This is a genomic window from Shinella sp., assembly GCF_052438155.1.
In the GTDB taxonomy this organism is placed as follows: domain Bacteria; phylum Pseudomonadota; class Alphaproteobacteria; order Rhizobiales; family Rhizobiaceae; genus Shinella.
This window is the reverse complement of record NZ_JBQVPI010000016.1, coordinates 1-114,651: the sequence shown is the minus strand read 5'-3', so window position 1 is coordinate 114,651 and position 114,651 is coordinate 1. Positions and strand designations below refer to the sequence as shown.

The window sequence follows — 114,651 nt, the reverse complement described above, 5'->3', positions numbered from 1 at the left end:
ATCGATCGTGCTGTCATCGATGACCGGCAGCGGCACCTTGATGAAGGCCGGTACGTCCTTGCCTTCCAGCGCCTGCACGGCCGTATAGACCGAGAACGCACCGAGCCAGTTCGGCTGCATGGTGGCCCAGCCCTTCAGGCCCTTTTCCTTCCACAGTTCCAGGAACTGGCGGGCATTCTCGCCGGTAATCGGAACCTGTTCACGGCCCTGGCGGTCGAAGGCCATGACGGAGCCGGCCGAGATCGCGCCGCCGAGCGACAGCACGCCATCGATTTCCGGATTGGCGAAGAGCAGGCTGGTCATGGCTTCCTGCGCGGGGGCAGCGTTGTATTCGGTGTTCGTCTCGGTGATGATTTCGAGACCCGGATTGGCATCGAGCACCGGCTGGGCGCCCTTGCGGCGGTCGTCGCTGACGGAAATGCCGGCCGGGCCGTTCATCACGATGATCTTGCCCTTGCCGCCAAGCTGGTCGGACATCCATTTGGCAGCACCCGCACCCCATTCGGCGGAATCCGTATTGATCTTCGCCGTCACCTTGTCGGTGTTGACGAGGCTGTCGAAGTTCACGATGGCGATGCCCTTGTCGCAGGCATCCGAAATCACGCGGTCAAGCGCATTGGACGAGCCGGCGATGACGACGATGGCGTCGATATTGGCGTCGATCATCGACTGGATGTGCTGGATCTGCGTCTGCGCATTGCCCTGCGCGTCGGTGATCATCAGGTCCTTGACCAGGCCGGCCTTCTTCAGTTCCTCCACTTCGGCGGCAATCGTGCCTTCCGTCTGCTTCATCCAGGTCGGCACGGAATAGATGTTCGCCCAACCAACCGTATAGGGCGCCTTGCGGTCGCCCTTGATGCAATTGGCGGCGGCCGATGCCGTGCCGGCCGACAGGACGAGGAGGACCGTGGCAGCGGCAGCACCTGCGAGAAGGCGGCTGCGCAGCGCGGTGGACGGGCGGGTTTCAAAATTTTTCATGGCGTTCCCCTTTTTGTTCGGCGAGCGGTTACGGGCTTGCCATCCGCTTTCGTCCAGTATAATGTACACATGATCTAAATACTGGACGGCGCGATCTTATGCAGATTTTTCCCGCCCGCAAGAGGGGGGCGGAAATTTCCTGCGGCGCGGCGGGAGCGTGCGGATTGACAGATGTCGCGGCGAGCGTGAGAAGCTTGGCCGACGAAAGCCAGGGACCGACGAGAATGGATGCACTTTCCGACGATGCAGGGGGAAAACGCGCCCGTGGGCTCGACCGCGCCTTCGAGATCCTCGATTTCCTGCGCCAGAAGCGCCAGGCGCTGAAACCCAACGAGATCGCCGCGCAGATCGGCGCCCCCCGTTCATCGGTCTATGAGTTGGTGAACCTGTTGCTGCGCAACGGCATTCTGGAATTCACCGGCGGCGAGGGCCGCGTCTATCTCGGCCGAAAGCTCTATTTCCTCGGCGCGGCCTACGAAAACCATTTCGACTTCACCCGCGAATGCGAGGCGGCGCTGGAACGGCTGGCCGACGAGACGCGCGAGACCGCGCAGTTCTGCATGCTGGACGGCAACAAATACACGGTCGTGCGCATGCGCGAAGGCGCGCGCCCCTTCCGCATCTCAACGGATGTCGGCCAGTCGGTGCCGATCCCGTGGACGGCGTCCGGCCGGCTTCTCGTGGCACACATGAGCAACGAGGACATCCTGACCTTCATTCCGCCGCAGGATTTCTGCCTGCCGAGCGGCGAGTGGCTCGACCCGCAGGCCTTCCTCGCCGAGGTGCGCCAGGCCGAACGGGACGGGCTTTTTACCTTCAACAGCATCGTCGACAGCTTTACCCATTGCTTCGCGGTGCCGGTCACCGACGAAGAGGGCCATGTGGCGGCAACACTCTGCCTCGTCGCCCCGCGCGATGACGGGCTTGCCAACCGCGAGCGCTATCTCGATTGCCTGAAGGAAGCGGCCCGTGGTCTCAGCCATGCCCCGGCGCGGCCGAAGCGGAGTTAAGTTCCGGTGTCATGGCGTTTGGTTGCATAGCCAGCGATCCATACCGGCCGCCGCCGCCCGTCCGGTGGCAAAACACGCTGTCAGAAGATACCCACCAGTCGGTGCTTCCCAGTCGAGCATTTCACCGGCGGCAAAGACACCCGGCATGGCCTTCACCATATAGGCCTCGTCGATGGCATCGAAACGAATGCCGCCGGCCGACGAAATCGCCTCGGCAATCGGGCGCGGCCGAACAAGGCTGAGCGGCAACGCCTTGATCGCCGCAGCCAGCGCCGCGGGAGCAAGCTTTGCAGCATCGGCAAGGCATTCGCGCAGCAGCGCCGCCTTCACGCCGTCCAGCCCCGCCGCCTTGCGCAAGCGCGTGGAAAAACTCGCCTTGCTCCCCTGCTTCGCTAGATCCGCAGCAAGCCGTTCGGCCGATCGTCCCGGCGCAAGATCGAGCATCAGCCTTGCCGCGCCAGTCTCCTCCAGCACATCGCGGAGTTCAGCGGCATGGGCATAGATGAGGCTGCCTTCGACGCCGGTCCCGGCGATGACGAATTCCCCGGGAATCGTGCCGGCCGCCGACGTTGCGATGACGCCCTTGACCGGCGCTCCGGCAAATCTTTCCACGAAGACCGCCGACCAATCCACGTCGAAGCCACAGTTGGCGGGACGGAAGGGTGCGATATCGACGCCTCTCTCTGCAAGCCCGTCGACCCACGCGGCATCCGAGCCAAGCCGTGGCCAGCTCGCCCCGCCAAGCGCCAGCAGGACGGCATCGAATTCCATCACGGCCTCACCCTCCGGCGTTTCGACCAGCAGGCCGCCCGGTGCAAACCCTTTCCAGCGGTGACGCACGCGAATTTCGACACCCTGCTTTTCCAGCCGCGCCCGCCAGGCGCGCAGCAAGGGCGAGGCCTTCATCACCCTGGGAAACACCCGGCCGGAGGTCCCGACGAAGGTTTCCGCGCCGAGCGCCAGCGCCCAGGCCCGCAGGTCTTCCGGCGTGAAGGCATCGAGCGCCGGGCGCAGCCGGCCGTTCGCCACGCCGAAACGGCCGGCGAAGCGCGTATAGGGCTCGGAATGGGTGATGTTGAGGCCCGATTTTCCGGCCAGCAGGAATTTTCGCCCGATGGTCGGCATGGCCTCCAGCACCGTCACCACATGGCCGCGTGCAGACAGCACCTCGGCCGCCATCAGCCCGGCCGGCCCGCCGCCGACGATCCCGATCCGCTTGCTCATGCTGCTCCACCTTGAAAATCCTGGCCACCCTCATAAGTCGTCTCCGGTGGCTCCGCCAGTGATCGGGTGTAAGGTCGCGCAAACGAATCGGAGACGGTCATGGACATCAAGCGCAACGGCACCAATCCTTCGACGCCCGGCCCGGCGGATTATTTCACCGGCAATGTCCGCCTCGACACGCCGTTCAAGGCCGAGGCGCCCGGCCGCGCCGGCGGCGCGATCGTCACCTTCGAGCCCGGAGCGCGCACCGCCTGGCACACCCATCCGCTCGGCCAGCTCATCATCGTCACCACCGGCCTCGGCTGGGCGCAGCATGAGGGTGGGCCGATCGAGGAAATCCGCCCCGGCGACGTCGTGTGGTTCCCGCCCGGCGAAAAACACTGGCACGGCGCCACCGACCGCACCGCGATGACCCATGTCGCCATCGCCGAATCGCAGGATGGTTCGCCGGTGACCTGGCTGGAAAAGGTGACGGACGAGCAATATCGCGGCGAAAAGGCCTGACGATCAACCGGCCGACGGATCGTATTTGCGCGTGAAGGGCACGCCGTTAAACGTGTGCGTGCAGCATGCGCAGCCCGGCTCCATATGCTCGACACGCAGGTCCGGATCGACAAGCCGCAGCCGGTTGTCCGCGTCGACGAAGAGACCGCTGTAATAGGCGGTTTCGCCGATCAGCACGAACGGGCTTTTCTCCGCATCCGACCGGGCGACCATCCAGAAGATCGGCTCGGGCCTGTCGAGCCGCGCCACCGCCTCGGCATGGACGGCATCCCAATCGTCACCAAGGCGCGACAGCAGGAACTTGAAGAGCGGCGTATAGTCGAGCCCGCGGCGCTGCTTGCCGGGCATGGCGCCGTCATGCAGCCGGTCTTCCCGGCGTCGCGACCAGCGATAGTCGCCGCCGGAATTATGAAAGACACCCCGAGTGCGCGTGTTGACGCTTCGATAAAGCGGCTTCTTTCGCCGCATGTGCGCTCCGGCCGTGCGATCACGCCCACGTCATAACGTGAAACGCCGACCAGAGACAGCCGCCTCAGTTAGGCACGCCAGGCGCCTCATGGCCGGTCTGGGCGACATATTCGGTATAGCCGCCGGGATATTGGTGCACGTCGTCGCCGTTGAGTTCCAGCACCCGGTTCGACAGCGCGCCGAGGAAATGCCGGTCGTGCGAAACGAAAAGCATGGTGCCCTCATATTCCGACAAGGCCTTGATCAGCATTTCCTTGGTGTCGAGGTCGAGATGGTTCGTCGGCTCGTCGAGGATCAAAAAGTTCGGCGGATCGAACAGCATCGCCGCCATCACGAGGCGGGCCTTCTCGCCGCCGGAAAGCACCCGGCATCGCTTCTCGACGTCATCGCCGGAAAAGCCGAAACAGCCGGCCAGCGTGCGCAACGGCCCCTGGCCGGCGCGCGGAAACTCCGCCTCCAGCCATTCGAACACCGTCAGTTCGCCGTCCAGCAGATCCATAGCATGCTGTGCAAAATAACCGACCTTGACGCTCGCCCCGACCGTCACGCTGCCCTCGTCCGGGGTCGCCGCACCCGCAATGAGCTTCAGCAGCGTCGACTTGCCGGCGCCATTGATGCCCATCACGCACCAGCGCTCCTTGCGGCGGATCAGGAAGCTGAAATCGCGGTAGATCGAGCGGCTGCCATAGGCCTTGTTGACGTTCTTGAGATTGACGACGTCTTCGCCGGAGCGCGGCGCCGGCTGGAACTCGAACATGACTGTCTGGCGCCGGCGCGGCGGCTCGACGCGCTCGATCTTGTCGAGCTTCTTCACCCGGCTCTGCACCTGGGCGGCATGGGAGGCACGCGCCTTGAAGCGCTCGATGAACTTGATTTCCTTGGCCAGCATCGCCTGCTGGCGCTCGAACTGCGCCTGCTGCTGCTTCTCGTTCTGCGCCCGCTGCCCCTCGTAGAAACCGTAGTCGCCGGAATAGGTGGTGAGCGAGCCAGCATCGATCTCGATGATTTTTGTCACGATGCGGTTCATGAACTCGCGGTCGTGCGAGGTCATCAGCAGCGCGCCGTCATAGCCCTTCAAAAACTGTTCCAGCCAGATCAGGCTTTCGAGGTCGAGATGGTTGCTCGGCTCGTCGAGCAGCATGACGTCCGGGCGCATCAGGAGGATGCGGGCGAGCGCCACGCGCATCTTCCAGCCGCCCGAAAGCTTGCCGACATCGCCATCCATCATTTCCTGGCTGAAGCTCAGGCCGGCCAAAACCTCGCGCGCCCGGCTCTCCAACCCGTAACCGTCGAGCTCCTCGTAGCGCGCCTGCACCTCGCCGTAGCGCTCGATGATGGCGTCCATCTCGTCGAGCCGTTCCGGATCGACCATCGCCGCCTCGAGGTCGCGCAACTCGGCGGCCACCGTGCTCACCGGCCCCACGCCGTCCATCACCTCCGTGACGGCGCTGCGCCCCGCCATCTCGCCGACGTCCTGGCTGAAATAGCCGACCGAGACATTCTTCTCGACCGAAACCTGCCCCTCGTCCGGCGCCTCCTGCCCGGTGATCATCCGGAAGAGCGTCGTCTTGCCGGCGCCGTTCGGCCCGACCAGCCCGATCTTCTCGCCGCGGTTCAACGCGGCCGACGCCTCGATGAAGAGGATGCGGTGGCTGTTGGACTTGCTGATATTCTCGATGCGGATCATGAAAAACGGGCCTCGTCGTGTTCCGCGCCCTATGCCATGCCGCAGTGCAGCGAGTCCATGCCGTAGACGCAGGAAAACCGGCAAATTCAGGCGGCAATGCCGCTCATCGCCTTCCGCCCCACGCCAGCGCCCCATCTCGGATCAAGGCAAGAGGCATGAGCCTCATCCAGCAAAAAATGCATTTCGATGGAATAAGCCGCCAGGCGCCCCGTTCTTCCCTCGCAACACGGCAATGGTGCCTGTGAACCGAGCCGCGCTTAGTGGGCGAGACTTCCGTTTTGTATCGCTCCAGGAGCTCGCTGAGCGTTGTGCTCTCGAGGATGCGAGTATCATGTGCGGCACCGAACCGATCGACCTGAGCCTCAAGCTCGCGAGCCCACTTCTCGGCTTCGAGCTTGCTGTCGAACGATTTGCAGCGCGGCTTCACACCACGTCGGCGGACCTGAGCCTGCCAATGTCCTCTGAGCTTTCTGATTGTCGCCATGTGACCTCCAATGGATTTTGAAGATCATGCGTAGGATGCCCCTGGAGGGGAGCCAAGGATTATCCCGGCACCTGAACACGCCGTTAATTTAGTAGTTTTGCGCTCTCTAGTGATCTTCGACGTCCTAACGATTGAGCTGGGCTTCGAGCCCGCGATAGCTTTGATCTGAAGTTTTCTTCGACCATTTGAGCGCCGAGTTATTGGTGCTCTTGCTCCCAATAATTTTTGATTTTAACTGATCGCGTGCTCAACGCAGAATGGTGGCGAGAGTTCGATCAGGGAGTGGGAAATGCCGACTATTAAGGGAAACGACAAAGCGAACAAACTCGTTGGGAACAGCGATGTCTTTGGCGTTACAAATTATATCTACGGCTACGGCGGGAACGACACCCTGGAGGGTGGTTTTCACGCGGACAATTATGTTTATGGCGGGGACGGTAATGACATTCTGAAGGGTGGAACAGGCATCAATCGTCTCTACGGCGAAGCAGGTGACGACTATCTCCAAGTGTTCTGGGACGCACCAGATAGCCAGCTCTTCGGTGGAGCCGGAAGTGATACGCTCGTATCCGGTAGCTACACCGATGGCTTTCTGATTTTGGGCTCGGGTGGCGTCTACATGGATGGTGGAGCCGGTGCTGACCTGATGATCGGCGGCAAAGGCGGGGACACGTTCATCGTTGACACCGCCAAGGATCAGGTCGTCGAAACATGGACTCCCGAGTTTGATAACGAATTCGATCCGATCGATACTGTTAGCACGAGTGTATCGTTCGCTTTGGCGAGTGATGCGCGGATCGAAGTCCTGGAGACAACAAAAGCAACCAATACAAAGGCGATTAATCTCACTGGAAACGCCGTCGCACAGACGATCCGGGGCAACGCCGGTGACAATGTGCTCAGCGGAAAAGCCGGCAACGATGTTCTCGAGGGCTTCGCCGGCAATGATACCCTTGACGGAGGTTCTGGCGCGGACAAGCTGATCGGCGGTGCAGGCAACGATACCTATGTCATCGACAATTCGAAGGACAAGGTCATCGAAAAAACGGGCGAAGGGACCGACCTAGTGATGGCGTCGGTATCATTCACGCTGGCTGCAAACGTGGAGAAGCTCACCTTGATGGGTAGCAAGGCCATCAACGGAATGGGTAACACTGCTTCGAACATCATCACCGGGAATGCTGCCACAAACAAGCTTTCGGGCGCAGATGGAAACGATACGCTCATCGGCGGAGCGGGAGACGACGTGTTGATGGGTGATGCCGGCAAAGACAAGCTCTACGGCGGGGCGGGGGCTGACGATCTCTACGGAGGTGCAGGTGTGGATACCTTCATCTTCAAGTCGATCAAGGAATCAACGCTCGCCGCAAGCGGCCGCGACTCGATTTTCGATTTCAACGGGAGGGATGGTGATCGCATCGACGTTAGCGCGATCGATGCGAATTCGAGCCTGTCAGGCAACCAGGAGTTCTCGCTGATCGGCAAATCGGCGTTCTCGAACAAAGCCGGCGAGCTTCGCTACGAGCAGAAATCCGGACAGACGTATATTTATGGCGACGTGAACGGCGACAGCAAGGCTGACTTCGCGATCCATTTAAAGGGCGTGGTCGCTCTTTCGAAGGATTTCTTCCTGCTTTGATGAACGACGAGGCGGCGGTCGTTGGACTGCTGCCCCACATGCTGTTTGTAGCGAGATCGTGGCCTTGGAGCATTTCGATACACTGGTCTTCCTTACCGAGCCGTGCTGACAGGGGAAGCCTCGAGCTTATGCGCCTTATGAAACCGAGCGTCGCCGCTCGAGGAGATCTTCGTATCCGGCGCAGCGCCAAACCGGTAGACTTGGGCGTCAAGCTTGCGCGCCCACTTCTCGGCGTCGATTTTGCTGTCGAATGGCTTGCAGCACGGCTTCATGTGCCTCCGACGAACCTGTGCTTGCCAGCGTCCTCTAAGCTTTCTGATCGTAGCCATGTGATCCCCAATCGTTGTCTCCGATCATGCGTAGGATACCCCGAAAAGGGGCCAATGATTATTCCGGCACGTTGCGCTTGGCCTTCAGAACCGCCCAGGGTAACGTCCCCCCTTTGGGCAAACCATTGATGAATCATGGCAGCGAAGACCACACTCAACGCAAAGAACCTCGAAGCACTGGGCGCACAGCGCCTGGCGGAATTGCTCATCGAAATCAGCACCGGCAGCGCAGCGCATAAACGGCGGCTTCGCATGGAGCTTGCCGGCAATCACAGCAGCACGGAAGTCGCGCGAGAAGTGCGCAAACGGCTGTCCAGCATCGCCCGTGCCAAAACCTTCATCGATTGGCGGAAGGTGAAAGCGACGAAGACCGACCTGGACACGCAGCGCAGGACGATCGTCGAAACTGTCGCAGCCGGTGATCCCTCGGAAGCCTTCGAATTGATCTGGCAGTTCCTGGCACTGGCCGACTCTATCTTTCAGAGATCCGATGACGGCAGCGGTGCACTGATTGAGAGCTTCCACCAGGCATGCGCGGATGTCGGCATTCTCGCCAAGTTGGCAAGTGTCGATACCGAGGTGCTTGCCGAGAAGGTATTCAAGGCTGTCCAAGACAACGGCTACGGCCAATATGACCGGCTGATCACCTTGACGATTCCCACGCTTGGTAACATTGGGCTCGAGCGGCTGAAAACCCTGCTGATCCTTTGGTCAAAGGAGCCAAAGGAGAAGCCTGCCAAGAATGACCGTAGAGTGGTCGAGTGGAGCAGCCAGGGACCGATTTACGAGGATGAGGCTTACGGCAATCATCATGAGCTTGCCGCGCTCATCGCACTACAGGAGATCGCCGACGCCCAGGGCGACGTGGACGCATACATAGCTCAGCAACCGGAGAAGACCCGTAAAGTGCCGATGGTCGCGGCCGATATCGCCAACCGCTTGGTCGCAGCGGGACGAGCCGAGGAGGCACTCAAGGCCCTCGAAACGGTTGAGACCGGGGGGCTGACGAATGGGACGAATGTCCCGTTTGAATGGCAACTCGCGCTCACGGAGACGCTGGAAGCCCTGGAGCGCAGCGAGGAAGCGCAGGCCTTTCGATGGCAGTGTTTCGAACAATCACTGGATGGTCGGCATCTGCGCACCTACCTACGCCAGTTGCCGGACTTCGATGACATCGAAGCCGAAGAGAAGGCCATCGCCTATGCCCAGACTTTCCCCGACGTTCACCGGGCACTGGTCTTTTTTCTGCACTGGCCTAACCCTGCCGGGGCGGCGAAGCTCGTCGGCCGGCGTAGGGTCGAACTGGACGGCGATCGCTACGAACTGATGACGCCGGCGGCCGAAGTTCTGGCCGAGAAGCACCCACTGGGGGCAACCACCGTTCTGCGCGCAATGATCGACTTCACGCTCGATAATGCTCGCTCCAGCCGCTACAAGCACGCCGCGCGGCATCTCGTCGAATGTTCATCTCTTGCACGGCGTATCGATGACTACGGCAGCGCCGGATCCCATGACGCCTATGTTGCCGGTCTGAAGCATCGACACGGCAAGAAGCATGGCTTCTGGAGCCTGGTCGGGTAATGCGATCCGCGCTCGTCGGCTTCCGGACCGTGTCTTACCAGTTGCCAGGGTCGGCGGTGTGATCGATTACAGCATATTCGTCTGCCTTTTCTCGATCGAGCACCACCGTCGTTGCCCTTGTCTCGCCTGTGACCAGATAGTGGTTCGGCACCGATCCTCTGCTTAGCGCGCGATGCATCAGCAGCGCAGCCTCCTCGGCGGTGTCTGCTTCTATCTCAAGGGTGGTCGTGACTGTGAACGTTGACATGGCTTACCCTCACTGTGCGCCGCATCTCGGCACGACAGTAATCCCATCACGACAGTAATCCCATAGTGCGTAAGGGCCAGATTTTCGCCGGGTGCCATCGTCTCCAGGCTCTTGCAACCGGAGCTGCGGAATTTTTCGGAAAGGACCCGTTAAGTGCCGGGAACGTGGCCCTATGACGAGAACGCCTTCGTAGACAGACCAGTCGAATACGATTGCTGTGTCGGGAAGCACTGGCAATCCAGGTTCCTAGTGGCGGAGAGGGTGGGATTCGAACCCACGATACGGTTGCCCGTATGCCGCATTTCGAGTGCGGTGCTTTCGACCACTCAGCCACCTCTCCGCTTTGCTGGTCGGCGCTTGGTCAGCGCGGGGCGGTACATAGCGGGTGTCGGACGGGCTTGCAAGGGGGCGGAGGCCCTGAATGTTCATCTATTTGTCACGGTGACGGAAATCTCCTTGACAGTTTTCAACGCCTCACCTATTGCGCAAGGTGCAGTGGTATAGGTTTTACCCGTGCCGCAACGCTGGTTCTTTGTGCCGCACATCCTTGATGTTTTTCAAGCATGGCATGTTGCAGGGAACCATTTGGGCCGGCGATGCGCCAATGCATCGCTATTCACGACTGACAAAAAGACGGCCGTGCCTTTTCCAAGGCAAAGAGCCGGCACGAACATGAAAGGATATAAAATGTTCGCAGTCATCAAGACCGGCGGTAAACAGTACCGCGTGGCCGCCAACGACGTTCTGACAATCGAAAAGCTGTCGGGCGACGCTGGTGCGAAGATCGAATTCACCGAAGTGCTGATGGTTGGCGTCGGTGCCGATGCGACGATTGGTGCACCCTTCGTCGAAGGCGCCATCGTCACCGCCGAAGTCGTCGAGCATGGCCGCGCCAAGAAGGTTATCGCCTTCAAGAAGCGTCGTCGCCAGAACTCGAAGCGTACGCGCGGTCATCGTCAGCACAACACGACTGTCCGCATTCTCGACATCGCTGGCGCCGGCAAGGCAAAGAAGGCTTCCAAGAAGTCTGAAGCCGCCGAAGCAGCAGCCGAATAATCCGGACAGGTAAAGGAGAACTCCCATGGCACACAAAAAAGCTGGCGGCTCCTCGCGCAACGGTCGCGATTCCGAGTCCAAGCGCCTTGGCGTGAAGAAGTTTGGCGGCGAAGCCGTCATCGCAGGCAACATTATCCTCCGCCAGCGCGGCACGCAGTGGCATCCCGGTGCCAATGTTGGTCTCGGCAAAGATCACACGATCTTCGCCCTTACGGCTGGCAATGTGAATTTCCGTACGAAGGCCAACGGTCGCGTTTACGTGTCTGTCGCCCCGAAAGCGGAAGCAGCGGAATAAGCCGGTAGCGCTCTAAAACAGCCGGTGTCTCATTGACCCGGCTGGCGCGACAGGTTCAGACCTGACGAAAAAAGGGGAGATGGGGCAAGACCCATCTCCCCTTTCTCGTTCCGGAGGACTGAACCATGCAAACCGACTTGTTGAGAGGAGACCAATCACGGTCTCCCAAGGAAAGGCTGAGGCCTGAACGGCCAAGGACCGATTGCCCGATCTTGCTGTCGCAGAGGCTCGTCATGAGAGCTCCGCACGAAGACGACATCGACGCCCTTGCCCATCTTGCCAACAACGCCAACATCGCCAACATGGTCGCCCGCATGCCCCACCCGTACACGGTGGCGGATGCCGCCGATTTCGTGCGACGCACACGCGCCGGCACGATTGGCAAGTGCGTCTATGCCATTACCAAAGCCGACAACGGCGCCTTCCTTGGTTGCTGCGGCATCGAGCCGCATGAGGACGGGCGAACGGTCGAGCTTGGTTATTGGCTGGGCGAGCCCTACTGGAACCAGGGTTATGTCACCGAAGCGGCCCATGCCTTGATCGACATGGTCTTCCGCACCCGCGACGTCGAGCAGATCGATGCGCGCTGCCGGGTCATGAATATCCCGTCCCGGCGGGTCATCCAGAAGTGCGGCTTCCAGTTCCAGGCGACCGGCATGGTGCAGAGCCTTTCGGTCGGCGGCATGGTTCCCGTCGAATGGTACAGGCTCGACCGCAAGACCTGGGTCTCGCTGAAGAGCTGGGGAGGCATGCGATGAACGCCATGCAGACCCCGATGGAGCGCGAGCGCGTCATCGGTCCCGGGCCCTGCCCGGTCATCACCACGCCGCGTCTCGTGCTGCGTCCGCACCGCATGTCCGATGCGGATGCGATCGCCCAGTCGCTCAACGACTTCCAGGTCTCGCGCATGCTGGCGCGGGTGCCCGCCCCCTATGACCGGCAGGATGCGACCGAATGGCTTTCGGTGGCGACCACCGATCTCCAGGAGGGCTGGGCCTTTGCCATCACCGCCGGCGACGACGTCCATATCGGCTGCGTCGCCTTCGAGCGGCGTGGCAGCGAATGGGAACTCGGCTACTGGCTGAACCGCTTCTACTGGCGGCGCGGCTATATGAGCGAGGCGGTGCATGCGGCAACGACGCGTTTCCTCATGCGCATGCCGGGCACGGTGATCCATTCCGGCATCTTCGCCGACAACCTCGCCTCGCTGAAGGTGCAGGAAAAGGCGGGGTTTCGCGTGACCGGGTGCAGCGACGTGTTCAGCCTCGCGCGTGGCGCGATGGTTGCCCATATCGAAACGCGCCTGGAGCCGGGTGATTTCCGTCCGGCAGCGCCAAGGCACTAATATGGACCAGGGCGGAAAATCCGCCCCGGTTCTCCTGCATCAGGAAAGTTCGAACCAGACCGGCATGTGGTCGGAGCCGAACGCGGTTTCGTCGACCCAGGCATCCGTCAGCCGTTCGACGAGGCCATGACTGAGGAAACAGTAGTCAAGGAACATGCGATCGGCGTGATCCTTGGGGTTGATCCAGCTGAAACTTGCGGCATGGCGCTTGCCGAGACCGGCCACCGCGTCGACCGGATGGGTGGCGCGGATCTGCCGGCCGTAGAGCGCGTCCACGCCCCCGACCATTTCGCAATATTCCGGCGATTCCGGCACCATGTTGAAATCGCCCATCAGCACGTAGTCCTCGGGCACCGGCGGCTCGGCCACGCCGAATTCATGCGCACCGGAAATCGCCCCGCCCTCGAAACCGTAGAGCTGGGCGCGGTCCTTGAGGTAGCGGATCTGCGCGATGCGCTCGTCGCGGTGGACATGGTCGAGATGCACGGAATAGACGCGGATCGGCCCTTTCGGCGTAGCGATCACCGCTTCGGTGGCGCCGCGCTGGAGGTTGAGTTTGTCGAGGGTTCGCGTGCGGGGCAGCGAGATAAGGCGGGTCGAGAGAATCGGCCAGCGCGAAAAGATCATGTTGCCGAACTGGAAGCGGCGGTTGACGACCCGGCCCTTCTCGATTGCCGAGCCGGCATCGAGATCGCATGCCGGCCAATAGACGGAATAATGGTTGGCAAGCAGGGTCTGCAATTCTGCGACCATGTCGACATTGTCATTGCGGTGGAAGTTGCGGGTCACCTCTTGCAGCGCGATGATATCGGCGCCGTGGATGCTGGAGACGATGCGTGGCAGGTCGAATCGGTCATCGAGACCGATCCCGTACTGGACGTTGTAGCTGACGAATTTCACGATAGTCTTTGACCTCTGCGGGAAGCGGCTATATCGAAGACGACAAAATGACCACGACCATACAAATAAAGCGAACGGCGAGCCTATGAAGTTCCTGGACGAAGCAAAAGTCTATATCCGTTCCGGTGACGGCGGGGCAGGGGCTGTCTCCTTCCGGCGTGAAAAATTCGTCGAATTCGGCGGACCGGACGGCGGTGACGGCGGACGCGGCGGCGACGTGTGGGTGGAGGCCGTCAACGGTCTCAACACACTGATCGATTTCCGCTTCCAGCAGCACTTCAAGGCCGCGACCGGCACGCACGGCATGGGCCGCAACCGCACCGGCGCAAATGGCGCGAGCGTCACCTTGAAAGTGCCGGTCGGCACCCAGATCTTCGAGGAAGACAACGAGACGCTGATCGTCGACATGGTGACGGAAGGCCAGCGCTTCAAACTGGCCGCCGGCGGCAATGGCGGTTTCGGCAACACCCATTTCAAGTCCGCCACCAACCAGGCGCCGAACTGGGCCAATCCCGGCCTGGGGGGCGACGAAAAGACCATCTGGCTGCGGCTGAAGCTGATTGCCGATGCCGGTCTCGTCGGACTGCCGAATGCCGGCAAGTCGACCTTCCTCGCCACCTGCACGCGCGCCCGGCCGAAGATCGCCAACTACCCGTTCACGACGCTGCACCCGAACCTCGGCGTCGCGACGATCGACGGCGCCGAATTCATCCTTGCCGACATTCCTGGCCTCATCGAAGGCGCGCATGACGGTGTTGGTCTCGGCGACCGCTTCCTCGGCCATGTGGAGCGCACGCGCGTGCTGCTGCACCTCGTCTCCGCGCAGGAAGAGGATGTCGCCAAGGCCTACAAGACGGTGAAGCACGAGCTGGAAGCCTATGGTGGCGGCATTACCGACAAGCCCGAGATCGTCGCGCTCTCGCAGATCGACCTGCTCGACGAGGACGAACTGAAGGAGAAGACCAAGGCGCTCAAAAAAGCCTGCGGGCAGACGCCGCTGCAGCTGTCGGCCATCGCCAATGTCGGCATGATCGCGACGCTTCGGGCGCTGCGCGACATCATCGTTGAAGCGAAGAATTCCGGATCCGACGACTGAGATGACGAAAAGCCGCAAACCGCTCGGAAAATACCGCCGGATTGTGATCAAGATCGGCTCTGCCCTGCTCGTCGACCGGGGCACCGGCCTGAAAAAGGCATGGCTCGATAACCTGTGCGCCGATATCGCGGCGCTCAGGGCCGGCGGCACGGACGTGCTCGTCGTCTCCTCCGGCGCCATCGCGCTCGGCCGCTCCGTGCTGAAGGTACCCTCGGGCGTGCTGAAGCTGGAAGAAAGCCAGGCCGCCGCCGCCGTCGGCCAGATCGCGCTCGCCCGCGCCTGGTCGGAAAGCCTGTCCACCGATGGCATCGTCGCGGGCCAGATTCTCCTGACGCTCGGCGACACGGAAGAGCGCCGACGTTATCTCAACGCACGCGCGACCATCAGCCAGTTGCTGAAACTCGGCGCCGTGCCGATCATCAACGAGAACGACACGGTCGCGACCACGGAAATCCGTTACGGCGACAACGACCGGCTTGCCGCGCGCGTCGCCACCATGACCGGCGCTGACCTGCTGGTTCTGCTCTCCGATATTGACGGCCTCTATACGGCCCCGCCGCATCTCGATCCCGACGCCCGCTTCCTCGAAACGATCGACGCGATCACGCCCGAGATCGAGGCGATGGCTGGCGGTGCGGCGTCTGAACTGTCGCGCGGCGGCATGCGCACCAAGATCGATGCCGGCAAGATCGCGACGGGTGCGGGCTGCGCCATGATCATCGCCTCGGGCAAGGTCGACCATCCACTGCGCGCCGTGGAAGAAGGCGCCCGCTCCTCCTGGTTTGCGCCCTCCGGTTCGCCGGTAACGGCACGGAAAACGTGGATTGCCGGGCAGTTGCAGCCGGCGGGGCGCCTCGAAATCGATGCGGGCGCGGAAACGGCGCTCACCTCGGGAAAAAGCCTGCTGCCCGCCGGCGTGCGGGGCGTCTGGGGCTCGTTTTCCCGCGGCGATACCGTATCGATCTATGGCACGAACGGGCGCGAGATCGCACGTGGGCTTGCCGGCTACGATGCCGACGAGGCACGGCTGATCGTCGGCAAGAAATCGGCGGAGATCGCGCCCATTCTCGGTTATGCCGGCCGCGCTGCCATGGTGCACAGGGACGATCTGGTGGTGACCGGCTTTTTCGCGCCGGCCGCTGCCGAGGCGGGAAAGGATTTGAGCCATGCTTGATCAGGTCAGGACCGATATCGACAGCCTGATGGCCGACATCGGCCGCAACGCCCGCGCGGCCGCCCGCCCGCTCGCCATCGCGAGCGCCGAGCAGAAGAACCGTGCGCTCGAAGCCATGGCCGCGGAGATCTTTGCGGGTCGCGAGACCATTCTCGCGGCAAATGCCATCGACCTTGCCAATGCCAAAGAAAGCGGCGTTGCCGCCTCCTTCATCGACCGGCTGACTCTGACACCGGAGCGCATCGAGGGCATCGCCGCGGCGATCCGCGACATCGCGGGCCTGAAGGATCCGGTCGGCGACATCATTGCCGAATGGGATCGCCCGAACGGCCTGCATATCGAGCGCGTGCGCACGCCGCTCGGCGTGATCGGCGTGATCTATGAAAGCCGGCCGAACGTGACGGCGGATGCCGGAGCACTCTGCCTGAAGGCCGGCAATGCCGTGATCCTGCGTGGCGGCTCCGACAGCGTGAATTCATCGCAGGCTATCCATTCCTGCCTCGTCGCTGGCCTGAAGAGCGCCGGCCTGCCGGAACACGCGATCCAGTATGTGCCGGTGACGGATCGTGCTGCCGTCGGCGCCATGCTGTCCGGCCTCAACGGATCGATCGACGTCATCGTGCCGCGTGGTGGCAAGAGCCTCGTCGCCCGCGTGCAGAGCGAGGCGCGCGTGCCGGTCTTCGCCCATCTCGAAGGCCTGTGCCATATTTACGTGGACAAATCGGCCGACCTCAGCATGGCCCAACAGATTGTCGTCAATGCCAAGATGCGCCGCACGGGCATCTGCGGCGCGGCGGAAACGCTGCTGATCGACCGCGCTGTCGCCGATACCCATCTGGCGCCGCTCGTGGAGGGCTTGCGCGCCGCCGGCTGCGAAGTTCGTGCGACGGACGAGATCCGCGCCCGTATTCCAAACCTCGTTGCCGCGACGGAGGCGGACTGGTCGACAGAGTATCTCGACGCCATCATCTCCGTCTCGCTCGTTGACGGCATTTCCGGCGCGATCGAGCACATCAATCGCTGGTCTTCCGCCCATACGGAAGCCGTCATCGCCGAGGATCCGGCGGTGGTCGAACGCTTCTTCACCGAAATCGATTCAGCGATCCTGCTGCACAACGCCTCCACGCAGTTCGCCGACGGCGGCGAGTTCGGCATGGGCGGCGAGATCGGCATCGCCACGGGAAAGATGCACGCGCGCGGCCCCGTCGGCGTCGAGCAGCTCACCTCGTTCAAATACCGGGTGCGCGGCACCGGACAGGTGCGGCCCTGAAGTGACGTCGGACGCGGTTGCAGAACGCTATCTGAGAATGCCGCATGTTGAAAAAGGCATGACGGTCGGCCTGTTCGGGGGCTCCTTCAACCCACCGCACCAGGGCCACGCGCTGGTCGCCGAAACGGCGCTCCGCCGCCTCGGGCTCGATCAGCTCTGGTGGATGGTCACACCCGGCAATCCCCTGAAGGATCACCGCGAACTGGCGCCCCTTGCCGAGCGCCTTCGCCTGAGCGAAGCCATGGCGCCCGGCCCGCGCATCAAGGTGACCGCCTTCGAAAAGCGGCTCGGCCAGAGCTATACGGCCAAGACGCTGGAGCGCGTGCAGGCGCTGAACCGCGGCGTGCACTTCGTCTGGATCATGGGTGCGGACAACCTCAAGAATTTCCACAAGTGGCAGAACTGGCAGAAGATCGCCTGCACCTTCCCGATCGCCGTCATCGACCGGCCGGGCTCGACGCTCTCCTACCTCTCCTCGCGCATGGCAAAAACCTTCGACTATGCCCGCGTTGACGAGGAAGACGCCATGTCGCTGCCGGGGCGCCGGGCGCCAGCCTGGACCTTCATTCACGGGCCACGTTCGGGGCTGAGTTCCACGGCGTTGCGCACTGCACAAAGCTAGAGAAAACCATCCATCAGAAGTGACGTCTTGAAACTGGCCCCCATTGATGCCTACATTTAGTAGGTACCGGTCCGGTATGCCGGTACGAGATGTGCTGTCCTGGTACCCAGAAAGGAACGAACCTGACAACAGTGCACGCAAAGGGAAGCGCCAAAAGCGTTTTCTCGAAAGGCCCGGGACGTGGCGACGATGCCGCCGACCGTGCGCTTCAACTGGTCCTCGCAAGCCTCGAGGACTCGAAGGCAGAAGATATCGTCAGCATTAACATTGTCGGTAAATCGGCGCTGGGCGACTACATGGTGGTCGTGTCCGGACGCTCGAACCGTCATGTCATGGCGATTGCCGATCACCTCATTTCTGATCTCAAGGACGAAGGCCTGGGCAATGCCCGCGTCGAAGGGCTTGAGGCGGGCGATTGGGTGCTGATCGACGCGGGCGATATCATCGTTCACGTGTTCCGGCCGGAAATCCGGGAGTTCTACAACATCGAACGGATGTGGGCAGCTCCCGAGATCGAAGACGGCACCGTACACTGAGCAATTCCAGCAAAAGTGCGACGCGGTTTTGCTGCCGGAATTGCGCTTGAGTATAACGCCGGGCACCTGTCCGGTGAGAAACAGAGGTGACGCGATTTCACGCCACCATGAACGGACAGGGCTAAGGCAATGCGGGTTGGACTTTTCGCGGTGGGACGGCTGAAGGCCGGCCCTGAGAAGGATCTTGCGGCCCGCTACATAGACCGTTTCGCGAAGGCCGGTCCCGCCATCGGCCTCGAACTCGGCAAGCTTGCCGAAGTCGGCGAAAGCCGCGCCGGCAATGCAGAGACGCGCAAGCGCGAGGAAGCGGCGATGCTGGAAAAGGCGCTGCCCGACGGCGCCGTGCTGATCTTGCTCGACGAGCGCGGAAAATCGCTCGATTCGCCCGCCTTTGCCGATCTCATCGCCGGTTTTCGCGACGGCGGTAAACGTGACCTGATGATCGCGATCGGCGGCGCCGACGGGCTCGACCCGGCGCTCTACACCCGCGCCGACGCGACCCTCTGCCTCGGCAAACTCACCTGGCCGCACCAGCTCGTGCGCATTCTTCTCGCCGAACAGCTTTATCGCGCGGTGACAATCCTCTCGGGTCATCCCTATCACCGCAGCTGACGACGGCGTCATCGCCGCGCAAGCCCCAGAGTTCAGGATGGCAGAGGCCGTATTTTTGGCGCTGTTTGTTGCCCAATTGATTTCGTGATCGCGGGATTTCTTGGCGAAAGCGCCAAATCAGCTTAGAGCGGTGAGAACGGACGTTCGGGAAAAAATGAGGAAAACCGGCACAATCAACCGGGGTGAAGGGTTTGGCCGCCTGCTGCGGCCGGCTTTGCTCTCGGCTGCCCTGATGCTGGCCGTTGCACCCCATCCGATTGCCGCCGAGCCGAACGAGGCCGAGGTCACGCTCGAAAAGACAGGCTCGCTGCCCAAGGTGGAACCTGATCCGGCCGCAGCCCTGGCACTTCGCCGCGACAGCACGCGCCGGGAGCTGGAAACGCTCTCCCAGTCGATCACCGTTTCCTCGGAGAAGACGAAAGAGCTGGAAGCGGAAATCGCCACGCTCGAAAAGTCGCGGCAGAGCCTGCGCGAGGCGATCGTCAAATCCGCCGCCACGCGCAAGGACATGGAAGAGAAAATCCTCGCCGGCGAAAAACGGCTGGAAGGCATGCGCGAGCGCGAGGCCGGCGTGCGCGCCTCGCTGCACGACCGCCGCGGCCTTTTGGCCGAGGTTCTGGCCGCGCTCCAGCGCATGGGCCGCAACCCGCCGCCAGCGCTTCTCGTGACACCGGAGGATGCGCTTTCCTCGGTGCGCAGCGCCATTCTGCTCGGCGCCGTCGTGCCCGGCATCCGCAAGGAAACCGATTCTCTTGTCGATGACCTTGCCGAATTGATGGACATCAAGAGCGACATCGACCAGGAAAAAACCGAGCTGAGCGACGCCATGCGGGTGCGGATCGAGGAAGAAAAGCGCTCGCAATTGCTGGTGGCCCAGAACGAGGCCCTGGCGGAAACCAACAACCGCACGCTCGCCGCCGAACGCCGCCGCGCCGGAGAGCTCGCAGCCCGTGCCACCAGCCTCGAAGGCCTGATCGGCAGCCTGGAGCGCGACATCGGTTCGGTGCGCGATGCGGCAGCCCTCGCGCGCTCCAAGGAAGAGGAACTGCGCAACCTGAGCGCGGCGGAGCGGGACAAGGCGAGGGCGATCGCGCGCGATGCGGTGCCCGACAAAAACCGCATTGCTCCGGCATACGAATTCTCCGAACTGCAGGCAAAACTCGATTATCCCGTGGCAGGCGACGTTCTGCGCCGATTTGGCGAAGCGGACGGCACCGGCCATGATTCGCAGGGGCTGACGCTGGCCGCCAATCCGGGCGCGCTGGTCACGGCACCATCGGATGGCTGGATCGTCTTTGCCGGCACGTTCCGCAGTTACGGGCGCATGATCATCCTGAATGCAGGGGCGGGCTACCATCTCGTTCTCTCCGGCATGGACCGGGTGAACGTGCGAGAGGGTCAATTCGTCGTGGCGGGAGAACCGCTTGCCGTGATGGGTGAAAAAAGGATCGCAAGTGTCAACGCTTTGACGCTGGAAACAGACAAGCCGACACTTTACATTGAATTCCGAAAGAACGGAAAACCGGTTGATTCCCGGCCGTGGTGGTCCGCAAAATATGCTGGAAAGGCACGCAATGATACGTAGGGCTTCTCTTGTTCTCGTCGGTGCACTCATGGGTGCGACGGCCATGAGCGTCATCAACACGGCAACATTGCCCGCCGAAGCCGCCGGGTCTTCGACCTATCGCGAGCTTTCCATCTTCGGTGACGTCTTCGAGCGCGTGCGCGCCCAGTACGTGACGCCGCCGAAGGAAGACCAGCTGATCGAGAATGCCATCAACGGCATGCTCACCTCGCTCGACCCGCATTCGTCCTACATGAATGCCAAGGACGCCGAGGACATGCGCACCCAGACGCGCGGTGAATTCGGCGGTCTCGGCATCGAAGTCACGATGGAAGACGAGCTCGTCAAGGTCATCACGCCGATCGACGATACGCCGGCCTCCCGCGCGGGCGTTCTTGCCGGCGACTTCATCGCGAAGATCGACGGTGCGGATGTGCGCGGCCTGAAGCTGGAAGAAGCGGTCGAGAAGATGCGCGGCGCCGTCAACACGCCGATCAAGCTGACGCTGATCCGCAAGGGCGCCGACAAGCCGATCGAACTGACGATCATGCGCGACATCATCGCCGTCCGGGCCGTAAAATCCCGCGTCGAGGGCGATGTCGGTTACCTGCGCGTCATCTCGTTCACGGAAAAGACCTATGACGACCTCGAAGCCGCGATCGAGAAGATCAAGGAAGAGGTTCCGGCCGACAAGCTGAAGGGCTACGTGCTCGACCTGCGCCTCAATCCGGGTGGCCTGCTCGACCAGGCGATCAACGTCTCCGACGCCTTCCTGGAACGCGGCGAAGTCGTTTCGACCCGCGGCCGCAACGAGGACGAAACCCGCCGCTTCAATGCGACGCCGGGCGACATCACCGATGGCAAGCCGGTCATCGTCATGGTCAATGGCGGTTCGGCCTCGGCCTCGGAAATCGTCGCTGGTGCGCTTCAGGATCTGCGCCGTGCCACCGTGCTCGGCACGCGGTCCTTCGGCAAGGGCTCGGTGCAGACCATCATCCCGATGGGCGACGCCGGTGCGCTGCGCCTGACGACGGCGCTCTACTACACGCCGTCGGGCAAATCGATCCAGGGCACCGGTATCACGCCGGACGTCACGGTCGAGCAGCCGCTGCCACCTGAATTGCAGGGCAAGCTGGAAGCCGCCGGCGAATCGAACCTGCGCGGCCATATCCAGGGCCAGAGCGAGACGGATTCCGGTTCGGGTTCGTCCGCCTACGTGCCGCCGGAAGCCAAGGACGACCTGCAGCTTCAGTACGCGCTGGAACTGCTGCGCGGCCAGAAGACCGATCCGTCCTTCCCGGCCAATCCGGAAAAGGCCGAGCTGAAGAAGTAAGATGCATTCGCAGGGCCCGCCGCAGCGCGGGCCCTGTTTTCCTCCGCACCTTCCGGCCAGCGCGGACTGACCTTGGGCACAGACATTCACGCACCTCTCGGCCAGGACCGCAAGGCAAGGCCAGGACCGGCAGGACCTTCACGGTTCTCCGCCGGCAATGTCGTGTTTGCCGTTGCCATCGTGGGCCTCCTCGGCTTTTCCGGCTGGACATCGCTGGCGCCGAACGGGCTGCGCACCGCGCCCCTTACAACCCCCGTTGAAGAAGCCGCATCCCAGACGGCGACCGACACCAAGGCCGACCAGAAGACGGCCGATGCCAAGGACGGCGTGCGCAGGGCCAATGGCCTGTCCGGCGCGCAGGTCGAGGAAACGTTGACCGACGATGGCAACATCGTGCGCAAGTATTCGCCGGGTACACGCGACGGCGATGGCCCGCTGATCATCGAAGCCAATCGTATCGGCCAGGACGCGCGCACGGCCGCCTTCCCGAACGACGACCTGCTCGAAGACACGTCCGACGGCAAGATCCCGATCATCGGTCTCGACGGCACCCGACCGATGGACCAATACGCCCGGCCGTGGTCCGGTGCGCGCGGCACGCGCATCGCCATCGTCGTGGGTGGGCTCGGCCTCAGCCAGACGGGCACCCAGCGCGCCATCCGCCAGCTGCCGGGAGAGGTGACGCTCGCCTTCGCGGCAAGCGGCAACAGCCTGTCGCGCTGGATGCAGGAGGCGCGTCGCAAGGGTCACGAAATCCTGCTGCAAGTGCCGCTGGAGCCCTTCGATTATCCGCAGAACGATCCGGGCCTCTACACGCTGCGCACCGATCTCAGCGAGACCAAGAATCTCGCCGAACTGCACCGCGCCATGGCGCAGGTCACCAATTATACCGGCATCGTCAACTTCATGGGCGGCCGCTTCCTGTCGGATGCGGATGCGCTGGAACCGATCGTCCGCGACGTCTCGAACCGCGGCCTCGTCTTCCTCGACGACGGCAGCTCGGCGCAGTCGCTTTCGGGTACGATCGCCGGCGCGGTCGAGGCACCCCATGCCTTTGCCGACCTCCAGCTCGACGCCGATCTTTCACGCGACGCGGTGCTGAAGAAGCTCGACGAGCTGGAACGCATCGCACGGCGCAACGGCACCGCAATCGGCATGGCGTCAGCCTTCGACGAAAGTGTGGACGCCATTCGCGAATGGTGCGAGGAAGCTGGCGGTCGCGGCATCGAGATCGTCGGTGTCGCGTCGCTCGCAGCCGTTCCCGCCAAACGATAGGAATTTTCGATGGGCAAGGACAAACACAAGGTGGTTCGGGCCGAGGACCTGCCTTACCGCCCCTGCGTCGGCATCATGGTGCTGAACGCGGATAACAAGGTCTGGGCCGGCCGGCGGATCCCCGTCGGCAATTCCGAATATGATGGTTCGCCGCAGCTCTGGCAGATGCCGCAGGGCGGCATCGACGAGGACGAGGACCCGCTGGCGGCCGCCTATCGCGAACTCCATGAAGAAACCGGCATGAAGAGCGTGTCGCTCCTCGCCGACGCCGGCCGCTGGATCAACTACGACCTGCCGGCACAGTTGATCGGCATCGGCCTCAAGGGCAAGTTCCGCGGCCAGACCCAGCGCTGGTACGCCTTCCGCTTCGAAGGCGAGGAAAGCGAAATCGCCATCAACCCGCCGCCCGGCGGCCACGAGGCGGAATTCGACGCCTGGGGCTGGAAACCGATGCGAGAACTTCCGGAGCTGATCGTGCCCTTCAAGCGCCAGGTTTACGAGGAAGTCGTCGCGGCCTTCGCGCACCTCGCCCCCTGACGGCAAAATCCTCCCCGGCAAGCCGGGGAGGGGTCTTTCTTCGCAAGAGGGATCAGAGGAACCCGAAGTCGCTGGTGGTCAGCGTCTTGACGCCTTGTAGCGTCGCGACGAGCTCCAGATCGGCCTCGCTGCCCTTGCCGTCCGCATCGAACCAGAGGCGGCCATTGTCGCTTTCGAACAGGAACGTCCCCTTCGTGCTGGTGGCAACCGGATCGGCGCCGACCACCAGCGTCACGACCGCATCACCGCTCGCAACGCCATAGTCGCTACGATCGATCATCAGCTTGTCCTGACCGCGGGTGAAGTCGGTGATGACGTCACCCTCGCCATCCCGGCCCGCGAGGTTGAAGACGAACTGGTCGTTGCCGGTGCCGCCGGTCAGCCAGTCATCGCCCGCCCCGCCAACGAGAACGTCGTTGCCGGCACGCCCCTGCAACACGTCGTCGGCATCATTGCCATAGAGCGTGTTGTTGCTGGCATCGCCACGGATGTCGTCGTCAGCGCTGCTGCCGTGGATGATCTCGAAGCCCTTGACGGTGAGACCAAGCGCGAGGCCCTTGTTCTTCGCCTGGGTTTCGAGATCGAGGACCACCGAAGTCGGGCCGTCGTCGAACATCAGTGTATCGATGCCCGAGCCACCATCGAAGACGTCCTTGCCGGTGAACGCGGTGCGCACCAGCACATCGTTGCCGGCATCGCCGAACAGCTGGTCGCTGCCCGCACCGTCTTCCAGGGTGTCATTGCCGCCTGCACCGCGCAGAATGTCGTTGCCGGCATTGCCCTCAAGCCTGTCGGCAAGCGCGCCGCCGGTCACCGTGTCCTTGCCCTTGCTGCCATCGTAATTCAGCGCCTCGAAGGCGTTGAAGCTGGTCGTGCTGTCGACCGTCACCTTGCCCGTCGAGAAGGTGAAGGTGATGTCCTTCGTCTGCTCCGCGACGTCCAGATTGAGGGTGTCGGTGCCCTCACCGCCATCCGCAAGGTCGCCGATGCCGGCACCGACCGTATCGTTGCCCTTCTCGCCATAGAGCTTGTCGCGACCACCGGTCTTGTTGAGGCCATCGCCATAGAGCGTGTCGTTGCCATCGCCGCCGCGAAGCGTGTCGGTGCCGGCATCGCCGGAGAGATAGTCGTTGCCCGCGCCGCCGGTGAGCGTGTCGGTGCCCGCGCCGCCCCGCAGATCATCGTTCAGCGAACCGCCAGTGAACGTGTCATTGCCGGTACCGCCGATGAGCGCGACCCGCTCGACATTCTTGACAGTGACCGGCGCCCCGGTGACCGTGACATTCGGCGACAGGTTGAAGACGATCCCCGTGGAGTACTTGCTGAAGTCGATGGAAGCCGAGTCCGTGCCCGTGCCCCCATCGAGCGTCAGCTTACCGGTCGAGGCCGTGCGGTAGAAGCTGTCATTGCCGATGCCGAGATCGACGGTGTTGTGACCGACGGCCTTGGCACTGTCACCGACATACACGACGTCATTGCCATCGCCGGCGCTGATCGTGTTGGTGCCACCCTGGTCATACAGCGTATCGCTGCCGCCACCGGAGGTCAGCTTGTCATTGCCTTCACCGCCGTCGAGCGTATCGGCACCGGCCGTGCCGATCAGCGTGTCATTGCCGGCAAAACCGAGGAACTGCACGGCTGAAGCAGACCCCACGGATTTCACGACGTCGTTGCCCGATCCGAAGGCCACTTCGATAACCTCGAAGTTTTTCAGCGTCGTGCCATCGCTGATCTTCGCGGCGGCACCCGTCGCCTCGAAGGTCAGGCCGGTCGTCGTCGACCGACGATCGACGGAGACATAGTCGAAATCGGCGCCGCCATCCGCCTTGTCCGCGCCGCCTTCGCCGAGTTCCACCACGTCATTGCCGGCGCCGGCATTGACCGTGTCCTTTCCGGCAGCGGTGTCGATGACGTCGTTGCCGGCACCCGTGGTGATCACATTGGTGCCCGAACCGGTGGCCGTGATCGTGTAGTGCTCGAAGCCCTTGATGGTCGTGCCGCCGGCAAGGGTATTGACCACGGTCGCCGCCTTGGCCGTGAAGTTGCCGGTGAACGCCTCGATCACCAGGCGGTCGCTGCCGCTGGCATCGGTGATCGTGTCCTTGCCCTCGCCATAGGTGTAGGTGATCGTGTCGTTCCCGCTGCCACCTTCGATAATGTCGTTGCCAATGCTGCCGTCGAGGTCGTCATCACCGGTGCCGCCGTTCACCGTGTCGTTGCCCTCTCCGCCATCGATGATGTCGTTGCCGGCATCGCCATAAAGCTTGTCGTTGCCGTCATTGCCAAGGATGAAGTCGAATGCGTCACCGCCGGAGGCGATGTCATTGCCCGCACCACCATAGATTACGTCTACACCCTGCTCGCCATACAGCTTGTCGTCACCGGCGCCGCCATCGACGAAGTCTGTGCCATAGCCGCCTCGGATCGTGTCGTTACCATCCTCGCCAGACAGCATGTCCAACAGGCCGCGGCCCCCGGACAGGGTGTCATCGCCACGGCCGCCCCTCAGCGTGTCGGAATAGTTGCCGCCCGTGATGCGATCGTTGAGATTGGTGCCGGTAATGTCGAAACTCTCGACATTCAGCGCACGGACATTGCCGGTCAGCGTTTGCGGCGAAATCCAGTCTCCGATGGTGATGTTGAGGGCCGTCGCCTGATCGGAATAGTCAATGCTCATCTTGTCGGTGCCCGAGCCACCGTCGAGCACGTCGCCGGACGCGGTAGCGAGCTTGCCGACCATCAGCGTGTCACGCCCCGAACCGCCATAGTACTTGTCCGCTCCGGCACCACCCTCGATCATGTCGCTGCCACTGTCGCCGTAGAGCGTATCCTTGCCCTCGTCGCCCGTGATCATGTCGTCCTGGAACGAGCCGTTGACCGTATCATCGCCTTCGCCGGCCATGATCGAGTCCTTGCCCATGCCGCCATTGACCTTGTCGGCGCCACCAAGCGCCATGATGAAATCATCCTCGAGATCGCTGCCGAGCAAAGTGTCGACGCCATCCGTACCAATTATTGTACCCATTCGGGTCTCCTCATCGTGCGTTCTGGACATGCGCCGGCCGCCCGCGGCCCCGCTGGGAGACCACGATGGAAAGTGCGAAGGTCCTGGAAGGAAGTGCTTCAAGCCGGGACCGGCTTCGTCCGTTCAATCGAACGCCGCGGACTGCGTGCGTTCTGCCGCTATATTCGGCAAAAAAAGGCGGGTCCCTGTTCCCTTGGAAACTGACAGCGGGAAATCGGCCACACGCGGGAGAGGGTCTGTTACCGAGGTTACAGGAGTTGGATGAGCGGGCCAGAAACGAAAAATCCCCGGACAAGCCGGGGATTTTCAGATGTCTTTGCTGGCTCGCTCCGAAGAGGCCGTATGTTACTCGGCTTCGTTAGCCGGTGCGGCGTTGAGCTGGCCGTACTTTTCCGCGCCGAGCTTGCCGAGAAGCTCAAGCTGGGTCTCGAGGAAGTCGATATGGCCTTCCTCGTCGATCAAAAGCTCTTCGAAGAGCTTCATGGTGACGTAGTCACCGGCATCATGACAGATGTCGCGCGACTTCTTGTAGGCCTTGCGGGCATCGTATTCGCCGGCGAGGTCGGCTTCCAGCACTTCCTTGACGTTCTGGCCGATGCGAAGCGGCGCGACGGTCTGGAGGTTCGGGTGGCCTTCGAGGAAGATGATGCGCGCGACGAGCTTGTCGGCGTGCTGCATCTCTTCGATGGACTCGGCACGCTCCTTCTTGGCGAGAAGCGTGTAACCCCAGTCCTCGAGAAGGCGGTAGTGGAGCCAGTACTGGTTGACAGCACCCAGCTCGAGATGGAGCGCTTCGTTAAGCTGCTCGATGACTTTTTTGTCGCCTTTCAAGGTCCGCTCTCCTGTTTTCTTCATGGAATTGTTTGAGGCGGGTCATGAAATCAAATATCTCGTCGTCCGTCGAGTGGCGGCCGGCGTGGTACTGTTCGGTTGTGCGGACGATGATGTCTACCACATTCGGAAAACAGCCGCAGCAACGGCCGCGCTTCTGCATCGCGTGATAGACTTTTGCGGGCACGATGAGCTGCCAACAGTCCTCGTCGAGGAGGCTGTTGATCACGTCAACAATGTCCGTATCGGTGATGAAGTTGCAGCTGCAAACCAGCATTTCGTCCTGCCTGCCATACGCAAAGTACTGAGTTTCCGGCATTAAGCAAAAGAGGACATTGGCTGTCAAGAATGAACAGGTCAGTCTTGTTGACCCACTAATTTAGAGTCATTCTAATCTTGACTAGAAATATCGCCTTTTCATATGGTTAGGCTTTTGCGGCCTGGTGAAAATCAGGAGCCCGGTGCGGCAAATCGAGTGATCACGATTTGTTGCAAAAGTGGCTTTTGGCGGCGTCTTTTCAGAAACCCGACCTTTCGGCGCCCGTCGGCGTAAAAATCGGTTCGCCGCGCAAACCGCTCTATTTACGCATGCGATGCAGGCAGGGCATGCAAATTCAATCCTCGAAAAGCGCTGGAAATCGTCTATATGACGGTCAAAGGAGAGCCCATGGCCCGCATTGACCAGACCGACGATTGGCGGACGCGCCATGCCCCAACGATCAGCGCGTTCGAATCGCTGGCGCTGGAGGCCTATGGCCATCTGCCGGAAGAATTCCGGGCACTCACCGGCAACCTCATCATCGAGATCGCCGAGTTCCCGAGCGACGACGTCTTTGAAGACATGGCGCTGGAAACACCGTTCGACCTGCTCGGCCTGTTCGAGGGCCGCGGCATCAGCGAACGTTTCACTGTCGAGACCGGCGAAATGCCGAACCGCATCACCCTCTACCGCCGCCCGATCCTCGATTACTGGGCGGAGAACGAGGAGACGCTGGGCGACATCATCACCCATGTGCTCATCCACGAGATCGGCCACCATTTCGGTCTGTCCGACGACGATATGGAGCGTATCGAGGCGAGCGCCGAGATTGCGGCGGGGTAAGCCGCCGCAATCTGTTTTCAGGCTTACTGCTCGGAAAGCTTGATGTCCGGCGTGTATTCCTTGCCCGGAACGTCCTTCACCACCGCCTGGCCGCATTGCATGATCTTGGCGTCGGCATTGTAGGCGTAGGTCGGCGAGCCATGCAGCTCCCAGCCCTTGTTCAGCGCCAGCGTCACCTTGTGACAGAACGAGGCATCGTCGGGAGCGGTCAGGAGTCGGTAGACTTTCATGCGTTTCTCTTTCTCTCGTTGATCAGGTCGACCCTGGCGAGCAGACGCCCGGCCTGGTCGGCGTGGAGCTTTTCGACCATGCGGCCGCGCAGATCAATGACGGCCTTGCCGGCATTTTCAGGTGCCGCGAAGGCGGCGACGATGGCGAGTGCTTCCGCGGCCTCGCCCTCCGTGACGCCAAAGGCCTCGTTGGCAATGGCAATCTGGGCGGGGTGAATCAGCATCTTGCCATCGAAACCCATCTGGCGTCCCTGCAGGCATTCTGCTTCGAGGCCGTCCGTATCCGAAAAATCGTTGAACACGGCGTCGATGACGTCAAGTCCCGAGGCCCGCGCCGCCACGACGACCTGAAGCAACAGGGGAACGAGGTAGGGACGGCCCGGAATATCGGCAATGCCGGTTTCCTTGCGCAGGTCGTTGAGGCCGACGACCAGGCAATCGAGCCGCCCGCCATGGGTGCGGCCCGTCTCGGCAATGGCCGCAAGGTTGAGCAGCCCGGCTGCCGTCTCGATCATCGCCCAGAGCCGTGGGCCGTCATCCGCCCCCGCCTCGGAAAGCCAGTCGGCAACCGTGAGGATGTCCTGCGGCTCCGACACTTTCGGCAACAGCACCGCATCCGGCATGCAGTCCAGCACCGCTTCGAGGTCCAGGGCGCCGTCCGGCCCGTCGAGCGAATTGATCCGGATGACATGCTCGCAACCGGAAGTCCGGTCGAGCCCCTTGAAGTGTTCGATGAGGGCCGCGCGCGCATCCGCCTTCTTCTCCGGCAGGACCGAATCTTCCAGATCGAAGATGATCGCATCGCAATCGAGCACGGCGGATTTGGCGAGCGCCCTCGGATTTGCGGCGGGAACGCTCAGCACCGAGCGGCGCAGGCGAAGCGGATGGTGGTGCGGGGTTCTGTTCATCCGTCCTTTTTGCCGCGCTTTGTCGCAGCCGGCAAGCACTACAGCGCCACGAATCCGGCGAGTTCGGCCTTGCAATGGACAAAATCCACCCCCACATTGAAGTCTAGAGAAAGGGCAAAATCCATGCAGCGCATACGCTCCATCGTCTTCACAGTCCTCGCCACGCTCATCGCAGGCGCGACCTTCCTGTTCGCCGCCTCCGTCGGCCTTGCCATCGCCGGCATCGTCGCCGTGCTGATGCTGGGCTCGATGCTCGCCGGCAAACTCCAGCCTGTCCCGGTCCGGGCAAAGGCCCGCGCGCGCAACAATCGCACGGCCCCCGGCCAGCGCGAGCCGCGCATCTGGAACGACGGTCGCGGCACGATCATCGATCTCTAACCGTATCCCTCTTCTGAAAGGGACCCCGGGCGCAGACCGCGCCCGGCTTTTGCGTTTGCCGGCCGGATTTCCCGAAGATTCTCCTTCAAATTCCGGGAAAACTGATCTAAACGCTGGACCGAACCGACATCACCGACTTTCGAGGGTTTTCGTATGGACAAGTTCGTCAAGCTGACCGGCGTCGCCGCGCCGCTTCCCGTCGTCAATATCGACACGGACATGATCATTCCGAAGGACTACCTGAAGACCATCAAGCGCACCGGTCTCGGCGCAGGCCTCTTCGCCGAAGCGCGTTTTCATGAAGACGGCAGCGTCAACGAAGACTTCGTGCTGAACAAGCCCGCCTACCAGAACGCCACGATCCTGGTTGCCGGCGACAATTTCGGCTGCGGCTCCTCGCGCGAACACGCGCCATGGGCGCTGCTCGACTTCGGCATCCGCTGCGTTATCTCCACCAGCTTCGCCGACATTTTCTACAACAACTGTTTCAAGAACGGCATCCTGCCGATCGTCGTCAGCCAGGATGACCTCGACAAGCTGATGGACGATGCCAGCCGCGGCTCCAACGCCATCCTGACCGTCGACCTGGAAACCCAGGAGATCACCGGTCCCGACGGCGGCCGCATCACCTTCGAGATCGACGCCTTCCGTCGCCACTGCCTGCTGAACGGCCTCGACGACATCGGCCTGACGCTGGAAAAGGTCACATCGATCGACAGCTTCGAAAAGCAGAACGCTTCGATCCGTCCTTGGGCTTGAGGCCATGCGCCGGCTGATCTCGTCCGGTTCTCCCTTCGAACTGAAGGCGGGTTATTCGCGCGCTGTTGTTCAGGGTGACTGGTGTTTCGTTTCCGGCACGACCGGTTACGACTACGCGACGATGACAATGCCCGAGAGCGTCGAAGAGCAGACACGTCGCTGCCTCGCCACCATCGGCGAGGTTCTGGAGGAGGCCGGCTTCTCCTTTGCCGACGTCGTGCGCTGCCATTATTACATCACCGAAGCCGCCTTCGCCGACCGCGTCTTTCCGATCCTCGGCGAGACCTTCGGCAAGATCCGCCCCGCCGCTGCCATGGTCGTCTGCGACCTCATCCGGCCGGAAATGCTGATCGAGATCGAAGTGACGGCCCTGCGCCAAAGCTGAATCACTCGCGCAAAAATCTTTCGTCCCGGCGATTTTCCTTGAACGGAAGTTGCGCTAAGAAGCGCGCGACCAATCCGTGACATCAAGGAAATTGCCATGACAGCGCGCACCCTTCTCCTCCTGCCCGGCGACGGCATCGGCCCGGAAGCCATGGCGGAAGTCCGCAAGATCATCGCCTACATGAACGCCGAGCTCGGCACGGGCTTTGAAACCGACGAAGGCCTCGTCGGCGGCTCGGCCTATGACGCCCATGGCGCGGCGATCTCGGAAGGCGATATGGAGAAGGCGCTTGCGGCCGATGCCGTGCTGTTCGGCGCCGTCGGCGGCCCGAAATGGGATGCCGTTCCTTACGAAGTCCGCCCGGAAGCCGGCCTGCTGCGCCTGCGCAAGGACCTCAAGCTGTTTGCAAACCTGCGCCCGGCCATCTGCTATCCGGCACTCGCCAACGCCTCCTCGCTGAAGCCCGAGCTGGTGGAAGGCCTCGACATCCTCATCGTGCGCGAGCTGACGGGCGGCGTCTATTTCGGCGAGCCGAAGGAAATCATCGACCTCGGCAACGGCCAGAAGCGCGGCATCGACACGCAGGTCTACGATACCTACGAGATCGAGCGCATTGCCGGCGTCGCCTTCGAACTGGCCCGCACGCGCGGCAACCGCGTCTGCTCGATGGAAAAGCGCAACGTCATGAAGTCCGGCGTTCTGTGGAACCAGGTCGTGACGGAAACGCACAAGCGCGCCTATTCCGACGTGCAGCTCGATCACATGCTGGCCGACGCCGGTGGCATGCAGCTGGTTCGTGCGCCAAAACAGTTCGATGTCATCGTGACCGACAACCTGTTCGGCGACATGCTCTCCGACGTCGCCGCCATGCTGACCGGCTCGCTCGGCATGCTGCCGTCCGCCTCGCTCGGCGCACCGGATGCCAAGGGCCAGCGCAAGGCGCTCTACGAGCCCGTGCACGGCTCGGCGCCGGACATTGCCGGCAAGGGCATTGCCAATCCGATCGCCATGATCGCCTCCTTCGCCATGTGCCTGCGCTACTCGTTCAACATGGTCACGGAAGCCGATAACCTGGAAAAGGCGATCGCCGACGTGCTCGACAGCGGTGTGCGCACCGGCGACATCATGTCCGAAGGCAGCCGCCAGGTCGGCACCACGGAAATGGGCGACGCGATCCTCGCCGCGTTCAAGAAGCTCTCGGCCTGAGCTTAAAAACCCCTCTTCCGGCCCTACGGACCACCTTCTCCCCCAGCGGGGAGAAGGTGCCGGCAGGCGGACGAGGGGGAATATCGAGATAGGAAAAGGCTCCCGGGACAAACGCTCCGGGAGCCTTTTTCGTTTCCGCTCACTTGAAATGACAGCGGTCGCCAACACATGGGAAGCACGCTGTTTTCGAAGGATCCTCATGAACCGACCGCTCGCCACCTCCACACTCTGGATCCTCGCTGCCACCGTCGTGCTCGTCGTGGCCCTCATTCCGTTCGATCCTGTGCTCTCGCAGCGCGCGCAGGGTCTGCCCGGCGCAATCGTCACCTTCAACAAGCGGATTACCGATTTCGGCACCTTCAGCTGGATGATCTACGGTTTCGGCTTCGTCATCATCCTCGCCTATATCGTCCGCCGGGTGAGCAGCAACGAAACGGTGACGGGCAAAGCGAGAACCGCGCGCCGATTGTCGCTCTATTTTTTGCTGACGGTCGGCGCGACGAGCGCCCTCGTGCATCTCTTCAAACTGATTATAGGGCGGGCCCGGCCGGAGCTTTTTGCCGACCACGGCGCCTATAGCCTGACGCCCTTTGCCTATGACGACCTCTATTCCAGCTTTCCGTCCGGCCATTCGGCGGCCGTCGGCGCCTTCTTCGGCGCCTTTTCCATGCTGGTGCCGCGGCTGCGGCCGCTCTTCCTGATCGGCGCGCTGATGATCGGCGTCTCGCGCGTCATCGTCGGCGCGCATTATCCGAGCGACGTGGCGGCGGGCCTGCTGCTCGGCCTCTGGACGGCCGTTGCCACAGCCTTCTTCTTCGCCCGCAAGGAATGGCTTTTCCGTTTCAACGAAAAGGGCTGGCCGCTGCCAAAGGCGCTGCTGCCGCCGAAAACCCAATGAAAAACCCGGCCCGTGTTGCCACGAGCCGGGTTGCCATGAACTCATCGGAAGGGGGGAGATCAATCCATGGCGTGGATGTCGCGGTCCTTGGTTTCCGGCAGGAACAGGAGACCGATGACCAGCGTGATGCCGGCAAACACGATCGGGTACCAGAGGCCGAAGTAGATATCGCCCTGGGCCGCGCTCATCGCGAAAGCCATTGCCGGGAGCAGACCGCCGAACCAGCCGTTGCCGATATGGTAGGGCAGCGACATGCCGGTGTAGCGGATGCGGGTCGGGAAGAGTTCGACCAGCAGGGCGGCGATCGGGCCGTAGACCATGGTGACGTAGATCACGAGGACCGTCAGCACCGCGATGATCGTGGTCCAGTTCACGTTCGCAGGATCAGCGACCATGGTGAAGGGGCCGCCGCCGGCAATCGTGTAGACCGGCATGTCGGTGACACCAGTGGCTTCATCGGCCGTCAGCAGCTTGGCCTTGATGAGGTCGGCTGCCGGCATGTTTGCCTTTTCGCCGGCACGGATGGCCGTCGCATCGAGGGCGAGTTCCGGGTTAGCGGCGACGAAGGCATCGAGCTTGGCTTCCGGAACCTTGGCGGCACCGCGAACCAGCGGATAGCCGCCGTCATGAAGCGCCATGTTGGTCTGCTTCTGGAAGGCAGCGTCGAGAGCCTTGGCCTGGTCGCCTGCGGCGATGGCGTCGTAGCTGTTGATCGTCTGCTCACCGATCTTCACCGTCGCAGCCGTGCCGGCAGCCGCCGTGGTGACGACATCATAGGGCACCGAGTTGCGGGTCAGGAACGACGTTGCGATATCGCATGAAGTGGTGAACTTCGCGGTCCCCGTCGGGTTGAACTGGAACCTGCAGTCGCCCGGAGCGGCGGTAACCGTCGCGCGGATCGTAGCCTGTGCCTGTGCAAGTGCCGGGTTGCCGGCCCAGGTCAGAGCCTTGAACAGCGGGAAGTAGGTCAGCATGGCAAGCAGCAGGCCGGCCATGATGATCGGCTTGCGGCCGATCTTGTCGGACAGCCAGCCGAAGAAGACGAAGAAGCCGGTGCCGAGCAACAGCGAGCAGGCGACCATGATATTCGCCGACTGGCCGTCGACCTTCAGCACGCCGGTCAGGAAGAACAGCGCGTAGAACTGGCCGGAATACCAGACGACGGCCTGGCCGACGACGGCGCCGAACAGCGCGAGCAGCGCGATCTTGGCATTGCGCCACTGGCCGAAGGCTTCGCTCAGCGGTGCCTTGGAGCCCTTGCCCTCTTCCTTCATTTTCGCGAAGGCCGGCGATTCGTTCATCTTCAGACGGATCCAGACGGAGACGCCGAGCAGAATGGCCGAGAGCAGGAACGGAATGCGCCAGCCCCATTCGGCAAAGGCTTCCTTGCCGAGAATGTACTGCACCAAAAGGATGACCACCAGCGACAGGAACAGGCCGAGCGTCGCCGTCGTCTGGATCCACGAGGTGAAGTAACCGCGCCGGCCGTTCGGAGCGTGCTCGGCGACATAAGTCGCGGCACCGCCGTATTCGCCGCCGAGCGCGAGGCCCTGCAGCATGCGCAGCAAGACCAGGATGATCGGAGCGGCAATGCCGATGGTGGCAGCACCGGGCAGCAGGCCGACGACGAAGGTCGAAACGCCCATGATGAGAATGGTGACGAGGAAGGTGTATTTGCGGCCGACGAGGTCGCCGAGGCGGCCGAACACCAGCGCGCCGAACGGACGCACAAGGAAGCCCGCAGCAAAGGCCAGCAGCGCAAAGATGTTGCGCGTCGTTTCCGGATACTGGCTGAAGAAGGTGGCGCCGATATAGATCGCCAGCGAGCCGTAAAGATAGAAATCATACCATTCGAAAACAGTGCCGAGCGAAGAGGCGAAGATCACCTTCTTCTGCTCGCCGGTCATCGGCGCCGCCTTGGCGTTGCCCACCGTCGAAACATTAGCCATTTGTTTGTCCTCCACAAAAACGGCGTGTCGGGGCAGCCCATAGGGGTTCGGAGTTTCTCCCAAAAAACGCCGGACGGGGTGCGCCTGATCAAAGGATGGCAGAAAACGGACTGTGATATCAGCGCTGCTTTGGGCTTATGACTTTCGGCCTACGACTTAAGTCGCGGCCGTGCCGAAACGCCGGATCGGGCACGCAAGGCTTGACTCTTTGCAAGATGAGCGTATTCAGCACGCACGCAAGGGAACCGACATGAACCGCTTTGGTATCACCATCGCCAGCATGATCGCTCCGGCCTTCAACGCCGGACGGGTTCGCTATTGCGTATCGATTTCCAAAACAATGGCCAAAACGACGACGAAAACCGTCTGACGTCTCTGGCCACCGCTCTCTCCCCGGTATGGCCGGGGACCGGAAACCCGCGCCAAGGCCGGCGGGTTTCCCCTCCTGACCCGCGGAGAGACAGAGAAAGAGAGCATAAATATGGGTTTCAAGATCGCAATCGTCGGCGCGACCGGCAATGTCGGCCGTGAGATGCTGAACATCCTTTCCGAGCGTGGCTTCCCGGCCGACGAAGTCGTGGCGCTGGCCTCCAGCCGCTCGTTCGGCACCGAAGTGTCCTTCGGCGACAGGACGCTGAAGGTGCAGAACCTCGAAAACTACGATTTCTCCGACACCGACATCTGCCTGATGTCGGCCGGCGGCACGGTTTCGCAGAAGTGGTCGCCGAAGATCGGCGCCAAGGGGTGCGTCGTCATCGATAACTCATCCGCCTGGCGCTACGACGCCGACGTTCCGCTGATCGTTCCGGAAGTGAACCCGGACGCCATCAGCCTGTTTACCCGCAAGAACATCATCGCCAACCCGAATTGCTCGACCGCCCAGCTCGTCGTCGCGCTGAAGCCGCTGCATGACCGCGCCAAGATCAAGCGCGTCGTCGTCTCGACCTATCAGTCCGTTTCCGGCGCCGGCAAGGAAGGCATGGACGAGCTCTTCCAGCAGACCCGCGCCGTCTTCGTCGCCGACCCGCTCGAAACGAAGAAGTTCACCAAGCGCATCGCCTTCAACGTCATTCCGCACATCGATAGTTTCATGGAAGACGGCTACACGAAGGAAGAGTGGAAGGTTCTCGCCGAGACCAAGAAGATGCTCGACCCGAAGATCAAGGTGACCTGCACGGCCGTGCGCGTGCCTGTCTTCATCGGCCATTCCGAATCGGTCAACATCGAGTTCGAAAACGAAATCACGGCGGACGAAGCCCGCGAGATCCTGCGCGAAGCGCCGGGTTGCCAGGTCATCGACAAGCACGAGGACGGCGGCTACATGACGCCGTACGAATCGGCCGGTGAAGACGCCACCTTCATCTCGCGCATCCGCGAGGACGCGACCGTCGAGAACGGCCTCAACATCTGGATCGTTTCCGACAACCTGCGCAAGGGTGCCGCCCTCAACGCCATCCAGATCGCGGAACTGCTTGTCGCGCGCGGCCTGATCAAGGCGAAGAAGCAGGCAGCCTGATTGAACGAAAGATGAGGAGAAGGGGCGTCTGGCGCATTTCGGTCAGAAATGGCAACGTTCCCTTAACCAAGTTTAAATAAAAGTCCCGGTTGTTCCGTCTGAGAACAATCGGGACTTCGCTTTGAAACCATGCCGGCGGTCTCGCCGGACCGGCTCACGGCGAGTTGCGATGACAGGAACAGGGGAGCATGACATGCTCCCGCAGCGGATAGACGAAAATCACGGGGTTTTTTATGGGCATGACAAAGAGCGTGGCCAAGGTGCTGGCCGCATTGATCGCCACAGCAGCGGTGCCGGCGGCGGCTCAGGCTGCCAAGTGCGGCAACGACGCGAGCGGTTTTCCGGCCTGGGTCGAGGCATTCAAGGATGAGGCGGCCAGCCGTGGCATCAGCCGTTCGACGATTGACAAGGCTTTCGCCAATGTGAGCTACGCGCGCGCGACGATCCGCGCCGACCGCGGCCAGAAGAGTTTTAAACTCTCGCTCGACCAGTTCATGCAGAAGCGTGGCGGCAAGGCGATCATCAACCGCGGCAAGAGCCTGAAGAAGCAGAACGCTGCCCTCTTCGAGCGGATCGAAGCCCGTTACGGCGTGCCAGCCGGCCCGCTGCTTGCCATCTGGGGCATGGAAACCGGCTTTGGCGGCTTCCTCGGCAAGGAACACACGATCTCGGCCGTCGCGACACTGGCCTATGATTGCCGCCGTTCGGAGTATTTCACCAACCAGCTCTATGCCACGCTGCAGCTCGTGCAGAACGGCACGCTCAGCACATCGGCTCGCGGTGCCGCGCATGGCGAAATCGGCCAGACGCAATTCCTGCCGGCAAACGTGCTGAAATACGGTGTCGATGGTGACGGCAACGGCCGCATCGATCTCGTCGGCTCGAAGGCCGACGCGCTTGCCTCCACAGCGAACTTCCTGCGCGGCCACGGCTGGAGCGCCGGCGGCGGCTACCAGCCGGGCGAGAGCAATTTCGGCGCCTTGCAGGGCTGGAATGCGGCCAGCGTCTATCAGCGCGCGATCGCCATCATTGGCGCGGAAATCGACGGTAACTGAGCCGAACACGCTTTGAATGCAGGAAACCCGGTGCGAGCCTTCGCGCCGGGTTTTTTCATGCAGCAATTCCAGCAAGAATGTGTAGCGGTTTGCGTCCGGAATTGCGCGGCAATTGAACTTACAGGCTCGGACGCAAGAAATCGCCGGTCTTGGCATCCATGACCCAGAGTTCGCCGGTGGAAATATCGAACCAGGAGCCGTGCAGCTGTATGCGACCCTTTTCCTCCAGGATGCGCACACAGGGGAAGGTACGCAAATTGGTGATGGAGTTGCGGATGGAAACGCGTTCCAGCGCACGCTGGCGTTCCGCTTGCGTCAGGATTTCAGCGCCCTGGATCTGCTCGGCGACAGGCTTCAGCATGCCCATCCACTTGCCGATGAAGTCACCGGGCGAAAGCGGCTCGGCATCCGGGTCGAGGGCGGCGGAGATACCGCCGCAGCGGCCGTGACCCATCACCACGATGTCGCTGACCTTCAGCGACTGGACGGCGAATTCAAGGGCGGCGGATGTGGCGTGGAACTGGCCATCCGGCTCATAGGGCGGCACGAGGTTCGCCACGTTGCGCACGACGAAAAGTTCACCCGGTCCGCTGTCGAAGATCGTCTCGGGTGCTGCCCGGGAGTCACAACAGGCAATGACCAGTGTCTTCGGTTTCTGGCCGGTTTCGGCCAAGGCCCTGTAGCGCGCCGATTGCTCCACGTAGCGGCCGGACATGAAATTGCGGTAGCCATTCATAAGACGATCGGGAAAGCGGTTCATGGTGTCGGAATACCCCCGTGTAACGATCTACGGATGAGGCCCCATCCGGAAGTGCATAAACCACTCCGAAGGGCAGGGCGCAAGGCGCATTAGGACCGTCGCGTCTGCGCCGGGTGCACGAGGCGGCGCATCTGCACCATGGCCATGGGCGTCGAGATGCTGGAGGCGTCCTGCTCCAGAGTCAGCTCGTCGGCGCCGCGCTTGGCGGTGCGCGCGACGATTTCGAAAACGCTGGCCGTCGCCATCATCAGCGCACGCTCTTCCGGCAGGTTTTCCATCAGCCGCGAGAGGAAGATGGCGGCAAGAAGATCGCCGGTGCCGTTCGGCGGGTTCGGCACAAGCCGGTGTTCCGCAAGAAGCGCGCTGCGGCCGGAAAGATAGAGATTGCCCGTGCTGCCAGCCATCAGCGGCAGTGAAGAGGTGACAAGCATGCGGGCGGGGCCGAGCGACAGTGCCGCATCGATGATCGCATTGTTGGTCTCAAGCGGCGCGCCGGCAAGCCAGGCCAGCTCGAAACGGTTGGGTGTGGCGATCGAGGCGAGCGGGATCAGGCTGTCGCGGATCGCCACCGCCGTTTCTTCCGCAATATAGAGCCCATTCTCATCGCCGCAGACCGGATCGCACATGTAAAGAAGATCGGGATTGTCCGCACGAAGGCTTTCTACCAGCCGCGCCACGGAATGAGCCTGCGCCGCGCTACCGAGATAGCCGGACAAGACGGCCTTCACCTCGCCGCGCCATGGTGCACGGATGAGATCGGAAATCATCGCGTCGAAATCATCCGCCGAAATCGCCACCCGCGTCGATTTTCCGTGGCCGGGATGCCAGGGCAGAATGACCGTCGGCAGCGCCCAGACCGGATGGCCGAGCGTTTCGAGCGCGAAGACGGCAGCCCGGTTGCCGACCGTGCCGCGCACCACATGGCTCGAAATGACGATGACGGTGCCCTTGTCGCTCTCGGTCATTGCCTGCTCCCTCGTTCCATTCGAGTGATGACAAGGGGGTGTTTTCCTGTCAACGCCCGCCGTGCCAAGCGCCTGTCGCTGCAGGGCAACATGGAACGGCTTCGGCCGGTTTTTGGCTGCTTTTCGGCGAAAAAAGGCCGATTTAACGTCAAAACGTCAGCAAAACTGACCTATTCCGGACAAAATCGATTGAATTTTCTCGCAAATGCACAAATTTCGTCGCGCGTATTTTTTCTTCTGCTAACGTCCGGCGATCGGATTCTAGGGGAACTTCCATGGGTGCCAGGACCAACGTGAAACGAGAAAAACACATCGAGGCCGCAAAGGCCGCAGCCGCCGCCCTCGGCGCGAAGACGCTGAACCCGGACATTCTCTTCGGTCGTGCCAGCAAGGACGACATCGAGCACTATACCGGCGAAATGCTGGCCGCCGCCGCCGCCCATGCCATGGCCGAAATCGAGGCCTGGGACGGTTCCGCGCCGCGTGTCACCGTCACCACGCTACCTGACGTCCGGCCCCTGGGCCAGCCGGTCTCCGTGCTTTCCGTCACAGACCGCAACCAGCCGTTTCTCTATGATTCGGTAATGGGCGAAGTGACGAGCACGCATCGCGACGTGCATCTCGCAATCCACCCCATCCTCGTGGTGAAACCGGGCGAAGCGCCAAAACTCTTCTCGCCGGACGAGGAAAGCGAGCCGACGCAACGGGTCAGCCATATCGAGATCCACCTTTCCGAGCTTGCGCCCAATGAGGCGGCATCGCTCACGGAGCGTATCGGCAACGTGCTCCACCAGGTCCATCTCGCCGTCGATGACTGGCCTTCCATGGTCGAAAAGCTCGACAGCGCCATGGCCGACATGGAGCGCTATGCCAAAGCCAAGGCCGACAAGGACGAGGCGCTCGCCTTCCTGACCTGGCTGCGCGGCAACAACTTCACCTTCCTCGGCATGCGTGAATACAGCTATTCCGGCAAGGGCGAGCAGGCGACGGTGGAGCGCGGCGGCGAAGGCCTCGGCATTCTCGCCGACCCGGACGTCCGCGTGCTGCGCCTCGGCAAGGACGCCGTGACGACGACCCCGGAAATCCTGGAATTCCTCGAAGGCCCGGATCTGCTGATCGTCACCAAGGCCAATGTGAAATCCGTCGTGCACCGTCGTGCCTATATGGATTATGTCGGCCTCAAGCGCTTCAACGAAAAGGGCAAGGTGATCGGCGAGCTGCGCATCGTTGGCCTCTTTACCTCCACCGCCTATACCCATGCTGCCGGCCAGATCCCGCTTCTGCGGTCCAAGGTGGCGGGTGTCGTCGAGCATTTCGGCTACGATCCGAAGAGCCATTCCGGCAAGATGCTGATCAACACGCTGGAATCCTATCCGCGTGACGATCTCTTCCAGATCGACACCGGCCTGCTTGCCACCTTCTGCGAACAGATCAACGAACTGTCCGACCGGCCGCGCATCCGCGTGCTGCCGCGCATCGACCGCTTCGACCGTTTCGTCTCGGTGATCGTCTATGTGCCGCGCGAGCAATACGATTCGGATGTGCGCGAAAAGATCGGCAACTATCTGAAGTCGGCTTATGACGGCCGCGTCTCCGCCTATTACCCGGCTTTCCCGGAAGGCGGCCTTGCCCGTGTGCATTTCATCGTCGGCCGCTCCGGCGGCAAGACGCCGCGCATCCCGCAGTCGAAACTCGAGCAGGCCGTGCGCGAAATCGCCACCCGCTGGACCGACCGTTTCGAAGCACTCTCCAATGCCGATGGCCTGCGACTGGTCGCCGACCGCGGGTACCAGGAAGATTTCACGCCCGCCGAGGCGCATGCCGACCTTGCCCTCATTACCACGGCAACATCCGAAAACCCGATCAGCATCGCCTTCTACCGCAAGGCCTGGAACGCGGACCTCAGCTCCGTCGAGCTGAAGATCTTCCACGCCAACGAACCGGTCTCGCTGTCGAAGCGCGTGCCACTGCTGGAAAACCTCGGCTTCAACGTCATCAGCGAACAGACGCACGACCTCTCTGTCGTGGGTCTCGATGGCGAACAGCGCCGCGTCATCCTGCATGACATGGAGCTGAAACACCGCGACGGCATCGAGATCAACCTCGCCAAGCTGAGCCCGATGCTGGAAGAAGCCTTCCTTGGGGCCTGGCACGGCGAGGTGGACGACGATGCGCTGAACCGCCTCATCCTGACCGGCGGGCTTTCCGCCCGCGAGATCATGGCGCTGCGCACCTATTCGCGCTATCTGCGCCAGACCGGCATTGCCTATTCGCAGGGCTACATTGCCGATACGCTCAACAAATATCCGGCGATCGCCTCCAATCTCTTCCGCCTGTTCAAGACCCGCCTCGACCCGAAGTTTTCGGACCGCCAGCGCGAGAAGAAGACCGGTGAAACGGCGACGGCGATCGAAGAAGCCCTGGCCAACGTGCCGAGCCTCGACGAGGACAGAATTCTCCGCCGCTACGTCAACGCCATCCAGGCGACGCTGCGCACCAACTATTTCCAGCGCGATGCCGACGGCAAGCCGCGCAAGACGCTGGCGATCAAGCTCGATCCGAAGGCGCTGGACGGCCTGCCGGAACCGCGCCCCTTCCGCGAAATCTTCGTCTACGGCGCCGAGGTCGAGGGCGTGCACCTGCGCTTCGGCAAGGTCGCCCGCGGCGGCCTGCGCTGGTCGGACCGCGCGCAGGACTACCGCACGGAAGTGCTGGGCCTCGTCAAGGCGCAGCAGGTGAAGAACTCGGTCATCGTGCCGGTCGGCGCCAAGGGCGGCTTCTATCCGAAGCAGCTGCCGGTTGGTGGCACCCGCGATGCTATCTTCAAGGCCGGTACCGAGGCCTACAAGACCTATATCCGCACGCTGCTCTCTGTCACCGACAACATTGTCGGCCCGGACATCGTGCCGCCGGCCGATACGGTGCGCCTCGACGGTGACGATCCCTATTTCGTCGTCGCCGCCGACAAGGGCACGGCGACCTTCTCCGACACCGCGAACGGGCTGGCGCAGGAAGCCGGCTTCTGGCTCGACGACGCCTTTGCATCGGGCGGTTCCGCCGGCTACGACCACAAGAAGATGGGCATCACCGCCCGCGGCGCCTGGGAAACCGTCAAGCGCCACTTCCGCGAGATGAACGTCGACATCCAGAAGGCGCCCTTTACCGTCGCCGGTGTCGGCGACATGTCGGGCGACGTTTTTGGCAACGGCATGCTGCTGTCGCGAAAGATCCGGCTCCTCGCGGCCTTCGACCACCGCGACATCTTCATCGATCCGAATCCGGATACCGATACGTCCTTCGCCGAGCGCCGCCGCATGTTCGCCCTGCCGCGCTCAAGCTGGCAGGACTATGATCGGTCCGTGCTCTCCAAGGGCGCGATGATCATCCCGCGCACGGAAAAATCCGTGACACTGACGGCGGAAGCCATGGCGGTCATCGGCATCGACAAGGCCAAGGCCACGCCGTTCGAGATCATGACGGCGATCCTGAAGGCGCCGGTCGACCTGATGTGGTTCGGCGGCATCGGCACCTATATCCGCGGCCAGAACGAGACGGACGCGGAAGTCGGCGACCGCGCCAACGATCCGATCCGCATCGTCGGCGAGGACGTACGCGCCAAGGTAATCGGCGAGGGCGCAAACCTCGGCGTCACCCAGCGCGGCCGCATCGCCTTCGGCCTCAAGGGCGGGCGCAGCAATTCCGACGCCATCGACAACTCGGCCGGCGTGAATTCGTCGGACGTCGAGGTCAACATCAAGATCGCGCTCGCTTCGGCCATGCGTGACGAGCGGCTGACGCGCGCCAAGCGCAACGTGCTGCTCGCCTCGATGACGGACGAGGTGGGCCACCTCGTGCTGCGCAACAACTACCTGCAATCGCTGGCGATCTCGTTGATCGAAAAGCAGGGTATTGCCAATCGCGCGCCGCTAACGCGGCTGATGGACCGCCTGGAAGCTGCCGGCCAGCTCAACCGCAAGGTCGAGACCCTGCCGGACGACCGGACGGTGGCGGAACGCTACCAGGCCGGCAAGCCGCTGACGCGGCCGGAGATCGGGGTGTTGCTCTCCTACGCCAAGCTCGTGCTGTTCGATGAAATCGTCCACACGGGCCTGCCGGATGAGCCCTATTTCGAACCGACGCTGATGAGCTACTTCCCGGCGAAGATGCAGAAGACCTATGCGGACGACATCCGTTCGCATCGCCTGCGCCGCGAAATCATCGCGACCATCCTCGCCAACGAAGTGATCAACCGCGGCGGCCCGGCCTTCATCACCACGCTGACCGACGGCACCGGCTTCGGCCCGGCGGATGCCGTGAAAGCCGCCGTCATCGCCCGCGACGGCTACGGTCTCTCGGCGCTCTATGCCGGCGTCGACGCGCTGGACACGCTGGTTGCCGGTTCCGTGCAGAACGAACTCTATGAGGAGATCGGCCGCATCTACGCCACCGTCACAAGCCTGCTTTTGACGACGAGCGCGGTGTCGGGCTCGATGGAGCAGGCGGTGCACAAGCTGAAGCAGGCGCTGAAGCAGCTTCGCCCGCATCTCTCGACACTGATCTCGGAAGCGGCCGGCGACGAAGCCCGTCGCAAGGCGCATGCCTATGAGGACGAGGGCGTGCCGGCGGATCTGGCGGAAGAGATTGCCACGCTCTCCATGCTGGCCTTCGTGCCGGAGATCATGCTGATTGCCGGGGCGACGGGCGACACGCTGGGCAAGACGGCGCAAACCTTCGCCGGCATCAGTTCGACGCTCAATATCGGCCGGCTGCTTTCGGCGGCAAGCCGCATCCCGACCGGCGATCTCTACGAGGCGCTCGCCCTGCAACGCAGCCTTACCGACATCGCCAATGCCCGCCGCGACCTCGCGACGGTCGTCCTGACGCGCCACAAGGGCGACAAGGCGCCGCTCGCGGCCTGGCAGCAGGCGGACGAGAAGAAGCTCGCCCGTGTGACAGCAAATCTCTCCGCGCTGATCGAAGCCGGCGAAGCCACGCTCGCCAAGGTCAGCGTCGCCGCGGGCATCCTCAGCGACCTTGCACAGGAACGGGCGAAATGACACAGTCCCGATGCCGGCTGATGGAGCATAAGCTTCATTAGCCGGCTTGCGGACGGGCGCTCAGTCTTCGCCCCGCGTTTCAGGAGGGGCGATGACGGATGTCGTGGAAAGCCGGGAGCCGCGCGTAGGCCGTCTCGGTATTACGGGCTGGATGCTGTTCGACTGGGCGGCACAGCCCTTTTTCACGGTCATCACCACCTTCATCTTCGGCCCCTATCTGGTCTCGCGCCTGACCGAGGACCACGCCGCCGGCCAGGCAGCCTGGAGCTATACGCTCACCATTTCCGGCATCGTGATTGCGCTGCTCGCCCCGATCATGGGCTCGATCGCCGACGCCTCCGGCGCGCGTAAACCGTGGATCGCGGTCTTCGCGATGATCAAAATCCTGTCACTCGCGGCACTCTGGTATGCGGCACCGGGCAGCAGCCTGCTCTACGCCATGGCGATGATCGTGCTGGCAACGGTCGCGGCCGAATTCTCCATCGTCTTCAACGATTCGATGATGCCGCGCCTCGTGCGTCCGGAAGATACCGGCCGTATCTCCAACATCGCCTGGGGCCTCGGTTATCTCGGCGGCATGATCGTTCTGATCGCGGTGGTCGCCCTTCTCGCCGCCAATCCGGAAACAGGCAAGACCGCCATCGGCATTGCACCCCTTTTCGGTCTCGATCCCGCGACCGGCGAAGACGCCCGCATCACCGGGCCGATTTCGGCGCTGTGGTATTTCGTCTTCATCCTGCCGATGTTCTTCTTCACGCCGGATCAAAGCAAAGGACTGCCGATCGCCGCCGCCGTGCGCGCCGGCTTTGCCGACCTCACCGCCACGCTGCGCGACCTCCGCGGCAAACCGGGCATCCTGCGCTTCCTCGTCGCCCGCATGATCTATCAGGACGGGGTCAATGGCCTGCTGGCGCTCGGCGGCACCTTTGCCGCCGGCATGTTCGCCTGGCAGACGTTTGAACTCGGCATTTATGGCATCATCCTCAACGTCGTCGCCATCGGCGGCTGCCTCTATGCCAGCCGGCTCGACACGCGTCTCGGCTCGAAAACCGTCGTGGTGATGAGCCTCGTCTGCCTGACCATCGCGACGATAGGCATCGTCTCCACCGGCCCCGGCTTCACCCTGTTCGGCCTCATCCCGCTGTCGACGGCCGATTCCGGTGGTCTCTTCGCCACGGCAGCGGAAAAGGCCTATATCCTCTACGGCCTGCTGATCGGCGTCGCCTTCGGCCCCGTCCAGGCCTCCGCCCGGTCCTATCTCGCCCAGAGCATCCATCCCGAAGAAGCCGGCCGCTACTTCGGCCTCTATGCTCTCTCGGGCCGCGCCACGTCCTTCCTTGCACCGCTCTCGGTCGCGCTCATCACCACGGCAACGGGCTCCGCCCGCATCGGCATGATGGCGCTCATCGCCTTCCTCGTCGTCGGCTTCCTGCTTTTGCTGCGCACGCCCTATCCGGCCAACAGGGTGAACACCTGAAACGCAAAACGCCCCGCAAGCGGGGCGTTTCGATTCCGGCTCAAAGCATGTCGCGCAAAAGTGTGAAGTGGTTTTGCGAAAACGACATGCGAAAACTTAGTGCCGGAAGTGGCGCATGCCGGTGAAGACCATGGCCACACCGGCCTCATCGGCCGCCGCAATCACTTCCGCATCACGCATCGAGCCGCCCGGCTGGATGACGGCGGTCGCACCGGCGGCAATCGCCGAAAGCAGGCCATCGGCGAAGGGCAAAAAGGCTTCGGAAGCCACGGCCGAGCCGCGTGTCAACGGCTCCGCAAGGCCCATCGCCCTGGCAGCCTCTTCCGCTTTCAGCCCGGCAATGCGGGCGGAATCCACGCGGCTCATCTGGCCGGCGCCGATGCCCGCCGTCTGGCCATCCTTGGCATAGACCACGGCATTCGACTTGACGTGCTTGGCGACCTTGAAGGCGAACTTCATGTCGACCAGTTCCTGCGCCGTCGGTGCCCGCTTGGTGACGACCTTGAGTTCGAGATCCTCGACCATGCCGTTGTCGCGGTTCTGCACGAGCAGGCCGCCAGAGACCGTCTTGGCGGAGAGGCCCGGCACGCGCGGATCGGGCAGCCCGCCGGTGACCAGAAGGCGCAGGTTCGGCTTGCCGGCAATGATGGCGCGCGCCGTCTCGTCCGCGTCCGGCGCGATGATGACTTCGGTAAAGAGCTTGACGATCTCTTCCGCCGTCTCGCCGTCGAGCGTCGTGTTGAGCGCGATGATGCCGCCGAAGGCGGAGACCGGATCACAGGCCAGCGCCCGCGCGTAAGCATCCTTCAGCGTCTTGCCGGTGGCAACGCCGCAGGGATTGGCATGCTTGATGATCGCACAGGCCGGGCCGTTTTCCGGCAGGAACTCGGCAACCAGCTCGAAAGCGGCATCCGTATCGTTGATATTGTTGTAGGAAAGCTGCTTTCCCTGCAGCAGCGTCGCCGTCGCAACGCCGGGGCGGTTCTCACCTGTGACGTAGAAACCGGCCTTCTGGTGCGGGTTCTCGCCGTAGCGCATCGCTTCCTTGAGCACGCCGCCGAGCACGCGGTGACGCGGCATGGCGATGTCGAGCACTTCGGCAAACCAGTTGGAGATCGCCGCGTCATAGGCCGCAGTGCGGGCATAGGCCTTGGCCGCGAGGCGCTGGCGGAATGCATAGGTGGTCGAGCCATCAGCCAGTTCTTCCAGCAGGGCAGGGTAGTCGGCCGGATCGGTGACAACAGTCACATAGGCATGGTTCTTGGCGGACGCGCGGATCATCGCCGGGCCGCCGATATCGATGTTCTCGACGGTTGTCGGATAGTCGCCGCCCTTGGCGCGCACTTCTTCGAACGGATAGAGGTTGATGATAGCAAGATCGATCGCATCGATGCCATGCGCCTTCATCGCCTCGACATGCTCCGCATCGTCACGGATCGCCAGCAGGCCGCCATGCACGGAGGGATGCAGCGTCTTGACGCGGCCGTCCATGATTTCCGGAAAGCCCGTGACCTCGGACACGTCGGTCACCGCAAGGCCAGCGTCGCTCAGCGCCTTGTGCGTGCCGCCGGTCGACAGCAGGCGTACGCCCTGGTCGGCGAGCGCGCTGGCGAGATCGACGATGCCCGCCTTGTCGGAGACAGAAAGAAGCGCGGTGCGCACGGCAACACGGTCAGGGGCGGGGATTTTCTTGGAAACAACGGCCATGGGGGCGCTCCGTTCTGACGGCCCGCGGGAGGGGGGCCGGATGGTCATGCGCCCCGTTATCACAGCCGTCGCCCGGAGAAAACGGCAAACGCCCGCAATTCAGCGCTGTCGCACCAGCGACCACTGAACTTCGGGCACCGTATTGAGCGGCATGGTCAGCGTCAGCTGGCGCGACGTCCTCACGCCGGAGGGATCGGCGAAGAAGACGTCCTCTTCCTCCTCGACCGGCACATCGACGCAGGTCAGCGCCCAGGCCTCGCCATCCGGCGCGACCAGTCGGGTCTCGTTCGAGGATGCGCGATAGAGCTGGATGGTCGGGTGGATATGGAAACGCACCACCGCCTGGCCCTTTTCGATGGTGCCGTTCGGGTCGTTCGGCTTGAAGAAACGCTCCCGGCCACGAATCTCGCTGCCTGTGGCCGCAACGAGGATATCCCGCTCGTAGAGCAGGCCGAAGCGCTTCAGGTAGCCGTCATGGCTGGCCGTCAGGCTATCGGCGCCGGATTCGCGTTCGGTGCGGGAGACATCGACCGTCTTGACGCCGCCGATGATGATCGGCCCAAGAAACCGCGAGCTGGAAATGCGCGACGACGAAGTATCGTTCAAGGTGGCGACCGAATGGGCCGCCGTCGTGCGCGACAGCTGGCGCAGTGCCTCTCCGGCAAATCGCGGTCGGCCGGAATTGATGATGAAGCGGTTTTTGCCGGACGACATCTCGATCGAAAGCGTTCCCGCAGACGCCGTCGCGGACAGATCGACCGCTTTCAGCAGGCCGGTATCCATCAGGACGACGGTCTCCTTCACCGCGAGGCGATCGTAGTTGATGGACGGGAGCGCCTTGAATGGCGCGCCGCCCGTCTCGTCGTAGCGCAGCGCGGACATCAACTCGTTTGCCAGCGTGTAGGTGGCGCCATTGAACAGAGCGAGTTCACCGCCCTGATGGCGGAAGAAACGCAGCGCCGGATAGATGCGATCGATGCAGGGAATGAGCTGCGCCGGCATATCATGGCCGAGATTGACATAGGTCTGGCGCAGCGGCAGCAGGTCAAGCAGCAGATCGAGGGCCGCCCGTGGATTGCGCGAGCAATGACCGCCATCGGCAAGAATCTGCCGGTCAAGCTCCTCATCGAGATGGCGTGCAGCCTTGCGCATCCGCGAGGCAGTGGCCGGCATGGCGATGGAGGCCATGGCAAGGGCAATGCGCACCCTGAGCCGCGGCTCGCCATCGCGCGTCGTATCGGCGACGTGCCGAAGATAACGCACCTGGAAGGCGAGACTCTTCAGGAAGCGGCGATAGAACGGATAGTCGGCATCCTTCAGTACGACCGGCGAATGGGAAAGCCAGGCGATGATGCGTTGCGCAGCGACATCCGGCCGCCAGGCGAGGCCGCCGATGACGCGGCCATGGCTTTGCAGCCAGTCGTCGACGATGAAGCGCGAGGTCTGTGCTGCCTTTTCCGGATCGACGAGGCGCATATGGCGCAACCAGCCGAACGAATGCAGGCGGACGGCGAACTCTTCCGAGGGAAGCTCCAGCGCGAAGGGCGAATCGCCCTCGCACTCCAGAACACGACCGGCCAGAGGAAACCGGCCGGCGGAAATTTCTTCGCCGGCGAAAGAATCGGCCGGATGCAGGTCCGTTGGCGCAACGATCAGGCGATCCGGCGCACTGCCGGAAAACCGCATGGCGCTGATTCGGCCCAAGGCAAGCCGCCGCGAGAACCGGCGCCAACCCTCACGCAAATACAGATAGAGAAGCCGTTGCCGGTCGGAAAGCTGCATGGTTAACGAATGCCTCCTTCCTATAGGTAGGCTGATGCGGCAAGCCGCGTCAATTCATCGGAGCTGATGGACTGTTGATGACGCGGCCAGGCAGGGCGTGAGGATCTGTCGTTTAGCCGCCGTTCCGCAGCCGCACGGCGTAAAATCCGTCCAAACCACCGGCGTGGGTCTCGGTCGCCGGCAACATGGCGGGTGTCGTGCGGAATTCGCCGCGTGGCGAGATCGCCGATTCCAGGCCCGGCCAATCGGCAGGATCGACGGGGTCGATTTGCCAGGACGGATTGTCGGCGAGAACGCGGGCGACCGTCTCTTCCCCTTCGTTCGGATCGAGCGAGCAATTGGAGAAGACGAGAACGCCGCCGGGCTTTACCAGTGTCAGCGCGTGGCGCAGCAGGCGCTCCTGCAGACGGGCAAGTTTTTCGATGTCTTCCGGACCCTTGGTCCAGAGCACGTCGGGATGGCGGCGGATCGTGCCGGTGGACGAGCAGGGTGCATCGAGCAGAACGGCGTCAAAAAGCTCTTCGGGACGGTAGTCCGCCATGTTTGCTTCCACAGCCGTCACCGGAAGCGCCAAACGCTCCAGATTGCCGATGAGCCGCTTCAGGCGGTTGGTGGACTGGTCGAGCGCCGTGACCTCGGCACCGGCATGCGCCAGCTGCGCGGTTTTTCCGCCGGGCGCAGCGCAGAGATCGGCAACGCGCTTGCCGGCAAGATCGCCAAACAGCTTTGCCGGAATGCTGGCCGCTGCGTCCTGCACCCACCATTCGCCCGCGTCAAACCCTTCCAGCGCCGGAATGGCACCGGAGGCGGCCGGCAGGCGCACGGAACCGGTTGGCAGGACGAGACCGCCCAGCCGCGCCGCCCAGCCTTCCGGGTCGGATTTGACGGTGAGGTCGATGGCCGAGGGTTCGAGAAGCGCTTCTGCGATGCGCCCCGTATGCTCGCGCCCATAAATGTCGATAAGCCGCTGATAGAACCAGTCCGGAATGACGGGAATCGAAGGGGTTGCCGCCAGGTGCGAAGCCTTTTCGCGCGACAGGCGGCGCAGCACGGCATTGGTGAGGCTGGCGAAACGGCGGTTGCGCGGATCGAGCTGCGCCTGCTCGACGGCGAGGTCGACGGCCGAATGGTCCGGCACGTCGAGATAGAGGATCTGCGCTGCGGCGACCGTCAGGGCGTGCTGCAAGGCGCGCGCGCCCTCCGGCAGTGGCGTGCCGACCAGCGAATCCAGGATGGTATCGATGCGGGGGAGATGGCGCAGCGCCGAGTTGATGATGGCGCGCACGAGCGCACGGTCGGCGTCATTGAGCTGCCGATAGGCCGGATTGCCGTTTTCGGCGTCCAGCATGCCGTCGAGCGGCGTCCGGCGGTCGATGACCGCCGCAAGGATCTTGGCGGCCGCCTGCCGGGCGCGCAGGCCCGGCTTTTCCGGCTGGCTCTCGGGCGCTTCCACGGGGGCTCGCCCCTTGCCGCCGCGATGCCTGTTTGGATGTGCTCTGTGTTTTCTGTCGTCGCTCAAGACCAGGGACCCTTGGGTGGTTCGGAACCACCGCGTCCCCAGCCCGTCGTCGGGACGGAGCGCGATTTGCGTGAGGGATTATCAGCCCGGACAGGCTCCGTCGAGCGCGCTTGCATGCCACGGGCCATTTCCTCGAGGGCAGCGATGCGGTTCTCGGTGTTCGGATGGGTCGAAAACAGGTTGTCCATGCGTTCGCCCGAGAGCGGATTGATGATGAACATATGCGCGGTCGCCGGATTGCGCTCGGCATCGTTGTTCGGAACGCGGCCCGCCGCGACGGCGATCTTGCCGAGTGCCGAAGAGAGCCACAACGGATTGCCGCAGATTTCCGCGCCGCGCTTGTCGGCCGAATATTCGCGCGTCCGGCTGATCGCCATCTGCACCAGCATGGCGGCAAAGGGGGCGACGATCATCGCGATCAGCACGCCGATGAAGCCGAGCGGATTGCTGTTTTCGCGGTTGCCGCTACCGCCGAAGAACATGGCGAAGTTGGCAAGCATCGAAATCGCACCGGCAATTGTCGCCGTCAGCGTCATGGTCAGCGTGTCGCGGTTCTGGATATGGGCGAGCTCGTGCGCCATCACGCCCGCCACCTCTTCATAGCTCAAAGCCTGGAGCAGGCCTGTCGAGGCGGCAACGGCGGCATTCTGCGGATTGCGGCCGGTCGCAAAGGCATTCGGCTGGTCGCTGTTGATGACATAGACCCGCGGCATGGGCAGGCCGGCGCGTTTCGCGAGGTCACGCACGATGCCGAAATATTCCGGCGCGGAGCGTTCATCGACCTCCTTGGCGCCGTACATGGACAGAACCATGCGGTCGGAATTCCAGTAGGAAAAGAAATTCATGGCGATGGCGATGAGCAGCGCGATCATCATGCCGCCCTTGCCGCCGATGAGCAGGCCCACGCCCATGAAAAGCGCCGTCATGAAGGCGAGAAGCATGGCTGTGCGAACGATGTTCATAGGTTTTCGGCTCCTGTCGGGTCTCGTTGCCCGCGTGCATTCCCCTGTTGTCAAGGGAGTGTTTCACGTGAATCAGCGCTTTCCACAGCGCCGTCACGCTCTTATATGATGGTAAGCGAACAGGAATTCTTCAATATCCGGGAAGGATGCCGATTTTCATGCAGAACGACAACGACAATCATTCGGACGGCCGCAAGGTGCTTTCTCCCGCTGCACTCCGCGCCCTCCAGGAAGCCGAGGAACGGCGCAAGGCCGCGCAGCCGGTTGAACCGGCGCCCGAGGTCGGCGGCCGCGGCGGTGCGGACCCGGCCCGTTTCGGCGATTGGGAGGTCAACGGCCGGGCCATCGATTTCTGAGGGGAAGAATCCGGCTCAGGAATGACCGGCCCTTGCCAGAGGCACTCACCTCGCCCTCGTCATGGTCGGGCTTGACCCGAGGATGACGGAAGAGGAGAGGAAAGGTTTTTCCCGCAAGCAATTCTCCAAATGAAAACGGCGGCCTAAGCCGCCGTTTCGCATTTATCCCAGCCGATTCAATCAGCCAGCCGCCTTGTTCTGCCGGTTCGCGATCAGATCGTCCACGACAGCCGGGTCGGCAAGCGTCGAAGTGTCCCCGAGTGCGCCAAAATCGTCCTCCGCGATCTTGCGCAGAATCCGGCGCATGATCTTGCCGGAACGGGTTTTTGGCAGGCCGGGGGAGAACTGGATCTTGTCCGGCGTCGCGATCGGACCAATCTCCTTACGCACATGCTTCACCAGATCCTGGCGCAGCGCATCATTGCCTTCTTCGCCGGCCATCAGTGAGACGTAGCAATAGATGCCCTGACCCTTCAGGCCGTGCGGATAACCGACGACGGCGGCTTCCGAGACCAGATGGTGCGAGACAAGCGCCGATTCGATTTCGGCCGTGCCGAGGCGGTGGCCGGAAATGTTGAGCACGTCGTCGACGCGACCGGTGATCCAGTAATAGCCGTCCTCATCGCGCCGGCAGCCGTCACCGGTGAAGTACTTGCCCTTGTAGGTCGAAAAATAGGTTTCGACGAAGCGCTTGTGATCGCCGTACACCGTGCGCATCTGGCCCGGCCAGCTGTCGGTGATGCAGAGATTGCCGTCGGCGACCCCTTCCAGCACATTGCCTTCATTGTCGACGAGCTGCGGCTTGATGCCGAAGAACGGCCGTGTCGCCGAACCCGGCTTGAGGTCGGTTGCGCCCGGCAGCGGCGTGATGAGGATGCCACCGGTCTCCGTCTGCCACCAGGTATCGACGATCGGCGAGCGGCCCTCGCCGACGACGTTGTAGTACCATTCCCAGGCTTCCGGATTGATCGGCTCACCGACCGAACCGAGCAGGCGCAACGACGCACGCGAGGAACGTTTTACGAAGGCATCGCCGGCGCCCATCAGCGCGCGGATCGCCGTCGGCGCGGTGTAGAAGATGTTGACCTTGTGCTTGTCGACCACTTCCCAGAAGCGGCCGGCATCCGGGAAGTTCGGCACGCCTTCGAACATCAGCGTGGTCGCGCGGTTCGCCAGCGGGCCGTAGACGATGTAGGAATGGCCGGTGACCCAGCCGACATCGGCCGTGCACCAGTAGATATCGCCATCCTGATAATCGAAGACATATTTGTGCGTCATCGAGGCATAGACGAGGTAGCCGGCGGTGGTGTGCAGCACGCCCTTCGGCTTGCCGGTCGAACCGGACGTGTAGAGGATGAAGAGCGGATCTTCCGCCTTCATCTTTGCCGGCGGACAATCGCGCGGCACGGTCAGCACTTCCTGGTGATGCCAGATGTCACGACCCGGTGCCCAGCCGATCTTGCCGCCGGTGCGGCGCACGACCAGTACCTTGTTGACGATGACATGGTTCTTCGCCGCGATGTCGATCGCCGTATCAGTGTTTTCCTTGAGCGGGATCGGCTTGCCGCCGCGCACGCCCTCATCGCAGGTGATGACGAAGGTCGATTCGCAGTCGACGATACGGCCGGCCAGCGCATCCGGCGAGAAGCCGCCGAAGACGATCGAGTGAATGGCGCCGATGCGCGCGCAGGCGAGCATGGCATAGGCCGCTTCCGGGATCATCGGCATGTAGATGGTGACGCGGTCACCCTTCTTGACGCCGTGCTTCTTCATCACGTTCGCCATGCGGCAGACGTGCTCGTAAAGCTCGTTATAGGTGATCTTCTTGTCGATATAGGGATTGTCGCCTTCCCAGATGATGGCGACCTGATCGCCATGCGTCTTCAGGTGGCGATCGATGCAATTGTAGGAGACGTTGGTGATGCCGTCCTCGAACCACTTGATCGGGACCTTGCCGGTGAACGACGTGTTCTTGACCTTGGTATAGGGCTTGAACCAGTCGATCCGCATGCCGTGTTTGTCCCAGAAACGCTCCGGGTTCTCGACGCTCTCGCGATACCATTTCTGATAGGTTTCGTTATCGATCAGCGTTCGGCTTTTCGCGGATTTCAGGACCGGATAGGTCTTTGCGGACATATATTCCTCCTCACTGCGCATGGGCGGGATGCCGCATCTCCTCGGGCTCCCCGCAACTCCTGCGCCATACATAACAGCTCAAATCCTTCGAGCAATTAGACAAAGGTCATTTGTCTCTTGAAGAATTGCATTTCTGCGACAGTGAGGTTATAGAGGGCCGAATTCCCGGAACATAGTGGTTACTACCCACGGCCCGCGACACCGGCGCGGACGCACAAGAGGACTATATCCATGGCTCAACAGCTGCTTATGCCCAAGGCAACGGCCGTCTGGCTTGTTGACAACACGGCGCTGTCGTTCGACCAGATCGCCACGTTCTGCAAACTGCACCCGCTCGAAGTGAAAGCGATCGCCGACGGCGAATCGGCCCAGGGCATCAAGGGCCTTGATCCGATCTCGACCGGCCAGCTTTCCCGCGACGAAATCGCCCGTGCGGAAGGCAACCCGAACCACAAGCTCAAGCTTTCCGAACCGAAGGTTCGCGTGCCGGAATCCAAGCGCAAGGGCCCGCGCTACACGCCGGTCTCCAAGCGTCAGGATCGCCCGAACGCCATTCTCTGGCTGGTGCGCAACCACGCGGAACTGAAGGATGCGCAGATCTCGCGTCTCGTCGGCACGACCAAGTCGACGATCGAGCAGATCCGCGAACGCACCCACTGGAACTCGACCAACCTGACGCCGATGGATCCGGTGACGCTTGGCCTGTGCTCGCAGATCGACCTCGACCTCGAAGTCGAACGCGCCTCGAAGGGCCGTCCGCTGCCGACCGCCGCCGAACTGGGTGCGACGCTCGAATCCACGCAGGAAACGGAAAAGCTGCCCTACGGCACCGACCGCGAGGAAGAGAAGGAAATCGACGCCGATGCCGTCTTTGCCAAGCTCAAGTCGCTGAAGTCGGCAACGCCCGACGAGGATGAAGACGAGCGCTTCTAAGCGCCGTCGAACACCACATCAAAAAGCCCGGCCGTTTCGACGACCGGGCTTTTTCTTTGGCTGTATGCAAGGCAGCTAGCCGATTCGCCGTGTCGACAGCGCTTCGGCGATCTCATCGAGAACAGCAGGATCGTCGATCGTCGCCGGCATCTTCCATTCTTCCCGGTCGGCGATCTTCTGCATGGTGCCGCGCAGGATCTTGCCCGAACGCGTTTTCGGCAGGCGCTTCACGCAGAGCACCGTCTTGAAGGCCGCAACGGGGCCGATACGCTCGCGCACCAGTGCCACGACCTCCTGCTCCACAAGCGATGATTCACGTGAAACACCGCTCTTCAGAACGAGGAAGCCGGCAGGCACCTGTCCCTTCACCGCATCGGCAACACCGATGACGGCGCATTCGGCAACGTCCGGATGGCTGGCGCAAACCTCTTCCATGGCGCCCGTCGACAGCCGATGACCGGCGACATTGATGATATCGTCGGTGCGAGCCATGACGAAGACATACCCGTCTTCATCGAGGTAGCCCGCATCGGCCGTCTTGTAATAGCCGGGGAACTCCGCAAGGCAGGTCGTGTGAAACCGTTCGTCGGCGTTCCAGAAGGTCGGCAGGCAGCCCGGGGGCAGGGGAAGTTTTATCGTGATATTGCCGAGCGTGCCTGCCGGCACCTCATGGCCGGCATCGTCCAGCACATGCAATTCGTAGCCCGGCATCGGCACGGTCGGCGATCCATATTTCACGGGCAGCGGATCGAGGCCAAGCGGGTTGCCGACAATCGCCCAGCCGGTCTCCGTTTGCCACCAGTGATCGATGACCGGCACGCCCAGCACACTTTCCGCCCAGCGGATCGTTTCCGGATCGGCGCGCTCGCCGGCGAGGAACAGCGCGCGCAGGCTGGAGAGATCGTGCCGTTTCACGAACACACCCTCCGGATCCTCCTTGCGGATCGCACGGAAGGCTGTCGGCGCCGTAAACAGCACGGAGACCTTGTACTCCTCGACGACGCGCCAGAAGGCGCCCGCATCCGGCGTGCCGACCGGCTTGCCCTCGTAGAGCACCGTCGTGCTGCCGTTCAGCAGCGGCCCATAGACGATATAGGAATGGCCGACGACCCAGCCGATATCCGACGCCGCCCAATAGACCTCGCCGGGTGCCACGCCGTAGAGCGCGCCCATCGACCAGGCGAGCGCCACCATATGCCCGCCATTGTCACGGATCACGCCCTTCGGCTGGCCGGTCGTGCCCGACGTGTAGAGAATATAGAGCGGATCGGTCGCGGCAAGCGATGCGCAGGCAACCGTGCGCCCCGCAGCAGCCTCCAGCGCCGCGCCGAGATCGACATCCCGACCGGACGTGAGGTCTGCCGCGAGCTCCGCGCGTTGCAGCACGAGGCAATGCTCCGGCTTGTGCTTCGCAAGTTCGATCGCCGAATCGAGCAGCGGCTTGTAAGCGATGATGCGATTGGGCTCGACGCCGCAACTCGCCGAGACGACGAGCTTCGCCGTGGAATCGTCGATGCGGGCCGCGAGTTCACTTGCTGCAAAACCGCCGAACACCACCGAATGGATCGCCCCGATGCGGGCGCAGGCGAGCATCGCGAAAATCGCTTCCGGGATCATCGGCATATAGAGGATGACGCGGTCGCCCTTCGCGACACCGTGATCGACAAGCACCGCCGCCATGGCGTTCACCTGCACCAGCAGGTCGGCATAGCTGTAGCGCGCCTTGCGGCCGGTCACCGGGCTGTCGTAGATCAGCGCGACCTGATCACCGCGACCGGCCTCCACATGCCGATCGACGCAGTTGTGACAGGTGTTGCTGAACGCATCGGGAAACCAGCGTCCATAGACGCCCTGGTCGGCATCGAAAATCTTCACTGGCTCCGTGAACCAGTCGATCGCCCGCGCGGCCTCGGCCCAGTAACCCGCGTGGTCATCCTTCCAGGCCCGATAGGTCTCGGCATAATTTTTGTGCATCGCTTCCTCCCGCCGGCCATAAAGCGGCCGGCTCCTCCAATCGGGAGAATAGGAGAGGGAGGGCTTTTCGCAAAGCCAGACGAAAGCCCTAAGCGACAAAACCGCCGCTTGCGCTTCATCAAATCGAACAGGCGGTTTAGCGCGTGCCGAAAATTGCCGAGCCGACACGCACGCTGGTCGCGCCGAAGCCGATGGCAATTTCATAGTCACCGGACATGCCCATCGACAGCCTGTCGAGACCGCAACGTGCGGCAAGCTTGGCGAGAAGTGCGAAATGCGGACCGGGATTTTCGTCCGCCGGCGGAATGCACATCAGCCCCTCGATGACCAAGCCAAGCTCTTCACGGCAGAGAGCAATGAAAGCGACCGTGTCGTCCGGTGCGATGCCGGCCTTCTGCGGCTCAAGCCCGGTATTGACCTGGACATAGAGCCTGAGCGCGCGCCCCTGCCGCGCCATTTCCGCGGCAAGTGCGCGGGCGATCTTCTCGCGGTCCACCGTCTCGATGACGTCGAACAGCGCCACCGCCTCGGCAGCCTTGTTGGATTGCAGCGGACCGATCAGGTGAAGTTCGATGCCATCAGTCTCTTCGCGAAGGCCGGGCCACTTGCCCTGCGCTTCCTGCACGCGGTTCTCACCGAACACACGCTGTCCAAGCGCAATCGCCGGGCGAATCGCTTCGGCATCAAAGGTCTTCGAGACCGCGACGAGCGTGACCGCTTCAGGCCGCCGATCGGCTTCCACGGCTGCCTTGCGCATGCGGTTGCGAACGTCCTCGAGACGGTCCTGAAGGTCCATGATCACTCTCCATCAGCATCAGGCTCCGGACCTAGCGAAAACGGCGCCACTTGCCAAGCACGAGACGCTGCGACAAGCCCGCGCGAGGCCCACAAAACTTGACGCTTCGGCGGTTTCATGATGAAGGTCTCGCCACTATATTCGCATGGGCGAACCGCCCTCCAAGACTCCCAAAAGACTTCCGGAACATCAAAGACATGGCCACCGAACGTTACAATCCGCGCGATGCCGAACCCCGCTGGCAGGCAAAATGGAACGAAGAAAACGTCTTTCTGACCCAGAACGACGATCCGCGCGAAAAGTACTACGTGCTAGAGATGTTCCCCTATCCGTCCGGCCGCATCCACATGGGCCATGTGCGCAACTATGCGATGGGCGACGTGGTTGCCCGCTACAAGCGTGCGCGCGGCTTCAACGTGCTGCACCCGATGGGCTGGGACGCCTTCGGCATGCCCGCCGAAAACGCCGCCATGCAGAACAAGGTGCACCCGAAGAGCTGGACCTATGAAAACATCGCGACGATGCGTGCGCAGCTGAAGTCGATGGGCCTGTCGCTCGACTGGTCGCGTGAATTCGCCACCTGCGATGTCGAGTACTACCAGCGCCAGCAGCACCTGTTCCTCGACTTCCTGGAAAAGGGCCTGGTCTACCGCAAGCAGTCCAAGGTGAACTGGGACCCGGTCGACCACACCGTTCTTGCCAATGAGCAGGTCATCGATGGTCGCGGCTGGCGGTCGGGCGCGCTCGTTGAGCAGCGCGAACTGACGCAGTGGTTCTCCCGCATCACGGATTTCAGCCAGGATCTGCTCGATTCGCTGGAAACGCTCGACCAGTGGCCGGAAAAGGTCCGGCTCATGCAGAAGAACTGGATCGGCCGCTCCGAAGGCATGCTGGTGCGCTGGGAAGTGTCCAGCGGCGCCGGCCTGACGACCGAGAAGGACGTCACCGTCTATACGACGCGTCCCGACACGTTGTTCGGCGCTTCCTTCCTGGCTATTTCTGCCGATCATCCGCTGGCCCGCGAAGTTTCCGCCACCAATCCCGAGATCATGGCGTTCTGCGAGGAATGCCGCCGGCACGGGACCTCGCTCGCAGCCCTCGAAACCGCCGAGAAGAAGGGCATGGACACGGGCATCCGCGTTCGCCATCCCTTCGACGCAAGCCTGGAACTGCCGGTCTATGTCGCGAACTTCGTGTTGATGGACTACGGTACGGGCGCCATTTTCGGCTGCCCCTCCGGCGACCAGCGCGACCTCGACTTCGCCCGCAAATATGACCTGCCGGTCGTTCCTGTCGTCATGCCGAAGGATGGCGACGCCGCCACCTTCGCGATCGGCGACGAAGCCTATGTCGGCGACGGCGTGATGATCAATTCCCGCTTCCTCGACGGCCTCGGCACGGAAGAAGCATTCGAAGAGGTCGCCAAGCGCCTGAGCGCGGCCACGCTCGGCAACGCGCCGCAGGGTGAGCGCAAGGTGAATTTCCGCCTGCGCGACTGGGGCATCTCGCGCCAGCGCTATTGGGGCTGCCCGATCCCGGTCATCCATTGCGATGATTGCGGTGTCGTGCCCGTACCGAAGGCCGACCTGCCGGTGAAGCTGCCGGACGATGTCACCTTCGACAAGCCCGGCAATCCGCTCGACCGCCACCCGACCTGGCGTCATGTTGCCTGCCCGCACTGCGGCAAGGATGCCCGTCGCGAGACGGACACGATGGACACCTTCGTCGACTCGTCCTGGTATTACGCGCGCTTCACGGCCCCTTGGGAAAACAACCCGACGGATCCGGCCGCCGCCAACGCCTGGCTGCCGGTCGACCAGTATATCGGCGGCATCGAGCATGCGATCCTGCATCTGCTCTATTCGCGTTTCTTTACCCGCGCCATGCAGGTGGCCGGCCATCTCGACATCAAGGAGCCCTTCAAGGGCCTCTTCACGCAGGGCATGGTCGTGCACGAAACCTATAGCCGCGGCGAAGGCGCCAAGCGCGAATGGGTGACGCCGGCCGAAATCCGCATCGAGGAAGCCGACGGCAAGCGCAAGGCCGTGCATCTCGAATCCGGCGAAGAAATTGCCATCGGCTCGATCGAGAAGATGTCGAAGTCGAAGAAGAACGTCGTCGATCCGGACGATATCATTGCCTCCTATGGCGCCGATACCGCCCGCTTCTTCGTGCTTTCCGATTCTCCGCCGGACCGTGACGTCATCTGGTCGGAAGCCGGCGTCGAGGGCGCAAACCGTTTCGTCCAGCGCGTCTGGCGTCTCGTCTCCGAAGCTGCACCGGCCCTGAAGGCCGCCGAAAGCCACGCGGGCGCAGAGGGTGACGCACTCGCGGTCTCGCAGGCCGCACACAAGACACTGAAGGCCGTCCAGTCGGATTACGACAAGCTCGCCTTCAACAAGGCCGTCGCGCGCATCTACGAGTTTGTCAACGCAATCGCCGCACCGCTGGCAACTGCCGCTGCCGGCAAGGCCTCGCCGGAGCTCACCGCAGCCCTTCGGGAAGCCATCGGCATCCTGATCCGCATCGTCGCACCGATGACCCCGCATCTCGCGGAAGAGTGCTGGCGCGAAATCGGCGGCGAAGGCCTCGTGGCAATGACAGCCTGGCCGTCCTATGATGATAGTCTGGTCATCGAAAACGAGATCACCCTGCCCGTGCAGATCAACGGCAAGAAGCGTGCGGATTTGACAATCGCCCGCGATGCGGACCAGAGTGCGGTCGAAGCAGCCGTGCTGGCCCTCGAGGCCGTCCAGGTAGCACTTGCCGGTAAGCACCCCAAGAAGATCATCGTCGTACCGCAGAGGATCGTGAATGTTGTTGTCTGACGGAACCGGCCTCTCGCGGCTCGGCAAGGCACTCGCCGGCATCGCGCTTCTCGGTGCGCTCGCCGGGTGCCAGGTGCGCCCGCTCTATTCCACGGCTGCCGGCACGGAAGGCAAGCTCGCCTCCGTCTCCATTTCGGAGGCCGACGACCGCGTGGAACAGCAGGTCCGCAACGACCTGATCTTCCTCTTCGCAGGCGGCGCAGGCGAACCGCAGAACGCCCTCTATCACCTCGATCTCAACGTCTCAGTGCGCAATATCGGCGTCCTGATCGATGTGGCGGACGATGTTCCGCGTGCCGGTCGCATCGTCGTGTCGGCGGACTATAACCTGGTGAAGTCTGACTCCGGCGAAACAATTACGTCCGGCAAACGCTCAGCCGTCGCGCTGGTCGATTTCCCGATCCAGGAATTCGCCAAGCTACGCGCTGTTCGCGATGCAGAAAACCGTGGCGCACGCGAATTGGCAGAGTTGGTCCGCGCAGACGTTGCGTCGGCCCTCGGCCGTCGCTGAGCCGGCTATGGCCGAGATCAAATCGCACGAATTCGATGGTTTCCTGAAACGGAAGCCTTTGCCTGCTCGCCTGCTCCTCATCTACGGACCCGACCGGGGCCTCGTTTCCGAACGCGCCTCAGCGCTCGCCGCAGCCAGCGGTGTCGATCTCAAGGACGCCTTCTCCGTCGTGAAGCTTGATGCAAGCGACATCGGAAGCCACCCGGGACGCCTTATCGACGAGATGAATGCGATCGGTCTTTTCGGCGGCGATCGTCTCGTCTGGATCCGTAACGCCGGCAGCGAGAAGGGCGTTTCCGATGCCCTGGAAATCCTCTCACGTAGTCCGGCAGGCCCCTCCACACTCCTTATCGAAGCCAGCGACCTCAAGAAGGGCGCGGCCCTGCGCAAGGCGGCAGAATCCTCCGCCCAGATCGTCGCCGTCCCCTGTTATGCCGATGACGGCCGGGCCTTGCAGGCGTTGATCGATCAGGAACTGACGGCCGAAAACCTGCGAATTTCCCCCGCCGCGCGCCAGCGCCTGACGGAAACCATCGGCGGCGACAGGCTGGCCTCTCGCAACGAGGTACGCAAGCTGGCACTTTATTGTCGCGGCAAGGCGCTTGTCGAGGAGCAGGATGTCGAAGAAATCGTCGGGGACGCCAGTGCGATCTCGACCGATGACGCCATCGACGCCATCCTCAAGGGCGACCGCGATGGCTTCATGCACGCTATCCAGAAGATCGTTTCCTCCAAGACGCCGGTCTTTCTCGTCTTGCAAGGTTGCCTGCGGCAGTTCCAGCTTATGGAACTGATGCGTGCAGAAATGGACGAAAAGCGGGCGCCTGCCGCACAGGCCATGGCGACCTTGGGCCGTCATCTCCATTTCCGCCGCAAACCGATTGTGGAGAATGCGCTCAAAACCTGGACAGCGCCGGCCATTCGGCGTGAAACACAGCGCCTGCAAGCAGCAATCCTGCAAACCCGGCAACGCGCTGCCCTGGAGGACACGATCGCCATGCAGACCATGCTGGCGACCGTACTTCAGTCTGGCCGACGTTGAATCCGGCTAAGGATTTATAAGCTTAGCGGCGGAGTATTAGTTTTCTGAAAGACTTAGCGCCGCTCTAGAAGCCGGCAGATTTCTTCGAGCTGTTCCAGCGTCTTGTAGGCGATACGAAGCTGGCCGCCGCCACCCTTGTGATTGACGGTAACATCAAGGCCGAGGACATCCGAAAGCGTTCGCTCCAATGCTAGCGTATCGGCATCCTTCTCCTCCTTGCGCGGCGTCTGCGCATGGTTCGGGTCGCTCTGTGCCTTGATATCGTTCTGAGCAAGACGCTCCGTATCCCGTACGGACATGCCCTTTGCCACCACAGCCTTCGCCAAGACAGTCGGATCCGACGTCGGAATGAGCGCCCGCGCGTGCCCGGCCGATAGCGTGCCCGATGCAAGCATCTCGCGCACAGGCTCCGGCAGCTTCAACAGGCGCAGACTGTTTGCCACATGGCTGCGGCTCTTGCCGATGATCTCGCCAAGATCGTTCTGCGTGTAACCATGATCGGCGATCAGCAGCTCGTAACCCATCGCTTCTTCCAGCGCGTTGAGGTCCGAGCGCTGGACATTTTCCACGATCGCGATTTCCAGCGCCGTGCGGTCGTCCACGTCGCGGATGATAACCGGGATTTCAATCAATCCTGCAAGCTGCGCCGCGCGCCAGCGGCGCTCGCCGGCGATGATTTCATAGCGGCTTTCTGCAATCGTACGCACGACGACGGGCTGGACAATACCGTGCTGGCGAATGGAGGACGCGAGATCCTGCAACTCGGATTCGTCAAAATAGCGCCGCGGATTGCGCGGGTTTCGACCGATAAACTCGATCGGCACAAGCCGATCGGGATTGACCGCCGGGCGATCGCCGACATCAGCGGCCGGCATCTGGTCCATCTCCCCGATCAGTGCCGCGAGGCCGCGGCCGAGGCGCCGCTTGGAGGTGTCATCGTTCATCGGTTCTACTCACGGATACTGAATCAAGCAGCCTTGCGCTGCCTTTCTCGCTGGATCACCTCGGAAGCAAGCTGAAGGTAGGCCTGACTTCCGGCGCACTTGAGATCATAAAGAATCGCGGGCTTGCCATAGGAAGGTGCTTCCGAAACACGCACATTGCGCGGAATGAGCGTATGATAAACCTTCTCGCCGAGATGCGTACGCACATCATTGACAACCTGCTGGGCCAGATTATTGCGCGAATCAAACATGGTGAGAACGATGCCCTGGATGTCCAGCCGTGGATTGACGGTACGACGTACCTGATCGACCGTTTCCAGAAGCTGGCTGAGGCCTTCAAGGGCAAAAAACTCGCACTGCAATGGCACCAGCACGGAATGGGCGGCCGCCATTGCGTTCATCGTCAAAAGATTGAAGGACGGCGGGCAATCAACCAGCACGTAAGAGTAAGACAACGCGTCGTCGGACGCGAGCGCACGCTTCAAGCGGAAGACCCGGTCGTTCTGCTGTGCAATTTCCATTTCGATGCCAAGCAGGTCCATCGTCGATGGAATGATCGACAGATTGGGCACCGCGGTCGGCACCGCGGTCTCGGCGACACCATGACTGCCGATCAAAAGATCAAACGACGACAGCTCGCGATTGCGACGATCGATACCCAAGCCGGTGCTGGCATTTCCCTGGGGGTCGAGATCGACAATCAGGACCCGCTCGCCGATCGCCGCCAGCGCCGTCGCGAGATTGATTGCCGTCGTGGTTTTCCCAACGCCGCCCTTCTGGTTCGCAATCGTGATGATCCGGTTCTTTTCGCCTGCCATGGACATGCAATCCCTAAGGTTTTCGCGAAAGGTGCGAGAGTTCGAGCACGACAGAATCCGGCTCGACAACACTGGCATGTTTTACCAGATCGAATCTCCACCGACCAAGCGCTTTATCAACCTCCCTCTGGTAATCCCGCCCTTTGTGCAGAAAAAGCCGCAAATCCGGATTTCGCTCCGCCCAAGGCTGGCCGAATTCCAGGATTAGGTCGAGATCTGCCAATGCGCGGGCGGAAATCGCATCACACTGGGGAACTATCAAAGGTGCCTCCTCGATGCGAATCGCATGGACCGATGCGCGCGCGCCGGTTTCGCGAATTGCTGTTCGCAGGAAAGCAGCCTTCTTGTTGTTGCTCTCGACCAGATGAACCCAGCCGTCTCCCCGCTCTGCAAGGAGAATGCCGGTCACGATGCCAGGGAAACCACCGCCGCTGCCGAGATCTACCCATGTCCGGGCACCGGGATAAAGCGCGTGTATCTGCGCGCTGTCTACGACATGCCGCGACCAGACCTCCGATAGCGTTGACGGCGCAACCAGATTGATGGCCTTCGCCCATTTTTGAAAAAGCGCAACGAAGCCGTTCAGCCTCTCCACAGTTTCACGTGAAACATTCAGGCCAGCCAAATCGCGAGGCAGAGTCTTCATATATTGGCAACCTTTTGCGCCACGTCCGCTGGCAGACGCTTGAGATATGCGAGGAGAAGGGTCAGCGCCGCTGGCGTCATGCCATCGACACGCGACGCCTGCGAGAGGTTTGATGGCCTTGTCGCGGCAAGCTTCTGGCGGAGCTCGATCGACAGGCCGGGTAGCGTGCTGAAGTCAAAGTCATCCGGAATTCGGCGATCCTCTTCACGGCGCGCTTCGGCGATGTCCGTTTCCTGCCGATTCATATAGACAGCGTAAGTGGCCTCGATTTCGATTGCATCCCGAACACGCGGCACAAATGCCGCCAGTTCTTCCGGCCAAATTGCCGCGAGATCTTTAAAATTAATGCCGGGATAGGCAAGCAGGTCATAACCGCTCCGCCGGACACCGTCAAAATTGATTTTAATACCATGCGATGCCGCCTCATTCGGCGAGAGCCTCAGCATCTGCAGCCTGTTTCGAGCGGTCTGCATGTCGCCTGACCATTGCGCAAAACGGTCCTGGCGCGGTTTAGCGACAATCCCGAGGTCGATACCAAGTGGTGTCAGCCGGGCATCGGCATTGTCCGCCCGCAAGGACAACCGGTATTCCGCGCGGGAGGTAAACATCCGATACGGTTCACTGACACCACGCGATGTCAGGTCATCGATCATCACGCCGATATAGCTGTCTGTCCGGCTGAAGATGTGACCATCGCTGCCCGCCGCACGGCGTGCGGCATTGAGACCCGCGACCAGCCCCTGCGCCGCCGCCTCTTCGTAGCCGGTCGTGCCATTGATTTGCCCTGCGAGAAAGAGGCCGGGTTGACGTTTGACTTCCAGCGTCGCCGACAGCTCCCGCGGATCGACATGATCGTATTCGATCGCATAACCGGGCTGCAGGATCGTCACTTCTTCCAAACCAGGAATGGTTCGGATGAACGCCTCCTGCACATCGGCGGGAAGCGAGGTGGAAATGCCATTCGGATAGACAGTATGGTCATCCAGACCTTCCGGCTCCAGGAAAATCTGGTGCCCGTCCCGCTCCCCGAACCGGACAATCTTGTCTTCAATCGACGGGCAGTACCGTGGCCCAACACCTTCGATCTGCCCGGAATACATGGCGGACTTGCCGATGTTTTCTTCGATGATGCGATGCGTCGCCGGTGTCGTGCGGGTCACGCCGCATTCAATCTGCGGCGTCGTGATCCGATCCGTCATTAACGAGAACGGCACGGGCTCTTCGTCGGCTGCCTGTCTACCGACGGCATCCCACCTGATTGACCGTCCATCCAGACGTGCAGGCGTTCCGGTCTTCAGGCGTCCCAGGGCGAAGCCAAGCCGTTCGAAGGTTGCGGAAAGCCCGATCGATGGGGCCTCGCCAACACGGCCAGCCGGAATCTTTTCGCTTCCGATATGAATGAGGCCGCGCAGGAACGTGCCCGTCGTGATAACCACGGCGCGGCAAGATAGTCGGCGCCCATCCTTCATGATCAGTGCTTCGAGCAGTCCGTCAGAGAACGCGAGATCAAAGGCATCCCCTTCGATAACGTCCAAGCCAGAAATGCCGGCAATCTCGGCCTGCATCGCCTGAAGGTAGAGCTTCCTGTCGGCCTGCGTGCGTGGGCCGCGAACTGCAGGGCCCTTTTTGCGATTTAGCAAGCGAAACTGGATGCCGGCGCGATCTGCAACGCGACCCATCAGGCCGTCCAGGGCATCGACTTCGCGGACGAGATGGCCCTTGCCGAGACCGCCGATCGCGGGATTACAGGACATAGTGCCGATCGTTGCCGCTTTATGCGTGACCAGAGCCGTCCTAGCGCCAGACCGAGCGGCCGCTGCCGCAGCCTCGACGCCTGCATGGCCGCCACCCACGACGATGACATCGTAGCTATTCATAACCGTCATATCGCACCTACCTGTTTCACGTGAAACGCTCGAAACGACTCGTGCACGTTGTGGTGTTTCACGTGAATCATTTGCCAATACAAAATTCCGAAAAGATGACATCGAGCAAATTCTCGACATCGACGCGACCTGTTACCCGTCCAAGCGCATGGCCAGCCAGGCGAAGATATTCCGCCCGTATATCCAAGCCTTCCGCGCCCGATGCGAGCGCGAACTGTATTTGCTTCCGGGCCTCGGCCAGGTTTGCGACATGTCGCTGCCGTGTCGGAAGCGCCAGAGCGCTGCCAGTTTCCAGATCCGGGAGATACCGTCCTATCGCGCTGAGTAGATCCGGTATGCCATCGCCAGACTTCACGGAGATCATAACATCTGCACCACCTTGTGGCCAAGACGGATCCACCTTATCCGCTTTCGTACCGACGCGAATGACCGGCCCTCCGTAGGTCTCGTTCAGCACAGGCCAATCGGCGCCTGGTTCTTCAGACAGCAACAGAATGAGATGCGCTTGCGACATGGAGACATGTGTCCGTCGAATGCCCTCTCGCTCGACCACATCATCGGTCTCGCGCAGGCCGGCGGTATCGTACAGACGAACTGCAAAGCCGGATAGATCGAGGTCGACGTGCAAGACGTCCCGCGTGGTTCCCGGCACGTCCGTAACAATTGCGATATCCCGCCTGGCGAGGTGGTTCAGCAGGCTCGATTTCCCGGCGTTCGGAGGCCCAGCGATAACGACATTTAAACCATCACGGACGATTTCCCCGTTTTTTGCTTCCGCAAGATGGTTAAAAATGTCTTGTTCCAGTCCATGCATGTCGTGCCAGATCGCGTCAGCAACCGATCCGGGAACGTCATCTTCATCTGCGAAGTCCAGCTCCGCTTCGATCATGGCTCGGGCGTGGGTCAAACGTTTCGCCCACGAATCGTAAACGGCGGACAAGCCGCCCGATGCCTGTTCCGCTGCAAGCCGACGCTGCATCTCGGTCTCGGCGCCGATAAGGTCGGCGAGGCCCTCCGCCTCCACCAGATCCATTCGCCCGTTCAGAAAGGCCCGCCGCGAAAACTCGCCAGCCTCTGCCGCACGCAATCCTTCACGGGCTGCAAGCGTCGCCAGGACGATTTTTACCGTCGCGCGCCCCCCGTGAATCTGAAATTCAACGCAATCTTCACCGGTAAACGAATTGGGCCCGGGAAAATACAACACGATCCCTTCATCGAGCAGCGCATCGTTCCGGTCGCGAATCGGTAGAAGCGACGCGCGCCGTGGCAAAGGAACGCGACCGCATAGGCCTTCGATCGTATCCCTGCTCTGCGGGCCGCTCACGCGGACCACCGCTACGCCGGAGGGCAACCCGCCGCTCGACAAGGCAAAAATCGTGTCTCTGGTCGTCATCGTCCTGCCGTTCCGCATCCGAATCGATTGATTTGTTTCGGTTTAGAATCGATTTATGTTTCACAAACGAAAATGGCCCCGTCTTGCGGCGGGACCATGGGATGAACGGAGCGGCAGAACCGATCAGGTGTTCATCGAATCGAAGAAATCGCCGTTGCTCTTTGTCTGCTTCAGCTTGTCGATCAGGAACTCGATCGCATCCGTCGTGCCCATCGGGGCGAGGATGCGACGGAGAACGAAGATCTTCTGGAGATCCCCGCGCGGCACGAGCAGGTCTTCCTTGCGCGTACCGGACTTGAGGATATCCATCGCCGGGAAGATGCGCTTGTCGGCGACCTTGCGGTCCAGCACGATTTCCGAGTTGCCGGTGCCCTTGAACTCTTCGAAGATCACTTCGTCCATGCGGCTGCCCGTATCGATGAGGGCCGTCGCGATGATGGTCAGCGAACCGCCTTCCTCGATGTTACGCGCAGCACCGAAGAAGCGCTTCGGGCGCTGGAGAGCGTTGGCGTCGACACCGCCGGTCAGAACCTTGCCGGACGACGGCACAACGGTGTTGTAGGCGCGTCCAAGGCGGGTGATCGAGTCGAGCAGAATGACGACGTCGCGGCCGTGCTCGACAAGCCGCTTGGCTTTTTCAATGACCATTTCGGCGACCTGCACGTGGCGTGTCGCCGGCTCGTCGAACGTGGAGGATACCACTTCACCCTTCACAGAGCGCTGCATGTCCGTCACTTCTTCCGGACGCTCGTCGATCAGGAGAACGATGAGATAACATTCCGGATGGTTCGCCGTGATCGAATGAGCGATGTTCTGCAGCAGAACCGTCTTACCCGTGCGCGGCGGGGCGACGATGAGGCCGCGCTGGCCCTTGCCGAGCGGTGCCACCAGATCGATGACCCGCGGGGAAAGATCCTTCGACGTCGGAACATCGAGTTCCATCTTGAAGCGCTCGTTTGGATAAAGCGGCGTCAGATTGTCGAAATGGACCTTGTGACGGATCTTTTCCGGATCGTCGAAATTGATCGTGTTGACCTTGAGGAGCGCAAAATAGCGCTCGCCTTCCTTGGGTCCACGGATCGGTCCTTCCACCGTATCGCCGGTCTTCAACGAGAAGCGGCGGATCTGGGAAGGGGAGATGTAGATGTCATCCGGGCCTGGCAGGTAGTTCGCATTGGCCGAGCGCAGGAAGCCGAAACCGTCCTGCAGCACTTCCACGACACCCTCGCCGATGATCTCGACATCCTGCGAGGCCAGCATCTTCAGCATGGCAAACATCAATTCCTGTTTGCGCATCGTGCTCGCGTTTTCGACCTCAAGCGATTCAGCAAAAGCAAGGAGATCGGTCGGAGTCTTGTTCTTCAGGTCTTGTAGCTTCATTTCGGCCATGAATGGTCCATGCTGGGATCGTCGGGGTGGGAAAAGGCGTGCGGGTCAAGGACGAACTGCGGGGGGTCCGGTGCAGTTCACTGAACGAATACACATGCCACGAGAGATGAGATGCGGCGAAACTAGCGGTTCCGGCGCTGCCTCGCAAGGGGGCGTGGAAATTTCGTCTGTTTTGTCGCGCCGGCCTAGAACGGTTTGACCACCACCATGACGACGATGAGGATCATCAGGAGGGCCGGCGCCTCGTTCCAGATGCGCCATTGCCGGCCGGTTTTGGTGTTTTTTTCATCGGCAAAGGCTTTGACTGCGTTGCCGTAAAAGTGATGAACACCCGTCAAAAGCACGACGAAAGCAAGCTTGGCATGGAGCCATCCGCCCTGAAAACCATAGACGGACCAGGCGAGATAGAGGCCGAGCAGCCAGGAAAGCCCCATGGCCGGCTGCATGATGGTGCGGTAGAGCCGTTGCTCCATCACCTTGAATGTTTCCGACTGGACGGAACCAGCCGGCGCGTCCGTGTGGTAGACGAAGAGCCGCGGCAGGTAGAGCAGCCCCGCCATCCACGAGATGACGGCGATGATGTGCAACGCCTTGATCCACAGATACAAATCGTCAGGCGGAAAGGCGATCAGGACGGCGGCCAGAAGGGCGAAGACACCAAGGGCGACCGCCGCACGCAGTCGTGCCCGGCGCCCGGCGCTTTCGCCCGTCTGTTTCTCGCTCACTGGTTTTCTCCGCGAACGCGCGCCACCAGGCGCATGACGTTTTCCGGATCGGCCTGCGGCGTGATCCCGTGGCCGAGATTGAAGATCAGCGGGCCATTGCCCAGAGCTTGCAGGATGGCGTCGATGCCCTCGTCCAGAGCAACACCGCCAGCGACGACACGCATAGGATCGAGATTGCCCTGTACCGGCCCGTCCTTCTGCAGATCGGCGGCGAAGGACAGCGGCACTGACCAATCGAGCCCGATTGCGTCCGCCCGTGTCTCCTGCCGATAGGTCTTCAAAAGCAGACCGGCGCCCTTGGCGAAAGCGATCACCTTGGCGTGCGGACGACGGGATTTCACCGAATCGATGATTCTCCGCACGGGCCGCACGGCGTATTCGGCAAATTCCTTCTCGCCGAGAACGCCAGCCCAGGAGTCGAAAATCTGCACCACGTCGACCCCGGCATCGATCTGCGCCACGAGATAGTCGGCGGACAGTTCGGCCAGCACATCGAGCAGCTGTGCGAAGGCGCGGGGCTCCTTGTAGGCAAAAAGGCGTGCTGGTGCCTGGTCCGGCGTTCCCTGACCGGCGATCATATAGGTCGCAACGGTCCAGGGAGCCCCGCAGAAGCCAATCAGGGCCGTTTCCTGTGGCACGGCCTGCCGGATGCGACCAACCGCTTCCATGACCGGCTGGAGGTGATTGTGAACGTCATCCCCTTTCAGGGCAAAAATGCCGTCGGCGTCGATCGGATCGAGACGTGGTCCGTGGCCTTCCTCAAAACGCACATTGCGCTTCAGGGCATCGGGAATGACGAGGATATCGGAAAACAGGATCGCCGCATCAAAGCCATAGCGGCGGATCGGCTGGAGCGTGACTTCCGTTGCCAGTGCCGGCGAATAACAGAGATCGAGGAAACTTCCGGCTTCTGCACGCGTGGCCCTGTACTCCGGCAGATGACGTCCAGCCTGCCGCATCAGCCAGACGGGAGGCGGAGACACCGTCTTGCCGTTCAGGACTTCGACGATCTTCCGGCTTTTCGCAGACATCGCGGGGTTCTCCAATAAAGAAATAATCTCTCTTAAAAGGGTTTCTATTTCTTAGAGTCGGTGACTATCAAGGATTAAATCCTCTCCACAGCCGACGGGTCTCAGCGCACAGACGGTGGAAAAAGCAAACGGCTGAATGCGATTTTCACCGCAGAACAGGGAAAACAGGATTCCTCTTTTGGAATCAAAATGATTCCCGATGCAGCCCAAAGCGCTTTCCTGTGGATAGGCTGTGGGCAAACGCGACACTTTGCCATGCTGTGAGTCTTATCCACAAGCGCCCTGAATCGCTTTCCTCGCGACCGCCATTTGTGGATAAATCGGCACTTATCCTCTTGCCTCCGCCCCCCTGCCGTTCTTAGCTGCTGTTTATCCCGGGTCATCAACAGGGGGTCGAGGATATTGTGGAAAGCACCAAAAACTACTTCCATCTGCACCTCATTTCGGACTCGACGGGCGAAACGCTGATTGCGGCGGGACGGGCGGCGGCGGCGCAGTTCCAGTCTTCGCAGGCGCTCGAACACGTCTATCCGCTGGTCCGAAACCGCAAGCAGCTGATGCCGGTGCTCGACGCGATCGATGGTGCGCCCGGCATCGTGCTCTATACGATCGTCGATCGGGAGCTGTCGGACATCATCGACCAGCGCTGCCGCGAGATGGGCGTTCCCTGTGTTTCCGTGCTCGAGCCGGTGATCGATCTCTTTCAGTCCTATCTCGGTGCACCGTCGCGCCGCCGGGTCGGTGCGCAACATGTGATGAATGCGGAATACTTCGCCCGCATCGACGCGTTGAACTTCACGATGGATCATGATGACGGGCAGCTTCCCGCCAATCTGGAGGAGGCCGATGTCATCCTCGTCGGTATCAGCCGCACGTCCAAGACGCCGACCAGCATCTATCTCGCCAATCGCGGCATCAAGACAGCCAATGTGCCGATCGTGCTCGGCGTGCCGCTGCCGGACCGGTTGTCGACGACGACGAAACCGCTGGTCGTCGGCCTGATCGCCACGACGGACCGGATTGCCCAGGTGCGACAGAACCGGCTGCTCGGACAGACACAGGATTTTCGCGGCGAAGACTATATCGACCGGGCGCAGATTTCCGAGGAATTGAAATATGCGCGCGCCATCTGCGCGCGTCATAACTGGCCGATCATCGACGTGACGCGCCGCTCGATCGAGGAAACGGCCGCCGCCATCGTTGCGCTTCGTCCCAAGCTTCGCTAACGCGGGGAAAGACCCACGGAGATATCTGGATGACGGTGCCCCTGATCCTGGCTTCGCAAAGCCCCTTTCGCCGCATGCTCATGGAAAATGCCGGCCTGACCTTTGAAACGCAGGCGGCCGAGATTGATGAGCGTGCCGCGGAGGCGGCCCTTGCCGCGCACAATCCAACGCCGCAAGGGATTGCCGAGGCACTGGCAATCGAGAAGGCGCGGGACGTTGCTCGGCGCAATCCGAGTTCCCTGGTGATTGGCTCGGACCAGACGCTTTCGCTTGAGGGCCTTGTATTTCACAAGCCGGCGGATATGGCGGAGGCCAAGTCGCACCTGACGGCGATGTCGGGGAAAACCCATTCGCTGAACTGCGGCATTGCGCTGGTGCGGGATGGGGAAACGCTCTGGAGCGACGTTTCCATTGCTAACCTGACGATGCGGCCGTTGTCCGAAGCCTTCATCGACCGCCATCTCGCGCGGGTGGGTGCGCGTGTTCTGGCCAGCGTCGGCGCCTATCAGCTCGAAGGAGAAGGGGTCCAGCTCTTCGAGCGGATCGACGGCGACTACTTTACCATCCTCGGCCTGCCACTGCTTCCGTTGCTGGCTAAACTTCGCGATCTCGGTGCCATCGATGCATGATTCACGTGAAACAATCGCCCATCATGCCTTCGTGACGGGCTACCCGGTCAAACATTCCCGCTCGCCGCTCATTCACGGCTACTGGCTGGAAACCCTGGGGATTCATGGTTCCTACACGCGCCAAGAGATTTCGCCAGAGGATTTCGCCGGCTTCGTTTCTCGGTTGAAGAGTGGTGAATCCGGCTTCATCGGTGGCAATGTGACCATCCCGCACAAGGAGACGGCCTTTGCGCTGGCCGACAGGCCGGATGCCCTGAGCGAAGAACTCGGAGCCTCGAACACGCTCTGGCTCGAGGACGGTGCGCTTCACGCGACGAACACGGACGGTTTTGGTTTTCTTGCCAATCTCGATGCCGCTGCACCGGGTTGGGACAAGACCGATCGCGCCGTTGTTCTCGGGGCAGGAGGGGCGAGCCGGGCGATCATCCAGGCCGTGCGCGATCGTGGTGTCGGTGAAATTCATGTGGTGAACCGCACCGTCGCGCGGGCGCAGGAACTGGCCGACCGTTTTGGGCCAAAGGTCCATGCGCACGACATGGCAGCCTTGTCTGAAGTGTCGAAAGCGGCCGGGCTTTTCGTCAACACGACGTCGCTTGGCATGGACGGAGAGCCGGCGCCGGATTTCGATTTTTCGCCGCTCGCCCAGGGCGCGGTGGTGACGGACATCGTTTATGTACCCCTGGTCACGCCCATTCTCAGCCAGGCGAAGGCGCAGGGGTTTGCCACGGTGGATGGCCTCGGCATGTTGTTGCACCAGGCGGCACCCGGCTTCGAAAAGTGGTTTGGTCAAAGACCGACCGTCGATGCAGAACTGCGTCGACGGATCCTTGCGGATATGGAGGCCCATTGATGATCGTGCTCGGCCTCACCGGATCGATCGGGACCGGAAAGTCGACGACTGCTCAGATGTTTTCCGATCTGGGTGTGCCGGTGTACGATGCGGATGCAACGGTTCATGACCTGTATCAAAGGGAGGCCGTGGCGCCGGTGGCCGAGCGATTTCCCGAGGCGCTGAACGGCGATGCCATCGACCGGAAAGCGTTGTCGGCTGTTCTGGCGCAGGCGCCCGAGCGTTTTCGCGAGCTGGAGGCCGTCATCCACCCCCTTGTGCGGGCGCGGGAAAACGCCTTTCTTGATACGGAGCGTCGGAACGGATCGATGCTCGTGCTGCTCGATATTCCGCTGCTCTATGAAACGGGCGGCGAAAAGCGGGTGGACAAGGTGGTCGTCGTCACCTGTGATTCGGAGACGCAAAGGCAGCGGGTGCTTGCCCGCCCCGGCATGACGGCGGAAAAATTCGAGTTGATCCTGTCGCGCCAGATGCCGGATGCGGAAAAGCGCCGGCGGGCCGATTTCCTCATCGATACGGGCCGGGGGCTTGAAGCGGCGCGCAAACAGGTGGAAGAGGTTTTGCTGGAATTGCGTCAAAGCAAACCCATAGCTTGAAGGGACGGCAGGACTGATGCGCGAGATCATCTTCGATACGGAAACGACCGGCCTCGACAACAAGCTCGACCGCGTCATCGAGATCGGCGGCGTGGAGCTGGAAAACCATTTTCCCACCGGCCGCACGCTCCACCTCTATATCAATCCGGGCGACCGCAAGGTCCATCCCGATGCGCTTGCCGTGCACGGCATCACCGACGAATCCCTGAAGGACAAACCCTCCTTCGGCGAGGTGGTTGAAAAAATCCTCGACTTCTTTGGCGAGGCTCGATGGGTCGCGCACAATGCCAACTTCGACATGGGCTTCATGAATGCCGAGCTGGACCGGCTCGGCCGGCCGCCGATCCTGCAGGAACGGGTGACGGACACCTTGGCGCTGGCGCGCCGAAAACATCCGATGGGGCCGAATTCGCTCGATGCCCTCTGCCGGCGCTACGGCATCGACAATTCGCACCGCACGCAACACGGCGCACTGCTCGACTCCGAACTACTCGCCGAAGTCTATATCGAAATGCTCGGCGGCCGGCAGGCTGCACTTGGCCTCGGCACGGCCGAAATGGGTCGCAGGACCCTGGTCGAGGCCGAGGATGAGGTTGCCCTGCAACACGGCGTGCGGCCGAAGCCGCTTGCGGCCCGCCTTACCGAGAAAGAGAAAGCCGCGCACGCTGCCATGGTGGGCACGATGGGCGACAAGGCGATCTGGGCGAAGTACGACGCCTGAATCCGGCTCATTATTGTAACGCAAAAGAAAACGCCCGGTCACCAAGTGGCCGGGCGTCGTTGTTTGAAAAATTGTAAGTCGGTTTAGTTGGCCTGAACCTTGGCCTTGACCTGTTCTTCGGCCATGCGCTGGCTGAACATCTGGGCAAAGTCGATCGGGTCGATCATCAGCGGCGGAAAGCCGCCGTTGCGGGTGGCGTCGGAAATGATCTGGCGCGCGAAGGGGAAGAGCAGGCGCGGGCACTCGATGAAGAGAACCGGCAGCATGTGCTCCTGCGGGAAACCCGTGACGCGGAAGACGCCGCCATAGGCGAGCTCGGCGTTGAACAGCATCTTGTCGCCGTCCTTGGCTTCGGCGTTCAGCGACAGGATGACGTCGAAGTCCGTTTCGGAAAGCGGGTTGGCGTTGACGTTGACGCTGATATTGATCGCCGGCGCCTTGTCACGGGCCTGCAGCGACCGCGGTGCGCCCGGGTTTTCGAAGGAGAAATCCTTCACATACTGCGCCAGGATGTTGAGCGAAGGGCTCGCGGCGGAATTGTCGGACACTGCGTCGGTCATGGAAACGATCCTCGGGGACTTAAGAAAGTCAGGCCATCTATCATTTCGGCCCCGGGCTTACAACCCTCGGGCCTCAGGGCCGGTCGTCACGACGGAAGTCGCCGTCGTCGAGATCGATGGTGCGCTGCGGGTCGGTTCTCGGCCGATTGTCCGGCCGCGCGCCGCCGATATCGACCACAACCACGTTGCGCATCAACCGGTTCCACAGAAAGCTGCGGACCGGCGGAAGAAAAAGCGCGAGCCCGACGATATCGGTCAGGAAACCCGGAATGAGCAGCAGGATGCCGGCAATGAGGATCATCGCCGTGTCGAGCAGCTCCTTGCCGGGCGCGCGACCCTCCTGGCCCGACTGCCGCAACCGGTTGAGGACGCCAAAACCCTGGATGCGCATCAGGACGATGCCGGCAACGGCCGAAAGCACGACGAGCGACAGCGTCGGAAACAGGCCGATTCGTCGTCCGACAACAATGAAACAGGCGATTTCCGCCAGCGGCAGCAAAAGAATGAAGAGGGGAATAAGACGTCTTAGCATGGTCTTGACTGTCGCATAGATTCGCCGGGATCGATACTGCCGACACCTATTCCGCGCGTCTTGGTCGCATTCACGTCATCGCCATTTGAATGATCCGGCTTTGCGGACTATATGGGGATAGAAAAGAAAAACAGGAACCGGTTTCGGATCGATAATGGGCTCATTCGACTTTGTAACGATTTTCTTCCTTGTGGCTGCGGTGGTCATCTTCCTGCAATTGCGCAGCGTTCTTGGCCGTCGCACCGGCAGCGAGCGCCCGCCCTTCGATCCCTATTCCAAACGCGAGAGCGTTGGGGAGGCTGATTCGGCCGATCGCGGCAAGGTGGTCACGCTGCCGAAGCGTGACGGCACCGACGAGGAGGAGAACCCCTATGCCTCCGTCGATAGCTTCGTTGCACCCGGCACGCCGCTCAACGAATACTTGCGTAGCGTCGTCAAGATTGACCCATCCTTCAATCCGAAGGAATTCGTCAATGGCGCCCGCATGGCCTACGAGATGATCGTCGTCGCCTTTGCGGACGGCGACCGCAAGGCACTGAGCAACCTCCTGTCGCGTGAAGTCTACGAAGGCTTCGATGCTGCGATTTCCGAACGTGAGAGCAAGGGCGAGGTCGTTCGCTCCAGCTTCGTCGGCATCGAAAAGGCCGATATCGTCGGGGCCGAGGTCAAGGATAGCGAAGTGAACGTGACGCTGCGCATCATCAGCCAGCTGATCTCCGCCACCTATGACAAGGCCGGCGCACTGGTCGAAGGCGATGCGGAGACGGTGGCGGAAGTCAACGATCTGTGGACCTTTGCCCGCGACATCCGTTCGCGCGATCCGAACTGGAAGCTGATCGCCACCGAATCGGAAGGCTGAGCGAGGCCCTATAATGGAGTACCGCCTGGTTCCGGCCCGGTTTTCCGCGCTTCCCGGCTGGGACGACGATGATCCAACGCCGCTGATGGCGGCGATGGATCGCTGTCGCGCGCACATCCGCACGACAAAACCCTACAAGACAGGCTCGCTTGGCATCACCGCCGGCGAGCTTTTGACCTTGCTGGATGCCGCCGCTGACGAAATGCCGGAAGGCGCCGTCGCGGTGCGGGCGTTTTTCGAGGCTCACTGCGTGCCGTTCCTGATCGACAAGGTGGATGGCTCTGCCGGTTTCGTCACGGCCTTCTACGAGCCGGAGGTGGCTGTGCGGGCCAAGCCCGATGCGGAATATCGCTATCCCTTCTATTCCCGGCCGGACGATCTGGTCGATATCGACGACAGCAATCGCCCGGCCGGTTTCGCGCCGGGTTTTGCGTTCGGCCAGCTGAAGGATGGCATGATCGTCGAACATCCGGATCGCGGCACAATCGAACGGGGCTACCTCGCAGGCTGCGGGCTGGAAATCGCCTATGCCCGCTCTAAGGTGGATGTGTTCTTCGCCCATGTGCAGGGCGCCGCACGGCTTGTCTATCCGGACGGGTGCGTCAAGCGCATCACCTACGTCGCGAAAAGCGGCCACCCGTTCTCGCCGATCGGCAAGTTTTTGATCGATCGCGGCGAGATCGACGCGGCGACGGTCTCCATGGGCTCGATCCGCGATTGGCTCGCACGCCATGAGAGCCAGGTCGACGACGTGCTCTGGCACAACCGCTCCTTCATCTTCTTCAAGGAAGCGGCGGTAACCGATGATTCGCTCGGGCCGATCGCCGCCGCCAAGGTTCCGCTGGTCGCCGGCCGCTCGCTGGCGGTCGACCGGATGATCCATACGTTCGGCCTGCCGTTCTTCATCTCCAGCGATAGCCTCACCCATATGGACGGCGGAAAACCCTTCCGGCGCCTGATGCTGGCGCTCGATACGGGAACGGCCATCGTCGGCCCGGCGCGCGGCGATATTTTTACCGGTTCGGGGGATGCGGCGGGTGCGCTGGCGGGTCATGTGCGCAATGCGGCGACCTTCCATATCCTCATCCCCAAGACGGCTGCGGGGCGATACCTCGATGCCGAAGGATAAGACGCTCTCGAGCGAGGACCGCATTCTCTGGGGCAAGGTGGCGCGCAGCACGCGCGCAATGCCGGGCAAACTCGATGCCTTGACGGAGTTCGAAGCCGTCTTCGCGGAAAAGGCCGAGGAGCAGAAAGCACCGGAGCCGAAAAAGGCGAAGGCCGACAAGCCAGCTGCGGAAGGCATTGCCCTCACCGCCGCCCGCGGCAAGGAAACCCGCCACCATCCGCTGGAGCGGCCCGTCAAGCGCAAGATCGCCAAGGGCCGCCTGGCACTGGAAGCGCGCATCGACCTGCATGGCATGATCCAGAGCGAGGCGCACGGTTTCCTGCTCGGCTTCCTCATCAAGGCGCATGCGCGGGGCCTGCGGCATGTGCTGGTCATCACCGGCAAGGGCACCTCGCTCGGTAGTGACGGCGCCCTGAAGCGGGCGGTGCCGCTGTGGTTCTCGCTGCCGGAATTCCGGCCGCTGATCTCGTCCTACGAGGCGGCGGCACGCAACCATGGTGGGGAGGGTGCGCTCTATGTGCGGCTCGCCCGCCAGCCGGGGGAAAAGCCATGACGACGCCGTTTGGCAAGGCGGTCCGGCATCTGCGCGACCGCAAGGGTGTGTCGCAGAAGGACATGGCCCAGGCGCTTGGCGTCAGCCCTGCCTATTTGTCGGCACTGGAGCATGGCAAGCGCGGCATGCCGAGCTTCGATTTCCTCCAGCGGGTTGCCGGTTATTTCAACGTCATCTGGGACGAAGCGGAAGAACTTTTCCGCATTGCCCAGATTTCAGACCCGCGTGTTGTGGTCGATACGGCCGGCCTGCCGCCGGAATACACGGCTTTTGCCAACCGGCTTTCGGCGGAAATTCGCAACCTGCCACCCGCTACGGTGCGCCGTCTTGCTGGTATTCTCGAAAAAGCTTGCAATTCCCGGGTAAAACCCGGTTGATTCCCTGAATTCTGCCGTGTTTACGCGCTCTCAGGTTTGGAACTTGAGGGCAAAATCCCTATATTCAAGGACTTGGAAAGCGGTGATTCGCCGCGCTTCCCGCCTTCCGCGAAACTTCTGGAAAGACGTTTGAATGACTGACACACCCGAGACCGAAAACGGCCCGGCCGAGTATGGCGCAGATTCGATCAAGGTCCTGAAGGGCCTCGACGCCGTGCGCAAGCGCCCTGGCATGTATATCGGCGATACCGATGACGGTTCGGGTCTGCATCACATGGTCTACGAGGTTGTCGATAACGCGATCGACGAAGCGCTTGCCGGCCATGCGGATATCGTGACTGTGACGCTCAATGCGGACGGTTCCGTGACGGTCACCGACAACGGCCGCGGCATCCCGACCGACATCCACAAGGAAGAGGGCGTCTCGGCGGCCGAGGTCATCATGACCCAGCTGCATGCCGGCGGTAAGTTCGACCAGAACTCCTACAAGGTTTCCGGCGGTCTGCACGGCGTGGGCGTTTCGGTGGTAAATGCGCTCTCCGTCAAGCTGAAGCTGAAGATCCGCCGCGCCGGCAAGATCTTCGAAATGAGCTTCACCCACGGCGTGCCCGATGCGCCCCTGGCGGCGACCGGCGAATGCGGTGCCGAGACCGGTACGGAAGTGACCTTCCTGCCGTCCCCCGACACGTTCTCGAACATCGAGTTCATCTATTCGACACTTGAACATCGCCTGCGCGAACTGGCCTTCCTGAATTCCGGCGTGCACATCGTGCTCACCGATCGCCGCCACTCGGATGTCAGGCAGGACGAGTTGATGTACGAGGGCGGCCTTGAAGCCTTCGTGCAATATCTCGACCGGGCCAAGAAGCCGCTGGTGTCGAAGCCTATCGCCATCCGCGGCGAGAAGGACGGCATCACGGTCGAGGTCGCGATGTGGTGGAACGACAGCTACCATGAGAACGTGCTCTGCTTCACCAACAACATTCCCCAGCGCGACGGCGGCACGCATATGGCGGGCTTCCGCGGTGCGCTGACCCGCCAGGTCGTTTCCTATGCCGACACGTCCGGCATCATGAAGCGCGAAAAGGTGACGCTGCAGGGCGAAGACTGCCGCGAAGGGCTGACGGCGGTGCTCTCCGTCAAGGTGCCCGATCCGAAATTCTCCTCGCAGACCAAGGACAAGCTCGTCTCGTCGGAAGTTCGACCTGCCGTGGAAAACCTCGTGAACGAGGCACTGTCCACCTGGTTCGAAGAGCATCCGTCGGACGCGAAAATCCTCGTCGGCAAGGTCGTTGAGGCGGCTGCCGCCCGCGAGGCCGCCCGCAAGGCGCGTGAACTGACGCGGCGCAAGGGCGCGCTCGACATCTCGTCGCTGCCCGGCAAGCTCGCCGACTGCTCGGAGCGTGATCCGGCAAAGTCCGAAGTTTTTCTCGTTGAGGGTGATTCGGCCGGCGGTTCGGCCAAGCAGGGCCGTTCGCGTGAGAACCAGGCCATCCTGCCGTTGCGCGGCAAGATCTTGAACGTCGAGCGTGCGCGTTTCGACAAGATGCTGTCCAGCCAGGAAATCGGCACGCTGATCACCGCGCTCGGCACGTCGATCGGCAAAGACGAGTTCAACGCCGACAAGCTGCGCTACCACAAGATCATCATCATGACGGACGCCGACGTGGACGGCGCGCATATCCGTACCCTGTTGCTCACCTTCTTCTTCCGCCAGATGCCGGAACTGATCGAGCGTGGCCATCTCTACATCGCCCAGCCGCCGCTCTATAAGGTGGCGCGCGGCAAATCGAGCCAGTACCTGAAGGATGAGAAGGCTCTGGAAGAGTACCTGATCAATACCGGCCTCGACGATGCCACGCTGGAACTGGCTTCCGGCGAGGTTCGCGCCGGCCAGGATATCCGCGAGCTGATCCAGGATGCGCTGCGCCTGCGTTCGCTGCTTGATGGCCTGCATTCGCGTTACAGCCGATCGATCGTCGAACAGGCTGCCATTTCCGGTGCCCTGAACCTCGAACTCAGCCACGACCGCGAGGCCTATGCGGCCAAGGCGGAAGAGGTGGCTCGCCGGCTCGACCTGATCGCCGAAGAAACGGAGCGCGGCTGGACGGGGTCTGTCGCGACCGATGGTGGCCTGCGTCTCGAGCGCATGGTGCGCGGCGTCAAGGAATCCGCCCATGTCGACATGGCGCTGATCGGCTCGGCCGATGCACGTCACATCGACCAGCTTTCCGTGCGCTTCCGGGAAACCTACGCGCCGCCGCCGGTGCTGCGCCGCAAGGATGGCCAGCTTGAAATCACCGGCCCGCGCGCCCTGCTGGATGCCGTCTTCGCGGCCGGCCGCAAGGGCCTTTCGATGCAGCGCTACAAGGGTCTCGGCGAGATGAATGCCGAGCAGCTCTGGGAAACGACGCTCGATCCGAACGTCCGCTCGCTGCTGCAGGTGAGGGTTCCGGATGCAACGGATGCCGACGGGCTGTTTTCTCGCCTGATGGGTGACGAGGTGGAGCCGCGCCGCGACTTCATCCAGGAAAACGCCCTCAGCGTGGCGAACCTCGACATCTGATCCGAAAAGAGCCGCCGAAAGGCGGCTCTTTCATTTCGAGGATCAGGCGGTGAATGTGCCTTCGGAGATGAACTCCTCAACTGGCTTGCGCGTGCTCGGCACCTCGCGCTTCATGAGATCCTCCGGCAGCGTCTCCTTCGGCGCGATCTTGCCGATCGCCAGTCCCGCTTCCACGCGAAAACCCTCCGGAACGCCGAGAACCTGCATGGCCTTTTCCCGGTCGATGCCGCCCATGCCGTGCGCGTGATAGCCGGCGCGCGTCGCCTCCAGGGCGAGGTAGGCCCAGGCGGCGCCCGTATCGAAGGCATGGGTATAGGCGTGCCGCATCTCGCCGTCGGCGGTCTTGCGGTGGGTCTGCGAGATGATCACGGCGAGCACGGAGGCCTTGTCGGCCCAGCGGCGGTTGCCCTCGTCCAGCGTGTTGTAGATCGTGTCGAAGGCCTCGGTGCCGCGATGGCCGTAGACGAAGCGCCACGGCTGGCCGTTGGCGGCCGACGGCGCCCAGCGTGCCGCCTCGAAGAGCGAGAGCAGCGTCGTCTGCGGCATGCCTTCGCCGGTGAAGGCGCGGGGTGACCAGCGGTCAAGGAAGAGGGGGGCAATCGTGTGGTCCGCAATGCGGCCGGTAGGATGGGTCATAACAAGCCTCGAATGTCAGAAATTGCGTCCCGACCTTAGCCCCGCCGCCGGCTGCCGCAAGCGGTAAAATCGCATGTCTGTCGCATTGTCGAAGGGGGTGCGAAGGCAATATAACCCTTGCGACACATGAGAAACGGCATCGTGAAATGGGAGATATCCGATGAGCCTGAAAGACCCGAGCCTGCTGCGCCAGGCAGCCCTTGTCGGCACGCGCTGGATCGACGCGGATTCGAACGGCATCGCCGTGAAGAACCCCGCGACGGGCGAGCTGGTCGGCTATGTTCCGAAGCTCGGCGCCAAGGAGACCAAGGAAGCGATCGATGCGGCAGCTGCCGCCCAGAAGGGCTGGGCCGCCCGCACCGCCAAGGAGCGTTCGGGCGTGCTGCGCAAGTGGTTCGAGCTGATGATCGAGAACAAGGACGATCTCGGCCGCATCCTGACCATGGAACAGGGCAAGCCGCTCGCCGAAGCCACCGGCGAAATCGTCTATGGCGCAAGCTTCGTCGAGTGGTTTGCCGAAGAAGCCCGTCGTCTCTACGGCGATATCATTCCCGGCCACCAGAAGGACAAGCGTCTTCTCGTGATGAAGCAGCCGATCGGCGTCGTCGCGGCCATTACGCCCTGGAACTTCCCCAACGCCATGATCACCCGCAAGGCGGGACCCGCCTTCGCCGCCGGTTGCGCCATGGTGCTGAAACCCGCCTCGCAGACGCCGTTCTCGGCAATCGCGATCGCCATTCTCGCCGAACGCGCCGGCCTGCCCGCCGGCCTGTTTTCCGTCATCACGGGCTCTGCCCGCGAAATCGGTGCGGAAATGACCGCAAACCCGACCGTGCGCAAGCTCACCTTCACCGGCTCGACGGAAATCGGCGCCGAACTCTACAAGCAGTGCGCCCCGACCATCAAGAAGCTCGGCCTCGAGCTTGGCGGCAATGCGCCCTTCATCGTCTTCGACGATGCCGATCTCGATGCGGCCGTCGAAGGCGCGCTGATCGCCAAATTCCGCAACAATGGCCAGACCTGCGTCTGCGCCAACCGGATCTATGTGCAGGATGCCGTCTATGACGCCTTCTCGGAAAAGCTCGCGACGGCCGTCGGTAAACTGAAGACCGGCAACGGTTTTGACGAGGGCGTGATTCTCGGGCCCCTGATCGATACGTCAGCGCTTGAAAAGGTCGAGGAGCACGTTTCCGACGCGGTCAAGAAGGGTGGCCGGGTCTTGCAGGGCGGCAAGCGCCACGCGCTCGGCGGCACGTTCTACGAGGCGACCGTCATTGCCGACGTAACGCCGGACATGGCAGTTGCGCGCGAAGAAACCTTCGGCCCCGTCGCGCCGCTCTTCCGCTTCAAGGACGAGGATGACGTCATCGCCCAGGCGAATGACACGGAGTTCGGCCTTGCCTCCTATTTCTACGCCAAGGAACTCTCGCGGGTGTTCCGCGTCGCCGAGGCCCTGGAATACGGCATGGTCGGCGTCAATACCGGCCTGATCTCGACGGCGGAAGCCCCGTTCGGCGGCGTAAAACTCTCCGGTCTCGGCCGCGAGGGCTCGCGCTACGGCATCGAGGAATTCACCGAGATCAAATATGTCTGCCTCGGCGGCATCGCCTGAGACATTTCGAGAGCAAGCTCCGGCCGGCACCGTCCGGCCGGTTTCTGTTTTGAGAGGGAAAATCGTGTCAGCACCCAAAAATGCCTTCAAGGCCGCGCTTCGCGACGGTCGGTTCCAGCTCGGGCTCTGGGCAGCCCTCGGCAGCGCCTATGCCGTGGAAATTCTCTCGACGAGCGGCTACGACTGGTTGTTGATCGATGGCGAACATGGCCCGAACGACATGCCGTTGATGAGTGCGCAGGTCGGCGCGCTGCGTCATTCGGCCACCCATGCCATGGTTCGCCCGCCGATGGGCGAGGCCTGGATCCTGAAGCAGCTGCTTGATCAGGGCGCCCAGACCTTCCTCATTCCCATGGTCGAATCGGCTGCGCAGGCGGAGGCTCTGGTGCGCGCCGTCCGCTACCCGCCGCATGGCATCCGCGGTGTCGGCGCCGGCCTCGGCCGGGCGAGCGATTTCAACCGCACGCCGGATTATATAACGACCGCCAATGAGCAGATCTGCCTGATCGTGCAGGTCGAAAACAAGGCGGGCCTTGCGGCGGTCGACGAAATCGCGGCGGTCGAGGGTGTCGATGGCATTTTCATCGGCCCATCGGATCTCGCGGCGGATATGGGCCACCTTGGTAATCCGGGCGCCCCGGAGGTCCTGGCAGCGATCACCCATATCTTCGCGCGCACCAAGGCGCACGGCAAGGCACGCGGCATCATGACCGTTTCGCTGCCGCAGGCCGAGGTCTACCGCGATCTTGGTGCGGACTTCATGGCCATCGGCACCGACGTGAACTGCCTCGTTTCGGCGGTTGACGGCCTTCGCCGCCGCTTCCTTGGCGAAGACGTGTCGGACAAGCGCGGCGGCGGTTACTGAACGCCAGCGATTTCCAGCAGCCCCGGCTTCGGGACATCAGGCGTCCAGGCATGGAAATCGATGAGGCGGCGGACGAGCTTTTCCGCGTGGTGGTTGGCGATGTCGCGCATGCGGTGATCGAGAAACGGATTGTCGAAACGCTCCACTGTTGCTGCGACATAGGCTTCGGCTTCCCCGCGCAAACCCTTCGCGGCGAAGCCGGGGATGACCTCGGCTTCGTAGATGGAAAGCAGCCGTTGCCGGATGCTCGCATCACGCAGCATCGCCTTCACGGTCTCGTCCGCCGGCCGGTTTTCCTTCATCCAGAAATCGGCCAGCACGGTGTGGCCGAGATTGAGGATGTGCAGTTTCAGTTTTTCATAGGGCGCCAGGTCGTCGACGATGTGGATGGCGGGGTGCCGGCACGGCACGGTCAGGCCTGGCTGGTTTTCGATTGCCCACAGCGCGTAGGGTTCCGCCACCGCGCCGGCCGGTTCGATCGGTTCGGAGACGATCCGGTCGACCAAGGTGTTGGCCCAGAGCACGTCGGCCTGCAGCCATTCGCGGAATTCAGACTCCGGGTAACGGTCGGCCTGGAGGTCGAGGATCCGTTGCTTAAGCACGTCGCCATTTCTGGATACGAGCTCGCAGGGCAGTACGGTCAGCTTGCGCGAATTTGCCTGAAAACGGTCGTGGAGCAGCGCCAGAAGCTTGCCGGGAAACGAGGCCGGAACCGGTCCGGCACGATCGTTGTGCCCCACTTCGTAGCCGGTGTCGCCGGTGTTCGACAGCACGACATCGGCTTCCTCGCGAAAAACCCGCTGGACTTCATCCCAATCGCTTACCGTCGAAAGTGCGCGTGTGACGCTGGTCACCCGCTGTTCGCGCTCGATGTCACGGCCGTCCTGTCGGCCGCGCACGATGACGGGATAGCCGCCCGGCACCGTCAGGGCGGCGAGGCGTCCCGCGCGTTCGGGCGAACCGGTCGTCTGGACGACGGTGATGGGGCCGAGCGCCTCGCCCTTTTCCAAAGCCTCGCTGATGAAAAAATCCGCATGCGCCTGCAGAAAGCGGCTGGTTCCGAATTGCACGATAGGCGTCGGCATGGCGGTCATCTCAGTTGATGGATTGCAGGAGCGTTTCGCGCGCCGATTTGAGATGCTGCCGGCAGGCGAGCTCGATCTCGATCGCATCGCGCGAGCGCAGGGCGGCGATATAGGCGAGATGCTCCTCAAGCGCGCGGGCATTGCGCTGGCGGGCATTCGTCTTGTTCCACTGGTAGTGATAGTGAAAGACGATGGCGATCACATCGTAGAAATCGACGATGAAACGGTTCTTCGAGGCGCGGTGCACCAGGAGGTGAAAACGCTCGTCGAGTTCGGAGAAATCCAGGTAACGATCGTCGATATCGGCGAGGATCGCGTGATGCACGGCCTCGATCGCATCGAGCTCCTGCCAGGCCGGATGATCCTCCGGCAGGCGCGCGAACGCGGCGGCTGAGCGCAGTTCGAACATTTCGCGCACTTCCGTCAGCTCCAACGCGAATTCGCGGGTAAACCCCTTCAGCACCCAATGGCTGTTCGGCCGCTTTTCGATGAGCCCGAAGCGGCTGAAGCGGATCAGGAACTCGCGTACGCTGGTCGTGCCGATGCCGATCTCGCGGGCCAGCTCCAGCTCGTTGATCTGCATGCCGGGCTCGGCACCGCCGGCGAGAATCCGGCGCATGAAACTGCGCTCGATGATTTCGGAAAGCGAATCCGTCTCCTCGGTGGGAAAATAATCGGCGGCGACGGGTTTTCTCAGCACGATCTTGCGCCGCTTTTCCCAGGTCAGCAGGCCGACGTCTTCCAGCCGGGTCAGGATCGCCCGCACGGTCGTGCGGCTAACGCCGAGCGTGGCGCCAAGTTCCGGCTCGGACGGCAGGCTCGCCGTCTGTTCCAGCAGCTTGACGCAGCGATTGAAGGCGTCCTTGAAGACATTGTTCTGTTTGGCCATGGGTGCCGCCGGTTCCTGAGGTGTCGCGTCCCTTAATGGCTGACCGGGCAAATGGCCAGACGCCCGGTGCATAACGCGCCGTCCGCTGTCATCCTCCCGCTTCCTCCTTCCTGCATATTACCCATTGACGACGATCTGTCTATTGTCGATAAAAGACAAAACGCCGATGAGAGGACATCGGCGGGGAGGCCGCATGAAGACGAGGACCATCGGGAGGACGGCTCTTGCCGTCACCGAATTCAGTTTCGGCACGGCATCGCTTGGCGGGCTGTACCGCGCCTGCCCGCGCGACACCGCGATGGCCACACTAAATGCAGCCTGGGACGAGGGGCTTCGTTATTTCGATACCGCGCCCTGGTACGGCTTTGGGCTCGCCGAGCGTTACACCGGCGACTTTCTGCGCGAGAAGCCGAAGGGTAGCTATGTGCTGTCCACAAAGGTCGGCCGTGTCATGGTGCCAGTGCCGGACGACAAGGTGCCGAACTATGGTTTTGTCGATCCGCTGCCCTTCGATGCCCTCTACGATTACAGCTATGACGGCATCATGCGTTCCGTCGAATTGAGCTATGCCCGGCTCGGGCTCAACCGTATCGATATTCTCTATGTGCACGATATCGGCGTCTATACGCACGGTGCCGAGCGCAATGCCGTCTACCTTCGCCAGTTGCTCGACTCCGGGCTCAAGGCGCTTGGCGAGCTGAAATCCACGGGCGTCATCAGCGCCTTCGGGCTCGGCGTGAACGAGGTTCCCGTCTGCCTCGATGTCATGCGCCATGCCGATCTCGACGCCATCCTACTCGCCGGCCGCTACACGCTGCTCGATCGCTCGGCGGTGGACGCGCTTCTGCCGCTCTGCGTGGAAAAGGGCACGTCGCTGGTGGTCGGTGGCGTCTTCAATTCCGGCATCCTTGCGACCGGCCCGGTCGGGGGCGCGCATTTCGACTATATGCCGGCGACGCCGAATATCATGGCCAAGGTTGGCGCAATGGCGGGGATTGCTGAGGAGAAGGGTCTGCCGCTTGCCGCACCGGCCCTGCATTTCCCGTTGCAACACCCGGCCGTGGCGTCCGTCCTGCTCGGCACCGCAAAGCCCGAAAGCCTGCGCCGCAACATGGCGCTCGCGCGCATGGATGTACCAAAGGATATTTACCCGGCTTTCGAGCCATACACGCTGGTGGCGCCCGAACTGGGAGAAGAGGCCGTCCGGCAGTAATGTCGATCTGGGAGGATCGCAAAACCATGTTGAAAGGCATTCATCCGCTGCTCGGGCCGGACCTGCTGCACGCGATCAGGACCATGGGCCATGGCGACCATATCGTTATCGCCGATGCGAATTTCCCGTCGAGTTTTCTAGGCCCCAAGGTGATTCGGGCGGACGGCGTCGATGCCGTGTCGATCACCGAAGCGGTGCTGGCGCATATGCCGCTCGATACGTTCGTGCCGCAAACCGCCTGGCGCATGGAGGTTGTTGGCGATCCGACGGCGGTTCCCGAGATCTGCGTGACGTTTCAGGATGTGGTGCGCGAACTGGCCGGCGATTTCACCGTCCATGCGGTCGAGCGCTTTGCCTTCTATGAGATGGCGAAGAAGGCGGCCTATATTGTCGCGACGACGGAATTCCGGCTTTATGGCAACATCATTCTGAAGAAGGGTGTCGTGCACCCGCATGAGGTCTTCCGGGTCTAGGGTAACTCCAGCAAACGTGCGCAGCGGTTTTGCGTCCGGAGTTGCGTAAATGATCCAAATACCCGGCAGCCACCGTTTGGGAGGACGGAGGGCAATGGACTGGAACGCTTGGAAATGCAGCCTTTTTAGAGAGAATTGCTTGCTTGCCAAGGATGGCAGGCCGGTATAGTTTGCCCCATAAATGTTTTTTATCGATAAAAGATCGAGTTGTTCGCTTCCTGCGGCCCGATCCAAAGAGGAACAGGAAGCATCTGAGAGGAGAAATCTGATGAGCATTGTAAGATCGCTTCTGTCTCGCCGCGCCTTCACGGCGCTGGCGGGTGCCGCAGTCCTCGCCACCATGGCCCCTGCTGCGTCCTTCGCGCAGGACGTCACCATCCCGATCATCGTCAAGGACACCACGTCCTTCTACTGGCAGATCGTGCTGGCCGGCGCCCGCGCTGCCGGCAAGGATCTCGGCGTCAACGTGCCGGAACTCGGCGCGCAGTCGGAATCCGATATCAACGGCCAGATCACCATTCTTGAAAACGCCGTCGCGGGCGGCCCGGCCGCAGTCGTCATTTCGCCGACGGAATTCAAGGCGCTCGGCAAGCCGGTCGATGAGGCGGCGAAGTCCGTTCCGATCATCGGCATCGACTCGGGCGCGGATTCCAAGGCCTTCACCTCGTTCCTGACCACCGACAACGTGCAGGGCGGGCGCATCGCCGCGGACGGTCTTGCTGCCGCGATCAAGGCAGTATCCGGCAAGGAAGAGGGCGAAATCGCCATCATCACCAGCCTGCCGGGCGTCGGCTCGCTCGATCAGCGCCGCGAGGGTTTCCTCGATCAGGTCAAGACGAAGTATCCGGGCCTGAAGGTCGTTGCGGATAAATATGCGGACGGCCAGGCCACCACCGGCCTCAACATGATGACCGACCTCATCACCGCCAACCCCAACCTCGTCGGGGTCTTCGCCTCCAACCTCATCATGGCGCAGGGCGTCGGCCAGGCGATCGCCGAAAACAAGCTCGGCGACAAGATCAAGGTCATCGGCTTCGATAGCGATGAAAAGACCGTCGGCTTCCTCAAGGAAGGCGTGCTTGCCGGCCTGGTCGTGCAGGACCCCTATCGCATGGGCTATGACGGCGTGAAGACGGCGCTCGCGGTCTCCAAGGGCGAAAAGGTGGAAGCCTTCGTCGATACCGGTGCCAATCTCGTGACCAAGGAGAACATGGCCGATCCGAAGATCGACGCGCTCCTGAACCCGAAAATCTGACCGTTTGACCATCTCCCGCCCGGGCCGCATGATCCGGGCGGGACGCTTTCCACGCAGTCGGGAGGAGACAGCGATGAGCAGCCTTGAAGAGCTCAGCCATCGGCATGAAGACGAGGCGAAGCTCGCCGAATCCGAAACGGTGCCGCGCGGCGCGCCGATCCTCGAACTGCGCGGGCTTCAGAAGAAATACGGCCTTGTCGAGGCGCTGAAACCGGCGACGGTGACCTTCCTCGCTGGCGAAATCCACGCCATCGTCGGAGAAAACGGCGCCGGCAAATCGACGCTGATCAAGCTCCTGACCGGTGTCATCCGCCGCACGGCAGGCGAGGTGTTCTGGTGCGGCAAGCCCGTGCAGCTGGCGACCCCCACCGAGGCGATTTCCCGCGGCATCAATGCCGTGCATCAGGAAGTGGTGCTCTGCCCGCACCTTTCAGTCGCGGCCAACATGTTCCTCGGCGACGAGATGGATCGCTACGGGCTGATGCGCAAGGGCGCCATGGAGCGCGCGGCACAGGCGGTGCTCGATGATCTCGGTTTCCAGCTGCCGGCCGCCGCACCCCTCCAGAATCTCACCATCGGCCAGCAGCAGCTGGTGGCGACCGCCAAGGCCGCGATGCGCGGCATTCGCTTCCTGATCTTCGACGAACCGACTGCCTATCTGACGCGCCAGGAATCGGCCCAGCTCTTCCGGCTCATTCGCCGGCTACGCGATCAGGGCGTCACCATCGTCTATATCAGCCATCGCATGGAGGAAGTGTTCGAGCTTGCCGACCGCGTCTCGGTGCTGCGCGACGGCACCCATGTCGGCACGCGCCTCATCGGCGAGACCAACGAGAACGAGCTGATCGCGCTGATGATCAACCGCACGATCGAGCAGATCTACCACAAGGAAAAGGTGCCGATCGGCAATGTCATCGTCGAGACGAAGGGGCTGTCCGGTCCGGGTTTCGAGGATGTCTCGCTCACGGTGCGCGCGGGCGAGATCGTCGGCCTTTACGGCCTGATCGGTGCCGGCCGCAGCGAGTTCGCGCTCGGCCTCTATGGCCGCCAGCCGCTTTCCTCCGGTGAAATTTTTTGGGACGGCAGGAAGGTCGATATCCGCAACGAACGCACCGCGATGGAACTCGGCATCGCGCTGGCGCCGGAAAGCCGCCGCGACCAGGGCCTCTGCCTCAACCTGCCGATCGGCCTCAACATCAACCTGCCGGTCCTGAAGCGGCTAAGTTCCGGACTGGTGATCCGCAAGGGCGACGAAGCGGCGAATGCCGACCGGCAGATCCGCGATCTTCGCATCAAGACCCCGTCGCGCCGCGTACTGGCGTCGGCCATGTCCGGCGGCAACCAGCAGAAGATCGTCATCGGCAAATGGCTGAGCCATGGCGCCCGGCTCTTCATCTTCGACGAGCCGACGGTCGGCGTCGATGTCGGCACCAAGGCGGAAATCTACCGCCTGTTCGGCGAACTGTTGAAAAAGGGCGCCGGCATCATTCTCATTTCGTCCTACCTGCCGGAAGTCTACGAATTGTCCGACCGGCTGCATGTCTTCCGTGGCGGCCGGCTTGTCGCCAGCCACGACCACCGGGTGGCCTCGCATGAGGACGTCCTGACCCAGGCCATCGGCATCTGAGCGCCGCGCGAAAACAAGGAGAAGAAACATGAGCGTGGACACGACGACGGAAAGCGCACCGGCGCCGAAGAGGGGCACCAACATCCTGCTCGGCCTGACGCTGCTCGGGCTCCTGCTGTTCCTCTGGCTGCTGCTTGGCCTGTCGACCAATGCCTTCTGGACGCCGGGCAACATCAGCAACGTGCTGCGTCAGGGAGCGATGACGGCGATCCTCGCGGTCGGCCAGACCTTCGTGATCATCACCGCCGGCATCGACCTGTCCGTCGGCGCGATCGTCGGCTTCAGCAGCGTCATCGTCGCCTGGCTGCTTCAGGCCGGCGTGCCGCTCTGGGCGTCGATCATCCTGACGCTGCTGATGGGTGTCGCGATCGGCGCCTTCCACGGGTTCGGCATCGTGCGCATGGGCCTGCCGCCCTTCATCATCACGCTCGCCACGCTGACCTCTTTGCGCGGCATCGGCCTCTTGATCACCAACGGCTCGACGATCTCGATCAACCACGAAGGGTTTACCAACTTCTCCCGCACCGATTTTCTCGGCGTGCCGAGCCTGTTCTGGATGGTCATCCTGGTGGCGATCCCGGCCTTCGTCTTCCTGCATCTCTCGCGCTTCGGCCGCTATCTGTTCGCGGTCGGCTCGAACAGCGAGGCGGCGCGACTGTCCGGCGTCAATGTCAACCGCACGATCTACCTCGCCTATATCCTCTCGGCCACATGCGCTGCCTTCGTCGGCCTGCTGCTCGCCTCGCGCATCGGCATCGGCAATGCCACGCAGGCGGAAGGCTGGGAGCTTCAGGCGATCGCCTCGTCGGTCATCGGCGGCACCAGCCTGTTCGGCGCGGTCGGCTCGGTACACGGCCCGCTGCTCGGCGCCTTCATCCTGGCGACCATCAACAATGGCGCGAACCTCCTGAACGTCAATTCGTTCTGGCAGCGCATCATCACCGGCCTGTTGATCATCGTCATCGTCTATTTCGACCAGCTGCGCCGCCGCGGAAGCCGCTGAGATGAAAGCCATCGTCTGCATCGAACCCGGCCGGCTGGAGATGGTTGTCCGTGAAAACCCGGGCGCACCGCCCGACGGCTGGGTGCGCGTCGCCGTCAGCCATGTCGGCATCTGCGGCACCGATTACCACATCTTCGAAGGCAAACACCCATTCCTCGACTATCCCCGGGTGATGGGCCACGAAGTCTCCGCCATCGTCACCGACGCCGGCCAGAGCGCACTTGCTGTCGGTGCTCCTGTCGTGGTGAACCCCTATATTTCCTGCGGTACCTGCATCGCCTGCCGAAAGGGCAAGCCCAACTGCTGCACCGCGATCCGCGTTCTCGGCGTGCATACGGATGGCGCGCTCTGTGAGGAAATCCTCGTCCCGGCCGATAATCTTTATCCGGCTGACGGCCTCTCCCTGGAGGCAGCCGCGACGGTGGAGTTTCTGGCGATCGGCGCCCATGCCGTGCGCCGCTCGCTGGCGCCGGCCGGCTCCCGCGCCCTGGTGATCGGCGCCGGACCGATCGGCCTGGGCACCGCACTGTTCTCCCGCATCGCCGGCCACGCCGTGGCGCTCATGGACACGTCTCGGGAGCGTCTCGCCATGGCGAAGGAGCGGTTCGGTTTCGACGACGGCATTCTTGCAGGCCCGACGGTGGCGGAGGCCGTGCTCGCGGCAACCGGCGGCGACGGTTTTGATGTCGTGTTCGATGCGACCGGCTACGGGGCGTCGATGGAAGCCGCCTTCGCCTATGTCGCCCATGGCGGCGCTCTTGTGCTGGTCAGCGTGGTGAAGGACGAGATCCGCTTCTCCGATCCGGAGTTCCACAAGCGCGAAATGATGCTGATCGGCAGTCGCAATGCAACGCGTTTGGACTTCGAGCATGTGATGGAGGCGATCCGCGCGGGGCAGATCCCGGTGGACAGGCTCGTCACCCATCGCACCACGCTGCAGCGCGTTCCCCTCGACCTTGCTCGCTGGGCGGCGGAAAAGGCGGGCCTTATCAAGGCCATCGTGCGCTTTGCCGGCTAGACGGGGCCGCAAACGCGGCGAAGGGCTGAATTGCGTTCATGCCCGCGAAAGGTTCGCGGGCTTAGGATGGCACGCGGCGTGTTGCCACGCAGCGAAAACATGTTAGTCTTTTCGCATCTGCGGAAACCGGTGGTGCAGCGGGCTTGGGCCTTGCACCGGGAAATGGGGTAACGCGTCGAATGTATTATCAGCTGTACGAACTCAATCATGCGATGATGGCACCCTGGCGTGTCGTCGCGGACCAGATGCGCATGGCGTTCCGCAACCCGCTCAATCCGCTGACGCATACCACGTTCGGCCGCACCATGGCCGCAGGCTTCGAAGTGCTCGAGCGCACCACCCGCCGCTACGGCAAGCCGGAATTCGGCCTTCCCACCACGGTTGTCGACGGCAAGACCATTTCGGTTCACGAAAAGATCGTCTGGAAACAGCCCTTCTGCAATCTGATCCATTTCGAACGGTGTCTGCCGGCCGGCCACCGCAAGGACCCAAAAATCCTGATCGTCGCGCCGATGTCCGGCCACTATGCGACGCTGCTGCGCGGCACGGTCGAAGCGCTGCTGCCGCATGCGGAAGTGCATATCACCGACTGGGTGGATGCGCGCATGGTGCCGCTTTCCGATGGTAGCTTCGATCTCGACGACTACATCGACTACGTCATCCAGATGCTGCATGCGCTGGGTCCGGATACCCACGTGATTGCCGTCTGCCAGCCGGCCGTGCCGGTGCTGGCCGCCGTTGCCGTCATGGAAGCTGACAACGATCCGCTGTCGCCTTCCAGCATGACGCTGATGGGCGGGCCGATCGACACGCGCATCAACCCGACCGCGGTCAACAAACTCGCGGAAGAAAAGCCGATCGACTGGTTCCGCGACAATGTCATCATGCCGGTGCCGTGGCCGCAGCCGGGCGTCATGCGCATGGTCTATCCGGGCTTCCTGCAGCTCTCCGGCTTCATGTCGATGAACCTTGATCGCCATGTCGTCGCCCACAAGGAGTTCTTTGCGCATCTCGTGAAGAACGACGGCGACGCGGCCGAAAAGCACCGGGATTTCTACGACGAATATCTGGCGGTCATGGACCTGACGGCGGAGTTCTATCTCCAGACGGTCGAAACGGTCTTCATGACACACGCTCTGCCGAAGGGCGAGATGATGCACCGCGCCCGCCCCGTCGATACGACGGCGATCCGCAATGTGGCGCTCCTGACTGTCGAAGGCGAGAACGACGACATTTCCGGCGTCGGCCAGACCCAGGCGGCGCAGACCATCTGCACCAACATTCCGGATCACATGCGCATGCACTACATGCAGCCGGATGTCGGCCACTACGGTGTCTTCAACGGCTCGCGCTTCCGCAAGGAAATCGCGCCCCGCATCTTGGCGTTCATGCACGAACACGCCCGGAGCGCGAAGGCGAAACCGATGCCGCGTGTCATCAAGGGTGGCAAGTCGATCGCCGCTGCCTGATTTTTCGGGTCGCTTTCAGGCACTTGCCCGAATTTGTAGGGCATTGTCTTGAACGCGACCCGTGCTCTGCCCACATCGGATTCACCGGAAACCAGGGTGGTTTCCGCCGATCGTGAGGAAGATTGCACATGAACCAGTCAGCACTGATCCGTCCGGACTGGACGCCTGCGACCATCGCCCTGATGGTGCTTGGCTTCGTGGTGTTCTGGCCGCTCGGCCTCGCCATGCTCGCCTACATCATTTTTGGCGATCGCCTGAAATCCTTCAAGAAAGACGCCAACGACAATCTCGATGGCATGTTCGCCTCCTGCCGCAGCAAGTTCGGCGGCGGTCGCGGCCGTTCCGCCTTCCGCGCCGCCACCGGCAATGTCGCTTTCGACGACTGGCGTGACGCCGAACTCGCCCGCCTCGACGAGGAACGCCGCAAGCTCGACGAAATGCGCGGGGAGTTCGACGCCTATAGCCGCGAACTGCGTCGCGCCAAGGACCAGGAGGAGTTCGACCGTTTTATGCGCGAACGCCGCGCCAACGGCCAGAGTGACATCCCGGGCTTCCCGGCGACCTGAACGGGCCCGGATGGATGAACCAAGGACCGGCGCCCAGGCGCCGGTTTTTTCGTTGGGGCGTTTCAGTCGGGGCCGAATCGGCTATGAAAGGCAGCATGTTTTCCTCGCTTCGCAAGCCGCGCAAGGCACTGAAGACGCCGCCCCCGCCGGAAAGGCGTGAGGTCGACGTCAATGGCAGGCGCCTGCCGCTCACCATAAGGCGGGATTTTCGCGCAACGCGCTTGACGCTGCGCATCGAGCCCGGCGGCAGGGCGCTGCGCATGACGGTGCCGAACGGCGTGCCGGAGCGCGATATCCGCGACTTCCTCGATCGTCATCAGGGCTGGCTGATGACCAAGCTGGCAAAGTTCCGCACGACGAACGAACTGGCGGATGGCGGCTATGTGATGATCCGCGGCGTTCCCCACCGCATAGAAGCGACCGGCCGGCTGCGCGGTCTGACGGAAGCCTTGATCATCGATGACGAGGCGGTGCTGCGCGTCGGAGGCATGGAAGAAAGCATCCCGCGCCGCATCAGCGACTTCCTGAAGAAGGAGGCGCGGCTGGAGCTGGACAGGCTCGTCGCCGTTCACGCCGGCCGCATCGATAAGAAAGTGAAGTCGCTGACATTGCGCGATACCCGCAGCCGCTGGGGTTCTTGCTCGGCCGATGGCGCGCTCAGCTTTTCCTGGCGCATCGCCATGGCGCCGCCCGGCGTGATCGACTATCTCGCGGCCCACGAAGTGGCGCATCTTCGCGAGATGAACCACAGCCCGGATTTCTGGGCGCTGTGCGAACAGCTCTGCCCGACGACGGAAGAGGCGAAACGCTGGCTGAAGCGCAACGGCAGTCTGCTGCACGCCCTGGATTTCGGCTGATACCTAGCGTCGTTCTCCCAGTGCATCCCGGATTTTCTTGTCCGTATTATACTGCCCCAGCGCGTAGACGGCCCAGATGGCGGCCGGCAGCCAGCCGATCAGCGTGATCTGCAAGATGAGGCAAATAATGCCGGCAATCGGCCGCCCGATGGTGAAAAATACGAGAAAGGGCAGAAGGATGGCAATGATGAGCCGCATGGAGGTCTCCGGTCCAAAGCAATACCAGGAAAAGTGCGGAACGCGGTTTTCCGTCGGAATTGCGTAATACAATAGTCTTCACCCCATATGGGACCGGCCCGCGGTCATGCAAGGGTGCCGGTTCCGGACGATTCGCCGCCGTCTTTCGGCTCGACTCTTCGGGAAAATCGTGCGACTTCCCTCCCCATGAAACCCAGTAAGCCACTCGACATAAAAATCTGCGGGCTGAAGACCGAGGAGGCCGTCGACAAGGCCGTTTCGCTCGGCGCCACGCATATCGGCTTCATCTTCTTTCCGAAAAGCCCGCGCAACATCGAGCCCTCGGATGCCGGGCGTCTGGCGGATCGCGTGCGCGGCCGCGTGAAGATCGTCGCCGTCACGGTCAATGCCGACAATGACGAACTCGACGAGATCGTCGACCAGCTTTCACCCGACATTCTCCAGCTGCACGGCAGCGAGACCCCGGAACGCGTGCTGAACGTCAAGGCGGTCTATGGCCTGCCTGTCATGAAGGCCTTTTCGGTGCGCGACGCGGACGATCTGAAGAAGATCGAACCCTATATCGGCATCGCCGACCGGTTCCTGTTCGATGCCAAGCCGCCTGCCGGCTCCGAACTTCCGGGCGGCAATGGCGTGTCCTTCGACTGGACGCTCATGCATTTGCTTGACGACGGCGTCGATTACATGCTTTCCGGTGGGCTGAACAAGGATAATCTCGCCGAGGCCATCCGGCTGACCGGCGCACCGGGCATCGATGCCAGTTCCGGCGTCGAAAGCGCACCGGGCGTCAAGGATCTCGGCCTGATCGAAGCGTTTTTTGAAGCGGCACGAAAAGCGGAACGCGAAACCGCCGTCGCAGGGAGAGGCAAGTGAACCAGTCACCCAACCTGAATTCGTACCGCGAAGGTCCGGACGAGGACGGCCGTTTCGGCATTTTCGGGGGCCGCTTCGTTGCCGAAACCCTGATGCCGCTGATCCTCGAACTTCAGGACGAGTGGGACAAGGCGAAGACCGATCCTGCGTTCCAGGCGGAACTGAAGGATCTCGGCGCCCACTATATCGGCCGGCCGAGCCCGCTCTATTTCGCAGAGCGCCTGACGCAGCATCTCGGCGGCGCAAAAATCTATTTCAAGCGCGAGGAGCTGAACCACACCGGTTCGCACAAGATCAACAATTGCATCGGTCAGATCCTGCTCGCCAAGCGCATGGGCAAGACGCGCATCATCGCGGAAACCGGTGCCGGCCAGCATGGCGTGGCCTCGGCCACCGTCGCTGCGCGCTTCGGCTTCCCCTGCGTCGTCTATATGGGCGCGACGGATGTCCAGCGCCAGGCACCGAACGTTTTCCGTATGAAGCTGCTCGGTGCCGAGGTGAAGCCGGTGACGGCGGGCAGTGGCACGCTGAAGGACGCCATGAACGAGGCCTTGCGTGACTGGGTCACCAATGTCGACGATACCTATTACCTGATCGGCACCGCCGCAGGCCCGCATCCCTATCCGGAGATGGTGCGCGACTTCCAGGCCGTCATCGGCACGGAAGCCCGCGAGCAGCTTTTTGCCGCCGAGGGTCGCCTGCCGGACATGGTGATCGCGGCCGTCGGCGGCGGTTCGAACGCCATCGGCATTTTCCATCCCTTCCTCGACGACAAGAGCGTGCAGATCGTCGGCGTCGAAGCCGGCGGCAAGGGTCTTGACGGCGACCTTCACTGTGCCTCGCTGACCGCCGGTTCGCCGGGCGTGCTGCATGGCAACCGCACCTACCTGCTGCAGGACGCGGACGGCCAGATCAAGGAAGGCCATTCGATTTCCGCCGGCCTCGACTATCCCGGCATCGGCCCGGAGCATGCCTGGCTGCACCAGATCGGCCGCGCCGAATATGTGCCGATCATGGACGATGAAGCGCTGGAGGCCTTCCAGCTGCTGACGAAGCTCGAGGGCATCATTCCGGCGCTCGAGCCGAGCCATGCCATCGCCGAAGTCATCAAGCGCGCGCCCAAGATGGGCAAGGACCAGATCATCCTGATGAACCTCTCCGGACGCGGCGACAAGGATATCTTCACCGTCGGCAAGATCCTCGGCATGGAGCTCTAAGATGACCGCACGCATGGACAAACGTTTTGCGGATGTCGCCGCAGAAGGCCGCCCGGCCCTCGTCACCTATTTCATGGCCGGCGACCCGGACTATACCAGCTCGCTGGAGATCATGAAGGCGCTGCCGAAGGCAGGCGCCGACGTCATCGAACTCGGCATGCCGTTTTCCGATCCGATGGCCGACGGCCCGGCGATCCAGCTGGCCGGCCAGCGCGCGCTCGCCGGCGGCCAGACGCTTGCCAAGACGATCCAGATGGCCCGCGACTTCCGCAAGCACGACGACGCGACGCCGATCGTGCTGATGGGCTATTACAACCCGATCTACATCTACGGCGTCGACCGCTTCCTCGACGAGGCGCTCGAATCCGGCATCGACGGCCTGATCGTCGTCGACCTGCCGCCGGAAATGGATGACGAACTGTGCATCCCGGCGCTCGCCAAGGGCATCAACTTCATTCGCCTGGCAACGCCGACCACCGACGAGAAGCGCCTGCCGAAGGTCCTGAAAAACACCTCCGGCTTCGTCTATTACGTCTCGATGAACGGCATCACCGGTTCGGCTCTGCCGGATCCGTCGCTCATCGGCGGCGCCGTCGGCCGCATCAAGGCGCATACGAGCCTGCCGGTTTGCGTCGGCTTCGGCGTCAAGACGGCGGAACACGCCCGCGCCATCGGTGCTTCGGCGGATGGTGTCGTCGTCGGCACCGCCATCGTCAACCAGATCGCCTCCAGCCTGACGGCGGATGGCAAGGCCAGTGCCGCCACCGTTGCCGGCGTCGAGACGCTGGTCATGAGCCTCGCATCCGGCGTACGCGCGTCGCGCCTTGCAGCGGCGGAGTAAAGTTCCCACATGGGAACCACCATTATAACGGGAGTCTAGACCGTGAACTGGATCACGAATTACGTTCGGCCGAAGATCAACTCGATGCTTGGCCGCCCCGACCGGGACGTTCCGGAAAACCTCTGGATCAAGTGCCCGGAAACCGGCGAGATGGTGTTTCACCGCGATCTCGAGGAAAACAAGTGGGTCATCCCCGCTTCGGGCTATCACATGAAGATGCCGGCCAAGGCGCGGCTCAAGGATCTGTTCGACGACGGTGTCTACGAGGCCCTGCAGCAGCCGAAGGTGGCGCAGGACCCGCTGAAGTTCCGCGATTCGAAGAAGTATACGGATCGCCTGCGCGACAGCCGCGCCAAGACCGATCTGGAAGACACCATTGTCGCCGGCGTCGGCAAGTCGCGCGGCGTCAAGCTCGTCGCGGTCGTGCATGAGTTCAACTTCATGGGCGGTTCGCTCGGCATTGCCGCAGGCGAGGCGATCATCAAGGCCTTTGAACGGGCGATCGCCGAAAAATGCCCACTCGTCATGTTCCCCGCCTCAGGCGGCGCGCGCATGCAGGAAGGCATCCTGTCGCTGATGCAGCTGCCGCGCACCACGGTGGCCGTGGAAATGCTCAAGGAAGCCGGTCTTCCCTACATCGTCGTGCTCACCAACCCGACGACCGGTGGTGTCACGGCCTCCTACGCCATGCTGGGCGATATCCACCTTGCTGAGCCGGGTGCCGAAATCTGCTTCGCCGGCAAGCGCGTCATCGAGCAGACGATCCGCGAAAAACTTCCCGAGGGCTTCCAGACGTCGGAATACCTGCTGGAACACGGCATGATCGACCTGGTCGTCAAGCGCCATGATATTCCCGACATGCTGGCCCGCCTTCTGAAAATTCTGATGAAGAAGCCGGCAGCGGCGGCATCCCCTGTCGTCGCGAACGGCGCTGTCGCCATCGCGGCGCAGTAAAAGCCCCATCACGCGAGGGCGGCATGACGATGGTAACGGCCAGCGAAGCGGCAGCGGAGATCGAGAAGCTTCTCGGTCTCCATCCCAAGGGATTCGATCTTTCGCTGGACCGCATCACGCGGCTTCTCGCAGCGCTCGGCGACCCCCATTTGAAACTGCCGCCCGTCATCCATGTGGCCGGCACCAATGGCAAGGGCTCGGTTACGGCCTTCTGCCGTTCGATCCTGGAGGCCCAGGGTTTTGGCGTCCACGTCCACACCTCGCCCCACCTCGTCAACTGGCATGAGCGTTATCGTCTCGGTGTTGCGGGCGGACGCGGCCAGTTCGTGGAAGACGCCGTTCTCGCCGATGCCGTGCGCCGCGTGGCGGAAGCCAATGGCGGGGAAAAAATCACGGTCTTCGAAATCCTGACCGCCGTCACCTTCGTCCTGTTCTCCGAGCATCCCGCGGATGTGGCGATCATCGAGGTCGGCCTGGGTGGCCGTTTCGATGCGACGAATGTCATGCCCCACCCGGCCGTCAGCGTCATCATGCCGATCTCGCTCGACCATCAGGCCTATCTGGGCGACCGTGTCGAACTGATCGCGGCGGAAAAGGCCGGCATCATGAAGCGCGGCACGCCGGTCGTCATCGGCTTCCAGACGGAAGATGCCGCCCGCGACGTGCTGATCGAGACCGCCCAGCGGCTTGGCTGCCCCTACGCCGTCTACGGCCAGGATTTCATGGCACATGAAGAATATGGCCGTCTCGTCTACCAGGACGAGTTCGGTCTGGCCGACCTGCCCTTGCCGCGCCTGCCGGGCCGTCACCAATATGGCAATGCCGCCGCGGCGATCCGCGCCGTCAAGGCGGCCGGTTTCACGATCTCCGACCATGCCCTGGAGATGGGCCTTGTCCGCGTCGAATGGCCGGGCCGCCTGCAACGGCTGACCGACGGCGCGCTCTTGCGGCTTGCGCCGCGCGGCAGCGAAATCTGGGTCGATGGCGGGCATAATCCCGGTGCCGGCCAGGTGATTGCCGAAACCATGGCGAATTTCGAGGAGCGCGAGGCGCGCCCGCTTTTCCTCATCACCGGCATGATCAATACGAAGGACCCGATCGGCTATTTCGAACCCTTCGGCGGGCTGGCCGAACGGGTCTTCACCGTGCCGATCCGCGGCTCGGATGCGGGGCTCGATCCGGTGGCGCTTGCCGAGGATGCCGCCCGCGCCGGCCTCGAAGCAGCACCCCTCCTGACGGTGGCCGATGCGCTTGCCGAAATCGGCCACATCACCGAGGAAGATTCCGTGCCGCCGCGCATCCTGATCGGCGGCTCGCTCTACCTCGTCGGTGATGTTCTCGCCGACAACGGCACGCCGCCCACCTGAACGACAAAAAGCCCGGCGGGAAAGCCGGGCTTTTTCTTTAAAACAGTCGTCAGCCGATCAGGCGGCGCTGGAAATCCACGAGGCGAGGGCCGTCTTCGGCGCTGCGCCGACCTTGATATCGGCCACTTCACCGCCCTTGAACATGGCGAGCGTCGGAATCGAGCGCACACCGAACTTGGCGGCGAGTTCCGGGTTCTCGTCGATGTTCAGCTTGGCGACCTTCACCTTGCCGGCCAGTTCGGTGGCGATTTCCTCAAGCGCAGGCGCGATCATCTTGCACGGGCCGCACCATTCGGCCCAGAAATCGACAACGACCGGCTCGACGGAATTCAGCACTTCAGCCTCGAAATTGGACTGATCGACTTTAACGGTAGCCATGAGGCTCTCCTTGAAGGGTGATTGTTGCACAGGATGTGATGTTTCCGACCTGCGGTTTCAAGCCCGGCCGACGGTGGATTGTTCCGCCCGGTATCTCACTTTGACGTGAGTTCGGCAAGGCTCGCCTCCAAGACCCCGGCCTCCAGCCAATAGGTTTTCGCCGCTTCCGTGTAGATCAGTCCGCAGCGGATTTCCCGGCCGGGATAGAGCGGTCCGAGGATCGCGCGGTAGATCGCCAGCTGCGCGCGGTGTTCGAAGGGAATCGCCTCCGCCGATGCCGGCGGCACCCGGTTCGTCTTGAAGTCGACGATCTCCACCGCCGTTTCGCTGACGGCCATGCGGTCGATCCGACCCGATACCGCGTAGTCACGGCTGCCCAGCGCCAATGTGCCCATGATCGACACTTCCGCTCGCGCCGCAGGGGAAAAGATCGTCGCCAGGCTTCCATCGTCGATCACCGCCAGCGCCGCCGCAACAAGCGAGGCCCGCGCCGCCGCCGGCCAGTTCGCGGCGGCCCGTTCGAGATAACGCCGCGCCGCTTCCGGCCGTTCGTCCGGCTCGAAGGACGGCAGGACTTGCAGGAACCGATGCAGGATGCGCCCGCGCTCCAGCGCTAGCCCCGTATCCGGACCGGCGCTGCCCCGCCGCGCAAACAGCGCCGAGGGCACCAGCAGATCGGCTGCATCCGTCTCGATCACTGCTGCGGCACCGGATGGGCTCAGCGGCCGCGGCAAGGCTTTCTGCACCGGCAGGGGTTTGCCGAGCGCTTCGGGCAGGATGGTTCTGGTCTTCTCCTCGACGGAGGCCGCGACGACATCGCCGACTGCCGCCGCGCCGGCCTCACGCCAGGCCAGGCCCTGCCAGCTCTCGCCCGCCGTTGAAAAGGTTGTCTCGACCGCGCGTTCGCTATCGGATGACAGCGCCGTCGCGATCATCGGATGCCAGGTATCCTTGTTCTCCTGCCGCCCGCGATAGCCGCAAACCACCAACCGGTCCGCAGCACGCGTCATCGCCACATAGAGCAGCCGGCGGTATTCCTCTTCGGCACCGGCCTTTATGCGCTCCGCATCGGCCCCGGTCAGCGCATTGCCGAAATCCTTCAGCGGCAGCCAGGCCGGCAGACCACCGGCGAGGTTTGGTGCCGAAAGGAAGCGCAAGGTCGGCATATGGCTGTGGCTGAAGGCCTTTGCCCCGCCATCGACGAGGAACACCACCGGCGCCTCCAGCCCTTTTGCCGCGTGCACGGTCATTATGCGGATTTCGCCGCGCGCCTTGTCCTGCTCGCGCTTGACCGTCGGCGCCTCCAGCTCCAGCGTGGAAACGAAGGCTTGAAGGCCGGGCAGGCCGTTTTCCTCCTGCTCCAGCGCGAAGGTGAGGAATTCGTCGATGATCTCGCCGGCTTCCGTGCCGAGCCGCGCAAGAAACGCCCGCCGCCCGCCGCCTGCACCCAGGATGCGGGCATAAAAATCATGCACCGACTGGCCGCGCGCATCATGGACAAGGTTTTCCAGCCGCCGAACGATGGAAAAAAGCGTGACATCCTCTTCCCCTGCCACGCGCAACCGCGCCCAGAGGCCTTCCTTTTCGCCGCGCCGCGCCGCCAGTTCGAACAGCGCGTCCTCGCCGACGCCGAACAGCGGGCTTTTCAACAGTGCCGCCAGGGAAAGATCGTCCTCCGGCAGCACGGCAAAGCGGCCGAGCGCCATCAGGTCCTGCACGGCGATATGTTTTGTCAACACCAGCCGGTCGGCACCGGCGACGGGTAGGTTGTGCCGCTGCTTCAGGGTGCGGGTCAGCGCATTGACGAAGGCGTCGCGCTTGCGCACCAGCACGATGACGTCGCCGGCGGCCATCAGCCGCGCCTTGCCCTTTTCCGTCACGGTCTCGCGGCCGATCCAGCCCGCCAGCGTGTCGGCGATGCGCCGCGCCAGCACGTTGATCGGTGCCTCTTCGGCCACGGCATCGAAGGGTGCCGTCCAGTCGTCCTCGTCCAGCCCGGGTGGTGCGGCGATCACCTCCCAGATATCGACGGCCCCCGGCTCGCGCCCGCGATTGGAGGCATGCACGATCTCCCCGCCATCCGGCGACAGCCCGCGCGCATTGCCGGCGTCAAGAAAGACCCGGTCAACGGCCGACAGCACGTCGCGTGTCGAGCGGAAGGAGAGCAGCAGGCGGATCGGGCTGAAGGCGGTGTCCGCCGCCCGCGTGCGTCGCGAAACCTCGCGGCCTTCCTCGGCAAAGCGTTCCGGCCGCGCGCCCTGGAAGGAGTAGATCGACTGTTTCTCGTCGCCCACGGCGAAGATCGTGCGCCCCGTGATACGCGCCGTTTCGCCGGCAAAGAAATCATCGGTCAAGGCTTTTACGATCTGCCATTGCCGCGGACTGGTGTCCTGTGCTTCGTCGACGAGGATGTGGCCGATGCCCTGGTCGAGCTTGTAGTGCACCCAGGCGCTCACCCGGTCACGGGTCAAAAGCGCCGCCGTCCGGTCGATCAGGTCGTCGAAATCGAGCAGGCTGCGGGCCCGCTTCAAATCCTCATAGTCGCCGATCAGCCGCTCCGCGATGACAAGGGCTGCCGATGTCGCCTCATACATGCGAAAGCGCCGCAGCCGGTCGTCGCAGGCCGTGATATGCGCCTGCGCGGCCAGCAGCGCCTCTTCCAGATAGGGCGCGCTGTCGCGAACTTTCTTGGAGAAGAACGAGCGATCCAGGCTGCGCGGCGCGCCTGCGCCGGTGAAGAACAGATCGTAGAGTGCCGCCCGCCGCGCCTCGGCATCCGTCAGCTTTATCAGACCGCGCAAACCGGCAGCGGACGCCTTCACCGTCTCGCTACCAAGATTTTCGGCGGCGACGAGGTAGGATTCAAGCGTGACACCCTGCAAGCCATCGAGCGGCCAGAACGACGCCAGAATGTCCTCCGCCGTCTCGCTGGGATCGAGCCCGGTTTCCCGGCGCAGCACGACATCGGCGCCGCCGGCTTTCGTCGCGCCTTCAAGAAACTCCCGGATCGGCCCGCGGCGCGCGACGATGTCGGAGATCAGCCGCTCGAGCCCGGTATCGTCGGCAATGTCGAGCACGGTGGCGAAGGCGTCGGTCAGCGCCGCGTCGTCCTCGCTCGTCGTTGCCGTCAGCAGCGTGCGGCGGGCATCTGCCAGAAGCACCGCTGCCGCCCGGTCATCGAGCACGGAAAAATGACCGGCTACATTGGCTTCCAGCGGAAACTGGTGCAGCAGCGCCTCGCAGAAGGCGTGGATGGTCTGGATCTTGAGGCCGCCCGGCGTTTCGAGCGCCCGGGCAAACAGGCGGCGCGCGTCGGCGAGCTTGAGGAGGTCCGGCCGCTTGCCCTCGACGGAGGCCACGCGCTCGGACAGTTCCGCGTCGGAGAGTGTCGCCCAATCGGCGAGCCGCTCGAAGACGCGGTTCGACATTTCGGAGGCTGCTGCCTTGGTATAGGTCAGGCAGAGGATGGCCGATGGCCGGCAGCCGGCGAGCAGCAGCCGGATGACACGCTGGGTCAGGACGTGCGTCTTGCCCGAGCCGGCATTGGCCGAAACCCAGGCCGAGCGGTCGGGATCCGACGCCGTCGCCTGTTTCTGTGACGTCCAGCTCAGCCAGGTGGCCGGATCGGCGGAGGCAGGCCGATCGTCCTTGGGAACACCGTCCTCAAGCATCCTCGGTCTCCCCGCCATTTTCCGCCGACGACCATTCGGCGACCCGCGCCAAATGGTCGTATTCGCTGCCATAGTCGCGTTCCTGCTCCGGAATGAGCCGGGAGGCGAAGCCGTAGCGCCCCTCGATCAGCCCGGTCAGCAGCTTTTCTAGTTCCGCCAGGGAATCCTCACCGAGGTCGGCCGCGGATTTCGGTATCGTGCCAGCGGATTTGGCGTGTTCGTTGTTGACCTGTTCGGCCTTGAACCGCTCACCCGGCTTGAGGCGCACATAAAGAAGGTTTGCCGGCTCACGGATGCCCGGCCCGCGGAAGGCGCCGCGCTTGAGTGCCGCCGCTTCCAGTGCCAGCTGTGGATCGAGCAGCGCCCGTGCCACCTTGAGCGAGGGTGTGCTGCCGGTCTTATAGTCGAGAATATCGGCGCTGCCATCTGGCAGGATGTCGATCCGATCGGCAATGCCGGTCAGCCGGATACCGGCGACGCCGAGATCGAGCGAGGCCGGAACTTCCGTCAGGCTTTCGCGCACGCCGCTGGCCCGTTCGAGATGCCATGTCACGAAGGCGCGGGCGACCGCGGCAAACCGCGGGCGCCAGACGGCATCGATATGCGGCGGCAGCGCGACCGCATTAAATTCCTCGTTCAGGATGCGGGCGACGATGGTGTGGGGCTCGCCCGTTGCCTCCTCCCGCACGAAACGATCGACGATGCGGTGGTAGAGCGAGCCGCGCTCGGCCGGCCCCGGATCGAGGTTGAACGGTGCGATCGGATCGAGACGCAGGATATGCCGGGCATAGATCGCGTAAGGATCGCGCCGCAGGCGGCCAATCTGGCTGAAGGAGTATTTTTTCGGCTGCAGCTCGGCGGGTGGTCGCGGTGCCGGGCGCGTGGCATTCGCCACGTTGGGTCCCTTGTCGAGCTGGTTTGCCCAGTCGATGAAGTCCTTGCCGCGCAGGCGCAGATCGGCCGCCAGAACCGGACCACCGACGGCGATGAGCCGTTGCAGCCAGCGCGAGGCGACGGTCGGTGCCGTGCCGTTGCGCAGCGCCCGGGTCAGGATCAGTTTGGGGGTCGCGGCCGCCATCTGCAAATCATGGCCCAGCTGGCCGATCCGCCGTTCCGGCGGCTCCAGGCCGATTTCCACCTTCATGATGCGCGACAGGAAGGCGTCGTTCGTCGCCTGTCCCGGCCAGGTGCCCTCGTTCAACCCGCCGATCACGACGGTATCGACGCTCTGCAGGCGCGATTCGAGCGCGCCGAAAATGAAGACACGGGGGTGGCGCATGGAGCGCGGCTTGACGCTTTCGCTCGCTGCGAGCGCCTCGATGATGTCGCACCATTGCGGCCCGTCCGCCTCGATCTGCCCGTCCGTCTCCATCACGCTCTTCAGCAGGTTGGCAAGGGCGTCGCCCGCTTCGCCGGACCAGAGCGCAGCAAGATCGCCGCGTTCATCCACCGCCACCGTCTCCAGTGCGCGGCCGGTCCGCTCGGACCAGTCGGAAACGGTGAGTTTCGACGAAAAGCGACGCCCGGTGCGGCTCTGCTGCACGAGCACGCCGGCCAGCGGCTCGACGGCGTCAGCGACGCGGCGTGCAAGATCACGGGCAAGCGGGATAGCCTGCTCCGGCAGGGCCGTGCGCCAGACGGGCGGATGGCGGTCGTCCGCCTGGCGCTCCAGAGCGGCGTCGAGCAGGGGTTCGAGCGTGGAAATGTCGATCTCGGCCGTGCCGCCGCGCAGCGCCGTCAACTCCAGCGCAGTGACGGCGTCGCTGAGGTCGGCGGTAGGCAAGCCAAAGCGGGCGAGCGGGTGTTTTAGAAGTGCGACGAGCGGCACCGGATCGCCGGGACGCAACGCCGACTCCACCAGAAGCCGCAGAAGCGTGCCCTGTGGCGTGGACAGGAGCGGCGTGCCGGCGGAATCGTCCGCCTCGATGCCGAATCGCGCAAGCTCCGCCGCCACCCGCCGCCCGAGCTTGCGATCGGGTGTGATCAGCGCGGCCTGGGCATCTTCGCCATCCTCCAGCGCAAGACGCAGCGCAATGGCGATCGCCAGCGCCTCCTCGCGTTCATTGGCCGCCTCGACGAGCGAGACGTCACGGAAAGCGTCCGCCAGTCGTTCGACATCGAGCGCGCCGCGAACGTCGCCCCAGCTCGCCGTCGCCTGTGTCGGCAGGAAGGCACTTGAGAGGACTTTTGAACGGTATTCCAACGCTTCGGGGGGCGTGCCGAGCGGGTCGACATCGTTGCGAGTGCAGCCCATGCGGGCGAGCAGGCGATAAAGGCCATATTGCGGATGGCTGCGGGCGGCTGCATCCGGTTTCTGCGCGCCAGCCGCACCGCCCTGATGGCCGACGAGCAGCCATTCGGCATCGGACATGAAACGGTCGAGCCCCGGCAGGATGACGACGCCGTTCGGCAGTTCCGCTACGGCGGCGATAAGACCGGCCGTCGCGGGAATGGAACCGGTCGAGCCGGCGATGATGACGGGGCCTGCGGGCGGTGCGTGCCTGTAGCGCTCGGTTTCGGCATGCAGCGTCGCATTGCGCCTCAGCGATGGCGAGGAGCGGTTGAGCTCGGTCAGCCGCGCCGGCCAATATTCGCTGGCGATCTTCAAAAATTCGGCGGTCAGCTGCCACCAGAGCGCATGGTTGGACACATCGAGATTGTCGAGCGCCAGCCAATCCAGCTCCTCCGTCTCCATCGCGTCGATGATGTCGGCGAGGTTGCGGGCAAGCCAGACGGCATCGGCCGGGCTCGCCGGCGCCACCAGCGGGCTTTCGGCATGCACGGCGGTGACAGCGGCCGGCAGGCGGTTGCGCCAGGCCAGCACGAGGCGGGCGAGTTCGATAAGCCGCGTCGGCCCGGAAAGCGGTTCCGCCATGTCGAGCAGCGCCGGCGTGACGTCATCGAAGAAGCCGCTGTCGTCGTCGGTCTCGCCGAGCGCCCGGATGACCGGCAGAATCGCCGAGCGCCCGCCGAGAAGATCGACGAATTCCGAGCGCAGCACGCGGGCGGAGCGCCGGGTCGGCACATAGACCGTCACGTCGGCCAGCGCCAGCGGATCGGCCGGATCGTAGGTAAAGCCGGGAACAAGTTGGCCGTCGATGAGGGTCGAGGCCACCGTCTTCAGAAAGGGCAGGCTCGCCGGAATGGAGTAGATGCGACCGCGTTCCGTCATGGCAGTTCTCCAGGAGGCGCGATCGCAGTGCGAGACGCCCCCTCATCCGCCTGCCGGCACCTTCTCCCCGCGGGGGAGAAGGAAAAAACCGCAAACGTCTCGTTTCCCCTTCTCCCCCGTGGGGAGAAGGTGGCCCGTAGGGTCGGATGAGGGGGAGACCCCTCATGCCTTTCGGTGAATGTCACGCCGCCGCCTCGCGGAAGGCGCCGATCACGGCCTCCGCAGCACCGATCGCGTCCGGCGTGCCGACGGTGATCCAGTGGCCTTCCAGCATGATGCCGTACAGCCGGCCCTTTTCGATCGCCCGGTCGAAATAGATGTTGAGGTTGAAGGCATCGTCGGGCGCGTCATCCAGCAGACCAGGCATCATGGCGATGGCACCGGCATAAACGTACGGCGTACCGTCGCCGTCCTTGTAGCGCTTGAGGTGCCCCGCCGCGTCCATGGAAAAATCCTTCTTGCCATTGTGGCCGGTCGTGTCCTCCAGCTTTACACAAAGCAGCAACATGTCCATGCGGTCAGGATCGAAGGCCTCGGCCAGCCGGGCGAGATTGCTCGGCCGCCCGGGCGTCTCGCCGATCCAGAACAGGTCGGCATTCATCACGAGCACAGGATCCCGGCCAAGCAGCTTCAAGCCCTTGGCGAGCCCGCCGCCCGAATTCATCAGGCCGTCGGTTTCGTCGGAGAGAATAATCGCTGGTTCCGTGCGCGTTGCGAGATGGGCTTTCATCTGGTCGGCGAAGTGATGAATGTTGACGACGGCACGCTTCACGCCCGCCTCTGCCAGCGCATCGAGCCCATAGTCGATCATCGCCTTTCCGGCGATCGGCACCAGCGGCTTCGGCATCGTATCGGTGATGGGGCGCAGGCGCGTTCCAAGGCCGGCGGCCAGCACCATGGCGTCTTCGATTGTCATCGGATACTCGCGCTTATGATTCGGTCGCGAGGATTCCAGCCTTTTCGCACCAGTCGCGCAAGGGGGCGAGGTCGGGATGGCCGAGCGCACGCGTAAGATTGCGGAAGGTGCGCGGCATATGGCGCATATAGGCGGGCTTGCCGTCGCGCTGCATCAGCCGCACCCACAGGCCAATGAGCTTGCAGTTGCGCTGTGCCGCCATGACATGCCAGTCGCGCAGGAAGCGTTCGCGATCGAAACCGGCGTCTTTGCCACGCAGATCAAGATAGTGGTCGAGCACATCGTCGGCCACGCCGTCCGGCACGTCGACACGGGCATCCTGCACCAGCGAGGCGACGTCATAGGCGGATGGCCCGATCATCGCATCCTGGAAGTCGATGATGCCGACCCGGTCGGTGCCGGTCGCCTCCGGGCGCCAGATGATGTTCGGCGAATGGAAGTCGCGCAGCAGCAGATTGTGTTCCGCTTCCGCGAGGCTTTCGATCAGCGCGTCCCAGATCGCGATATAGTCGCGCCGTTCTTCGTCGCTTGCCGGCGTTCCCCGCTTCCAGGGCAGATACCAGTCGGTGATGAGGCTCACTTCGATCTGCATGGCGTCACGGTCGAAATCCGGCACGCGGTGGGCGATGCCATCAGAGACGGGCAGATCACGCGCAAAAACCTGCCCGTGCATGCGCGCAAGGCAGGCGGCACTTTCGCGGTAGCGCTCAGTGATCGGCACGCCATCGGCGTCGAGGACACCCTCGCTGCCGAGGTCTTCGATCAGCAGGATACCTTGGTCGATGTCCATGTCGTAGATGGCAGGCGCACGAAGGCCGCGGGAGACGAGGTATCTGCCGATCGCGATGAACGGCCGCACATCTTCGGCGATATGCGCGATCTGCTGGTAGTATTTGCCGTTGGCGAGGATCGGCCCCGGTATGTGCCGCGGCGAATCCATCAGGACGAGGCGCTTTTCACCCGTGTAGACATGCTCGTAGGCACGAACGGACGCATCGCCCGTCAGGTGCCGCCGTGTAGCATTCTCATAGCCGGCATTGTCGAGGAAGGCGCGGATCGCCAGCGAGCGCCGAATCCGGGTAAGTGCTGCCGGCGGCCCGTCGATCTCGACGCGGCGGCCGTCACCCTCGTGCACGAAGCGCAGCGTGATCCCGTCCGTCGGTAGCGCGCCAGCACCCTTCTCCGGCCATTCGACGAGGCAGATACCGTCGGAAAGCGCTTCATCGAACCCAAGTTCGTCGATCTCGGCAGCATCCGCAATACGATAAAGGTCGAAATGCGCGACGGGGATGCGCAGCTCATAGCTCTGCACGAGCGTGAAGGTCGGGCTCGGCACTTCCAGCAGGGCATCGTCCGCGATGGCACGGATCACGGCGCGGGCAAAGGTCGACTTGCCAGCGCCGAGATCGCCATAGAGCGCAACATAGTCGCCGCGCTTCAGCGCGAGCGCCATGTCCTCGCCGAAGCGGATGGTTGCGGCGTCGTCGGCGAGAAAGATGTCGAGCGACATGGCGGTCCTTCGGGCCTATTCCGCCGCTGCAAACGACGTCATCGTCGCGGAGGGCAGGCGGACGGCGACATCCGTGCCGCGACCCTCGTGGCTATCGATCGTGACGGTGCCGTGATGCAGGCTGACGAAGCTTTCGACGATGGAGAGACCCAGGCCCGCGCCGCCATGGCGGCCGTGGCTCTCGAAGCGATCGAACACCGTCTTCAACACGTCCTGCGGAATGCCCGGCCCGCGGTCGGAAACGGTGAAGACGAGGTCGCTACCCTCGCGCCAGCATCGGAGCCCGATGGAGGTGCCCTCCGGCGCAAAATTCGCGGCATTGCTCAGCAGCTTGATGAGGATCTGCTTCAGGCGCTGCTGGTCGGCGACGATGGTGCCGAGATTGTCCGGCGCGGTGATTTCCAGCGTTACCTGCGCGTCGTGCAGGCGATCGGAAAATTGCATCGACACGTCGTCGAGCAGGTCCGTCAGGTTGATCTCGCTGTAGTCGAGTTCCATGATGCCGGCATCGACGGTGGCAAGGTCGAGAATGTCGTTGACGATCGTCAAGAGTACGGCCGAGGAGGTCGCGATGTGGTCGACATACTCCGATTGCCGGTCGTTGAGTTCGCCCATGGTTGGCGTCTTCAGAAGGTCTGCAAAGCCGATGATATTGGTCAGCGGCGAGCGCAGCTCGTAGGAGACATGCTGGACGAAATCGTTCTTCAGCGCGTCGGCCTTGCGCAGCGCATCGTTCTTTTCCGTCAGCGCGCGGCTGACGCGCACGCTGTCGGTGACGTTGACGAAGGTCAGCATCGTCTGGGCGTTGGACAGCGGAATGACGGCGAAGTCGAGAATCAGGCCGGTGCGCAGCTCCAGCACGCCCTGGCATGAGGGGCGCTCGTCGTCGAAGCTGGTAATGATATGCGCAAAGCGCTTCCAGCCATCCGGCTTGTCGTAGGAGACCGCACAGGCCTGCTCGATGGCGCGGATATGGGTGCCGGATTTCACCTCGGCCTCGCTGATGCCCCAAAGCGCGCGGAAGGCCGGATTGGACAACCGGATGCGCCCATCCGGGCTGAACACCGCCACACCTTCGGCGAGATGGTCGATGGTCTCGTCCTGCACCTGCACCAGCGTGTTGTAGCGGATTTCGAGGTCGACTTTTTCGGTCAGGTTCTCGAAGACCCAGGTGGCGCCGCCCTGTGGGCGCGCGGTCGCGAAGACGCGCAGCGTCTGGCCGTTCGGCAGATGCCAGAGGTCGATCTGGGTTTCGATCGCGCGGTAGACGGAAAGTGCCGCGTCCTTCCACTGTTTCCAGTTCAGCTGTTCCGGCAGCTTGCCGCCGGCACGCAACTTGTCGAACAGTTCGCCATTGCCCGGCTTGCTTTCGAGGAAGGCCGTCTCGATCTCCCACATATGCTGGAAGGCCTGGTTGTAGAATTGCAGGCGCTGTTCGCCGTCGAAGATCGCGACGGGTGTCGCCAGATGGTCGAGCGTCTCGGCATGGCTTTTTAGCGTGCGCACAAGTTCCTCGCGCACGGCCTCGATATCGGAAACGTTGACGGCGATGCCGGCCGAGCCCGTTGCGCTCTTAGCATCGACGACGTCGAAGAAGCTGCGATTGCCATGCACGACGGTCGAGATCTTGTCGCGGAAGGGCGCATCATAGGTGCTGGCGGCGCGGATTTTTTCGCGCGCGATGGTCGGCAGCAGTTCGCGTCCCTCGTGGACGGCGCTGGCGGCATCCTTGGCCTCGACGGCCTCGGCATAGGCCTCGTTGACCCAGGCAAGCGAACCATCGCCGGCGCGCTGCCAGACGGGAAGGTCGATCTGGTCGAGCAGGCCCTGCAGCGTGGTAAGCGCCTGAACCAGCCGGGCGCGCTCGAGCTTCAGCTCGGCTGCCTCGGCACGAAGATTGTTGAGGGCGACGAAACGCACGAAAGCCTGTCCGCCGGACACACGGCCCTGCGCTTCGATGACCTCGTCGCGCGAAGTCTCGATGATGAGGTCAAAACTCTGCGCCTGCGAGCGCAGCCGCTCCACGGCGCGTTCGATATCTGCGGCGGAATTGGGTTTCAGCCAGCGGCCGAAGGCCAGGAAGTCGCGGTCGGCCTGTGGTGCGCCGGTTTCCGCCGGCAGCTGGCCGAGGAATTCCGGCTTGTCGGAAAGGCCGTCCCACACGACGATGCGGCGGTCCTTGTCGCCGATCAGCGCCTGGAGGCGGGAAACATTGTGGCGTGCATCGGACAGATGCGCCTTCATCTCGCGGCTCTCCGCTTCCATGCGGCCGCGCTGGCGGATCATCCAGATGGCAGAAACCATCGCCGCCGACATCACGCCGAGCAACATGGAAATGGTGACGATTTCGGTCGTGGCGAGATAGGGACCAGCGGCATGGGCCGGGCCGGCAACAGATGCCAGCGCAGAACCGGCCGCCAGGATCGAAACGAGACGGCGCCTGCCGTTCGTAAACCATCTGTTAACCATAAATTTTTGTAGCGCAAACGAATGCGCCATGTCCCGTTCCGGCATGGCAAAAGCCTGCCTGGAACGGCCTCGTTTCAATTCCGACATCATCCCCGGTATGTCTCCGTCCGTTTGCCGCCTGATCGACAAGACATCCCATCCGGCGCGTAAGGTCCGCATCTCAACGCCGAATCAATTGCTTAACGATACTTGTTTACCGAATCGTCGGGAAGGGACGGGCCCAAAAAAGAGGCGGGGCGCGTGTGTGAAGCGCGCCCCCACGAGTTGTTTTGGT

101 protein-coding genes, 1 tRNA gene and 2 pseudogenes (1 of these 104 only partly in view) are annotated in these 114,651 nt (G+C 62.6%); 60 read left to right on the top strand and 44 right to left on the bottom strand.

Features of this window, described 5'->3' with window-relative positions; translation table 11 throughout:
• Nucleotides 1–978 carry the 5' portion of an ABC transporter substrate-binding protein gene (locus ACT6VE_RS24225; protein ID WP_444800912.1) on the bottom strand. 93 nt of this gene lie to the left of the window's left edge, so 978 of the gene's 1,071 nt are visible here — the first part of the coding sequence; the start codon lies at nt 976–978; the stop codon falls past the left edge of the window.
• 224 nt (nt 979–1,202) lie between these two features.
• Here ACT6VE_RS24225 and ACT6VE_RS24220 point away from each other — a divergent pair, with 224 nt between their 5' ends.
• Nucleotides 1,203–1,988, top strand: a complete 786-nt coding sequence (locus ACT6VE_RS24220) for an IclR family transcriptional regulator (protein WP_069060596.1) — start codon at nt 1,203–1,205, stop codon at nt 1,986–1,988.
• 9 nt (nt 1,989–1,997) lie between these two features.
• Here ACT6VE_RS24220 and ACT6VE_RS24215 read toward each other — a convergent pair whose 3' ends face one another.
• Nucleotides 1,998–3,212 carry a TIGR03862 family flavoprotein gene (locus ACT6VE_RS24215; protein WP_444800911.1) on the bottom strand — a complete coding sequence of 405 codons (1,215 nt, stop codon included), beginning with the start codon at nt 3,210–3,212 and terminating at the stop codon, nt 1,998–2,000.
• A gap of 99 nt (nt 3,213–3,311) precedes the next feature.
• Between ACT6VE_RS24215 and ACT6VE_RS24210 the strand changes: the two genes are divergently transcribed.
• On the top strand, nt 3,312–3,716 hold the full coding sequence (locus ACT6VE_RS24210) for a (R)-mandelonitrile lyase (protein ID WP_444800910.1): 405 nt from the start codon (nt 3,312–3,314) through the stop codon (nt 3,714–3,716).
• A 3-nt stretch (nt 3,717–3,719) separates the two neighbouring features.
• Here the strand turns inward: ACT6VE_RS24210 and ACT6VE_RS24205 are convergent, their stop codons facing one another.
• The 3 genes and pseudogenes from ACT6VE_RS24205 to ACT6VE_RS24195 all read right to left on the bottom strand — a co-directional run.
• On the bottom strand, nt 3,720–4,184 hold the full coding sequence (locus ACT6VE_RS24205) for a hypothetical protein (RefSeq protein ID WP_444800909.1): 465 nt from the start codon (nt 4,182–4,184) through the stop codon (nt 3,720–3,722).
• 64 nt (nt 4,185–4,248) lie between these two features.
• A complete protein-coding gene (locus ACT6VE_RS24200; protein WP_444800908.1) occupies nt 4,249–5,871 on the bottom strand; it encodes an ABC-F family ATP-binding cassette domain-containing protein in 1,623 nt (540 codons plus the stop codon).
• Nucleotides 5,872–6,115: 244 nt separating this feature from the next.
• A pseudogene (locus ACT6VE_RS24195) lies at nt 6,116–6,355 on the bottom strand (site-specific integrase); the annotation flags it as partial.
• Nucleotides 6,356–6,644: 289 nt separating this feature from the next.
• Here ACT6VE_RS24195 and ACT6VE_RS24190 point away from each other — a divergent pair.
• On the top strand, nt 6,645–7,994 hold the full coding sequence (locus tag ACT6VE_RS24190) for a calcium-binding protein (RefSeq protein ID WP_444800907.1): 1,350 nt from the start codon (nt 6,645–6,647) through the stop codon (nt 7,992–7,994).
• Nucleotides 7,995–8,458: 464 nt separating this feature from the next.
• A complete protein-coding gene (locus tag ACT6VE_RS24185; RefSeq protein WP_444800906.1) occupies nt 8,459–9,904 on the top strand; it encodes a DUF6880 family protein in 1,446 nt (481 codons plus the stop codon).
• Nucleotides 9,905–9,938: 34 nt separating this feature from the next.
• On the opposite strand, the gene ACT6VE_RS24180 is transcribed toward ACT6VE_RS24185, so the two are convergent.
• Together ACT6VE_RS24180 and ACT6VE_RS24175 are read right to left on the bottom strand one after the other, a co-directional pair.
• Nucleotides 9,939–10,151, bottom strand: a complete 213-nt coding sequence (locus ACT6VE_RS24180; protein ID WP_444800905.1) for a hypothetical protein — start codon at nt 10,149–10,151, stop codon at nt 9,939–9,941.
• Between the two features lie 250 nt (nt 10,152–10,401).
• Nucleotides 10,402–10,491, bottom strand: a tRNA-Ser gene (locus tag ACT6VE_RS24175).
• 347 nt (nt 10,492–10,838) lie between these two features.
• Between ACT6VE_RS24175 and rplU the strand changes: the two genes are divergently transcribed.
• The 4 genes from rplU (at nt 10,839) to ACT6VE_RS24155 (ending at nt 12,847) form a co-directional block, all read left to right on the top strand.
• On the top strand, nt 10,839–11,207 hold the full coding sequence (gene rplU, locus ACT6VE_RS24170) for a 50S ribosomal protein L21 (protein WP_069060590.1): 369 nt from the start codon (nt 10,839–10,841) through the stop codon (nt 11,205–11,207).
• 25 nt (nt 11,208–11,232) lie between these two features.
• Entirely contained in the window at nt 11,233–11,502 is a 270-nt protein-coding gene (gene rpmA / locus ACT6VE_RS24165; protein ID WP_069060589.1) for a 50S ribosomal protein L27, read from the top strand.
• Nucleotides 11,503–11,627: 125 nt separating this feature from the next.
• Nucleotides 11,628–12,260: a GNAT family N-acetyltransferase gene (locus tag ACT6VE_RS24160; protein ID WP_444800904.1), complete on the top strand. Its 633-nt coding sequence runs from the start codon at nt 11,628–11,630 to the stop codon at nt 12,258–12,260.
• Nucleotides 12,257–12,847, top strand: coding sequence for a GNAT family N-acetyltransferase (locus ACT6VE_RS24155; protein WP_444800903.1), 591 nt, complete (start codon nt 12,257–12,259; stop codon nt 12,845–12,847). The genes ACT6VE_RS24160 and ACT6VE_RS24155 overlap by 4 nt, the downstream gene beginning before the upstream one ends.
• Before the next feature lie 39 nt (nt 12,848–12,886).
• Here the strand turns inward: ACT6VE_RS24155 and ACT6VE_RS24150 are convergent, their stop codons facing one another.
• On the bottom strand, nt 12,887–13,747 hold the full coding sequence (locus tag ACT6VE_RS24150; protein ID WP_444800902.1) for an endonuclease/exonuclease/phosphatase family protein: 861 nt from the start codon (nt 13,745–13,747) through the stop codon (nt 12,887–12,889).
• 85 nt (nt 13,748–13,832) lie between these two features.
• On the opposite strand from ACT6VE_RS24150, the gene obgE reads away from it, so the two are divergent.
• The 10 genes from obgE (at nt 13,833) to ACT6VE_RS24100 (ending at nt 23,766) form a co-directional block, all read left to right on the top strand.
• On the top strand, nt 13,833–14,843 hold the full coding sequence (obgE, locus tag ACT6VE_RS24145; protein WP_444800901.1) for a GTPase ObgE: 1,011 nt from the start codon (nt 13,833–13,835) through the stop codon (nt 14,841–14,843).
• A gap of 1 nt (nt 14,844) precedes the next feature.
• Nucleotides 14,845–16,017 (top strand): glutamate 5-kinase, encoded by a 1,173-nt coding sequence (gene proB, locus ACT6VE_RS24140; RefSeq protein WP_444800900.1) that lies wholly within the window; start codon nt 14,845–14,847, stop codon nt 16,015–16,017.
• Nucleotides 16,010–17,287 carry a glutamate-5-semialdehyde dehydrogenase gene (locus ACT6VE_RS24135; protein ID WP_444800899.1) on the top strand — a complete coding sequence of 426 codons (1,278 nt, stop codon included), beginning with the start codon at nt 16,010–16,012 and terminating at the stop codon, nt 17,285–17,287. The genes proB and ACT6VE_RS24135 overlap by 8 nt, the downstream gene beginning before the upstream one ends.
• 37 nt (nt 17,288–17,324) lie before the next feature.
• On the top strand, nt 17,325–17,909 hold the full coding sequence (locus ACT6VE_RS24130; RefSeq protein WP_444800923.1) for a nicotinate-nucleotide adenylyltransferase: 585 nt from the start codon (nt 17,325–17,327) through the stop codon (nt 17,907–17,909).
• An 89-nt stretch (nt 17,910–17,998) separates the two neighbouring features.
• Nucleotides 17,999–18,445 (top strand): ribosome silencing factor, encoded by a 447-nt coding sequence (rsfS, locus tag ACT6VE_RS24125; protein ID WP_444800898.1) that lies wholly within the window; start codon nt 17,999–18,001, stop codon nt 18,443–18,445.
• 129 nt (nt 18,446–18,574) lie between these two features.
• The gene (gene rlmH, locus ACT6VE_RS24120) at nt 18,575–19,057 is read left to right on the top strand and encodes a 23S rRNA (pseudouridine(1915)-N(3))-methyltransferase RlmH (protein WP_444800897.1); all 483 of its coding nucleotides are present in this window, start codon (nt 18,575–18,577) and stop codon (nt 19,055–19,057) included.
• 154 nt (nt 19,058–19,211) lie between these two features.
• The gene (locus tag ACT6VE_RS24115; protein ID WP_444800896.1) at nt 19,212–20,642 is read left to right on the top strand and encodes a murein hydrolase activator EnvC family protein; all 1,431 of its coding nucleotides are present in this window, start codon (nt 19,212–19,214) and stop codon (nt 20,640–20,642) included.
• A complete protein-coding gene (locus ACT6VE_RS24110) occupies nt 20,632–21,954 on the top strand; it encodes a S41 family peptidase (RefSeq protein WP_444800895.1) in 1,323 nt (440 codons plus the stop codon). Before ACT6VE_RS24115 ends, ACT6VE_RS24110 begins: the two co-directional genes overlap by 11 nt.
• Before the next feature lie 72 nt (nt 21,955–22,026).
• Nucleotides 22,027–23,229, top strand: a complete 1,203-nt coding sequence (locus tag ACT6VE_RS24105) for a divergent polysaccharide deacetylase family protein (protein WP_444800894.1) — start codon at nt 22,027–22,029, stop codon at nt 23,227–23,229.
• A gap of 9 nt (nt 23,230–23,238) precedes the next feature.
• Nucleotides 23,239–23,766: an RNA pyrophosphohydrolase gene (locus ACT6VE_RS24100; RefSeq protein WP_444800893.1), complete on the top strand. Its 528-nt coding sequence runs from the start codon at nt 23,239–23,241 to the stop codon at nt 23,764–23,766.
• A gap of 52 nt (nt 23,767–23,818) precedes the next feature.
• Here ACT6VE_RS24100 and ACT6VE_RS24095 read toward each other — a convergent pair whose 3' ends face one another.
• From ACT6VE_RS24095 to ACT6VE_RS24085, 3 genes are all read right to left on the bottom strand, one after another.
• Nucleotides 23,819–26,791 carry a calcium-binding protein gene (locus ACT6VE_RS24095; protein WP_444800892.1) on the bottom strand — a complete coding sequence of 991 codons (2,973 nt, stop codon included), beginning with the start codon at nt 26,789–26,791 and terminating at the stop codon, nt 23,819–23,821.
• 345 nt (nt 26,792–27,136) lie between these two features.
• Nucleotides 27,137–27,622: a bacterioferritin gene (gene bfr, locus ACT6VE_RS24090; RefSeq protein ID WP_069060575.1), complete on the bottom strand. Its 486-nt coding sequence runs from the start codon at nt 27,620–27,622 to the stop codon at nt 27,137–27,139.
• Nucleotides 27,588–27,941 (bottom strand): (2Fe-2S)-binding protein, encoded by a 354-nt coding sequence (locus ACT6VE_RS24085; RefSeq protein WP_444800922.1) that lies wholly within the window; start codon nt 27,939–27,941, stop codon nt 27,588–27,590. Before ACT6VE_RS24085 ends, bfr begins: the two co-directional genes overlap by 35 nt.
• Before the next feature lie 348 nt (nt 27,942–28,289).
• On the opposite strand from ACT6VE_RS24085, the gene ACT6VE_RS24080 reads away from it, so the two are divergent.
• On the top strand, nt 28,290–28,724 hold the full coding sequence (locus ACT6VE_RS24080; RefSeq protein ID WP_069061576.1) for a metallopeptidase family protein: 435 nt from the start codon (nt 28,290–28,292) through the stop codon (nt 28,722–28,724).
• A gap of 23 nt (nt 28,725–28,747) precedes the next feature.
• On the opposite strand, the gene ACT6VE_RS24075 is transcribed toward ACT6VE_RS24080, so the two are convergent.
• Nucleotides 28,748–28,954 carry a DUF1737 domain-containing protein gene (locus tag ACT6VE_RS24075; protein WP_160861334.1) on the bottom strand — a complete coding sequence of 69 codons (207 nt, stop codon included), beginning with the start codon at nt 28,952–28,954 and terminating at the stop codon, nt 28,748–28,750.
• A complete protein-coding gene (locus ACT6VE_RS24070) occupies nt 28,951–29,862 on the bottom strand; it encodes an HpcH/HpaI aldolase/citrate lyase family protein (protein ID WP_444800891.1) in 912 nt (303 codons plus the stop codon). Before ACT6VE_RS24070 ends, ACT6VE_RS24075 begins: the two co-directional genes overlap by 4 nt.
• Nucleotides 29,863–29,985: 123 nt before the next feature.
• On the opposite strand from ACT6VE_RS24070, the gene ACT6VE_RS24065 reads away from it, so the two are divergent.
• The 5 genes from ACT6VE_RS24065 (at nt 29,986) to ACT6VE_RS24045 (ending at nt 33,488) form a co-directional block, all read left to right on the top strand.
• Nucleotides 29,986–30,240, top strand: coding sequence for a hypothetical protein (locus ACT6VE_RS24065; protein WP_444800890.1), 255 nt, complete (start codon nt 29,986–29,988; stop codon nt 30,238–30,240).
• 153 nt (nt 30,241–30,393) lie between these two features.
• Entirely contained in the window at nt 30,394–30,999 is a 606-nt protein-coding gene (leuD, locus tag ACT6VE_RS24060) for a 3-isopropylmalate dehydratase small subunit (protein WP_444800889.1), read from the top strand.
• A 4-nt stretch (nt 31,000–31,003) separates the two neighbouring features.
• On the top strand, nt 31,004–31,384 hold the full coding sequence (locus tag ACT6VE_RS24055) for a RidA family protein (RefSeq protein ID WP_444800888.1): 381 nt from the start codon (nt 31,004–31,006) through the stop codon (nt 31,382–31,384).
• A gap of 96 nt (nt 31,385–31,480) precedes the next feature.
• Nucleotides 31,481–32,590, top strand: a complete 1,110-nt coding sequence (leuB, locus tag ACT6VE_RS24050) for a 3-isopropylmalate dehydrogenase (protein WP_444800887.1) — start codon at nt 31,481–31,483, stop codon at nt 32,588–32,590.
• 199 nt (nt 32,591–32,789) lie between these two features.
• Nucleotides 32,790–33,488 (top strand): phosphatase PAP2 family protein, encoded by a 699-nt coding sequence (locus ACT6VE_RS24045; protein WP_444800886.1) that lies wholly within the window; start codon nt 32,790–32,792, stop codon nt 33,486–33,488.
• A 59-nt stretch (nt 33,489–33,547) separates the two neighbouring features.
• On the opposite strand, the gene ACT6VE_RS24040 is transcribed toward ACT6VE_RS24045, so the two are convergent.
• The gene (locus ACT6VE_RS24040) at nt 33,548–35,437 is read right to left on the bottom strand and encodes an MFS transporter (RefSeq protein WP_444800885.1); all 1,890 of its coding nucleotides are present in this window, start codon (nt 35,435–35,437) and stop codon (nt 33,548–33,550) included.
• Nucleotides 35,438–35,606: 169 nt separating this feature from the next.
• Between ACT6VE_RS24040 and ACT6VE_RS24035 the strand changes: the two genes are divergently transcribed.
• From ACT6VE_RS24035 to ACT6VE_RS24025, 3 genes are all read left to right on the top strand, one after another.
• Entirely contained in the window at nt 35,607–35,807 is a 201-nt protein-coding gene (locus tag ACT6VE_RS24035; RefSeq protein WP_444800884.1) for a hypothetical protein, read from the top strand.
• Between the two features lie 111 nt (nt 35,808–35,918).
• Complete coding sequence (locus ACT6VE_RS24030; RefSeq protein WP_444800883.1) at nt 35,919–36,953, top strand: aspartate-semialdehyde dehydrogenase; 1,035 nt, start codon at nt 35,919–35,921, stop codon at nt 36,951–36,953.
• A gap of 233 nt (nt 36,954–37,186) precedes the next feature.
• The gene (locus ACT6VE_RS24025; protein ID WP_444800882.1) at nt 37,187–38,008 is read left to right on the top strand and encodes a lytic murein transglycosylase; all 822 of its coding nucleotides are present in this window, start codon (nt 37,187–37,189) and stop codon (nt 38,006–38,008) included.
• 118 nt (nt 38,009–38,126) lie between these two features.
• Here the strand turns inward: ACT6VE_RS24025 and ACT6VE_RS24020 are convergent, their stop codons facing one another.
• Complete coding sequence (locus ACT6VE_RS24020; protein ID WP_444800881.1) at nt 38,127–38,768, bottom strand: carbonic anhydrase; 642 nt, start codon at nt 38,766–38,768, stop codon at nt 38,127–38,129.
• Nucleotides 38,769–38,857: 89 nt separating this feature from the next.
• A complete protein-coding gene (gene pdxY, locus ACT6VE_RS24015) occupies nt 38,858–39,733 on the bottom strand; it encodes a pyridoxal kinase PdxY (RefSeq protein WP_444800880.1) in 876 nt (291 codons plus the stop codon).
• A gap of 275 nt (nt 39,734–40,008) precedes the next feature.
• On the opposite strand from pdxY, the gene ACT6VE_RS24010 reads away from it, so the two are divergent.
• Nucleotides 40,009–44,790, top strand: coding sequence for an NAD-glutamate dehydrogenase (locus tag ACT6VE_RS24010; protein ID WP_444800879.1), 4,782 nt, complete (start codon nt 40,009–40,011; stop codon nt 44,788–44,790).
• A 91-nt stretch (nt 44,791–44,881) separates the two neighbouring features.
• Nucleotides 44,882–46,267, top strand: a complete 1,386-nt coding sequence (locus ACT6VE_RS24005) for an MFS transporter (RefSeq protein ID WP_444800878.1) — start codon at nt 44,882–44,884, stop codon at nt 46,265–46,267.
• Between the two features lie 96 nt (nt 46,268–46,363).
• On the opposite strand, the gene purH is transcribed toward ACT6VE_RS24005, so the two are convergent.
• The 4 genes from purH to htpX all read right to left on the bottom strand — a co-directional run bounded on the left by purH (nt 46,364) and on the right by htpX (nt 52,237).
• Nucleotides 46,364–47,974 carry a bifunctional phosphoribosylaminoimidazolecarboxamide formyltransferase/IMP cyclohydrolase gene (gene purH / locus ACT6VE_RS24000; protein WP_444800877.1) on the bottom strand — a complete coding sequence of 537 codons (1,611 nt, stop codon included), beginning with the start codon at nt 47,972–47,974 and terminating at the stop codon, nt 46,364–46,366.
• A gap of 99 nt (nt 47,975–48,073) precedes the next feature.
• Nucleotides 48,074–49,756, bottom strand: a complete 1,683-nt coding sequence (locus tag ACT6VE_RS23995) for a heparinase II/III family protein (protein WP_444800876.1) — start codon at nt 49,754–49,756, stop codon at nt 48,074–48,076.
• 112 nt (nt 49,757–49,868) lie between these two features.
• Nucleotides 49,869–51,275: an RsmB/NOP family class I SAM-dependent RNA methyltransferase gene (locus ACT6VE_RS23990; protein WP_444800875.1), complete on the bottom strand. Its 1,407-nt coding sequence runs from the start codon at nt 51,273–51,275 to the stop codon at nt 49,869–49,871.
• Complete coding sequence (gene htpX, locus ACT6VE_RS23985) at nt 51,272–52,237, bottom strand: zinc metalloprotease HtpX (protein WP_069060557.1); 966 nt, start codon at nt 52,235–52,237, stop codon at nt 51,272–51,274. Before htpX ends, ACT6VE_RS23990 begins: the two co-directional genes overlap by 4 nt.
• Nucleotides 52,238–52,395: 158 nt before the next feature.
• Here htpX and ACT6VE_RS23980 point away from each other — a divergent pair, with 158 nt between their 5' ends.
• Complete coding sequence (locus tag ACT6VE_RS23980) at nt 52,396–52,593, top strand: DUF1674 domain-containing protein (protein ID WP_160861350.1); 198 nt, start codon at nt 52,396–52,398, stop codon at nt 52,591–52,593.
• A 180-nt stretch (nt 52,594–52,773) separates the two neighbouring features.
• Here the strand turns inward: ACT6VE_RS23980 and acs are convergent, their stop codons facing one another.
• Nucleotides 52,774–54,729, bottom strand: coding sequence for an acetate--CoA ligase (gene acs / locus ACT6VE_RS23975; protein ID WP_444800874.1), 1,956 nt, complete (start codon nt 54,727–54,729; stop codon nt 52,774–52,776).
• Between the two features lie 231 nt (nt 54,730–54,960).
• Between acs and ACT6VE_RS23970 the strand changes: the two genes are divergently transcribed.
• Entirely contained in the window at nt 54,961–55,662 is a 702-nt protein-coding gene (locus tag ACT6VE_RS23970) for a DUF1013 domain-containing protein (protein WP_444800873.1), read from the top strand.
• Between the two features lie 75 nt (nt 55,663–55,737).
• Here the strand turns inward: ACT6VE_RS23970 and ACT6VE_RS23965 are convergent, their stop codons facing one another.
• Together ACT6VE_RS23965 and ACT6VE_RS23960 are read right to left on the bottom strand one after the other, a co-directional pair.
• Complete coding sequence (locus ACT6VE_RS23965) at nt 55,738–57,636, bottom strand: propionyl-CoA synthetase (RefSeq protein ID WP_444800872.1); 1,899 nt, start codon at nt 57,634–57,636, stop codon at nt 55,738–55,740.
• A 136-nt stretch (nt 57,637–57,772) separates the two neighbouring features.
• Nucleotides 57,773–58,432: a YggS family pyridoxal phosphate-dependent enzyme gene (locus ACT6VE_RS23960; protein WP_444800871.1), complete on the bottom strand. Its 660-nt coding sequence runs from the start codon at nt 58,430–58,432 to the stop codon at nt 57,773–57,775.
• A 197-nt stretch (nt 58,433–58,629) separates the two neighbouring features.
• Between ACT6VE_RS23960 and leuS the strand changes: the two genes are divergently transcribed.
• The 3 genes from leuS to holA are packed head-to-tail and all read left to right on the top strand — an operon-like array spanning nt 58,630 to nt 62,813.
• A complete protein-coding gene (gene leuS, locus ACT6VE_RS23955; protein WP_444800870.1) occupies nt 58,630–61,260 on the top strand; it encodes a leucine--tRNA ligase in 2,631 nt (876 codons plus the stop codon).
• Nucleotides 61,247–61,771 carry an LPS assembly lipoprotein LptE gene (gene lptE / locus ACT6VE_RS23950; RefSeq protein WP_444800869.1) on the top strand — a complete coding sequence of 175 codons (525 nt, stop codon included), beginning with the start codon at nt 61,247–61,249 and terminating at the stop codon, nt 61,769–61,771. The genes leuS and lptE overlap by 14 nt, the downstream gene beginning before the upstream one ends.
• Nucleotides 61,772–61,778: 7 nt before the next feature.
• On the top strand, nt 61,779–62,813 hold the full coding sequence (gene holA / locus ACT6VE_RS23945) for a DNA polymerase III subunit delta (RefSeq protein ID WP_444800868.1): 1,035 nt from the start codon (nt 61,779–61,781) through the stop codon (nt 62,811–62,813).
• A 53-nt stretch (nt 62,814–62,866) separates the two neighbouring features.
• Here the strand turns inward: holA and ACT6VE_RS23940 are convergent, their stop codons facing one another.
• From ACT6VE_RS23940 to hemE, 8 genes are all read right to left on the bottom strand, one after another.
• Nucleotides 62,867–63,757 carry a ParB/RepB/Spo0J family partition protein gene (locus ACT6VE_RS23940; RefSeq protein ID WP_444800867.1) on the bottom strand — a complete coding sequence of 297 codons (891 nt, stop codon included), beginning with the start codon at nt 63,755–63,757 and terminating at the stop codon, nt 62,867–62,869.
• 23 nt (nt 63,758–63,780) lie between these two features.
• A complete protein-coding gene (locus tag ACT6VE_RS23935; RefSeq protein WP_444800866.1) occupies nt 63,781–64,575 on the bottom strand; it encodes a ParA family protein in 795 nt (264 codons plus the stop codon).
• A 13-nt stretch (nt 64,576–64,588) separates the two neighbouring features.
• Nucleotides 64,589–65,221, bottom strand: coding sequence for a 16S rRNA (guanine(527)-N(7))-methyltransferase RsmG (gene rsmG, locus ACT6VE_RS23930; protein WP_444800865.1), 633 nt, complete (start codon nt 65,219–65,221; stop codon nt 64,589–64,591).
• Nucleotides 65,218–67,098: a tRNA uridine-5-carboxymethylaminomethyl(34) synthesis enzyme MnmG gene (mnmG, locus tag ACT6VE_RS23925; protein WP_444800921.1), complete on the bottom strand. Its 1,881-nt coding sequence runs from the start codon at nt 67,096–67,098 to the stop codon at nt 65,218–65,220. The genes rsmG and mnmG overlap by 4 nt, the downstream gene beginning before the upstream one ends.
• 76 nt (nt 67,099–67,174) lie before the next feature.
• Nucleotides 67,175–68,500, bottom strand: a complete 1,326-nt coding sequence (gene mnmE / locus ACT6VE_RS23920) for a tRNA uridine-5-carboxymethylaminomethyl(34) synthesis GTPase MnmE (protein WP_444800864.1) — start codon at nt 68,498–68,500, stop codon at nt 67,175–67,177.
• A gap of 123 nt (nt 68,501–68,623) precedes the next feature.
• Entirely contained in the window at nt 68,624–69,889 is a 1,266-nt protein-coding gene (gene rho / locus ACT6VE_RS23915) for a transcription termination factor Rho (RefSeq protein ID WP_444800863.1), read from the bottom strand.
• A 185-nt stretch (nt 69,890–70,074) separates the two neighbouring features.
• Entirely contained in the window at nt 70,075–70,614 is a 540-nt protein-coding gene (hemJ, locus tag ACT6VE_RS23910; RefSeq protein ID WP_444800862.1) for a protoporphyrinogen oxidase HemJ, read from the bottom strand.
• Nucleotides 70,611–71,645 (bottom strand): uroporphyrinogen decarboxylase, encoded by a 1,035-nt coding sequence (gene hemE, locus ACT6VE_RS23905; RefSeq protein WP_444800861.1) that lies wholly within the window; start codon nt 71,643–71,645, stop codon nt 70,611–70,613. Before hemE ends, hemJ begins: the two co-directional genes overlap by 4 nt.
• Before the next feature lie 404 nt (nt 71,646–72,049).
• Here hemE and ACT6VE_RS23900 point away from each other — a divergent pair, with 404 nt between their 5' ends.
• From ACT6VE_RS23900 to dnaQ, 5 genes are read left to right on the top strand one after another with little or no spacing between them, the layout of a single operon-like run.
• On the top strand, nt 72,050–72,871 hold the full coding sequence (locus ACT6VE_RS23900; protein WP_444800860.1) for a pyruvate, water dikinase regulatory protein: 822 nt from the start codon (nt 72,050–72,052) through the stop codon (nt 72,869–72,871).
• A 29-nt stretch (nt 72,872–72,900) separates the two neighbouring features.
• Nucleotides 72,901–73,500, top strand: a complete 600-nt coding sequence (locus ACT6VE_RS23895; RefSeq protein ID WP_444800859.1) for a Maf-like protein — start codon at nt 72,901–72,903, stop codon at nt 73,498–73,500.
• Nucleotides 73,493–74,350, top strand: coding sequence for a shikimate dehydrogenase (locus tag ACT6VE_RS23890; RefSeq protein WP_444800858.1), 858 nt, complete (start codon nt 73,493–73,495; stop codon nt 74,348–74,350). The genes ACT6VE_RS23895 and ACT6VE_RS23890 overlap by 8 nt, the downstream gene beginning before the upstream one ends.
• A complete protein-coding gene (gene coaE / locus ACT6VE_RS23885; RefSeq protein WP_444800857.1) occupies nt 74,350–74,946 on the top strand; it encodes a dephospho-CoA kinase in 597 nt (198 codons plus the stop codon). The genes ACT6VE_RS23890 and coaE overlap by 1 nt, the downstream gene beginning before the upstream one ends.
• A 16-nt stretch (nt 74,947–74,962) precedes the next feature.
• Entirely contained in the window at nt 74,963–75,667 is a 705-nt protein-coding gene (dnaQ, locus tag ACT6VE_RS23880; RefSeq protein WP_444800856.1) for a DNA polymerase III subunit epsilon, read from the top strand.
• A gap of 83 nt (nt 75,668–75,750) precedes the next feature.
• Here the strand turns inward: dnaQ and secB are convergent, their stop codons facing one another.
• A complete protein-coding gene (gene secB, locus ACT6VE_RS23875) occupies nt 75,751–76,227 on the bottom strand; it encodes a protein-export chaperone SecB (RefSeq protein ID WP_069060538.1) in 477 nt (158 codons plus the stop codon).
• Nucleotides 76,228–76,300: 73 nt separating this feature from the next.
• Nucleotides 76,301–76,759: an FxsA family protein gene (locus ACT6VE_RS23870; RefSeq protein WP_444800855.1), complete on the bottom strand. Its 459-nt coding sequence runs from the start codon at nt 76,757–76,759 to the stop codon at nt 76,301–76,303.
• A gap of 154 nt (nt 76,760–76,913) precedes the next feature.
• Here ACT6VE_RS23870 and ACT6VE_RS23865 point away from each other — a divergent pair, with 154 nt between their 5' ends.
• The 5 genes from ACT6VE_RS23865 to gyrB all read left to right on the top strand — a co-directional run bounded on the left by ACT6VE_RS23865 (nt 76,914) and on the right by gyrB (nt 82,243).
• The gene (locus tag ACT6VE_RS23865) at nt 76,914–77,618 is read left to right on the top strand and encodes a Tim44/TimA family putative adaptor protein (RefSeq protein WP_444800854.1); all 705 of its coding nucleotides are present in this window, start codon (nt 76,914–76,916) and stop codon (nt 77,616–77,618) included.
• A gap of 13 nt (nt 77,619–77,631) precedes the next feature.
• Nucleotides 77,632–78,747, top strand: coding sequence for a murein transglycosylase A (gene mltA / locus ACT6VE_RS23860; RefSeq protein WP_444800853.1), 1,116 nt, complete (start codon nt 77,632–77,634; stop codon nt 78,745–78,747).
• Entirely contained in the window at nt 78,734–79,300 is a 567-nt protein-coding gene (locus ACT6VE_RS23855; protein WP_444800852.1) for a Smr/MutS family protein, read from the top strand. The genes mltA and ACT6VE_RS23855 overlap by 14 nt, the downstream gene beginning before the upstream one ends.
• Nucleotides 79,297–79,677, top strand: a complete 381-nt coding sequence (locus ACT6VE_RS23850; RefSeq protein ID WP_444800851.1) for a helix-turn-helix domain-containing protein — start codon at nt 79,297–79,299, stop codon at nt 79,675–79,677. Before ACT6VE_RS23855 ends, ACT6VE_RS23850 begins: the two co-directional genes overlap by 4 nt.
• A 133-nt stretch (nt 79,678–79,810) precedes the next feature.
• Nucleotides 79,811–82,243, top strand: a complete 2,433-nt coding sequence (gene gyrB / locus ACT6VE_RS23845; protein ID WP_444800850.1) for a DNA topoisomerase (ATP-hydrolyzing) subunit B — start codon at nt 79,811–79,813, stop codon at nt 82,241–82,243.
• A 42-nt stretch (nt 82,244–82,285) separates the two neighbouring features.
• On the opposite strand, the gene ACT6VE_RS23840 is transcribed toward gyrB, so the two are convergent.
• On the bottom strand, nt 82,286–82,879 hold the full coding sequence (locus tag ACT6VE_RS23840) for a nitroreductase family protein (protein WP_444800849.1): 594 nt from the start codon (nt 82,877–82,879) through the stop codon (nt 82,286–82,288).
• 160 nt (nt 82,880–83,039) lie between these two features.
• Here ACT6VE_RS23840 and gabD point away from each other — a divergent pair, with 160 nt between their 5' ends.
• Both gabD and ACT6VE_RS23830 read left to right on the top strand, forming a co-directional pair.
• A complete protein-coding gene (gabD, locus tag ACT6VE_RS23835) occupies nt 83,040–84,491 on the top strand; it encodes an NADP-dependent succinate-semialdehyde dehydrogenase (RefSeq protein ID WP_444800848.1) in 1,452 nt (483 codons plus the stop codon).
• Between the two features lie 64 nt (nt 84,492–84,555).
• Nucleotides 84,556–85,356 carry an aldolase/citrate lyase family protein gene (locus ACT6VE_RS23830; protein WP_444800847.1) on the top strand — a complete coding sequence of 267 codons (801 nt, stop codon included), beginning with the start codon at nt 84,556–84,558 and terminating at the stop codon, nt 85,354–85,356.
• On the opposite strand, the gene ACT6VE_RS23825 is transcribed toward ACT6VE_RS23830, so the two are convergent.
• Both ACT6VE_RS23825 and ACT6VE_RS23820 read right to left on the bottom strand, forming a co-directional pair.
• Nucleotides 85,350–86,441, bottom strand: coding sequence for a mannitol dehydrogenase family protein (locus tag ACT6VE_RS23825; RefSeq protein WP_444800846.1), 1,092 nt, complete (start codon nt 86,439–86,441; stop codon nt 85,350–85,352). The two genes, ACT6VE_RS23830 and ACT6VE_RS23825, sit on opposite strands and share 7 nt — an antisense overlap.
• A 10-nt stretch (nt 86,442–86,451) precedes the next feature.
• The gene (locus ACT6VE_RS23820; RefSeq protein ID WP_069060528.1) at nt 86,452–87,330 is read right to left on the bottom strand and encodes a GntR family transcriptional regulator; all 879 of its coding nucleotides are present in this window, start codon (nt 87,328–87,330) and stop codon (nt 86,452–86,454) included.
• Between the two features lie 193 nt (nt 87,331–87,523).
• On the opposite strand from ACT6VE_RS23820, the gene ACT6VE_RS23815 reads away from it, so the two are divergent.
• From ACT6VE_RS23815 to ACT6VE_RS23775, 9 genes are all read left to right on the top strand, one after another.
• The gene (locus ACT6VE_RS23815; protein WP_444800845.1) at nt 87,524–88,543 is read left to right on the top strand and encodes an aldo/keto reductase; all 1,020 of its coding nucleotides are present in this window, start codon (nt 87,524–87,526) and stop codon (nt 88,541–88,543) included.
• A gap of 26 nt (nt 88,544–88,569) precedes the next feature.
• Nucleotides 88,570–89,016 carry an RbsD/FucU family protein gene (locus ACT6VE_RS23810; protein WP_444800844.1) on the top strand — a complete coding sequence of 149 codons (447 nt, stop codon included), beginning with the start codon at nt 88,570–88,572 and terminating at the stop codon, nt 89,014–89,016.
• A gap of 268 nt (nt 89,017–89,284) precedes the next feature.
• Nucleotides 89,285–90,271, top strand: a complete 987-nt coding sequence (locus tag ACT6VE_RS23805) for an ABC transporter substrate-binding protein (RefSeq protein ID WP_444800843.1) — start codon at nt 89,285–89,287, stop codon at nt 90,269–90,271.
• Between the two features lie 73 nt (nt 90,272–90,344).
• Nucleotides 90,345–91,898, top strand: a complete 1,554-nt coding sequence (locus tag ACT6VE_RS23800) for a sugar ABC transporter ATP-binding protein (protein ID WP_444800842.1) — start codon at nt 90,345–90,347, stop codon at nt 91,896–91,898.
• A gap of 28 nt (nt 91,899–91,926) precedes the next feature.
• Complete coding sequence (locus tag ACT6VE_RS23795; RefSeq protein ID WP_444800841.1) at nt 91,927–92,901, top strand: ABC transporter permease; 975 nt, start codon at nt 91,927–91,929, stop codon at nt 92,899–92,901.
• 1 nt (nt 92,902) lies between these two features.
• Nucleotides 92,903–93,919 (top strand): zinc-binding alcohol dehydrogenase family protein, encoded by a 1,017-nt coding sequence (locus ACT6VE_RS23790; RefSeq protein WP_444800840.1) that lies wholly within the window; start codon nt 92,903–92,905, stop codon nt 93,917–93,919.
• 179 nt (nt 93,920–94,098) lie between these two features.
• Nucleotides 94,099–95,388, top strand: coding sequence for a polyhydroxyalkanoate depolymerase (phaZ, locus tag ACT6VE_RS23785; protein WP_444800839.1), 1,290 nt, complete (start codon nt 94,099–94,101; stop codon nt 95,386–95,388).
• Between the two features lie 128 nt (nt 95,389–95,516).
• Nucleotides 95,517–95,954: a DUF2852 domain-containing protein gene (locus ACT6VE_RS23780; RefSeq protein ID WP_444800838.1), complete on the top strand. Its 438-nt coding sequence runs from the start codon at nt 95,517–95,519 to the stop codon at nt 95,952–95,954.
• A 95-nt stretch (nt 95,955–96,049) separates the two neighbouring features.
• Complete coding sequence (locus ACT6VE_RS23775) at nt 96,050–96,811, top strand: M48 family metallopeptidase (RefSeq protein WP_444800837.1); 762 nt, start codon at nt 96,050–96,052, stop codon at nt 96,809–96,811.
• A 3-nt stretch (nt 96,812–96,814) separates the two neighbouring features.
• Here ACT6VE_RS23775 and ACT6VE_RS23770 read toward each other — a convergent pair whose 3' ends face one another.
• Entirely contained in the window at nt 96,815–97,009 is a 195-nt protein-coding gene (locus ACT6VE_RS23770; RefSeq protein ID WP_444800836.1) for a YqaE/Pmp3 family membrane protein, read from the bottom strand.
• 186 nt (nt 97,010–97,195) lie between these two features.
• On the opposite strand from ACT6VE_RS23770, the gene ACT6VE_RS23765 reads away from it, so the two are divergent.
• From ACT6VE_RS23765 to ACT6VE_RS23745, 5 genes are read left to right on the top strand one after another with little or no spacing between them, the layout of a single operon-like run.
• A complete protein-coding gene (locus tag ACT6VE_RS23765) occupies nt 97,196–97,882 on the top strand; it encodes a phosphoribosylanthranilate isomerase (protein WP_444800835.1) in 687 nt (228 codons plus the stop codon).
• Nucleotides 97,879–99,099 carry a tryptophan synthase subunit beta gene (gene trpB, locus ACT6VE_RS23760; RefSeq protein WP_444800834.1) on the top strand — a complete coding sequence of 407 codons (1,221 nt, stop codon included), beginning with the start codon at nt 97,879–97,881 and terminating at the stop codon, nt 99,097–99,099. The genes ACT6VE_RS23765 and trpB overlap by 4 nt, the downstream gene beginning before the upstream one ends.
• Nucleotide 99,100: 1 nt before the next feature.
• Entirely contained in the window at nt 99,101–99,940 is an 840-nt protein-coding gene (trpA, locus tag ACT6VE_RS23755) for a tryptophan synthase subunit alpha (RefSeq protein ID WP_444800833.1), read from the top strand.
• A 42-nt stretch (nt 99,941–99,982) separates the two neighbouring features.
• A complete protein-coding gene (gene accD, locus ACT6VE_RS23750; RefSeq protein ID WP_444800832.1) occupies nt 99,983–100,894 on the top strand; it encodes an acetyl-CoA carboxylase, carboxyltransferase subunit beta in 912 nt (303 codons plus the stop codon).
• Between the two features lie 23 nt (nt 100,895–100,917).
• Complete coding sequence (locus ACT6VE_RS23745; protein WP_444800831.1) at nt 100,918–102,261, top strand: bifunctional folylpolyglutamate synthase/dihydrofolate synthase; 1,344 nt, start codon at nt 100,918–100,920, stop codon at nt 102,259–102,261.
• A 57-nt stretch (nt 102,262–102,318) separates the two neighbouring features.
• Here ACT6VE_RS23745 and trxA read toward each other — a convergent pair whose 3' ends face one another.
• From trxA to ACT6VE_RS23710, 7 genes and pseudogenes are all read right to left on the bottom strand, one after another.
• Nucleotides 102,319–102,639, bottom strand: coding sequence for a thioredoxin (gene trxA / locus ACT6VE_RS23740; protein ID WP_444800830.1), 321 nt, complete (start codon nt 102,637–102,639; stop codon nt 102,319–102,321).
• Between the two features lie 95 nt (nt 102,640–102,734).
• Nucleotides 102,735–106,310 carry a double-strand break repair helicase AddA gene (gene addA / locus ACT6VE_RS23735; RefSeq protein WP_444800829.1) on the bottom strand — a complete coding sequence of 1,192 codons (3,576 nt, stop codon included), beginning with the start codon at nt 106,308–106,310 and terminating at the stop codon, nt 102,735–102,737.
• Entirely contained in the window at nt 106,303–109,482 is a 3,180-nt protein-coding gene (addB, locus tag ACT6VE_RS23730; RefSeq protein ID WP_444800828.1) for a double-strand break repair protein AddB, read from the bottom strand. The genes addA and addB overlap by 8 nt, the downstream gene beginning before the upstream one ends.
• A 35-nt stretch (nt 109,483–109,517) precedes the next feature.
• Nucleotides 109,518–109,638, bottom strand: a pseudogene (locus ACT6VE_RS23725) (endonuclease domain-containing protein); the annotation flags it as partial.
• Between the two features lie 25 nt (nt 109,639–109,663).
• Nucleotides 109,664–110,398: a nucleotidyltransferase family protein gene (locus tag ACT6VE_RS23720; protein ID WP_069060509.1), complete on the bottom strand. Its 735-nt coding sequence runs from the start codon at nt 110,396–110,398 to the stop codon at nt 109,664–109,666.
• A gap of 13 nt (nt 110,399–110,411) precedes the next feature.
• Nucleotides 110,412–111,908 (bottom strand): tRNA (adenosine(37)-N6)-threonylcarbamoyltransferase complex ATPase subunit type 1 TsaE, encoded by a 1,497-nt coding sequence (gene tsaE / locus ACT6VE_RS23715; protein WP_444800827.1) that lies wholly within the window; start codon nt 111,906–111,908, stop codon nt 110,412–110,414.
• A gap of 15 nt (nt 111,909–111,923) precedes the next feature.
• The gene (locus tag ACT6VE_RS23710; protein WP_444800826.1) at nt 111,924–114,377 is read right to left on the bottom strand and encodes an ATP-binding protein; all 2,454 of its coding nucleotides are present in this window, start codon (nt 114,375–114,377) and stop codon (nt 111,924–111,926) included.
• Nucleotides 114,378–114,651: the final 274 nt, after the last annotated feature.

Coding starts and splice junctions, on each gene's coding strand:
- ACT6VE_RS24220 (WP_069060596.1), top strand. CDS start 1,203: ATGGATGCACTTTCCGACGATGCAGGGGGAAAACGCGCCCGTGGGCTC.
- ACT6VE_RS24215 (WP_444800911.1), bottom strand. CDS start 3,212: ATGAGCAAGCGGATCGGGATCGTCGGCGGCGGGCCGGCCGGGCTGATG.
- ACT6VE_RS24210 (WP_444800910.1), top strand. CDS start 3,312: ATGGACATCAAGCGCAACGGCACCAATCCTTCGACGCCCGGCCCGGCG.
- ACT6VE_RS24205 (WP_444800909.1), bottom strand. CDS start 4,184: ATGCGGCGAAAGAAGCCGCTTTATCGAAGCGTCAACACGCGCACTCGG.
- ACT6VE_RS24200 (WP_444800908.1), bottom strand. CDS start 5,871: ATGATCCGCATCGAGAATATCAGCAAGTCCAACAGCCACCGCATCCTC.
- ACT6VE_RS24190 (WP_444800907.1), top strand. CDS start 6,645: ATGCCGACTATTAAGGGAAACGACAAAGCGAACAAACTCGTTGGGAAC.
- ACT6VE_RS24185 (WP_444800906.1), top strand. CDS start 8,459: ATGGCAGCGAAGACCACACTCAACGCAAAGAACCTCGAAGCACTGGGC.
- ACT6VE_RS24180 (WP_444800905.1), bottom strand. CDS start 10,151: ATGTCAACGTTCACAGTCACGACCACCCTTGAGATAGAAGCAGACACC.
- rplU (WP_069060590.1), top strand. CDS start 10,839: ATGTTCGCAGTCATCAAGACCGGCGGTAAACAGTACCGCGTGGCCGCC.
- rpmA (WP_069060589.1), top strand. CDS start 11,233: ATGGCACACAAAAAAGCTGGCGGCTCCTCGCGCAACGGTCGCGATTCC.
- ACT6VE_RS24160 (WP_444800904.1), top strand. CDS start 11,628: ATGCAAACCGACTTGTTGAGAGGAGACCAATCACGGTCTCCCAAGGAA.
- ACT6VE_RS24155 (WP_444800903.1), top strand. CDS start 12,257: ATGAACGCCATGCAGACCCCGATGGAGCGCGAGCGCGTCATCGGTCCC.
- obgE (WP_444800901.1), top strand. CDS start 13,833: ATGAAGTTCCTGGACGAAGCAAAAGTCTATATCCGTTCCGGTGACGGC.
- proB (WP_444800900.1), top strand. CDS start 14,845: ATGACGAAAAGCCGCAAACCGCTCGGAAAATACCGCCGGATTGTGATC.
- ACT6VE_RS24135 (WP_444800899.1), top strand. CDS start 16,010: ATGCTTGATCAGGTCAGGACCGATATCGACAGCCTGATGGCCGACATC.
- ACT6VE_RS24130 (WP_444800923.1), top strand. CDS start 17,325: ATGCCGCATGTTGAAAAAGGCATGACGGTCGGCCTGTTCGGGGGCTCC.
- rsfS (WP_444800898.1), top strand. CDS start 17,999: ATGTGCTGTCCTGGTACCCAGAAAGGAACGAACCTGACAACAGTGCAC.
- rlmH (WP_444800897.1), top strand. CDS start 18,575: ATGCGGGTTGGACTTTTCGCGGTGGGACGGCTGAAGGCCGGCCCTGAG.
- ACT6VE_RS24115 (WP_444800896.1), top strand. CDS start 19,212: ATGAGGAAAACCGGCACAATCAACCGGGGTGAAGGGTTTGGCCGCCTG.
- ACT6VE_RS24110 (WP_444800895.1), top strand. CDS start 20,632: ATGATACGTAGGGCTTCTCTTGTTCTCGTCGGTGCACTCATGGGTGCG.
- ACT6VE_RS24100 (WP_444800893.1), top strand. CDS start 23,239: ATGGGCAAGGACAAACACAAGGTGGTTCGGGCCGAGGACCTGCCTTAC.
- ACT6VE_RS24095 (WP_444800892.1), bottom strand. CDS start 26,791: ATGGGTACAATAATTGGTACGGATGGCGTCGACACTTTGCTCGGCAGC.
- ACT6VE_RS24085 (WP_444800922.1), bottom strand. CDS start 27,941: ATGCCGGAAACTCAGTACTTTGCGTATGGCAGGCAGGACGAAATGCTG.
- ACT6VE_RS24080 (WP_069061576.1), top strand. CDS start 28,290: ATGGCCCGCATTGACCAGACCGACGATTGGCGGACGCGCCATGCCCCA.
- ACT6VE_RS24075 (WP_160861334.1), bottom strand. CDS start 28,954: ATGAAAGTCTACCGACTCCTGACCGCTCCCGACGATGCCTCGTTCTGT.
- ACT6VE_RS24070 (WP_444800891.1), bottom strand. CDS start 29,862: ATGAACAGAACCCCGCACCACCATCCGCTTCGCCTGCGCCGCTCGGTG.
- ACT6VE_RS24065 (WP_444800890.1), top strand. CDS start 29,986: ATGCAGCGCATACGCTCCATCGTCTTCACAGTCCTCGCCACGCTCATC.
- leuD (WP_444800889.1), top strand. CDS start 30,394: ATGGACAAGTTCGTCAAGCTGACCGGCGTCGCCGCGCCGCTTCCCGTC.
- ACT6VE_RS24055 (WP_444800888.1), top strand. CDS start 31,004: ATGCGCCGGCTGATCTCGTCCGGTTCTCCCTTCGAACTGAAGGCGGGT.
- leuB (WP_444800887.1), top strand. CDS start 31,481: ATGACAGCGCGCACCCTTCTCCTCCTGCCCGGCGACGGCATCGGCCCG.
- ACT6VE_RS24045 (WP_444800886.1), top strand. CDS start 32,790: ATGAACCGACCGCTCGCCACCTCCACACTCTGGATCCTCGCTGCCACC.
- ACT6VE_RS24040 (WP_444800885.1), bottom strand. CDS start 35,437: ATGGCTAATGTTTCGACGGTGGGCAACGCCAAGGCGGCGCCGATGACC.
- ACT6VE_RS24030 (WP_444800883.1), top strand. CDS start 35,919: ATGGGTTTCAAGATCGCAATCGTCGGCGCGACCGGCAATGTCGGCCGT.
- ACT6VE_RS24025 (WP_444800882.1), top strand. CDS start 37,187: ATGGGCATGACAAAGAGCGTGGCCAAGGTGCTGGCCGCATTGATCGCC.
- ACT6VE_RS24020 (WP_444800881.1), bottom strand. CDS start 38,768: ATGAACCGCTTTCCCGATCGTCTTATGAATGGCTACCGCAATTTCATG.
- pdxY (WP_444800880.1), bottom strand. CDS start 39,733: ATGACCGAGAGCGACAAGGGCACCGTCATCGTCATTTCGAGCCATGTG.
- ACT6VE_RS24010 (WP_444800879.1), top strand. CDS start 40,009: ATGGGTGCCAGGACCAACGTGAAACGAGAAAAACACATCGAGGCCGCA.
- ACT6VE_RS24005 (WP_444800878.1), top strand. CDS start 44,882: ATGACGGATGTCGTGGAAAGCCGGGAGCCGCGCGTAGGCCGTCTCGGT.
- purH (WP_444800877.1), bottom strand. CDS start 47,974: ATGGCCGTTGTTTCCAAGAAAATCCCCGCCCCTGACCGTGTTGCCGTG.
- ACT6VE_RS23995 (WP_444800876.1), bottom strand. CDS start 49,756: ATGCAGCTTTCCGACCGGCAACGGCTTCTCTATCTGTATTTGCGTGAG.
- htpX (WP_069060557.1), bottom strand. CDS start 52,237: ATGAACATCGTTCGCACAGCCATGCTTCTCGCCTTCATGACGGCGCTT.
- ACT6VE_RS23980 (WP_160861350.1), top strand. CDS start 52,396: ATGCAGAACGACAACGACAATCATTCGGACGGCCGCAAGGTGCTTTCT.
- acs (WP_444800874.1), bottom strand. CDS start 54,729: ATGTCCGCAAAGACCTATCCGGTCCTGAAATCCGCGAAAAGCCGAACG.
- ACT6VE_RS23970 (WP_444800873.1), top strand. CDS start 54,961: ATGGCTCAACAGCTGCTTATGCCCAAGGCAACGGCCGTCTGGCTTGTT.
- ACT6VE_RS23965 (WP_444800872.1), bottom strand. CDS start 57,636: ATGCACAAAAATTATGCCGAGACCTATCGGGCCTGGAAGGATGACCAC.
- ACT6VE_RS23960 (WP_444800871.1), bottom strand. CDS start 58,432: ATGGACCTTCAGGACCGTCTCGAGGACGTTCGCAACCGCATGCGCAAG.
- leuS (WP_444800870.1), top strand. CDS start 58,630: ATGGCCACCGAACGTTACAATCCGCGCGATGCCGAACCCCGCTGGCAG.
- lptE (WP_444800869.1), top strand. CDS start 61,247: ATGTTGTTGTCTGACGGAACCGGCCTCTCGCGGCTCGGCAAGGCACTC.
- holA (WP_444800868.1), top strand. CDS start 61,779: ATGGCCGAGATCAAATCGCACGAATTCGATGGTTTCCTGAAACGGAAG.
- ACT6VE_RS23940 (WP_444800867.1), bottom strand. CDS start 63,757: ATGAACGATGACACCTCCAAGCGGCGCCTCGGCCGCGGCCTCGCGGCA.
- ACT6VE_RS23935 (WP_444800866.1), bottom strand. CDS start 64,575: ATGGCAGGCGAAAAGAACCGGATCATCACGATTGCGAACCAGAAGGGC.
- rsmG (WP_444800865.1), bottom strand. CDS start 65,221: ATGAAGACTCTGCCTCGCGATTTGGCTGGCCTGAATGTTTCACGTGAA.
- mnmG (WP_444800921.1), bottom strand. CDS start 67,098: ATGAATAGCTACGATGTCATCGTCGTGGGTGGCGGCCATGCAGGCGTC.
- mnmE (WP_444800864.1), bottom strand. CDS start 68,500: ATGACGACCAGAGACACGATTTTTGCCTTGTCGAGCGGCGGGTTGCCC.
- rho (WP_444800863.1), bottom strand. CDS start 69,889: ATGGCCGAAATGAAGCTACAAGACCTGAAGAACAAGACTCCGACCGAT.
- hemE (WP_444800861.1), bottom strand. CDS start 71,645: ATGTCTGCGAAAAGCCGGAAGATCGTCGAAGTCCTGAACGGCAAGACG.
- ACT6VE_RS23895 (WP_444800859.1), top strand. CDS start 72,901: ATGACGGTGCCCCTGATCCTGGCTTCGCAAAGCCCCTTTCGCCGCATG.
- ACT6VE_RS23890 (WP_444800858.1), top strand. CDS start 73,493: ATGCATGATTCACGTGAAACAATCGCCCATCATGCCTTCGTGACGGGC.
- coaE (WP_444800857.1), top strand. CDS start 74,350: ATGATCGTGCTCGGCCTCACCGGATCGATCGGGACCGGAAAGTCGACG.
- dnaQ (WP_444800856.1), top strand. CDS start 74,963: ATGCGCGAGATCATCTTCGATACGGAAACGACCGGCCTCGACAACAAG.
- secB (WP_069060538.1), bottom strand. CDS start 76,227: ATGACCGACGCAGTGTCCGACAATTCCGCCGCGAGCCCTTCGCTCAAC.
- ACT6VE_RS23870 (WP_444800855.1), bottom strand. CDS start 76,759: ATGCTAAGACGTCTTATTCCCCTCTTCATTCTTTTGCTGCCGCTGGCG.
- ACT6VE_RS23865 (WP_444800854.1), top strand. CDS start 76,914: ATGGGCTCATTCGACTTTGTAACGATTTTCTTCCTTGTGGCTGCGGTG.
- mltA (WP_444800853.1), top strand. CDS start 77,632: ATGGAGTACCGCCTGGTTCCGGCCCGGTTTTCCGCGCTTCCCGGCTGG.
- ACT6VE_RS23855 (WP_444800852.1), top strand. CDS start 78,734: ATGCCGAAGGATAAGACGCTCTCGAGCGAGGACCGCATTCTCTGGGGC.
- ACT6VE_RS23850 (WP_444800851.1), top strand. CDS start 79,297: ATGACGACGCCGTTTGGCAAGGCGGTCCGGCATCTGCGCGACCGCAAG.
- gyrB (WP_444800850.1), top strand. CDS start 79,811: ATGACTGACACACCCGAGACCGAAAACGGCCCGGCCGAGTATGGCGCA.
- ACT6VE_RS23840 (WP_444800849.1), bottom strand. CDS start 82,879: ATGACCCATCCTACCGGCCGCATTGCGGACCACACGATTGCCCCCCTC.
- gabD (WP_444800848.1), top strand. CDS start 83,040: ATGAGCCTGAAAGACCCGAGCCTGCTGCGCCAGGCAGCCCTTGTCGGC.
- ACT6VE_RS23825 (WP_444800846.1), bottom strand. CDS start 86,441: ATGCCGACGCCTATCGTGCAATTCGGAACCAGCCGCTTTCTGCAGGCG.
- ACT6VE_RS23820 (WP_069060528.1), bottom strand. CDS start 87,330: ATGGCCAAACAGAACAATGTCTTCAAGGACGCCTTCAATCGCTGCGTC.
- ACT6VE_RS23815 (WP_444800845.1), top strand. CDS start 87,524: ATGAAGACGAGGACCATCGGGAGGACGGCTCTTGCCGTCACCGAATTC.
- ACT6VE_RS23810 (WP_444800844.1), top strand. CDS start 88,570: ATGTTGAAAGGCATTCATCCGCTGCTCGGGCCGGACCTGCTGCACGCG.
- ACT6VE_RS23805 (WP_444800843.1), top strand. CDS start 89,285: ATGAGCATTGTAAGATCGCTTCTGTCTCGCCGCGCCTTCACGGCGCTG.
- ACT6VE_RS23800 (WP_444800842.1), top strand. CDS start 90,345: ATGAGCAGCCTTGAAGAGCTCAGCCATCGGCATGAAGACGAGGCGAAG.
- ACT6VE_RS23795 (WP_444800841.1), top strand. CDS start 91,927: ATGAGCGTGGACACGACGACGGAAAGCGCACCGGCGCCGAAGAGGGGC.
- ACT6VE_RS23790 (WP_444800840.1), top strand. CDS start 92,903: ATGAAAGCCATCGTCTGCATCGAACCCGGCCGGCTGGAGATGGTTGTC.
- phaZ (WP_444800839.1), top strand. CDS start 94,099: ATGTATTATCAGCTGTACGAACTCAATCATGCGATGATGGCACCCTGG.
- ACT6VE_RS23780 (WP_444800838.1), top strand. CDS start 95,517: ATGAACCAGTCAGCACTGATCCGTCCGGACTGGACGCCTGCGACCATC.
- ACT6VE_RS23775 (WP_444800837.1), top strand. CDS start 96,050: ATGTTTTCCTCGCTTCGCAAGCCGCGCAAGGCACTGAAGACGCCGCCC.
- ACT6VE_RS23770 (WP_444800836.1), bottom strand. CDS start 97,009: ATGCGGCTCATCATTGCCATCCTTCTGCCCTTTCTCGTATTTTTCACC.
- ACT6VE_RS23765 (WP_444800835.1), top strand. CDS start 97,196: ATGAAACCCAGTAAGCCACTCGACATAAAAATCTGCGGGCTGAAGACC.
- trpA (WP_444800833.1), top strand. CDS start 99,101: ATGACCGCACGCATGGACAAACGTTTTGCGGATGTCGCCGCAGAAGGC.
- ACT6VE_RS23745 (WP_444800831.1), top strand. CDS start 100,918: ATGACGATGGTAACGGCCAGCGAAGCGGCAGCGGAGATCGAGAAGCTT.
- trxA (WP_444800830.1), bottom strand. CDS start 102,639: ATGGCTACCGTTAAAGTCGATCAGTCCAATTTCGAGGCTGAAGTGCTG.
- addA (WP_444800829.1), bottom strand. CDS start 106,310: ATGCTTGAGGACGGTGTTCCCAAGGACGATCGGCCTGCCTCCGCCGAT.
- addB (WP_444800828.1), bottom strand. CDS start 109,482: ATGACGGAACGCGGTCGCATCTACTCCATTCCGGCGAGCCTGCCCTTT.
- ACT6VE_RS23720 (WP_069060509.1), bottom strand. CDS start 110,398: ATGACAATCGAAGACGCCATGGTGCTGGCCGCCGGCCTTGGAACGCGC.
- tsaE (WP_444800827.1), bottom strand. CDS start 111,908: ATGTCGCTCGACATCTTTCTCGCCGACGACGCCGCAACCATCCGCTTC.
- ACT6VE_RS23710 (WP_444800826.1), bottom strand. CDS start 114,377: ATGGTTAACAGATGGTTTACGAACGGCAGGCGCCGTCTCGTTTCGATC.